General features: G+C 40.8%; 108 protein-coding genes, 1 other RNA gene and 2 pseudogenes (1 of these 111 running past the window's edge). 71 read left to right on the forward strand and 40 right to left on the reverse strand.

Annotated elements, in window-relative coordinates; genetic code table 11:
- Window positions 1-104 (forward strand): annotated as a pseudogene (locus M5F03_RS05510) (IS5/IS1182 family transposase); the annotation flags it as partial.
- Window positions 105-294: 190 nt separating this feature from the next.
- Here the strand turns inward: M5F03_RS05510 and M5F03_RS05515 are convergent.
- Complete coding sequence (locus M5F03_RS05515; protein WP_078194247.1) at window positions 295-783, reverse strand: hypothetical protein; 489 nt, start codon at window positions 781-783, stop codon at window positions 295-297.
- A gap of 285 nt (window positions 784-1068) precedes the next feature.
- Between M5F03_RS05515 and M5F03_RS05520 the strand changes: the two genes are divergently transcribed.
- The 3 genes from M5F03_RS05520 to ftn all read left to right on the forward strand — a co-directional run bounded on the left by M5F03_RS05520 (window position 1069) and on the right by ftn (window position 3689).
- The gene (locus M5F03_RS05520) at window positions 1069-1563 is read left to right on the forward strand and encodes an immunity 26/phosphotriesterase HocA family protein (protein WP_249707343.1); all 495 of its coding nucleotides are present in this window, start codon (window positions 1069-1071) and stop codon (window positions 1561-1563) included.
- Window positions 1564-1888: 325 nt separating this feature from the next.
- Window positions 1889-2863, forward strand: coding sequence for a 23S rRNA (adenine(1618)-N(6))-methyltransferase RlmF (gene rlmF / locus M5F03_RS05525; protein ID WP_078194245.1), 975 nt, complete (start codon window positions 1889-1891; stop codon window positions 2861-2863).
- Window positions 2864-3224: 361 nt separating this feature from the next.
- Window positions 3225-3689, forward strand: coding sequence for a heteropolymeric bacterioferritin subunit Ftn (ftn, locus tag M5F03_RS05530; protein ID WP_067762676.1), 465 nt, complete (start codon window positions 3225-3227; stop codon window positions 3687-3689).
- A 58-nt stretch (window positions 3690-3747) separates the two neighbouring features.
- On the opposite strand, the gene M5F03_RS05535 is transcribed toward ftn, so the two are convergent.
- A complete protein-coding gene (locus tag M5F03_RS05535) occupies window positions 3748-4281 on the reverse strand; it encodes a peroxiredoxin (protein ID WP_372491124.1) in 534 nt (177 codons plus the stop codon).
- Window positions 4282-4504: 223 nt separating this feature from the next.
- On the opposite strand from M5F03_RS05535, the gene M5F03_RS05540 reads away from it, so the two are divergent.
- The 6 genes from M5F03_RS05540 to M5F03_RS05565 all read left to right on the forward strand — a co-directional run bounded on the left by M5F03_RS05540 (window position 4505) and on the right by M5F03_RS05565 (window position 9704).
- A complete protein-coding gene (locus M5F03_RS05540) occupies window positions 4505-5236 on the forward strand; it encodes an alpha/beta hydrolase family protein (RefSeq protein WP_249707345.1) in 732 nt (243 codons plus the stop codon).
- An 86-nt stretch (window positions 5237-5322) separates the two neighbouring features.
- Window positions 5323-6615 (forward strand): adenosylmethionine--8-amino-7-oxononanoate transaminase, encoded by a 1293-nt coding sequence (gene bioA / locus M5F03_RS05545; RefSeq protein WP_249707347.1) that lies wholly within the window; start codon window positions 5323-5325, stop codon window positions 6613-6615.
- Window positions 6612-7769, forward strand: coding sequence for an 8-amino-7-oxononanoate synthase (locus M5F03_RS05550; RefSeq protein WP_249707349.1), 1158 nt, complete (start codon window positions 6612-6614; stop codon window positions 7767-7769). The genes bioA and M5F03_RS05550 overlap by 4 nt, the downstream gene beginning before the upstream one ends.
- Before the next feature lie 7 nt (window positions 7770-7776).
- Window positions 7777-8565, forward strand: a complete 789-nt coding sequence (bioC, locus tag M5F03_RS05555) for a malonyl-ACP O-methyltransferase BioC (protein WP_180025078.1) — start codon at window positions 7777-7779, stop codon at window positions 8563-8565.
- Window positions 8562-9206 (forward strand): dethiobiotin synthase, encoded by a 645-nt coding sequence (gene bioD / locus M5F03_RS05560; RefSeq protein WP_180025079.1) that lies wholly within the window; start codon window positions 8562-8564, stop codon window positions 9204-9206. Before bioC ends, bioD begins: the two co-directional genes overlap by 4 nt.
- Before the next feature lie 39 nt (window positions 9207-9245).
- Window positions 9246-9704, forward strand: a complete 459-nt coding sequence (locus M5F03_RS05565; RefSeq protein WP_180025080.1) for a nucleoside deaminase — start codon at window positions 9246-9248, stop codon at window positions 9702-9704.
- A gap of 103 nt (window positions 9705-9807) precedes the next feature.
- On the opposite strand, the gene M5F03_RS05570 is transcribed toward M5F03_RS05565, so the two are convergent.
- The 5 genes from M5F03_RS05570 to M5F03_RS05590 form a co-directional block, all read right to left on the reverse strand.
- Window positions 9808-10221, reverse strand: coding sequence for an ExbD/TolR family protein (locus tag M5F03_RS05570; protein WP_180025016.1), 414 nt, complete (start codon window positions 10219-10221; stop codon window positions 9808-9810).
- Between the two features lie 18 nt (window positions 10222-10239).
- Window positions 10240-10665: an ExbD/TolR family protein gene (locus M5F03_RS05575; protein ID WP_078190074.1), complete on the reverse strand. Its 426-nt coding sequence runs from the start codon at window positions 10663-10665 to the stop codon at window positions 10240-10242.
- Window positions 10666-10679: 14 nt separating this feature from the next.
- Window positions 10680-11543: a MotA/TolQ/ExbB proton channel family protein gene (locus M5F03_RS05580; RefSeq protein ID WP_078194237.1), complete on the reverse strand. Its 864-nt coding sequence runs from the start codon at window positions 11541-11543 to the stop codon at window positions 10680-10682.
- A gap of 28 nt (window positions 11544-11571) precedes the next feature.
- Window positions 11572-12276 carry an energy transducer TonB gene (locus M5F03_RS05585; protein ID WP_249707351.1) on the reverse strand — a complete coding sequence of 235 codons (705 nt, stop codon included), beginning with the start codon at window positions 12274-12276 and terminating at the stop codon, window positions 11572-11574.
- A gap of 148 nt (window positions 12277-12424) precedes the next feature.
- Complete coding sequence (locus M5F03_RS05590) at window positions 12425-15136, reverse strand: TonB-dependent receptor (RefSeq protein WP_249707353.1); 2712 nt, start codon at window positions 15134-15136, stop codon at window positions 12425-12427.
- Window positions 15137-15910: 774 nt separating this feature from the next.
- Here M5F03_RS05590 and M5F03_RS05595 point away from each other — a divergent pair.
- The 6 genes from M5F03_RS05595 (at window position 15911) to M5F03_RS05620 (ending at window position 25357) form a co-directional block, all read left to right on the forward strand.
- Window positions 15911-17638 carry an ABC transporter substrate-binding protein gene (locus M5F03_RS05595; RefSeq protein ID WP_249707440.1) on the forward strand — a complete coding sequence of 576 codons (1728 nt, stop codon included), beginning with the start codon at window positions 15911-15913 and terminating at the stop codon, window positions 17636-17638.
- A 67-nt stretch (window positions 17639-17705) separates the two neighbouring features.
- Window positions 17706-19469 carry an ABC transporter substrate-binding protein gene (locus M5F03_RS05600; RefSeq protein ID WP_372491126.1) on the forward strand — a complete coding sequence of 588 codons (1764 nt, stop codon included), beginning with the start codon at window positions 17706-17708 and terminating at the stop codon, window positions 19467-19469.
- 23 nt (window positions 19470-19492) lie between these two features.
- Window positions 19493-21508: a M3 family metallopeptidase gene (locus tag M5F03_RS05605; protein ID WP_180022668.1), complete on the forward strand. Its 2016-nt coding sequence runs from the start codon at window positions 19493-19495 to the stop codon at window positions 21506-21508.
- Between the two features lie 10 nt (window positions 21509-21518).
- Complete coding sequence (locus M5F03_RS05610; RefSeq protein WP_078190067.1) at window positions 21519-22457, forward strand: ABC transporter permease; 939 nt, start codon at window positions 21519-21521, stop codon at window positions 22455-22457.
- A 7-nt stretch (window positions 22458-22464) separates the two neighbouring features.
- Window positions 22465-23604 carry an ABC transporter permease gene (locus M5F03_RS05615; RefSeq protein WP_078194230.1) on the forward strand — a complete coding sequence of 380 codons (1140 nt, stop codon included), beginning with the start codon at window positions 22465-22467 and terminating at the stop codon, window positions 23602-23604.
- Window positions 23605-23617: 13 nt separating this feature from the next.
- Complete coding sequence (locus M5F03_RS05620) at window positions 23618-25357, forward strand: ABC transporter ATP-binding protein (protein WP_249707357.1); 1740 nt, start codon at window positions 23618-23620, stop codon at window positions 25355-25357.
- Between the two features lie 51 nt (window positions 25358-25408).
- On the opposite strand, the gene rluB is transcribed toward M5F03_RS05620, so the two are convergent.
- The 3 genes from rluB to M5F03_RS05635 are packed head-to-tail and all read right to left on the reverse strand — an operon-like array spanning window position 25409 to window position 27956.
- Window positions 25409-26527 (reverse strand): 23S rRNA pseudouridine(2605) synthase RluB, encoded by a 1119-nt coding sequence (gene rluB / locus M5F03_RS05625; protein WP_180008188.1) that lies wholly within the window; start codon window positions 26525-26527, stop codon window positions 25409-25411.
- A 41-nt stretch (window positions 26528-26568) separates the two neighbouring features.
- Window positions 26569-27165 carry an SMC-Scp complex subunit ScpB gene (gene scpB / locus M5F03_RS05630; protein ID WP_078190063.1) on the reverse strand — a complete coding sequence of 199 codons (597 nt, stop codon included), beginning with the start codon at window positions 27163-27165 and terminating at the stop codon, window positions 26569-26571.
- Window positions 27162-27956 carry a segregation and condensation protein A gene (locus M5F03_RS05635; protein WP_078190062.1) on the reverse strand — a complete coding sequence of 265 codons (795 nt, stop codon included), beginning with the start codon at window positions 27954-27956 and terminating at the stop codon, window positions 27162-27164. The genes scpB and M5F03_RS05635 overlap by 4 nt, the downstream gene beginning before the upstream one ends.
- A 339-nt stretch (window positions 27957-28295) precedes the next feature.
- On the opposite strand from M5F03_RS05635, the gene M5F03_RS05640 reads away from it, so the two are divergent.
- Window positions 28296-29015: a GNAT family N-acetyltransferase gene (locus tag M5F03_RS05640; protein WP_249707359.1), complete on the forward strand. Its 720-nt coding sequence runs from the start codon at window positions 28296-28298 to the stop codon at window positions 29013-29015.
- 14 nt (window positions 29016-29029) lie between these two features.
- Here M5F03_RS05640 and M5F03_RS05645 read toward each other — a convergent pair whose 3' ends face one another.
- From M5F03_RS05645 to M5F03_RS05655, 3 genes are all read right to left on the reverse strand, one after another.
- Entirely contained in the window at window positions 29030-29356 is a 327-nt protein-coding gene (locus M5F03_RS05645) for a hypothetical protein (RefSeq protein WP_233944504.1), read from the reverse strand.
- Between the two features lie 103 nt (window positions 29357-29459).
- Window positions 29460-30077, reverse strand: coding sequence for an L-threonylcarbamoyladenylate synthase (locus tag M5F03_RS05650; RefSeq protein ID WP_078190059.1), 618 nt, complete (start codon window positions 30075-30077; stop codon window positions 29460-29462).
- Between the two features lie 89 nt (window positions 30078-30166).
- Window positions 30167-30829, reverse strand: coding sequence for an elongation factor P hydroxylase (locus tag M5F03_RS05655; protein ID WP_249707368.1), 663 nt, complete (start codon window positions 30827-30829; stop codon window positions 30167-30169).
- A gap of 97 nt (window positions 30830-30926) precedes the next feature.
- On the opposite strand from M5F03_RS05655, the gene M5F03_RS05660 reads away from it, so the two are divergent.
- The 6 genes from M5F03_RS05660 (at window position 30927) to lysM (ending at window position 34648) form a co-directional block, all read left to right on the forward strand.
- On the forward strand, window positions 30927-31484 hold the full coding sequence (locus M5F03_RS05660; protein WP_078194223.1) for a YceD family protein: 558 nt from the start codon (window positions 30927-30929) through the stop codon (window positions 31482-31484).
- A 77-nt stretch (window positions 31485-31561) separates the two neighbouring features.
- Window positions 31562-31744 carry a 50S ribosomal protein L32 gene (gene rpmF, locus M5F03_RS05665; protein WP_004279227.1) on the forward strand — a complete coding sequence of 61 codons (183 nt, stop codon included), beginning with the start codon at window positions 31562-31564 and terminating at the stop codon, window positions 31742-31744.
- A 205-nt stretch (window positions 31745-31949) separates the two neighbouring features.
- Window positions 31950-32930: an ACP S-malonyltransferase gene (gene fabD, locus M5F03_RS05670; RefSeq protein WP_168379587.1), complete on the forward strand. Its 981-nt coding sequence runs from the start codon at window positions 31950-31952 to the stop codon at window positions 32928-32930.
- On the forward strand, window positions 32927-33661 hold the full coding sequence (gene fabG / locus M5F03_RS05675) for a 3-oxoacyl-ACP reductase FabG (RefSeq protein WP_078190055.1): 735 nt from the start codon (window positions 32927-32929) through the stop codon (window positions 33659-33661). The genes fabD and fabG overlap by 4 nt, the downstream gene beginning before the upstream one ends.
- Before the next feature lie 85 nt (window positions 33662-33746).
- Window positions 33747-33983, forward strand: a complete 237-nt coding sequence (acpP, locus tag M5F03_RS05680) for an acyl carrier protein (protein ID WP_078190054.1) — start codon at window positions 33747-33749, stop codon at window positions 33981-33983.
- 191 nt (window positions 33984-34174) lie between these two features.
- A complete protein-coding gene (gene lysM / locus M5F03_RS05685) occupies window positions 34175-34648 on the forward strand; it encodes a peptidoglycan-binding protein LysM (protein ID WP_078190053.1) in 474 nt (157 codons plus the stop codon).
- Between the two features lie 109 nt (window positions 34649-34757).
- Here the strand turns inward: lysM and M5F03_RS05690 are convergent, their stop codons facing one another.
- Entirely contained in the window at window positions 34758-36065 is a 1308-nt protein-coding gene (locus tag M5F03_RS05690; RefSeq protein ID WP_180172207.1) for an MFS transporter, read from the reverse strand.
- A gap of 32 nt (window positions 36066-36097) precedes the next feature.
- The gene (gene lhgD, locus M5F03_RS05695) at window positions 36098-37306 is read right to left on the reverse strand and encodes an L-2-hydroxyglutarate dehydrogenase (RefSeq protein ID WP_249707370.1); all 1209 of its coding nucleotides are present in this window, start codon (window positions 37304-37306) and stop codon (window positions 36098-36100) included.
- Window positions 37307-37328: 22 nt separating this feature from the next.
- Between lhgD and M5F03_RS05700 the strand changes: the two genes are divergently transcribed.
- Window positions 37329-38039, forward strand: coding sequence for a GntR family transcriptional regulator (locus M5F03_RS05700; RefSeq protein ID WP_249707372.1), 711 nt, complete (start codon window positions 37329-37331; stop codon window positions 38037-38039).
- A 227-nt stretch (window positions 38040-38266) separates the two neighbouring features.
- Here M5F03_RS05700 and hemJ read toward each other — a convergent pair whose 3' ends face one another.
- Window positions 38267-38719 (reverse strand): protoporphyrinogen oxidase HemJ, encoded by a 453-nt coding sequence (hemJ, locus tag M5F03_RS05705; protein ID WP_180077409.1) that lies wholly within the window; start codon window positions 38717-38719, stop codon window positions 38267-38269.
- Between the two features lie 68 nt (window positions 38720-38787).
- Window positions 38788-40017 carry a beta-ketoacyl synthase N-terminal-like domain-containing protein gene (locus tag M5F03_RS05710; RefSeq protein ID WP_111885033.1) on the reverse strand — a complete coding sequence of 410 codons (1230 nt, stop codon included), beginning with the start codon at window positions 40015-40017 and terminating at the stop codon, window positions 38788-38790.
- 273 nt (window positions 40018-40290) lie between these two features.
- Here M5F03_RS05710 and M5F03_RS05715 point away from each other — a divergent pair, with 273 nt between their 5' ends.
- The 7 genes from M5F03_RS05715 (at window position 40291) to rimI (ending at window position 48125) form a co-directional block, all read left to right on the forward strand.
- Window positions 40291-41751, forward strand: a complete 1461-nt coding sequence (locus M5F03_RS05715; protein ID WP_249707374.1) for an EcsC family protein — start codon at window positions 40291-40293, stop codon at window positions 41749-41751.
- A gap of 155 nt (window positions 41752-41906) precedes the next feature.
- Window positions 41907-42281 (forward strand): 30S ribosomal protein S12, encoded by a 375-nt coding sequence (gene rpsL / locus M5F03_RS05720; RefSeq protein ID WP_000246374.1) that lies wholly within the window; start codon window positions 41907-41909, stop codon window positions 42279-42281.
- A gap of 178 nt (window positions 42282-42459) precedes the next feature.
- Window positions 42460-42930 carry a 30S ribosomal protein S7 gene (gene rpsG, locus M5F03_RS05725; protein ID WP_005011815.1) on the forward strand — a complete coding sequence of 157 codons (471 nt, stop codon included), beginning with the start codon at window positions 42460-42462 and terminating at the stop codon, window positions 42928-42930.
- Between the two features lie 131 nt (window positions 42931-43061).
- On the forward strand, window positions 43062-45197 hold the full coding sequence (fusA, locus tag M5F03_RS05730) for an elongation factor G (protein ID WP_111885035.1): 2136 nt from the start codon (window positions 43062-43064) through the stop codon (window positions 45195-45197).
- A 93-nt stretch (window positions 45198-45290) separates the two neighbouring features.
- A complete protein-coding gene (gene tuf, locus M5F03_RS05735) occupies window positions 45291-46451 on the forward strand; it encodes an elongation factor Tu (protein WP_249707376.1) in 1161 nt (386 codons plus the stop codon).
- Between the two features lie 216 nt (window positions 46452-46667).
- Complete coding sequence (locus M5F03_RS05740; RefSeq protein WP_180121240.1) at window positions 46668-47549, forward strand: metal-dependent hydrolase; 882 nt, start codon at window positions 46668-46670, stop codon at window positions 47547-47549.
- 117 nt (window positions 47550-47666) lie between these two features.
- A complete protein-coding gene (rimI, locus tag M5F03_RS05745; RefSeq protein ID WP_180010018.1) occupies window positions 47667-48125 on the forward strand; it encodes a ribosomal protein S18-alanine N-acetyltransferase in 459 nt (152 codons plus the stop codon).
- A gap of 84 nt (window positions 48126-48209) precedes the next feature.
- Here the strand turns inward: rimI and M5F03_RS05750 are convergent, their stop codons facing one another.
- The 3 genes from M5F03_RS05750 to trxB form a co-directional block, all read right to left on the reverse strand.
- Window positions 48210-49025 carry an arginyltransferase gene (locus tag M5F03_RS05750; RefSeq protein ID WP_078190044.1) on the reverse strand — a complete coding sequence of 272 codons (816 nt, stop codon included), beginning with the start codon at window positions 49023-49025 and terminating at the stop codon, window positions 48210-48212.
- A gap of 21 nt (window positions 49026-49046) precedes the next feature.
- Window positions 49047-49778 (reverse strand): leucyl/phenylalanyl-tRNA--protein transferase, encoded by a 732-nt coding sequence (gene aat, locus M5F03_RS05755; RefSeq protein WP_180010019.1) that lies wholly within the window; start codon window positions 49776-49778, stop codon window positions 49047-49049.
- Between the two features lie 111 nt (window positions 49779-49889).
- Entirely contained in the window at window positions 49890-50843 is a 954-nt protein-coding gene (gene trxB / locus M5F03_RS05760; RefSeq protein WP_111885274.1) for a thioredoxin-disulfide reductase, read from the reverse strand.
- Between the two features lie 252 nt (window positions 50844-51095).
- Between trxB and M5F03_RS05765 the strand changes: the two genes are divergently transcribed.
- On the forward strand, window positions 51096-54209 hold the full coding sequence (locus M5F03_RS05765) for a DNA translocase FtsK (RefSeq protein WP_180010020.1): 3114 nt from the start codon (window positions 51096-51098) through the stop codon (window positions 54207-54209).
- A 43-nt stretch (window positions 54210-54252) separates the two neighbouring features.
- Here M5F03_RS05765 and M5F03_RS05770 read toward each other — a convergent pair whose 3' ends face one another.
- Window positions 54253-55149, reverse strand: a complete 897-nt coding sequence (locus M5F03_RS05770; protein WP_249707443.1) for a LysR family transcriptional regulator — start codon at window positions 55147-55149, stop codon at window positions 54253-54255.
- A gap of 104 nt (window positions 55150-55253) precedes the next feature.
- Here M5F03_RS05770 and M5F03_RS05775 point away from each other — a divergent pair, with 104 nt between their 5' ends.
- Window positions 55254-56156: an AEC family transporter gene (locus M5F03_RS05775; RefSeq protein ID WP_249707377.1), complete on the forward strand. Its 903-nt coding sequence runs from the start codon at window positions 55254-55256 to the stop codon at window positions 56154-56156.
- Window positions 56157-56238: 82 nt separating this feature from the next.
- On the opposite strand, the gene M5F03_RS05780 is transcribed toward M5F03_RS05775, so the two are convergent.
- The 6 genes from M5F03_RS05780 to yihG all read right to left on the reverse strand — a co-directional run bounded on the left by M5F03_RS05780 (window position 56239) and on the right by yihG (window position 60814).
- Window positions 56239-56526 carry a PA4642 family protein gene (locus M5F03_RS05780; RefSeq protein WP_067766167.1) on the reverse strand — a complete coding sequence of 96 codons (288 nt, stop codon included), beginning with the start codon at window positions 56524-56526 and terminating at the stop codon, window positions 56239-56241.
- Between the two features lie 286 nt (window positions 56527-56812).
- Window positions 56813-57085, reverse strand: coding sequence for a cell division topological specificity factor MinE (gene minE / locus M5F03_RS05785; protein WP_078190039.1), 273 nt, complete (start codon window positions 57083-57085; stop codon window positions 56813-56815).
- Window positions 57086-57087: 2 nt separating this feature from the next.
- Window positions 57088-57900 carry a septum site-determining protein MinD gene (gene minD / locus M5F03_RS05790; protein WP_067670152.1) on the reverse strand — a complete coding sequence of 271 codons (813 nt, stop codon included), beginning with the start codon at window positions 57898-57900 and terminating at the stop codon, window positions 57088-57090.
- Window positions 57901-57965: 65 nt separating this feature from the next.
- On the reverse strand, window positions 57966-58685 hold the full coding sequence (gene minC, locus M5F03_RS05795; protein WP_078193110.1) for a septum site-determining protein MinC: 720 nt from the start codon (window positions 58683-58685) through the stop codon (window positions 57966-57968).
- A gap of 125 nt (window positions 58686-58810) precedes the next feature.
- Window positions 58811-59875: a preprotein translocase subunit SecA gene (locus tag M5F03_RS05800; protein ID WP_372491125.1), complete on the reverse strand. Its 1065-nt coding sequence runs from the start codon at window positions 59873-59875 to the stop codon at window positions 58811-58813.
- Between the two features lie 15 nt (window positions 59876-59890).
- Window positions 59891-60814: a 1-acylglycerol-3-phosphate O-acyltransferase, YihG family gene (gene yihG / locus M5F03_RS05805; protein WP_249707380.1), complete on the reverse strand. Its 924-nt coding sequence runs from the start codon at window positions 60812-60814 to the stop codon at window positions 59891-59893.
- Between the two features lie 247 nt (window positions 60815-61061).
- Between yihG and M5F03_RS05810 the strand changes: the two genes are divergently transcribed.
- The 9 genes from M5F03_RS05810 to M5F03_RS05850 all read left to right on the forward strand — a co-directional run bounded on the left by M5F03_RS05810 (window position 61062) and on the right by M5F03_RS05850 (window position 70622).
- Window positions 61062-61694, forward strand: coding sequence for a YiaD family glycine zipper/OmpA-like lipoprotein (locus M5F03_RS05810; protein ID WP_078193108.1), 633 nt, complete (start codon window positions 61062-61064; stop codon window positions 61692-61694).
- A gap of 137 nt (window positions 61695-61831) precedes the next feature.
- Complete coding sequence (locus M5F03_RS05815) at window positions 61832-63871, forward strand: UvrD-helicase domain-containing protein (RefSeq protein WP_078193107.1); 2040 nt, start codon at window positions 61832-61834, stop codon at window positions 63869-63871.
- A gap of 64 nt (window positions 63872-63935) precedes the next feature.
- Window positions 63936-64388: a dUTP diphosphatase gene (dut, locus tag M5F03_RS05820; protein WP_078193106.1), complete on the forward strand. Its 453-nt coding sequence runs from the start codon at window positions 63936-63938 to the stop codon at window positions 64386-64388.
- Between the two features lie 562 nt (window positions 64389-64950).
- Entirely contained in the window at window positions 64951-66375 is a 1425-nt protein-coding gene (locus M5F03_RS05825; RefSeq protein ID WP_249707381.1) for a phosphomannomutase/phosphoglucomutase, read from the forward strand.
- A gap of 10 nt (window positions 66376-66385) precedes the next feature.
- Entirely contained in the window at window positions 66386-67294 is a 909-nt protein-coding gene (gene argB / locus M5F03_RS05830) for an acetylglutamate kinase (RefSeq protein WP_078190033.1), read from the forward strand.
- A gap of 209 nt (window positions 67295-67503) precedes the next feature.
- On the forward strand, window positions 67504-68352 hold the full coding sequence (locus M5F03_RS05835; RefSeq protein WP_111885279.1) for a class II glutamine amidotransferase: 849 nt from the start codon (window positions 67504-67506) through the stop codon (window positions 68350-68352).
- 263 nt (window positions 68353-68615) lie between these two features.
- Entirely contained in the window at window positions 68616-69071 is a 456-nt protein-coding gene (locus M5F03_RS05840) for a bacteriohemerythrin (RefSeq protein WP_078190032.1), read from the forward strand.
- Window positions 69072-69213: 142 nt separating this feature from the next.
- Window positions 69214-70296 carry a hypothetical protein gene (locus M5F03_RS05845; protein ID WP_180133707.1) on the forward strand — a complete coding sequence of 361 codons (1083 nt, stop codon included), beginning with the start codon at window positions 69214-69216 and terminating at the stop codon, window positions 70294-70296.
- Window positions 70296-70622, forward strand: a complete 327-nt coding sequence (locus M5F03_RS05850) for an RnfH family protein (protein WP_111885267.1) — start codon at window positions 70296-70298, stop codon at window positions 70620-70622. The genes M5F03_RS05845 and M5F03_RS05850 overlap by 1 nt, the downstream gene beginning before the upstream one ends.
- Before the next feature lie 43 nt (window positions 70623-70665).
- Here M5F03_RS05850 and M5F03_RS05855 read toward each other — a convergent pair whose 3' ends face one another.
- Window positions 70666-71064 (reverse strand): outer membrane protein assembly factor BamE, encoded by a 399-nt coding sequence (locus M5F03_RS05855; protein ID WP_078193102.1) that lies wholly within the window; start codon window positions 71062-71064, stop codon window positions 70666-70668.
- Between the two features lie 112 nt (window positions 71065-71176).
- Between M5F03_RS05855 and fur the strand changes: the two genes are divergently transcribed.
- Complete coding sequence (fur, locus tag M5F03_RS05860) at window positions 71177-71614, forward strand: ferric iron uptake transcriptional regulator (protein ID WP_078193101.1); 438 nt, start codon at window positions 71177-71179, stop codon at window positions 71612-71614.
- 78 nt (window positions 71615-71692) lie between these two features.
- On the opposite strand, the gene M5F03_RS05865 is transcribed toward fur, so the two are convergent.
- Both M5F03_RS05865 and M5F03_RS05870 read right to left on the reverse strand, forming a co-directional pair.
- Window positions 71693-72814 carry a PilT/PilU family type 4a pilus ATPase gene (locus M5F03_RS05865; protein ID WP_168379063.1) on the reverse strand — a complete coding sequence of 374 codons (1122 nt, stop codon included), beginning with the start codon at window positions 72812-72814 and terminating at the stop codon, window positions 71693-71695.
- 27 nt (window positions 72815-72841) lie between these two features.
- Window positions 72842-73879, reverse strand: coding sequence for a type IV pilus twitching motility protein PilT (locus M5F03_RS05870; RefSeq protein ID WP_078190026.1), 1038 nt, complete (start codon window positions 73877-73879; stop codon window positions 72842-72844).
- 125 nt (window positions 73880-74004) lie between these two features.
- On the opposite strand from M5F03_RS05870, the gene M5F03_RS05875 reads away from it, so the two are divergent.
- Window positions 74005-74697, forward strand: coding sequence for a YggS family pyridoxal phosphate-dependent enzyme (locus tag M5F03_RS05875; RefSeq protein ID WP_249707384.1), 693 nt, complete (start codon window positions 74005-74007; stop codon window positions 74695-74697).
- 48 nt (window positions 74698-74745) lie between these two features.
- On the opposite strand, the gene M5F03_RS05880 is transcribed toward M5F03_RS05875, so the two are convergent.
- The 3 genes and pseudogenes from M5F03_RS05880 to M5F03_RS05890 all read right to left on the reverse strand — a co-directional run bounded on the left by M5F03_RS05880 (window position 74746) and on the right by M5F03_RS05890 (window position 80137).
- Complete coding sequence (locus M5F03_RS05880; protein WP_249707386.1) at window positions 74746-78357, reverse strand: AAA family ATPase; 3612 nt, start codon at window positions 78355-78357, stop codon at window positions 74746-74748.
- A 9-nt stretch (window positions 78358-78366) separates the two neighbouring features.
- Complete coding sequence (locus tag M5F03_RS05885) at window positions 78367-79614, reverse strand: exonuclease SbcCD subunit D (protein WP_180157246.1); 1248 nt, start codon at window positions 79612-79614, stop codon at window positions 78367-78369.
- 145 nt (window positions 79615-79759) lie between these two features.
- A pseudogene (locus M5F03_RS05890) lies at window positions 79760-80137 on the reverse strand (VOC family protein).
- 169 nt (window positions 80138-80306) lie between these two features.
- Here M5F03_RS05890 and M5F03_RS05895 point away from each other — a divergent pair.
- From M5F03_RS05895 to M5F03_RS05905, 3 genes are all read left to right on the forward strand, one after another.
- The gene (locus M5F03_RS05895) at window positions 80307-81251 is read left to right on the forward strand and encodes a GGDEF domain-containing protein (protein WP_078193095.1); all 945 of its coding nucleotides are present in this window, start codon (window positions 80307-80309) and stop codon (window positions 81249-81251) included.
- A gap of 401 nt (window positions 81252-81652) precedes the next feature.
- Window positions 81653-82102, forward strand: coding sequence for an ABZJ_00895 family protein (locus M5F03_RS05900; protein WP_078193094.1), 450 nt, complete (start codon window positions 81653-81655; stop codon window positions 82100-82102).
- A 70-nt stretch (window positions 82103-82172) separates the two neighbouring features.
- Window positions 82173-83108, forward strand: coding sequence for a TIGR01777 family oxidoreductase (locus M5F03_RS05905; RefSeq protein WP_249707388.1), 936 nt, complete (start codon window positions 82173-82175; stop codon window positions 83106-83108).
- A 21-nt stretch (window positions 83109-83129) separates the two neighbouring features.
- On the opposite strand, the gene thiO is transcribed toward M5F03_RS05905, so the two are convergent.
- On the reverse strand, window positions 83130-84254 hold the full coding sequence (gene thiO / locus M5F03_RS05910) for a glycine oxidase ThiO (protein WP_249707390.1): 1125 nt from the start codon (window positions 84252-84254) through the stop codon (window positions 83130-83132).
- Between the two features lie 137 nt (window positions 84255-84391).
- On the reverse strand, window positions 84392-85405 hold the full coding sequence (hemB, locus tag M5F03_RS05915) for a porphobilinogen synthase (protein WP_111885258.1): 1014 nt from the start codon (window positions 85403-85405) through the stop codon (window positions 84392-84394).
- A gap of 107 nt (window positions 85406-85512) precedes the next feature.
- Between hemB and M5F03_RS05920 the strand changes: the two genes are divergently transcribed.
- The 3 genes from M5F03_RS05920 (at window position 85513) to M5F03_RS05930 (ending at window position 88957) form a co-directional block, all read left to right on the forward strand.
- Window positions 85513-86010, forward strand: a complete 498-nt coding sequence (locus tag M5F03_RS05920; RefSeq protein WP_249707392.1) for a thioesterase family protein — start codon at window positions 85513-85515, stop codon at window positions 86008-86010.
- 262 nt (window positions 86011-86272) lie between these two features.
- Window positions 86273-87424, forward strand: a complete 1152-nt coding sequence (locus tag M5F03_RS05925; protein ID WP_249707394.1) for an HlyD family secretion protein — start codon at window positions 86273-86275, stop codon at window positions 87422-87424.
- A gap of 6 nt (window positions 87425-87430) precedes the next feature.
- Entirely contained in the window at window positions 87431-88957 is a 1527-nt protein-coding gene (locus tag M5F03_RS05930; protein WP_180102393.1) for a DHA2 family efflux MFS transporter permease subunit, read from the forward strand.
- A 69-nt stretch (window positions 88958-89026) separates the two neighbouring features.
- On the opposite strand, the gene glpK is transcribed toward M5F03_RS05930, so the two are convergent.
- Window positions 89027-90511: a glycerol kinase GlpK gene (glpK, locus tag M5F03_RS05935; RefSeq protein WP_249707404.1), complete on the reverse strand. Its 1485-nt coding sequence runs from the start codon at window positions 90509-90511 to the stop codon at window positions 89027-89029.
- Between the two features lie 128 nt (window positions 90512-90639).
- Here glpK and ssrA point away from each other — a divergent pair.
- Window positions 90640-90999, forward strand: a transfer-messenger RNA (tmRNA) gene (ssrA, locus tag M5F03_RS05940).
- 494 nt (window positions 91000-91493) lie between these two features.
- Here ssrA and M5F03_RS05945 read toward each other — a convergent pair.
- Entirely contained in the window at window positions 91494-92855 is a 1362-nt protein-coding gene (locus M5F03_RS05945; protein ID WP_249707414.1) for an ATP-binding protein, read from the reverse strand.
- Entirely contained in the window at window positions 92834-93523 is a 690-nt protein-coding gene (locus M5F03_RS05950; RefSeq protein ID WP_180102390.1) for a response regulator, read from the reverse strand. The genes M5F03_RS05945 and M5F03_RS05950 overlap by 22 nt, the downstream gene beginning before the upstream one ends.
- 166 nt (window positions 93524-93689) lie before the next feature.
- On the opposite strand from M5F03_RS05950, the gene dsbD reads away from it, so the two are divergent.
- The 4 genes from dsbD (at window position 93690) to M5F03_RS05970 (ending at window position 97679) form a co-directional block, all read left to right on the forward strand.
- A complete protein-coding gene (gene dsbD / locus M5F03_RS05955) occupies window positions 93690-95615 on the forward strand; it encodes a protein-disulfide reductase DsbD (RefSeq protein ID WP_249707424.1) in 1926 nt (641 codons plus the stop codon).
- Window positions 95612-96454, forward strand: a complete 843-nt coding sequence (locus M5F03_RS05960; RefSeq protein WP_249707426.1) for a TlpA family protein disulfide reductase — start codon at window positions 95612-95614, stop codon at window positions 96452-96454. The genes dsbD and M5F03_RS05960 overlap by 4 nt, the downstream gene beginning before the upstream one ends.
- A 21-nt stretch (window positions 96455-96475) precedes the next feature.
- Complete coding sequence (gene dsbG / locus M5F03_RS05965) at window positions 96476-97228, forward strand: thiol:disulfide interchange protein DsbG (protein ID WP_249707428.1); 753 nt, start codon at window positions 96476-96478, stop codon at window positions 97226-97228.
- Between the two features lie 88 nt (window positions 97229-97316).
- Complete coding sequence (locus tag M5F03_RS05970; RefSeq protein WP_233944467.1) at window positions 97317-97679, forward strand: YidH family protein; 363 nt, start codon at window positions 97317-97319, stop codon at window positions 97677-97679.
- A gap of 40 nt (window positions 97680-97719) precedes the next feature.
- Here the strand turns inward: M5F03_RS05970 and M5F03_RS05975 are convergent, their stop codons facing one another.
- A complete protein-coding gene (locus M5F03_RS05975; RefSeq protein ID WP_120367942.1) occupies window positions 97720-98031 on the reverse strand; it encodes an ArsR/SmtB family transcription factor in 312 nt (103 codons plus the stop codon).
- A 125-nt stretch (window positions 98032-98156) separates the two neighbouring features.
- On the opposite strand from M5F03_RS05975, the gene M5F03_RS05980 reads away from it, so the two are divergent.
- The 14 genes from M5F03_RS05980 to M5F03_RS06045 all read left to right on the forward strand — a co-directional run bounded on the left by M5F03_RS05980 (window position 98157) and on the right by M5F03_RS06045 (window position 111303).
- Entirely contained in the window at window positions 98157-98573 is a 417-nt protein-coding gene (locus M5F03_RS05980) for a YeeE/YedE family protein (protein ID WP_180035493.1), read from the forward strand.
- 1 nt (window position 98574) lies between these two features.
- Window positions 98575-98991, forward strand: coding sequence for a DUF6691 family protein (locus M5F03_RS05985; protein ID WP_180092321.1), 417 nt, complete (start codon window positions 98575-98577; stop codon window positions 98989-98991).
- A 2-nt stretch (window positions 98992-98993) separates the two neighbouring features.
- Window positions 98994-99866 (forward strand): MBL fold metallo-hydrolase, encoded by an 873-nt coding sequence (locus tag M5F03_RS05990; protein ID WP_078193078.1) that lies wholly within the window; start codon window positions 98994-98996, stop codon window positions 99864-99866.
- Window positions 99867-100072: 206 nt separating this feature from the next.
- Entirely contained in the window at window positions 100073-100486 is a 414-nt protein-coding gene (locus M5F03_RS05995) for a DUF2946 domain-containing protein (protein WP_078193302.1), read from the forward strand.
- Between the two features lie 259 nt (window positions 100487-100745).
- Complete coding sequence (locus tag M5F03_RS06000) at window positions 100746-102176, forward strand: cytochrome ubiquinol oxidase subunit I (protein ID WP_180085258.1); 1431 nt, start codon at window positions 100746-100748, stop codon at window positions 102174-102176.
- Complete coding sequence (gene cydB, locus M5F03_RS06005; protein WP_078193076.1) at window positions 102169-103173, forward strand: cytochrome d ubiquinol oxidase subunit II; 1005 nt, start codon at window positions 102169-102171, stop codon at window positions 103171-103173. The genes M5F03_RS06000 and cydB overlap by 8 nt, the downstream gene beginning before the upstream one ends.
- 11 nt (window positions 103174-103184) lie before the next feature.
- A complete protein-coding gene (locus tag M5F03_RS06010; RefSeq protein WP_111886050.1) occupies window positions 103185-103292 on the forward strand; it encodes a DUF2474 family protein in 108 nt (35 codons plus the stop codon).
- Between the two features lie 225 nt (window positions 103293-103517).
- Complete coding sequence (locus tag M5F03_RS06015; protein WP_249707430.1) at window positions 103518-104450, forward strand: LysR family transcriptional regulator; 933 nt, start codon at window positions 103518-103520, stop codon at window positions 104448-104450.
- 99 nt (window positions 104451-104549) lie between these two features.
- Window positions 104550-105944: an FAD-dependent tricarballylate dehydrogenase TcuA gene (gene tcuA, locus M5F03_RS06020; protein ID WP_249707432.1), complete on the forward strand. Its 1395-nt coding sequence runs from the start codon at window positions 104550-104552 to the stop codon at window positions 105942-105944.
- Window positions 105945-105947: 3 nt separating this feature from the next.
- Window positions 105948-107099, forward strand: coding sequence for a tricarballylate utilization 4Fe-4S protein TcuB (tcuB, locus tag M5F03_RS06025; RefSeq protein WP_180077342.1), 1152 nt, complete (start codon window positions 105948-105950; stop codon window positions 107097-107099).
- A gap of 35 nt (window positions 107100-107134) precedes the next feature.
- Window positions 107135-108190 carry a Bug family tripartite tricarboxylate transporter substrate binding protein gene (locus M5F03_RS06030; protein ID WP_180077340.1) on the forward strand — a complete coding sequence of 352 codons (1056 nt, stop codon included), beginning with the start codon at window positions 107135-107137 and terminating at the stop codon, window positions 108188-108190.
- A gap of 54 nt (window positions 108191-108244) precedes the next feature.
- Entirely contained in the window at window positions 108245-108691 is a 447-nt protein-coding gene (locus M5F03_RS06035; RefSeq protein ID WP_180024036.1) for a tripartite tricarboxylate transporter TctB family protein, read from the forward strand.
- A gap of 13 nt (window positions 108692-108704) precedes the next feature.
- Window positions 108705-110204, forward strand: coding sequence for a tripartite tricarboxylate transporter permease (locus M5F03_RS06040; RefSeq protein ID WP_180077338.1), 1500 nt, complete (start codon window positions 108705-108707; stop codon window positions 110202-110204).
- Window positions 110205-110250: 46 nt separating this feature from the next.
- Window positions 110251-111303 (forward strand): AbrB family transcriptional regulator, encoded by a 1053-nt coding sequence (locus tag M5F03_RS06045; RefSeq protein WP_249707433.1) that lies wholly within the window; start codon window positions 110251-110253, stop codon window positions 111301-111303.
- 284 nt (window positions 111304-111587) lie between these two features.
- Here the strand turns inward: M5F03_RS06045 and M5F03_RS06050 are convergent, their stop codons facing one another.
- Window positions 111588-111782, reverse strand: coding sequence for a hypothetical protein (locus M5F03_RS06050; protein WP_180092302.1), 195 nt, complete (start codon window positions 111780-111782; stop codon window positions 111588-111590).
- Between the two features lie 459 nt (window positions 111783-112241).
- Here M5F03_RS06050 and sbmA point away from each other — a divergent pair, with 459 nt between their 5' ends.
- Together sbmA and M5F03_RS06060 are read left to right on the forward strand one after the other, a co-directional pair.
- Window positions 112242-113438 (forward strand): peptide antibiotic transporter SbmA, encoded by a 1197-nt coding sequence (sbmA, locus tag M5F03_RS06055; RefSeq protein ID WP_249707435.1) that lies wholly within the window; start codon window positions 112242-112244, stop codon window positions 113436-113438.
- 718 nt (window positions 113439-114156) lie between these two features.
- Window positions 114157-115343, forward strand: part of the annotated coding region (locus M5F03_RS06060) for an Ig-like domain-containing protein (RefSeq protein ID WP_249707438.1) (this coding region is incomplete at its 3' end). The annotated region continues 1490 nt past the right edge of the window; 1187 of its 2677 annotated nt are in view.

Consider the following 115343-nt stretch of genomic DNA (forward strand, 5'->3'; position numbering starts at 1 on the left):
CTTTCAAAATCCTTGCCGAGCGATATCGTAATCGAGGAAAAAGACTGGGCTTAAGATTCAATTTAATTGCGGGAATCTATAATTTAAAGCTGAGCAAAAAATGAATTATGAAAGAAGTCTATTGATCTTAAAATATGCGAATATGGGATGAATGTTGGATAGATGTATATTCTTATGAGTATGGACGCAAAATCTCACAGAAAAATGGACAAAGAGTCATATCTAACTTGTGCGCTTTAATTTAAAGCCTAGATCTTAGGTCTTGGTTTTTTATTTCGTATAACCTCTATGATGTTAAATAGGCTTCAAAAGCCACCCATGAATGACATTAATCTGATGCTGTATAGCATCTATTAAATGAGGTGAATTTTCGATTGTCCATGTTTCATCGCACCAGTCACAAGCGTCATAGAGGTCACCTATCCATTCGGGATAGTAAGCTATGTTATTTTCAAGTCCTCTTGGTGCATCAAGGAACCCTTTTTCTAAATTACTAAAAATTTTACATAGCTTAAGAGGGCTTAAATTACCATTTTTATAGTCAGCTAAAACACCTAAAAAGAATTTAGCTGCCAATATTTCGGCTTCTAAACAATTGGATGAAAATTCAGAATCTTTTATCTGTATTACACTGAGTAATAGTGGTTCATAATTAGGATATAGTTCAAGTAATTCAGCAGGAGTATTTTCATTGTTATCAATATATTCAATTAATTTTTTTCTCCTTTCTGAGTAAGAATATTCTCCATAATAAAGTTCTATATATAACGCTTTTAATGTCATTGATTATTCCAACTGATTCTTGATTTTCTCTAAAATTAGCATAATACACGTGATGCGAAGTTGAAAAAATTGATACTATAGACTTAATTTTTATATATTTTTTAAATTTAAAGCCTAGATCTTCGGTCTAGGCTTCTTCATTTTGTATAACAGCCATTATGTTAAATAGTTTATTTCTATTAGCTTCTGTAAAGCTCAATAGTAAATTAAGCTAGTTTCTTAATGTGACAGAACCTTATTATTTGCAGGAATGTATTTGAGATTTTGGTAAGTAGATCAGAAATTATGGAACAAAGAACAAAACGTAAGAGAATTAAAGAAGGTGATGTGATTGCAATTAATTTGGGGAATCTAAGCTATGGCTATGGCTATGGCATAGTTTTAAAATCTCCATTGGCAGGGTTCTACAATTTACAGGCGAAAAATTTAGAGTTGAATGTTAATTTCATAACATCACATTCGATTTTGTTTAAAGTACCTGTCATGAATTACGCATTTAAATCCGAGAAATGGCATATTATTGGGAATGTAGAATTAAATGACGATTTAAAACAGAAGGTTTACTTCTTTAAGCAAGATATGTTTGATCATTCAATTTCTATTTATTATGAAGATGGAACTGAAGGTATCGATATTCCAGCAACATATGAAGAAGTAAAAGATTTGGAACGTGCTGCTGTATGGGATCCTGAACATGTAGAAGATCGTTTAAGAGATCATTTTAATGGTGTTCCGAATGAGTGGGTTAAACAATTACGCCCTAAACCCTCTGCATCTTAAAATTAACATAATACACCTTATACGAAATTCTATTTTTTATTTCATATAAATCACTATCTTATACTTATATAAAAAGCCCAATCATCAACGATGGGGCTTTTTGTTGATTCTTCATGTTTCACGGTTTTGTTTAATGATATAGCAAACAAAAATGTCCAGATTAAATATGAATAGTTATCCAAGTCGTTATTCATTCTGAAGATAGACAAATAACAGGATTGGGGCGTCATTGATAGTCAAATTCACGTACAATATTGACTAATTTGTAGGTATAGATCCTGCCTTATCAGTTGATTCTGTTCTCCCGTTGAATATTGGCATACACATGGCGCAAGCAAAGAAATCTTTTCCGCAGCAAAAATCGGAATTACATGCACGAAATCTGCATCGCAGTCGTTACGATTTTCCTCAACTCATCAAGAGTTGTCCGGAACTTGCACCTTTTGTCAGCCCAAATAAATATAATGATTTATCGGTAGATTTTTCTGATCCACACGCTGTGAAAATGCTCAATAAAGCATTGCTTAAGCATTTTTATGGCATTCAATATTGGGATATTCCCAAAGATTTTCTTTGCCCGCCTATTCCGGGCAGGGCTGACTATATTCACTATTTGGCTGACTTGTTAAGTGCCAACAACAAAGGGCAGATTCCAACAGGACACACCGTTCAAGTCTTAGATATTGGGGTTGGTGCGAACTGTATTTATCCGATTATTGGTCATCGCAGCTATGGCTGGAAATTTGTAGGCTCAGACATACATGCTGCATCGGTTAAAAGTGCTCAATTTATTGTGGAGGCCAATCCGAATCTGCGTAAAGGCATTCAGATTCGATTGCAAAAAAAAGCGAGCAATATTTTTAATGGTGTGATTAAACCTTCAGATCGTTTTGATTTGACCATGTGTAATCCACCATTTCATGCCTCGCAAGATGAAGCCAACGCGACAGCAACGCAAAAATTAAGAAAACTGGGCAAGCCAGTTGATCGGAGCAAGGTGGTATTAAACTTTGGCGGTCAAAAGAACGAACTCTGGTGTGATGGCGGCGAAGAGCGATTTGTCTGCCAAATGGTACAAGAGAGCATCCAGTTTGCTGAACAATGTCTTTGGTTTAGTACGCTGGTTTCCAAGAAAACAACATTGCCAGTGCTTTTAAAGGCCTTAGCGAAGAGCGGTGCAGTGGATGTGAAAACCATTAAAATGACGCAGGGACAAAAAGAAAGCCGTTTTGTCGCTTGGACTTTTTTAGATTTAAGGCAACAGCAAGCGTGGAAGAAAGCACGTTGGACTTCAGCTTAAGTCCGTCTTCGTTGGAGATTTTCGCCTTGTCTTTGACAGCAATGCATAGGGCATCAGTATAAAGTTTCCTATAGCGATAAGCACAGTGTGTTGAATCAATCTGGAGATATTTTTGCTAAACAAGACGTATTGTTAATTGTTACAAAAAACAGCATCCAGCGATTTTTGATTATTTCGTGTTCTAAATGCCTTGAATATTCTGCAAGGGCTTCTTTTATATGTGAAAAATGCGCGGAATTGAACTGCAAATGCGTATGTTTATCATTTAAATTATATAAAAATCATAAGCTTACAAAAATTATATTTTGCATTCATTTTGAAACTTGTCCATAATATTTGAAAAGGGTATGGAGTGAAGAAAATGCGTGGCAATCCAGAAGTCGTAGACTACTTAAATATGCTGATCGGTGGCGAACTGGCTGCTCGTGATCAATACTTAATTCATTCCCGTATGTATGAAGATTGGGGCTTAAGTAAAATCTTTGAACGTATCGATCATGAAAGCCAAGAAGAAGGCTCACATGCAGATGCATTGATTCGTCGCGTATTGTTCCTTGAAGGAACGCCGAATATGAATCGTGATGATATTGAAGTCGGTACAGACGTTGTGACTTGTTTAAAAGCGGATTTGGCGCTTGAATATCATGTTCGTGAGAAACTTGCTCAAGGCGTAAAATTGTGTGAAGAAAAGGGTGACTATGTGACCCGTGATATGCTCCGTCAGCAAATGTCAGATACTGAAGAAGATCATACCTACTGGCTTGAAAAGCAAATGCGTTTGATCGAACTCATTGGTCTTCCAAACTATATTCAGTCTCAAATGTAATTTAAAAAATATCAAAATAAACCCAGCTTCTGCTGGGTTTTTTATTAAGTCATGAAAACTATTGTTGTAGTTTTTTGATATCTGCCAAAACTTGCGCCGCATGTGTCTGTGTATTCACACTACTGTAGTGATACACAATAATGCCTTTCGGATCAATCAGAAAGGTTTCACGTTTGGCAACTTTCAAAATCCCTAAGTTTCGTACAATACCTAACTGTGTCGCCAGTTTATGTTGTTGATCGGCAAGAATTGGAAAGGGAAGTCCGAGTGATTTAGAGAATTTTTGATGTGATGCAACATCATCTAAGCTTGCGCCCAAAACAACAGCATTACTTTTTAAAAATTGTGGATATAGGGTTTTAAATTGATTGGCTTCTTCTGTACAACCGGGTGAGTTGTCTTTAGGGTAAAAGTACAGAACGAGCCATTTCCCTTGATATTGCTTCAGTTCGTGCCATTTTTCATTTTGATCTTGCAATTTAAAGTTGGGTGCGGGTGTGCCTACCCATTGTTTTTGTTTGTTTTGATTGGTGCTGAGTATGGATGTTTCAGCAACTGTGATTTGGGTAGTTGCTATTAAAGCACATGTCATGAAACAGATTTTTAGCAATGAAGAAACTTTCATAGAGCATCAGTTTATATTGTTCTTTATCTGATCTTAGCAAATTTTAAAGCGCTGTAGGCTAGCTGATTTTATATTTATTGAAGTCGATTTCGAATGTCTTTTGGCAAATCGGTTGATGTGCTGAAATGCCACTATCAAACGTGCTCTGAACTTTTATACTATTTGGAATCGTTTAATTTTAGAGTTTGCATTGAAACAACAGATTTTACTTATTACTGGATGGGGCGGCGGTAGTAAATTACTTGCTCCTTTACAGCAGGCATTGATCACCCAAGGTTATCAGGTCGAATTATGGAATATTTTTGATGCCTTAAATCTAGCAGTGCTGGAACAGAAAGTTGAATTGGCGCAGCAATTTGATGTGATTATTGGCTGGTCCCTTGGTGGTCAATTGGCGACGATTTTGGTAGATGAAATTCAAAAAAAATATCAACAACAGAAAGTGCTGATCACATTAGGCTCAAATCCAAGTTTTGTAGCTGATGAACAGTGGCCTGCTGCGATGGATCAAGCGAGTTTTCAAAGCTTCAAACAATCTTTCGAGCAGGATGCGATTTCGACCCTAAAGAAGTTTGGTTATATGGTTTGTCAGGGTACTGATAGCACTAAGCAAGATTTCATCACCTTGCAAAGTTTGATTCAAGCTCAAAATTTAGATGTGCTTCGAGCAGGATTGAACTGTTTGGAGAAGCTTAATAATGTCAGTATCTTGAAAAATTACACTGGTCATCAATACCATTTGTTTGCTAAGCAAGATTTTTTAGTTAATTACAAAGTTGGACGCTTACTGCATAATTTAGCTGTAAAGTTTTTGGAGACTGAATTGGTTTCTGGCTCACATGGCTTTCCCTTGTTTCAATCTGAAGTCATAAGTTGCAAAATCTGCCAATATTTAAAGAAAATAGAACAAATCTCTGAATAGCTGGGCTTTATGGCAATTTATTTTTCATTGGCGTGGGGTTAACATCTTGCCTCATTGATGTTTAAGCCTGATACATGGAGTGAGGGATGGCCAATTTAACCGATCTACAATTTGATCAGCAACATATTTGGCATCCCTATACATCGATGACTCAGCCCCTTCCAACGTTTAAAGTGAAACGTGCGCAAGGGGTAATGATTGAGCTTGAAGATGGTCGTCAATTGATTGATGGTATGTCTTCATGGTGGTGTGCGATTCATGGTTATAACCATCCTGAGCTAAATCAGGCAGTGACCGATCAACTGCAACAGATGTCTCATATCATGTTTGGTGGATTGACACATGATCCCGCGATTCAACTGGCTAAATTACTGTTAAAAATCACACCGCCCAGTTTAGATAAAATCTTCTTTGCTGATTCTGGCTCGGTGGCTGTCGAAGTGGCCTTAAAAATGGCAGTGCAGTATTGGGCATCTTTACATCAACCGAATAAAACCAATTTTGTCACTCCACGTTCTGGCTATCATGGCGACACTTGGAATGCCATGTCGGTTTGTGACCCTGTGACTGGCATGCATCAAATATTTGGTTCCAGTTTACCCAATCGAATTTTTGTTGCCGCACCGCAAACGGCCTTTGATGAGGTGTGGAATCCTGGCGACATTTTAGAGCTTGAACAAACTTTGGCTGCGCAGCATGAAAATATTGCGGGATTGATTCTAGAGCCGATTGTGCAAGGTGCGGGAGGCATGCGTTTCTACCACCCTGAATATTTGCGTCAAGCTAAATTACTCTGTGAGAAATATCAGGTCTTATTGATTTTTGATGAAATTGCCACAGGCTTTGGCCGTACCGGAAAATTATTTGCATGGGAATGGGCTGAAGTTGAGCCGGACATTATGTGTATTGGCAAAGGCTTGACTGGCGGATATATGACCTTGTCTGCAACCCTGACTACGCAGAAAGTTGCGAATACGATCAGCCAAGGCGAAGCGGGTGTGTTTATGCATGGCCCAACCTTTATGGCAAATCCTTTGGCTTGCGCTGTGGCTGTAAAAAGTACCGAACTGCTGCTGTCTCGAGATTGGCAAGCGAATATTCGACGTATCGAAACACAATTGAAGTTTCATTTACCAGCACTTTCATCGCTTGAACATGTCAAAGATGTGCGAATACTTGGTGCAATTGGTGTGGTGGAATTGACCTTTAATGTAGATATGAAAACCCTACAACAGGAGTTTGTTCGTCGTGGTATTTGGATTCGTCCATTTGGGAAACTGGTTTATGTGATGCCACCCTATATTATTTCTGAGTATGAATTAAAAATTTTGCTAGAACAAATGGTTGAGGTGGTGAAAAACATGGGGCAGTCGGTATGAATCTGCTTAGCCATTTTTCAGATCAACTTGATCAACTGAAACAGCAAGGCAACTTACGTCAGTTCACTTCTAATCTTCAGCACGATCATTGCATCAGTATTCACGATCACAATATGTTGAATTTAGCGTCAAATGACTATTTAGGTCTGGCTTCAAACCTACATCTACGTGAACAGTTTTTTGATGAAACCCCGAACGCACAGCGTTGGATGAGTTCATCCTCTTCGCGGTTACTGACGGGAAACTTTCCTGAATATGAACAACTTGAATCAACATTAAGTGATGCCTTTCATGGCCGATCAGCACTGTTATTTAATAGCGGCTATCACATGAATATCGGGATTTTACCTGCACTGGCAGACAGTAAAACCTTGATATTGGCGGATAAGCTGATTCATGCCAGTATGATTGATGGCATCCGATTATCGAGTGCGAAATATGTACGTTATCGCCATAATGATTTGGCGCATCTTTCTCAGCTTTTATGCAAATATCATGAAGATGAGGCTTTTGAGCGGATCATTGTGGTGACTGAATCGATTTTTAGTATGGATGGTGATGAAACCGATTTGGCTGAATTGGTACGGATCAAAAAGCAATTTCCTAAAGTGATGTTGTATGTCGATGAGGCACATGCGATCGGTGTGCGCGGTGAGCGTGGTTTAGGCTGTGCTGAGCAATATCGGGTGATGGATGATATTGATCTTTTAGTCGGTACATTTGGTAAAGCACTGGCTTCAATAGGGGGATATCTCATCTGTCATGCGATTATTCGTGACTATTTGATTAACTCGATGCGACCGTTGATTTTTAGTACTGCACAGCCCCCGATCTGTATGGCGTGGACAGATTTTATTTTCAAGAATGTTTTAAATTTAAAAGCAGAGCGTCAACATTTACAGCAAATCAGTCAAAATTTTCAACAAGCTGTGCAAGCCAAAGGTTTTGATTGTCCATCTACATCACATATTGTGCCGGTCATTATTGGCGAGTCGAATAAAACTGTTGCCAAGGCTCAAGCTTTGCAAGCGGCAGGTTTTTATATCATGCCTGTACGTCCACCCACTGTGCCGCAGCATAGTTCGCGCTTACGCATTTCACTCACTGCTCAGATTACACAAACTGATTTGGATCAGTTGACTCAATTGTTGTGAGTGACTTGTGAATAATTTTGAGATTGATAAATCCCAAGTGGCGTTACGCTTTGCTCAGGCAGGGCACAGCTATGCTGAACATGCCGTTGTACAAAAAGAGATTGCTCAACATTTATTTGAGTTGATGCAGCAGTATTGTTCAAAGTTGCAAAATCATCCTATAGAAACGGTTTTTGAAATTGGATGTGGCTCGGGGAATTTAAGCCATTTAATGCTGGAAAATATGCAAATCAATCGTTTGGTTTTAAATGATCTATATGCAGAAATTCAACAGCATTTTCAGTCAAGTCCGCAGATTCAGTACAGACTTGGAGATATCGAACAACTTGAATTTCCACAGCATATCGACTTGATCGCATCTAGTTCGGCTTTGCAATGGGTAGGGAACTTAGCGGGCATTGTTGAGAAAGCCTTTCAAAGTTTAAATCCAGAGGCATATTTTTGTTTTTCGACCTTTGGGCAGCAGAATTTACAGGAAATAAAAGCTTTGACTGGGCAGGGTTTGGACTACCTCGATGTTGATATGCTTCAAATCATATTAAGTCAAAATGGTTTTGAAATTCTGCATCTTTCAGAGCAGACAGCGGCATTATATTTTGATCATCCAAAGCAGGTTTTGCAGCATTTAAAAGCGACAGGTGTGACTGCGACAACCTCACATTTTCGTTGGACGAAAAAATCGCTCTTTGATTTTTATTCAGCATATCAACAGTTTTCTTTGCGTGATGAATCTGGGCAGATGCGTTATGCACTGACCTATCATCCGATTTTTTGTATTGCACGGAGAATGCCATGACAGGGCAAGTTTATTTCATTAGTGGGATCGATACAGGCATCGGGAAAACATATACCACGGGCTATTTGGCTAAAATATGGAATGAACAAGGGGCGCGAACGATCACGCAAAAGTTGATCCAAACAGGCAATGTCGATATTTCTGAGGATATAGAACAACATCGTCAAATTATGGGTACAGGGTTGTTGGTCGAAGATGAAACCAAACTCACGATGCCTGAAATATTTAGTTATCCTGCATCGCCACATCTCGCCACCAAAATCGATGGACGTGACATTGATTTTGCTAAAATCGAATACGCGACAAAACGTTTAACTGAAAAATATGACAATGTTTTACTCGAAGGTGCGGGTGGGTTGATGGTGCCATTAACCACGGATCTTTTAACCATCGACTATGTTGTAGAGAAACAATATCCCGTTATTTTGGTGACATCAGGTCGTTTGGGCAGCATTAACCATACGATTTTAAGTTTGGAAGCACTAAAAAGTCGTGGCTTGGCACTTTATGCACTGGCTTATAATTTAAATGATGAATCGCAAGATGCATTGATTTCTAAAGATACTGCTGAATATTTAAAAGCATATTTAGCCAAACTCTTTCCAGAGGCGTTATGGATTGATGTTCCTGTATTGGCATAATGGGCTAACTCTTTATATTGACAATAATTGGGCGTATTTATGACGGATCATGCGTTTATAGAACTTGCGATTCAACTTGCGAAAGAAAATATTGAGCAAGGTGGCCGACCATTTGGTGCTGTGATCGTTAAGCATGGTGCTGTGGTGAGTACAGGGGTGAATGAAATATTAATCTCGGGCGATCCGACATCTCATGCCGAGTTAAATGCATTAAGACAAGCCGCCCAAAATTTAAATACGACGTCTTTGAAGGACTGTATCGTTTATGCGAGCGGACAACCATGTCCAATGTGTTTGGCGGCTCTGCGAATGGCTGGAGTTGAAAAAATTGTATATGCTTATTCAAATGCTGATGCAGAAGCCTATGGTTTATCTACAGCAGAGATTGCCGAAAAATTAAGACTTGAACCACATGAACAGCAAGGGTTGAGTTTTAGTCAGTTAAAGCCAAACTGTGATCATGAGCTATATGATTTTTGGAAGCAGAAAAATACTTAATAAATACTATGTGTTTATTTCTGAGTCACTTACTGGATAGATTTCTGTGAATAATTAAAAAAGCCAACTGAGGTGATCAGTTGGCTTTATTGTTGGGGAGTAATTATTGATTTGCTGAGACCCCAATTTTTTTGACATTCAAACGTTGTGCTGCTGCCATCACCATAGCGACATCTTTATATTCTGTCATTTTGTCAGGTTGCACTTTGATCGTATCCTGATCTGCTTGTTGTGCAACACCAGCAAAAAGTGTTTCTAAAGCTTGTTTATTGGCAACGGGTTGACCATTCCAAAATAATTTACCTTGTGCATCAATTTTAAGTGTCACCGGTTCAGGTGGTTTTTCATTGGTTGGCGGTGGCGTACCATTTGGCAAATCAATATTGATCGAGTTATTTGGAATTGGAATTGTGATAATAAACATAATAAGCAAAACCAACATCACATCGATCAATGGCGTCATGTTGACGTCCAACATAACATCATCGTCTTTATCGGAACCGACATTCATTCCCATACCTTGTCCCTCATCCGATTATGGTGCGGCAACAGGAGTAGTGACAAAAGCAATTTTGCCAATTCCTGCTGCTTGTGTTGCACTAATGACTTCATCAATCGCTTCATATTTTGTCACCTGATCGCCACGGATATGAACTTCAGGTTGCGGACGCTTTTTAGCTTCCGCTTGTAGTCGACTGATCAGCGTATCTTTATCTGCAATGTATTTTTCATTCCAGAAGATATCGCCATTTTTATTGACAGCAATCTGAATATTGATCGGTTTGGTTTCATAAGGTGTGTTTTTTTCCTCAGGTAACTTCACCGGAACTGTATGGATTGCAACAGGTACTGTAATTAAGAAAATAATGAGCAGCACCAACATAATATCAACCAAAGGTGTTGTATTAATGGCTGAAATTACATCATCTTCGTCACCATCTGAATTGACCATCATTCCCATGGCTGATGCCTCTCTTATTTTGTGTCGTTATTATTGTTTTTGATCTCACCGCTTAAAAGTACGGTGTGTAGATCTGAACCAAAGGTACGAACATTATCTAGAACTGCTTTATTACGACGCGTTAACCAGTTATAGCCAAGAACCGCAGGTACTGCTACAGCCAAACCAATTGCCGTCATAATTAGGGCTTCACCGACTGGGCCTGCAACTTTATCAATAGATGCTTGACCTGAAATACCAATTGCTGTTAAAGCGTGGTAAATACCCCAAACTGTACCGAACAAACCCACAAATGGTGCAGTCGAACCTACAGTTGCGAGGAAAGCCAATCCACCACTTAAATGGCTTTGAATTTTATCGATAGCACGCTGGATTGAAATAGTCACCCATGTGTTGAAGTCGATACGTTCCAGCAGATTACCGCCATGTTTTTTGGTTGAATTAATACCTTTTTCTGCAATGAAGCGGTAGGCGCTAGACTCATCAAGCGTTTCAGCAGCGCTATCAATTGAAGCAGCATCCCAAAATTTAGCTTCGGCTTCTTTGCCTTGACGTTTAATTTTAGCTTGTTGAATAAATTTAGTGACCATGATGTACCAAGTTCCAATCGACATCAGGACCAAGATAAAGAGTGTCGATTTAGCAACGATGTCACCTTCACGCCATAGTGCTTCTAAGCCATACGGGTTATAGACTTCTTTGGTTGCTGTAGGCATTGGTGGCGGTGCAGGTGTATTTGTTGTATTCGTAGTTTCTACTTGTGTTGTTGCAGTATTTGCAGATTCTTCAGCAAATGCTGCTTGCAGTGGGAGTAATGTACTTGTTACTAAAACTGTAGCAGATGCAAAAATACGCGCAGATTTCATCATTTTATTCATTTATATTCTCCAAATTTTTGTAGATTCATTAATCAAGTTTAAATTCGTATTCAATATCAAACCAATCTTCAACTGGCTCACCATTTTTGAGTGCAGGCTTAAATGTACATAAGCTGAATGCTTTGCTAGCAGCCTTATCTAGAGATTTAGTACCACTCGATTTTTTGACCTTCACTTGTTTCGCACTGCCGTCAGGCCCAACCAATACAGAGATGCGGACAGTTCCTACTTCTTCTGCCATTGCAGCTTCACGAGGGTAATCTGGTTCTTTACATCCAACGCTACCCTCAGATGCACCACGTGTTTCCCCAGCAGGTTTGGGTGCAGGCGCAGGTGCTGGAGCTGCTGCAGCTACAGGTGCTGGTGCTGGTGCTGTCAAAGGACTAGGAGATGGGGAAGCTGTAGGCGTAGGTGTTGAAACGGCTTTAACTGTTTGAGTTGGTGCAGCTTTTTCAACGACCTTTTGTTCAGGTTGAGGGTCTGGTGTTTTGAGCACTTCCTTAACGAGTTTTGGTAATTCAGGTGGTTTTTCAATTGGTTTCGGTTTTTCTGGCTCAGGTTTTTTATCTTGAATAATGATTAATTCAACAGGTTCTTCTACAGTTTTCTCACCTTTTTTGGAAAGGCCAGTAATTAATCCGTAGAGTACAATGAGATGCAGAAGAATGACTGCCCCAATTCCGATCAGGCGTTTGCCGGAATTATTTTCTAATTCGGAAAAGCTTTTGCCCATTACTACTCCTGAAATGTGAGACAAACAATCAATAGTGAAATTGGCACTTGAGATATAAGTGTTTTTTGCATTTTTTATGTTTGACTAATTAATTAAATAAATAGTGCAAGTACGATTCCTATTGGAATCGTACTTGCAAATTTAGCTTTTAGAACTTGTAAGTACCGCGGACATAGAATGTACGACCAGTAGGATCGCTATAACGAGGGTCATAGCCATATTGGAAGTTATCTAATACGTTCGATGCAGCAGGCTCTTCAGCAAATAAGTTTTTGATACCACCTGTGATTTCTAAGTTTTTGAAACCACTGTATGTTCCTGCAACGTTATACAGTGTGTAATCAGGCACACGGTGTTTATCAAATTTTTCTTCGCCGATTTGGTTTTGGTCATCGTAGCCACGGAAGAACTGTTGTTCGAAGATGATTTTCCAGTTTTCATAGCTCCAATTTAGGTTCGCTGTGTGCTTCCAACGTAAAACAGCAGGGTCGTCATACACACCTACTAAGCCTTCCCAATCACCATCTTTTTCTTCTTGGTAGTCATTTTTGATGACATAGGTACCATTAATGCCAAAGCCAAATCGACCTGTCGCGGTTAATGGTGAAAGGTAATCTAAGCTAATGTCGATACCTTGAGTTTTAATACCCCCTGTATTCATTAGAATGGTATTGATGTATTCAATACGACCATCGGCACCACGTACGAATAATGAAGCATATTTCTCAGGATCTTCAAAAATTGAAGTTTCACCCACTTGGCCAACTAATTCTTCAATTTCAATGTTGTAATAATCAACAGCTAAAACTAAGTTTTTAATTGGTTCGTAAACAAAGCCGGCTGTAAATGTTTTAGATTCTTCTGGTTGAAGATCTGGGTTACCACCTTGCATACGGTAGAACTGAGTATTACATTCGGTTTGATATTGAGTTGAGGTTGGTTTACCGCCTGGGCAAAGGACAGGGTCGTTATATTTTGCGCCAGTGTAGGTTTTACTTTGTTGCGCATTAATTTCCCAAAGGCTTGGAGCACGGAAACCAGTACTGTAGGTACTACGGAACATAAGTTGCTTCATTGGTTCCCAACGAATACCGACTTTTGGATTGAAAGTGTCGCCAAAATCGCTGTAGTCGTCATAACGTGCTGCAAGTTGAGCTTCAATTGTTTTGGTAATTGGAATTTGAAGCTCAGCAAAGGCGGCAGTAATATCTCGGTCACCTTTACTCAGAGGTTTGTCAGGGTCAATACCACTACCTGGTACAAGGCGTACTAACTCAGAGTTTACTTTTGCTTCCCAATCTTGAGTTGTAAAACTTCCACCAAATGCAAAACCAACATCACCAGCTGGTAAGGTGTAAATCGGGCGGCTCACGGTAAAGTCAAATGTTGTGGAATCAAGTGTTGCTTCGTTTGTTGTACCACTCACATTTAATGAGGTCCAAACGTTAGCATCTGCAGATGGACCAAATGGGTTGATTGTGCCGTCATTTAATCCTTCTTGTAGTTTGTTACGATTTAAGTATCCACTAACAAAGCTATCTGATGCTTCGCCTTTTGCGTAAGTTACGCCACCGTTGATATCCCAACCGTATGCTTCACCTTCAAGTCCAGCAAAAATACGATGAGATTCATTGATAGATTGTGAAACACGGTTGCCCGCTTGAGAGCGTAAGTAAAGTTGTAATGGATCACCACTTAGACCATCAACACCAGGGGTAATACCCTCGCCTGGATAATATTGACTGCTTTTAGGAATCGTGACAGAGCGACTATATACGTCTGGAGCAATAGAAGTCGTCACTTTGCTTTTTGCATAGACATATTCACCAATAGCGTTGAAGTTATCGCTAAGTTTGATGGTTGCACGACCAATTGCAGACAAGTCCTCAGTTTCTGGCTGAATACCAATTAAAGCTTGCGTATTGAGGAAGCAGAGTCCGCCATCTTCAGTGACATTGGTTAAATTATTACAATTCGCTGCACCACCATACGGGTTCGCTAATACACCTTCAGGATTTCCGTCAGCATCTAAAGGCCCGCCGTTTGGATCAAGAAAGTTAGCAGGGAAGCCATTTGCTGAACCTGCATCGATACCTAACTCAGGTAGAAGGCCACCACGACGGCTGACTTTACGGTCTTTTGCCATAATTTCTTTGGCTTTACGGTAGTCAATTGCGCCATAAACGTTAAAACCTTGTTCATCTAAGTCGCCATAGCCACCAAAAATCGAAACATCGTATTCTTCGCCGCCTTTATCCTCAGGTTTGAGCAAACCACCGCTAATACCTAAACCTGTGTATTGCTTTTTGGTAATAAAGTTAATTACACCTGCGATTGCATCTGCACCATAAATTGCAGAGGCACCATCACGTAAAACCTCAATACGTTCAACCATTGCAAGCGGAATGGTATTTAAGTTGGTCTCAGAGGTACTAAATGGGCTATAAGCCAAACGACGTCCATTAAGTAGGACAAGGGTTTTATCTGATCCTAGCCCACGTAAGTTCGCTGTTGAGCCTGATGTATTACTTGCACCAACGTTTTGCGCTGTACTGTAGCCCGCTTGGTTCGCACTAATTTTTATTAAGGCTTCTTCAGTCGTTGTGACCCCTTGTTTAGTTAATTCTTCAACTTTAATGACTGTAATAGGTGAAGAACTTTGAGCAGAAACCCCTTTAATGGATGAACCAGTCACAGTTACTTTGGCTACTTTCGTTGGCTTAACTGTTTCTTCTTCATTTGTTTCTGCTGCATGCGCTAAAGATAAACACAGCATACTTAAACTAAGAGTACTTAATTTAAGTATTGTTTTGCTAAATGGTGTGCCCCCCACAGATTTAGCATTTTTTTTCTCTTTCATAGTAAAAGTATTCCTTTTTGTTGTAGTTAGCGATATTGCTTGATTGTTTTTAAGCAATTCAAGTGCCAAATTTATATTTAAATTTTATTTTCAAATATAAAATACTGATAAATATCTACATTATTGAGTTTAAAGTGGAGAACTTTAAGATGAACGGTAAGTATATTTTTTTTAAAGTTATCCTTTTAATTAGGTTTTATCAGGAATTTAACTTTTGATCAAAATTTTTTTTAAAAACATGATTAGGTGCAAATTAAAACTTAAAAAGTGTGAATTAATTCATATTTATGTGTTTGATTTATAAGATTAATCAGTGAAATAAATAAAAAATAAAAACATATAATTCATTGTTTTATATGCTGATGACTTGTCATTTCATCTGAAGGTGATCCATTATGAATCAGGAATGTATTATATTTGTGCAAAATATGCTTGGATGCGTTCAACAACAAGAGTTGAATTTTTGATAAAAACGAGCTTTACTCGGAAAGTCGCTATTAGTATAAATTTATCTTAAAAAATGAATTTAAAAGGATATTTAATTCAGATAACTTTCAACCAAGGAGTGGTGGCATGAATTTCGCTTTATATTAATTACTGTATTAAGTTCTACGTTTAAAACTTAATTTAAACTGGTTCATTTTATTTTAGTAAAGGTGGCTTTATTTAAAGTCTGCTTGCGGCTTTGTATTATTAAAAAATCATCAGAAAGGAAAAGGTTTGGAAACTAGAAAATTTAAAAGAGCGCTCCTTGCATTATTAATTTCAACAGGGATGATGGCCGAGGTTCAAGCTTCTGCACAATCGAATAAAGTTTTAAATATTGCATTTGAAGCACCGGATGATGGTTTTGATATGGTCAAAACCTATAATTATTATAGTGGCAATATTGCGGAAGCCATTTTTGAACCCTTATTGAAATATGACTATCTAGCACGTCCTGTTGTTCTTGTTCCAAATACTATTGAAGCGATGCCAAAGATTGAACAAGAAGGAAAAGTCTATACCTTCAAAATCAAACGAGGCATCCATTTTTCAGATGATCCAGCCTTTAAGGGAAAAAAACGCGAGCTAGTTGCGCAAGATTACATTTACGCGATTCAACGAATTTTAGATCCAGCTAACCGTTCTCCGACCTATTCATTTATTGATGGCAAAATCTTAGGAGGGGATGCGGTCGTTGCGGATGCAAAGAAGTCAGGAAAATTTAATTACAATGCGGCTATTGCCGGCCTAAAAGCGATAGATCCTTATACTTTGCAAATTACTTTGACGCGCCCTGACTATAATTTTCAATATATTTTGGCCTATGTTACGTTTGGTGCAATTTCAAAAGAAGTTGTTGAATTTTATGGCAATAAAATTGCACAGCATCCTGTGGGAACAGGACCGTATCAGCTCAGTAAATATGTTCCACGTAGCAAGATAGAATTGGTTGCAAACCCGAATTATCGTGGTTTTATCTGGAATTTTAAATCGACAGGCACCGCTTGGGACAATCAGTTAGTTAAAGAAATGAACGGGAAGAAAATGCCACAAATCGGCAAGGTTTCCGTCAGTATTATTGAAGAAGAACAGTCACGGTGGTTAGCATTTAAAACAGGGCAGCTAAATTTTGATAAATTGACCTCAAATGCTGTCCCACAAGCCTTAGATTCTCAAAATAAACTTAAGCCTGATATGCAAAAGCTCGGCATTAAGCATTATCCAAATAAAGATGCTGAAATCACCTACAGCATGTTCAATATGCAAGACCCGCTTGTCGGTGGTCAAAGCCTTGAAAAGATCGCTTTACGCCGTGCCATCAGCATGTCATACAATCAAGCTGAATCGATTAAACAGTTATATCAAGGGCAGGCCGTAAAGGCTGAAATGTTTTTACCAGAAGGCGTGAGTGGCTTTAATCCAAAATATCGCAGTAGTTTGGGATATAACCCATTGCTGGCCAATAAATTACTGGATCGATTTGGGTATAAGAAAGGTGCTGATGGTTATCGAACCTTGCCCGATGGTAAAGCGTTGACCTTAAAAATAAATACTGAAAATAGCTCTAAATCGCTGATTCAATCTGAGTTATGGAAAAAAAATCTCGATGCCATTGGGATACGGGTACAGTTTAAGGTCAGTAACTTTGCTGACAATTTAAAAGAAGCAATGCAATGTAAATATATGATGTGGTCTGGAGCGTGGATTGCAGATTATCCTGAAGGGGAGAACTTTGCTCAATTACTATATGGGCCAAATTCAGGACAAGGGAATTTAAGTTGTTATCAATCTAAAGCTTATGACGCATTATATAAGCAAGCTATTGTGTTGAAACCTAAAGATCGTGAACCTTTTTATGAAAAAATGAACCGTCAAATTGAAGCGGATAACCCTTGGATTATCCATTCTACACGGATTCGTAATTGGTTAATTCACCCTGAAATTCAGGGGTATAAAACACATCCAATGATGAACACCAGTTGGCAATATCTCGATATTCAGCCTAGTAAAAAATAATTGAGTCAGGATTACAATGAAGCGAAATTCGAATTTTACGCTAACCAAATTTGCTACAGCGTGTTTGATGGGGGGAGTGTTGTTCAGTGCGATGCCGACATTAGCATTGGCAAAGAATCCAGCAGATCCAAATAAAGTTTTACGTCATATTTTCCCTGTCGCAGAAACAGGTTTTGACCCAGTTGGCGTGCATGATCTGTATTCTGCACATGTGAATACATCAATCTTTGAAACCTTATATACCTATGACTATTTAGCATCGCCGGCAAAGTTGGTTCCTAAAACGGCTGCTGCGATGCCAGAAATCAGTGCTGATGGTTTGACTTATACCATTCGCCTGCAAAAAGGCATTTTTTTTGCTGATGATCCTGTATTTAAAGGCAAAAAAAGAGAATTAACCTCGGCTGATTATGCATATACCTTTAGACGTTTAGTCGATCCACATCTTCGTTCACCAAACAGTTGGCTACTCGATGGTCGCATTTTAGGCATGGAGAAGGTTCTAGAAAAGGCGAAAAAAACAGGTAAGTTTGATTATGATGCGCCCATTGAAGGCATACAAACCCCTGATCGGTATACCCTTGTCATTCGTTTAAATTCTCCAGATCAAAACTTTCCAATGTTATTGGCTCATCAACCTGCATCGGCTATGGCACGTGAAGTGGTCGAAAAATATCGAGACAAAGCGGGTTTTGTGATGGGTAAACCGGTGGGTACAGGGCCATATATTTTGACACGCTGGACACCTGGCTCACGAATTATTTTAAAGGCCAATCCAAACTATCGTGGCTTTGTCTGGGACTTCAAGGCATCAGATGCCAAAGATGAAAAGATTGTAAAAGCCATGCAAGGCAAAAAAATGCCGCAAATTGGCGTGATTGATATTCAGGTGATGGAAGAATCACAATCACGTTGGTTGACCTTTGCAAAAAATGAAGCGGATTTGTTGGTACTAGATGGAGATTTGTCGGTACAAGCCTTAAAAGATGGAGAGCTAAAGCCTGAGTTGGCTAAAAAAGGCATCCAAATGTCGCGGATTTCTGACCCCTCTATCGACTATCACTATTGGAATATGCAAAACCCTGTGGTTGGAGGTTTTAGTAAAGAAAAAATTGCATTACGTCGTGCAATGGCGATGGCTTATTCAGCAGATAATCAAATCAAAATTTTGATGAATGGTGATGCACAAAAATTACAAAGCCCAATTCCACTCGGCGTTGTCGGCTATGACCCGAATTATAAGTCGAGTATTCCATACTCAGTTAAAGCGGCAAATTTATTGCTCGATCGTTATAACTATAAAGTCGGCGCAGATGGCTGGCGTACTCAACCGAATGGTAAACCGCTAACGATTGAAATGACGATATCGGGCAATAGTAGCCGTAGTCAGCAGTTGGGTGAATTTTGGAAGAAAACTTTAGATAGCATCAAAATTAAAATGACAACAAAGTCGATGCCATTTGCAGAAGCTTTAAAAGCCGAAAAACAGTGTCAAACAATGTTTAAAGCATCTGCATGGATCGCAGACTATCCAGATGCAGACAATTTTATGCAATTGTTCTATGGCAAAAATATCAATGTCACCAACAACGGCTGTTCAAAAATACCTGAATATGACCGCTTATATGAACAGACACAGCGTATGAAACCGGGACCGGAGCGTGATGCAATCTATCGGAAAATGTCGCGCATATTAGAAGTGTATATGCCTGTCCAAATTAATTATGCACGTTACCGTAGTGTGTTGTCGCAACCACGCGTGATTGGTTATAAAAAGCATCCAATTTTGGCAACAGAATGGATGTACATCGATATTGACCCGAAAAAATAAAATGAAACAAAACTGGAGAAATTATGAAAAATAAAGCTTTGAAACTCACCACCCTCAGTATGTTGATGATCGGCGCTAGCCAATTCGTTCAAGCCGAAGATTCAATACGGAGTACTTTGCCAAAGTTCCAAGCCAAAGAAATACCTGCGCTGTGTGATGCCAAAATTCAGCAAGTGAAAACAGATTTAGCGGCATTTGAGCAAAAAAAGATAAAAAATAATGCAAAAGCAGCACCTGTTTTGGCGGAGTGGGATCAAATTTTTGCCAAATTTGAAGATTTTTATGGACCAATCGGACTATATAGCAACGTCGATCCTGATGAGGTTTTACGTAAGGCTGCGGAAGATTGTGAAATTAAAATTATGGAGTTTCAAACTTCGGTTTATCAAAATCCAAAACTTTATGAGCAAATTAAAAAACTCAAAACCAATGACGAAATTGATAAAAAAATGCGTCAAGACATCTTGGATGGTTTTGAAAATACAGGGGTACAATTTACACCTGAAAAACGTGCTCGTTTGAAAGCTATCTTTGATGAATTAGCAAAAATTGAACAAGAATATGCGCGTAATGTACGAGATAATAAAGAAAAACTGGAGTTTACACCGGCGGAGTTGAAAGGCTTGCCAGACAGCTATATTTCGGGCTTAAAGAAAAATGAAAAGGGCAATTATTTGCTCGGTTTTGAATACCCAGAATACCGTCCATTTATGGAACTAGCAGAAAGCGATGATGCGCGTAAGCGTTACCAAACTGCATTCACGCGTCGTGGTACTGAGAAAAACTTAGTATTGTTAAAGCAAGCAATGGATTTACGTTATGAAATTGCGCAGCTCTTTGGCAAAAAAAGTTATGCTGAATGGGTATTGCAACACCGTATGGCAAAAGACCCTGAAACAGTGAATAAGTTCTTAGCTGATGTTCATCAAACGGTGGCACCTTTAGAGAAAAAAGAAGTTGAGACTTTACGTGAGTTCAAAGCGAAAAGCCTGAAAATTCCACTCGAAAAAGCTGAAATCAATCGCTGGAGTGAGAGTTACTGGAGTGAAAAACTTCGCAAAGAAAAGTACCAAATCGATCAAGAAAAATTGCGTGACTATTTCCCAACCCAAGCATCTCAAGAATGGATTTTTGCCATTTCATCTGACCTTTATGGTATTGAATTTAAGCCTGCGAAAGTCGATGTTTGGCAGTCAGAAGTTGAATATTACGATGTAAAAGATAAAAAGACCGGTGAGTTGCTTGGTGGTTTATATATCGATAAATACCCACGTGAAGGGAAGTATGGTCATGCGGCTGTTTGGGGCGTAAAAGGTGGTAGTACCTTGACTAAGCGTAAACCGATTTCTGCTTTGGTGACCAACTTTAACCGTAAAGGTTTAAATAGTGATGAACTTGAAACCTTTGTTCATGAGTTTGGTCATGCCTTACACGGTATTTTGTCGAATACACGCTATGCATCTCAATCGGGGACTTCTGTAGAGCGTGACTTTGTAGAAGCACCTTCACAAATGTATGAAGAGTGGGCGCGTCGTAAAGAAACTTTATCTACACTCGCAAATTACTGTAATCCAGCGTGTCCACCTGTAGATGATGCACTGATTAATAAATTAAAAGCAGTTCATAGCTATGGACGTGGTTTGCATTATGCACGTCAAGCCTTGTATGCAAAATATGATATGGCACTTCACTCATCAGATGCTTTGAGTGTTAAACCCTTAGATGTCTGGAAGAAAATGGAAGGCGAGACAGCTTTAGGCTATGTCCCAAGCACTGAATTCCCAGGACAATTCAACCATATCATGGGCGGTTACCAAGTTGGCTATTATGGCTATATGTGGTCTGAAGTGATGGCACTCGATATGTTGTCTGCTTTCGGAGATAACCTAAATAACCCTGAAGTGGGACAACGCTACCGTAAAACGATCTTATCGCAAGGTGGTCAATATGAAGCCGAAAAACTGGTGCATGATTTCTTAGGTCGTAAACCTGATAACAAAGCTTTCTTTGATGAAATTACTGGGCAACGAGTGAAGTAAGGACAACTTTATGCTGGCATATATCATACGGCGTATATGGCAGATGATCCCAACGATGTTGGGGGTTGTTCTGCTCATATTCTTCTTATTTAACTGGGTAGGTGGAGACCCTGCATATATTCTAGCAGGCAAAATGTCGAACCCAGAGCAAATTGAAAACATCCGACAACAGTTGGGGGTTGATCAACCCTACTATGTCCAATTGTGGATTTTCATTAAGCAGATTTTAACTTTTGATTATGGAATGAGTTGGAGTACAGGTGAGTCGGTGTCAGATATTATTTTGACCCGTCTAGGACCGTCACTGACGATTTTAATTCCTTTAACCATTTTGCAAACGATCATTTCAATTGGTTTGGCACTTGCTGTGGCTTCAGTTCGTGGCACATTAACCGATCGTATGATTATGATGCTTTGTACGATTGGTATGTCGATCAGTATTTTGGTTTATATTATTGTTTTTCAATACGTTTTTGCATATCAGTTGAGTTGGTTCCCTGTTCAAGGCTGGAGTGATCACTTTAGCGAAAACTTATTTAAATACGGTTTACTGCCTATCTTAATTATGTTGGTGGTAAGTATTGCGCCAACTTTGCGCTTATACCGCAGTTTTGTATTGGATGAAGTCAATCAAGACTATGTTCGAACTGCGCGCGCAAAAGGTGTGGGTGAAAGCCGTATTTTAGGTGTACATGTACTGCGTAACGCCTCAATTCCAATTATTACCGATGTCATGTCGAGTCTACCGGCACTGCTGATAGGCGCTTTCCTGATTGAACGATTCTTTGGTATTCCGGGTATTGGTCGTGAAGTCATTATTGCTGTTGAACGCAGTGACTTCCCTGTCATTAAGGCGATTACGGTCTACGTTGCAGCGGCTACAATGATTTTTAACTTAATCGCGGATTTGATTTATAAACTTGTCGATCCTCGCGTTCAGTTGAAGTAGGTGGCCTATGCTAGGAATATTCAATAAGACCAAAGCAACTGCATCAACACCTGCATCGACTGGCTTGTGGAAGTTGGCGATGCGACGCCTAAAAGCCGATAAATTAGCGATGGTGTCGTTGTTCGTTGTACTGTGCTATTTCGTGGTGTTGTTATTGTCGATGACAGGCATGGTTGCATCCAATTGGAATAAAGAAGTGGCTGTTAGTTATGCACCTCCAAGTTTTATTGGGGCGGAACTCAATGAAACAGCCAAAACCAAAGCATCAGCAGAAGATATGGCATTGCCTGAAAATCCTGTTGATCCTTTAAAAGATGTAATTGCTGAACTGAATGCAGAGATTGCGACTGAGCAAGGTGGTGCCAATGCAATTGACTACTATGGAGTTGTCGATCCACTAGCAGAAGATATGAAAGCGATTGATCAGCAATTGGGTGGCCATTTGTTAGATCAACAAAGCGAGCTAAAACAAACTTTACCGTTTGGTGCGGATAAATGGGGGCAGGATGTCCTGCAAAAAACCATTAAAGGTGCTGAAACATCTATTATTGTTGGCGTGGTAGCTGCATTACTTGCTGTCGTGATTGGGACAATTTTAGGGGCAATTTCTGGCTATTTCGGTGGTTGGGTCGATGATATTTTAAACTGGTTCTATAACATTTTTACCTCGATTCCGTATTTGCTCTTGGTTCTTGCGATTGCAGCTGTACTACAGCAAAAGGGGATCTTATCGATTGTCCTCATTCTAGGACTTACTGGGTGGACGGGGGTGTATCGTCTGATTCGTGCAGAGTATATGAAACATACTTCGCGTGAATATGTGCTCGCTGCCAAAGCGATAGGGGTGAGTCATTTCCGACGTATCTTTGTGCATATCTTTCCGAACGTCAGTCATATTGCATTGGTGCAAATCTCGATTTTAGTGGTGGCCTTTATTAAGTCGGAAGTGATTTTGAGCTTCTTGGGATTTGGTGTTCCTGTTGGGGTTGTGTCATGGGGCAGTATGCTTAATGAAGCACAAAGTGAATTGATTTTAGGTAAATGGTGGCAGCTTATCGCAGCATCTGTAGCGATGGCGGTTTTGGTTACAGCATTTTCGATGTTTACTGATGCATTGCGTGATGCATTAGATCCAAAATTGAAATAAGGAGGAGTAAAGGATGACGGAACAAAATCAAACTGTTAAACCAACGCTCCTCAGTGTTCAAAACCTGAAAGTGAGCTTTAAAGCCGAAGATAAAAGCTATATCGAAACGGTCAAAGGAATATCTTTTGACATTCCTGCCAATACAACTGTGGCACTTGTGGGAGAATCTGGCAGTGGCAAGTCGGTGACCTCGTTGGCAACTATGGGGCTGTTGCCACGTGATCAAAGCCGTATAGATGCAAGTAGTAAAATAGTTTTTGAAGGGCAGGATTTACTGAGTCTGTCTCCAAGAGAAATGCGTAATATCTGTGGTAAAGATATTGCGATGATTTTTCAGGAACCGATGTCGTCACTCAATCCAGTCTTTACGGTGGGTGATCAAATTGCCGAAGTATTACGACTTCATCTAGGTATGGGACGTAAGCAGGCAAGAGCACGGACTTTGGAATTATTGAAGGAAGTGGGTATTCCTTCTCCTGAAACGAAAATTGATGCCTATCCTAGCCAAATGTCAGGTGGTCAACAGCAACGTGTCATGATTGCTATGGCGATTGCATGTGAGCCGAAGTTATTGATTGCCGATGAGCCGACCACGGCACTTGATGTCACCATTCAAAAGCAGATTCTGGACTTGCTGGAATCTCTGCGTCAGCGCCGTCAGATGTCGATGCTGTTCATTACGCATGATTTAGCATTGGTAAGCGAAATTGCCGATCAGGTGATTGTTATGCGTCATGGAGAAATCCGTGAACAAGGCTTGGTCAATGAAGTGCTGGATCATCCTAAAGATATCTACACTCGAGCTTTGCTTAAGTGTCGTCCACAGATGTCAGAGCGTCCTTATAAATTACCGATGATCAGTGATTTTATGCGTCAAAATGGTGATGAGCTGATTGAGGATGTGCATTTATCTGAGGAAACCCGTAGACAACGAACGCGTGGTCTTACGGGTAATGAACAGATTATTTTAGATGTCAAAGACTTAAAAAAATCGTTTTATAGTCGCAAGGGGTTATTTGGTAAGGATGAGTATCAGGCGGTCAAAGGTGTCTCGTTTCAACTGGCGAAAGGTAAAACGCTCGGGTTGGTTGGAGAATCTGGCTCAGGTAAAACTACAATCGGCCTTTTACTGATGCGTCTACAGGAAGCGACAGGTGGTCAGGCACTGTTTGAAGGTCATGATATTTTGGCGATGAGCGAAAAAGAATTTACCCAATATCAGCGCAAAATACAGATCATTTTCCAAAACCCATACGCTTCACTTAATCCACGATTTACTGTGGGGCAAATTCTCATGGAGCCGATGCAAGTGCATCAGATAGGGAAGGATGATGCTGAACGCGAGCAAATGGCGTTTGATTTGCTTGAACGTGTCAGTTTGCCTGCCCAAGCATTTTATCGCTATCCACATGAGTTTTCTGGTGGTCAGCGTCAACGTATTGCCATTGCACGATGCTTGACCTTAAAGCCAGAAATTTTAATCTGTGATGAGTCTGTCTCTGCCCTAGATGTTTCGGTTCAAGCCCAAGTTCTGAATTTATTGCAAGATTTACAAGATGAATTTGGTTTGAGCTATATCTTTATTTCACATGATTTATCTGTGGTGAAATATATTTCTGACCAAATCATGGTGATGAACCATGGTGATATCGTTGAAATTGCAAACTCGGATGAGCTGTATCGATCACCACAGCATGAATATACCAAGCGTTTGCTAAGTGCGATTCCACAAACCACTGAACAATTTATTTAGTGTTGGTATAAAAAAACCGCTCAAATGAGCGGTTTTTTTATACTTAAGAAATTAAAATTTCTTAAAGCCTTTGTTGTTTCCGCTAAATGCGCGACTTGGCACAGAGTCATTACGACGCTCACGATTGCCAAAATTGTCGTTACGACGTTCACGGTTACCGAAGTTTTCACTGTTGCGATCATTACGGTTATTGTTGAACCCTTCGTTGCGACGCTCTGAACGGTTAAATCCATTGCCTTGGAAACCACCTTCAGTACGACCAGTACGACGTTCGCCACGATTGTCTTGATAACCATTGCTTTGTTGTAGCTGGTTTTCGTCACTGTCACGACGTTGTTGGCGTAAGTAACCACCACGACGTGCTGCCATTGGTTTGTCTTGCATACGTTCAGTACGACGTTTCGCCATACCAAACAGGCCAGTACCTTGACGTGGTTTAAGTTCAACTGACTTGGTTAAATTGTCGATATCTTGTTTATCTAGCTCGATCCAGCGACCAGTACGCAGTTCGCGTGGCAGAATTACTGAACCATAACGTGTACGTAAAAGACGGCTCACTTTTAAGCCTTGAGACTCGAAAATACGACGAACTTCGCGGTTACGCCCTTCTTTTACGACCACTTGATACCAACGGTTAATACCGTCACCACCAATTTCAGAGAATGACTCAAATTTTGCAGGGCCATCATCTAAAACAACGCCTTGTAACATGTTGTTTTTTAACTGAGGGGTGACTTCACCCATGACACGAACGGCATATTCACGTTCGATTTCGCTAGAAGGGTGCATTAAACGGTTCGCCAGTTCACCGTCATTCGTGAACAGCAATAGACCTGTAGAGTTAATATCTAGACGACCCACCATCACCCAACGATCACCTGTAATTTGAGGTAATTGTTCAAATACCGTTGGACGGTTTTCAGGGTCATTGCGTGAACAAATTTCGCCTTCTGGTTTATAGTAAATCAACACACGGCGACGAATTTCGTCTTCAATTTGGAACTGAACTTTACGACCATCGATGCGAAGCTCATCACCCGGTTCAATACGTTCACCCACTTGGGCAACTTGCCCATTTACGCTCACACGACCAGCGGCAATGACTTCTTCCATATAACGGCGAGAACCCAAACCAACGCGTGCGAGCACCTTTTGCAATTTTTCACTCATGACAGCATAACCTTAGAAATTATCATCAACAGTTCACCTATTTATGACTTCGGTGCATTCGCATCGAGGGCCATAAAAGCTTCCTTGGCATCCTGCAGGGGAGGCAATTGGCCCAAAGAGGTTAGACCAAAAGCATTTAAAAATTGAGGCGTTGTAACTAACAACGCGGGTCGTCCTGGGAGTTCACGAAAACCAGATTCTTTAATCCAGTTCCAGTCAAATAACGTACGTAAAATTTGACTATTGTTGGTCACCCCGCGGATTTGCTCAATATCTGCGCGGGTTACCGGTTGATGGTAAGCAATGACAGAAAGAGTTTCGAGCAAGGATGGCGATAAACGAGTTGGTCGTTCAGGCCAGGTCTGTGCAATAATATTACGATATTTTGCACGTACTTGAAAACGGAAACCTTGAGCGGTTTCAACAAGTTCAATTGATCTGCCGTGTTGCAGCATTGAAAGTTGCTGCAAATATTGGCGTAATTCGGTTTTACTGAAACGGTCTTGGAAAGCCTCTTTTAAACGGGCAATACTCACCGCCGCTTCGCTGGCAAAAATAATGGCTTCAAGCTGCATCAAAATTTCATGCAGATTATCTTCTGAAGACACTGCAGTCATTTGTTTAAGTTCAGTGTTCATGCACGTGCTCCCTGAATTGCAAGCGGTGCTTCTACACCTGATGCGACAATTTGGACTTTTTGTTGGCGTGTCAGTTCCAACACGGCCATAAATGTCACGACAACACCCATGCGGCCTTGGCTTGGTTTGAGTAAGTCCGCAAAGTCTAATACTTCACCTGACTCTAGCTTAGTTTCAATATAAGCAATACGTTCTTCGAGTAAGACAGGCTCTTGTAAAATTTGGTGGGTAACCGGTTCTGGTCGATTAAAGACACAGAGTATGGCATCACGAAGTAATTGAATGTCATAGCCATCATTGGTTTCGACAATCGTTCCTAAACTGACATTGGTATCGAATGTATCTCGATCCAATACTGACATTTGACCTAATCTTTCCGCAGCTTGTTTGATGCGCAAATACGTTTCTAAACGGTCAATCAATTCTTGTTTAGGATCTTGTTCATGTGCAGCGGTCGATTTAGGTTTTGGCAATAATAGACGCGATTTTAAATCGGCCAATAGAGCTGCCATCACCATATAGTCTGCGGTTAATTCAATATCTAGAGATTTCATTGCATCCATATAGGACAAATATTGGGATGCAATTGGGGCAATATCGACTTGTAATAAGTCGAAGCCATTTTTTTGAATCAGGTAAATCAGAAAGTCGAGTGGTCCTTCGAAATGCTCTAATAGAATTTCAAATGCAGCGGGTGGAATGTACAAATCTTCTGGAATAGCTTCTTGCCACTCATCCAAAACGCGAATGTGTGGAGCATCTTCCATAGAATTATGGACAGTTTGGTTCATTGCAATTATAGGCCACGCGAATTTTCAAAGGCATGCAGACAGCTTTCGCTTCGATCTCACATCGAAAGTAAAAGCACAAAAGTTATAGGGAATAGTGTAATGGAAAAATGCGTTTAAAGAAATTACTGAACGGTTGAATTGGGTAAAAAACTTAAAATTTATAGGGAATAGGCTTTATTTATACACATGTAAAATTTTAAAGCTGTGATATCGATCACATCTTGTGTTAATTATAAAAAATACACTCATCAAACCGTGAACTCATTTAAGCTGTGATATATGGATGATGGGCTTCCAGCATGAAATGATTTGATTGAATTGACTAAAAGAATATTAGCTATGCCACAACAATATAATCAATGGGGTCAGTCTGTAGGGATGACGTTGACGCAGTTTGAACCTTGCCAGTTCAGATGTAAAACCGAAGTGGGGCAATCTGTTCGGCTTATTCCGATGTTGCCCGATCAGCTTGATGATAGTCTTTTACAGCGGCTATGGCAGACAGTACAACAAGAACCCGATGAACGCTGTTGGACGTATTTGCCTTATTCTCAAATTCAAAGCATGCAGCAATTGCTTGATTATTTTCAGCAATCCTTTCATTTTGCCGGTTCGATGCATTATGTCATTGAGGTTGGTGATGCCATTGTAGGATGGGTTGGTTTGCTTAATGTACGCCCAGCACATGCTGTCATTGAAATTGGCAATGTCTATTTTTCAAGTTTAATGAAGCAATCAACCGCAGCAACAGAAACCATTTATCTATTGTTAAAAGCATGCTTTGCAGCGGGATTTCGACGGGTGGAGTGGAAGTGTGATGACTTGAACACGCCTTCGAAAAACGCTGCTTTGCGTTTTGGCTTTCAATTTGAAGGGTTGTTTCGTCAACATGTGATAGTGAAAGGTCGTAATCGTGATACTGCTTGGTTTGCGATGTTGGATCAGGATTGGCCAATGTTGTCTCAAGCATATGCAGCATGGCTCGATACAAACAACTTTGATGAGCAGGGACAACAAAAAATTCACTTAAAAGAATTTATGCAGCTTTATTGCGCTTGAGCAAAAGCACACTATCAAGGTTTTAAGCCTGTTAGTAAGACCCTTTGTTCAAGTGCAAATTCGATAATGTGTTGGCACTGTGCTTGCGAGCAGAGATTTTGACTAGCTCTACGTTTAAACAGCGATTTGACCGTTGATGCATGTAGAAAGTAAGAAAAAGCCTGCGGCTGTGTTGTCGCTATTGGTGAAATTAAATTTTTATCTATTGCCCTTAGTTGAGCCGTGGATTCTAAAGTCCAAGGCTCAGTGGCATATATAGCAAGATGATTGAGACTGCTTTGCTCGGAGACACTGAGGTCTGTCGCATTTTGGAGCTTGAGTAAAATCTGAAATAAAGTCATCAGGTCGATTCCTTTATCGAAAGGTGCTTTAACCGCGTTTTGAGCAGATGACCTTTACATGCTGTGCCTCTGATCGGTAACAGCATGTATTTAACAGTACATGCTATTCAAAGGCACTGACATCACCGACACCACGGCGAATCACTTCAGGGTATTCACCTGCAAGGTTTACAACGCTAGTGGTATTTAAAGTACCTAAACCGCCATCAATCAATACATCTATGCGTTTGCCGATTTGCAGTTCAATTTCGTAAGGATCATCAATCGGTTCTTTTTGGCCCGGTAAAATTAAGGTCGATGTTAATAACGGCTCACCGAGTTCTTTGAGTAATAATTGGCAAATCGGGTTGCTCGGAATACGCAATCCAATGGTTTTCTTTTTAGGATGCATTAAACGGCGAGGAACTTCACTGGTCGCAGGCAAAATAAAGGTAGTGACTGCAGGTGTATTATTTTTCAATAAACGATACATGGCATTGTCGACTTTGGCATAAGTGGCAATGTCAGATAAATCTGCACAAATAATCGCATATTGATGTTTAGCATCGAGCTGACGAATTTGGGCAATGCGTTCCATGGCATTTTTGTTCCCAATCTGGCAACCGATGGCATAGGCGGCATCCGTAGGATAAACCACCACATCGCCGGCACGAATCCGTTCAACGGCTTGCGTAATTAAACGGGGCTGAGGATTTTCCGGATGTATTCTTAAATGCAACATGTCGTTTTCCTCTTATTATTAAAAGCTCTAGACATTATGTCGCGGTCTATTTGCTTTGTGCAATGTGAAATGCAGTCAAATTGTATAATTTAATCAAGCATTTCACGTTGAAATTCATTCGCCTGTAACATTTTGCCAGCACGTGTACAGTGGCAAATGCATTGGATAAAGCGCCAAGCATCGCGTGGAAGTTTGGCTTCGCCTTTAAAATAAGCCTGTAATTGTGCATAGACATTATCTTTAAAGCTACTGCCATCACCGCCTTCACCAGTGAGGTTATCAAGTGAGACACGAAATTTACGTCCAAAGGCTTTGGCAAATAACCATTCGATCGCTTGGGGCTTAATCTCCACTTGTTCAAAGAGGGCTTGTTGCTCTTTGCTACGACCATCTGGTGCATACCAATAGCCTAAATCGGGAAGTAAACGGCGTTGCTCGCCAGCAATAGTCCAATGGCTAATTTCATGCAAAGCGCTATTGAAATAACCATGAGCAAATTGAATACGGGCAGGGCCGTTTGAATCGGCAGGAAAGTACTCGGGCTCACAGTCACCTTTCACTAAGCACACATTCAGGTGGGAAAACCAATGATTAAAGTGTAAGATGAGCCAATCGACGTGTTCTGTTTCTGTGGAAAGTTTCTCCCAAGCCGAGAGTTGCACTTGGTTAGTTGAAATGTCAGAATCAAGCGTTGAAATTGTGCTCATAAGTGATGAAACATTCACTTCTGTTTGCGGCTGCAACAGATGCATAACTTAAGTTACCCAAATGGTCTGTCTAAATAAGTACAAAATTGTATCTTAATCTTTGACAGAGTACTGATGAATTTGTAGAATTGCCGCCTTAATTATGTCAGCAAATACCTTTCCGGCACAGATTGAGCCGTTTAAATGGGCTGAACAGGGCTTTAAATGGTCAGGAACACTGCCATTATCTCGCTTTGTTCGTATTGCTCGTGAAGCTGTTGGATCAATTGATGATCAATTGATTAACATAGACTGTAAGCTATCAATGGATGCTTATCATCGCATTGTATGGCTAGATGGTCATGTTGAAACAAATGTTCCAATGGAATGCCAGCGTTGTCTGGATACTGTTGAGATCCCACTTGTTTCAAGTTTTCATCTAGCTCTTGTAGATGACGAGTCACTGATAGAGCGCTTGGATGAGGATGCTGATTTCATCGTTTTAGGTGAAAGTGAAGCAACAACCAAAGGTTCATATGATGCGCCTGCGACTGCTGATTTACTCTCACTGATAGAGGATGAATTGTTATTGTTGATGCCTTTGTCACCTAAGCACGACGCTTGTGAACATAAGCATCAACCTGCCGCTGAAGAGCTTGTTGAAGAAAAACGGGACAACCCGTTTGATGTTTTGGCAGGTTTGAAGGGTAAACTTAACTAATTTTTGTGTTATACTCTTGAGTATAAGACAATCGAATTTGTTCTGATCCATTTTTTCGATCTTTGTAAGGAGCCATCATGGCCGTTCAGCAAAACCGTAAAAGTCGCTCTCGCCGTGACATGCGCCGTTCACATGACGCTTTAACCGAGAATGCATTAACTGTAGACCAAGCTACTGGCGAGACTCACCGTCGTCACCACGTATCTAAAGATGGTATCTACCGTGGTCGTCAATTATTCGCTAAAGCATCTGCTGAATAATTGGTGATGTATTAAGCGTCAAGCTTAGTAGAAAAAATGGGAGCGTTAAGCTCCCTTTTTTTGTACCGATTTTTTGTTGCATTTGGCAATTACCAAGACAAAAATTAAGTGTTAAATTTCCGTCCCTGAAACAAGCTTACATGGGATTGTGTTGAATAAATGTCCAAATAGCATAAATTCACCAGTCTTGATAAAGGATTTTTTTATGTCTGCTAAACAACTCGAGCAAGCAGCTCAAGCTACTAAAACTGCATTCGTGTTCCCGGGTCAAGGGTCACAGAAAGTCGGCATGCTCGCTGAACTTGCAGAACAGTTTAGTAGTGTGCAAGCAACATTTGCAGAAGCATCAGAAGCAGTTGGTTTTGATCTTTGGCAAATTGCTCAAAGTGGTGAAGGGTTAAACCAAACAGAATTTACTCAACCTGTACTACTGACTGCCAGTATTGCTTTATGGCGTGTGTGGTTAGAGTTAGGTGGTGTTGCACCGAAATACCTTGCAGGTCACTCATTAGGTGAATACAGCGCCTTGGTTGCTGCAGGTGCGATGAGCCTAGGTGATGCCGTTAAACTGGTGAACCTACGTGGTCAGTTAATGCAAAGTGCTGTACCTGAAGGTCAAGGTGCAATGGCGGCAATTTTGGGTCTAGATGATGCCAAAGTCATTGAACTTTGTGCTCAAGCAGAAGGCCCAGGTTCAGTAGATGCTGCAAACTACAATGCACAAGGTCAAGTTGTCATTGCGGGCGATAAAGCCATGGTTGAAGCGGTTATGGCTGCTGCTAAAGAAAATGGCGGTAAGGCAATCGCACTTCCGGTTTCTGTGCCATCGCATTGTGCATTGATGAAACCTGCTGCTGAACAGTTTGCGACAGCATTGGAACAAACTGCCATTGAGCTGCCTACTATACCTGTAATACAAAATGTAGGCGCTGAAATCGCGACTGATGTAGCGCAATTACGTCAGGCGTTAACTGCACAGTTATACCAATCTGTACAGTGGACAAAGACCATGCAGTATTTGCAAGACCAGGGTATTCAGTACATTGCTGAATGTGGTCCGGGTAATGTCCTTGCGAATCTCGCAAAACGTTTGCCAAATATTGAAAAAGCATTCCCACTCGACACGAAAGGTCGTATGGAAGATGCACTGAATGCCATTTTAGTGGCAGAAGGGAAAATTGCATGACACAAGAACGCAAAGTTGCTTTAGTAACAGGTGCGAGCCGAGGGATTGGAGCAGCAATTGCTCAGCAATTGATTCAAGACGGTTATTTTGTTGTAGGTACGGCAACATCAGAAGCGGGTGCAGAAAAATTATCTGCTGCTTTTGCTGAAAATGGTGCGGGTAAAGTTCTAGATGTACGTGATGCAACTGCAATTGATGCATTGGTATCAGACATTGAGCAAAACTTTGGTTCAGTATTGGTTTTAGTGAACAATGCTGGTATTACCAAAGATAATTTGTTACTTCGTATGTCAGAAGATGATTGGGATGACATTCTCAACATTCATTTGAAAGCCGTTTATCGACTTTCTAAACGTGTTTTAAAGGGTATGACCAAAGCACGTTTTGGCCGAATTATTAATATTAGTTCTGTGGTTGCACATTTTGCTAACCCAGGACAAGCAAACTATTCTGCTGCAAAAGCAGGGATTGAGGCCTTTGGTCGCAGCCTTGCAAAAGAGATGGGAAGCCGCCAAATCACTGTAAATGCAGTGGCTCCGGGCTTTATTGCAACAGAAATGACAGAACAGTTAAGCGAAGAAATTCGTAAAAAGATGAGTGATCAAGTGGCTTTAAACCGTTTAGGTGAGCCACAAGATATCGCAAATGCCGTAAGTTTTCTTGCTTCTGAAAAGGCAAGTTACATTACCGGAACTGTATTACATGTAAATGGTGGTTTATACATGAGCTAAGCGCTCAAGTATAAACTTTCAAAACGATTTAGATTCAATTAAACTAACGGCATTAAAAACGCCACAAGCAATGAGGAGAATTCCTGTGAGCGATATCGAACAACGCGTAAAACAAGCAGTAGCTGAACAACTTGGTCTTAAAGCAGACGAGATCAAAAACGAAGCTTCTTTCATGGATGACTTAGGTGCAGATTCTCTAGACCTAGTTGAATTAGTTATGTCTTTCGAAAACGATTTCGACATCACTATTCCTGATGAAGATTCAAACGAAATCACTACTGTACAATCTGCAATTGACTATGTTTCTAAGAAACTAGGTTGATTTTAGATTTCAGCGATGCTGATTTAAAAAGCCACCATTCGGTGGCTTTTTTTATGCCGAATATTTTGTTTTTACATTAGCTTACGTTTCTGTCACCAACAACAACTCAAAAGCGGTTATTTTTTAGCTATAAGAATAGAGTTTGAACAATAGTTAAATGATTTAAAACAGTAAAAACAACGGAGAAAAATATGGGTCTTTTTGATTTTGTAAAAGGTATTGGTAAAAAAAATACAGCGCCTGCGGAACCTCAAGCAGCGCCAGCAACACCTTCTGAACCATCTGCACAAGAAATTGCCAATAAGTTATTGGGTCATATCAAAGCACTGGGCTTGCCTGTAACTGGTTTGTCTGTGAGTTATAACGGTACTTCAGATCTAGCAACAGTGAAAGGTCAGGTACAAAGCCAAGCAGATCGTGAAAAGATTATCTTAGCAGTAGGGAATATTGATCATGTGGCACAAGTAGATGATCAGTTAACAGTGACGAGTCCTGAGCCTGAAAGTAAGTTCTATACTGTTAAGTCGGGAGATAACCTGTCTAAAATCTCTAAAGAATTTTATGGTGATGCAAATCAATACAATAAAATTTTTGAAGCAAACCGTCCTTTGTTAAAAAATGCCGATGACATTTTCCCAGGGCAAGTGCTGCGTATTCCTGCCTAATATTAAGCAGGGAGGGGCTGTTATTCAGTGCTCATCTTAGATATGAGCAATGTAAAAACGAACAATATAAAAAAGGCGCTTTATGCGCCTTTTTTATATATACACCATATTAATTTTTATGTTTGGAAAACTTATAGCCCTGATCGCAGAATGCAGCAATTGCCACCAAAATGCCAGAGATGCCCAAAATAATAATAACACTGGTTGTTGAGTGTGTTGGCGATGCAGCTACCATGGAAAGTGCACCTAAAGGGGCTAAACCGCCAGCGATGGCTGTTCCAATTTCACGACCTGAACTTACACCAGTAGAGCGGTTTTCGACAGCAAATTGACGACTGAGGAACGATCCTTGTGGTGCGAACATCATTGGTGCTAAAAGACCTGTACCAATTGCAATCGCAATATAGATAGAAGTGCTGTCACCCGTTTCTAAAAGTTTCATAAATGGATAGGCAAAGAGTACAGATAGAAAGCCGCCCATCATCAGCACTTTTTTGCTGTTCCACTTATCGCATAGCCAGCCGAAGAAAGGCACACTGAAAATTGCCACTAAACTGGCAATGGTCACAGATAAAGATGTGACATGCGCGCTTACGCCTTGAAATTGCGTTAAATAGGCTAAGGAGAATGTCTTAAAGATGTAGCTCAAAGCGTTGTAGCCAATGGCTGCAATAAACACCACCATTAAACCTTTCATGTTGGTTTTCATGATGTCTTTGAATGGGTTTTTCACTTTAGCTTTAGTGACATGCGCTTCTTCATAGTCAGGAGTTTCTGGCAGACTCTTCCGAACCCATAAGCCCACAAGGACTAGAACAAAACTAAGGATAAATGGAATACGCCAGCCGCCATTCACCAAGAATTCATCGCCATTTAAAGTCAGCAAGAATACGGTTAGAGATGAAAGCAATAAACCTAAATTTAGACCGAGAGCAGGCCAAGCGCCTTGGCTGCCGCGCTTATCTTCAGAGGCATGTTCATAAGATGTAATGGCAGCGCCTGCAAACTCCGCACCCGCACCAAGACCTTGAATAATACGGAAGAATACCAGTAATACCGCAGCCCAAATACCAATGGATTCATAAGTCGGAATGAATCCAATTGCAGTGGTGCATAGCCCCATTAATAAAAAGGTGACAAATAGCATTTTCTTACGGCCATATTTATCGCCAAAATAGCCAAAGAATAAACCACCAATAGGGCGGGCAATAAAGCCGATTGCAAAAGTTGCAAAAGCTTTTAGGGTTGCGCTGCCCGGATCTGAATTATCGAAAAAAACCTTACTAAATACAATCGAAGCCATGGTTGCATAGAGGTAGAAGTCATACCATTCCAGCATGGAGCCAACGATGGTTGCAGTGGCTACCTTCTTTAGCCGCTTCTTTTTTTCGATTTCTGTCTCTTTGATGTTGCTCATTTAATATTCCTTTAAGTGAGTGTCCTGATGAATTAGTGGTGCGTCATAATTTCCCGAACAATATATTCGGCAATCGCAAGGGATGAGGTTGCCCCTGGAGATGGTGCATTTCGGATATGGGTAATATTGCCTTGCTTACGGATGACGAAATCATCTACTAGCGAGCCATCAGATTCCATGGCTTGCGCGCGGATGCCGCGTGTTGCAGGCTCAACTGATACATCGGCAAGTGAGGGTACGTATTTGGCTGCTTCAGAAACGAAGTTAGTCTGGCTCAGTACGGTTCTAAGTTCACGCATAGCTGCAGACATATTTTTCGATGAGAATTTCCAAAAACCCTTGTACGTTAGAAAGTCGTAAATATCTGAAAGATTGAATTTATTGCCTGTATAATTTTCACGGCCGAAAGAAATAAATGCATTTGGCCCAATGGTCATTTGACCGTCAATGCGTTTGGTGAAGTGCACACCTAAAAATGGATATTTAGGATCAGGCACTGGGTAGATTAGGCCTTTGACATGGCTTTTAAATTGCTCATCAATGACATAGTACTGTCCAAAGAAAGGCACAATTTTGGGAGTTTCAATATCACCAGAGTTTGCTGCTAAACGATCTGACTGTAAGCCTGCACAAGTCACAACATAGTCAAATACTTCTGAATAATGGTCGCCGCCTTCAAAGTGAACGGTGATTTTGTTGTGCTGCTCGGTTAAGTTCACTACCTTGCGACCAAGGACTAATGTGCCATTTTTTTGTTTAATTTCTTGCGCAATATGACGTGCAATTTCGCCATAGCTCACAATGGCTGTACGTGGAGAATACAACGCTTTAGTGCCAATACAGTTTGGCTCTACATCTTGTATTTCGTTGCCTGTTAAAATGCGGACATCAGGCACTTTATTGGCAATCGATTTTTGATAGATGGCATCTAAACGGCTTTCTTCTTCTTTTGAAAGTGCAACAACTACTTTGCCGCACTCATCATAAGGAATATTGTTTTCTGTGCAATATTGCTGAACCAATTCCGCACCGCGTCGGCACAAACGCGCTTTTAAGCCGCCTGGCTCATAGTAAAGACCCGCATGGACAACGCCTGAGTTGTGGCTAGATTGGTGCATTGCAACTTCTGTTTCTTTTTCAAAGACTGTTACATTGGCATCAGGGAAATCGAGAAGGAGTTGTCGGGCAACAGCTAATCCATTGATTCCCCCTCCGATGATGGCATAATGTTTGTTAGTCATATTTATTCCCTTGTAAAACAGCATGAAATTGATTCAAAAACCTAAAACATTGACGGAAGAAGCATTTGAAATATTGCAGGACGCAATTATTAATAATCATTTGCAATTCAATGTTTTATATTCTGCAACCGAATTGGGTCAGATGCTGGGCGGCATTTCACGCACACCCGTTCGCGAAGCTGCTCAAATGCTGGAAAAGATTGGAATTGTAAAAATTGAAAAGAACAAAGGCATTCGCATTATTCCCACTTCATTTCCTACCATGATTGAGTCTTTCCAAATTCGCCTCATGCTGGAAGTTCCGCTAATTCATCGTGCAGCAGAGGTTCGAACAAAGGCTGATATTGAGCGCTTGAATACTTTGTTTGAAGAATTCAAGCTACAGGCTTCATCAGAAAACATCACAGGAACTTTAAAAGCGGACCGCGACTATCATTTGGCATTGCTGCAAATTGTGGGTAATCAAAAGGCAATTGACGTTATCAGTAATACGCGAAATCAGGTTTTGATTGCAGGTTCTGCAACTATTCCATCTTCAAGAAACTGCATGCAGACTTTTGAAGATCACTTGGAACTACATAGTGCGGTAGTTGCAGGTGATGCGCAAAAGGCTGCAGATTGCATGCGTACACATATCATCAATACAGCGACATTATTGATTAACCAAGAATCAGCTAAGCGGGACAGTAGTTGGTCTGACTGCAGTACAAGTGAGTATCTGAATTGGTTATAAAATAGATACTAGCATGTTGCATGCAACAGGTAAATTGAAAAGATATTTGTCTTTACTTGAGATGGCTTAGACTTTAGTCTGAGTTTTCAAAAGCTTATGCTACAAAAAAATTATTTAAGCGTAAGGCATTGAAATAATGAAGATTTAATTATTTTAATTAATTTGCTTATTTGATGTCTATGAATTCAAAAAAACCTCCATTTGGAGGTTTTTTTGAATATGAAATATTAGAAGCTTGGCTTCACTACAACTAAAATAACAACCGCAAATAAAATCAAAGTGGGCATTTCATTAAAATAACGCCAGAATTTATGCGACTTATAATGTGCATTTTCGATAAGCTTTTTACGGTAATAACCACAAACAAAATGATATATCACCAATAGTCCAACCAATCCAACTTTTAAATAGAACCAAAGCGCTTCATGGTAGTGTCGTGTTGCATCACCCCAATCGACGAGGAAGTGCGCCGTGATCAGTGTAGCAATCATAGCGGGCCACATAATGCCGCGGTATAGCTTACGTTCCATGATTTGAAAGCGCTGATGACTGGTAGCATCTTCACTCATAGCATGGTAGACAAAAAGGCGAGGGAGATAAAATAGCGCTGCGAACCAGCAAACAACTGCGATGATATGTAATGCTTTGACCCAGAGGAAAGCATCTGATGGAGCATCCATATATTAACCCTTAAAAGGGCGGTGGGTATGTGCTTTGGCACCGAAGCGCCAAAGCAGCAAACTTTATATTATGCTTCCCATTTTTTGAAAACGAGGCAAGCGTTTACACCGCCAAAACCAAAACTGTTACTCATCACAGTATTCAATTTTGCATCACGTTTTTCAAGTACGATATCAAAAGGTTTTGCACCTTCGTCAAGTTCAGTCACGTTGATATTTGGTGCAATAAAGTCATTTTGCATCATCAAAATAGAATAAATCGCTTCTTGTACACCTGCAGCACCCAGGCTGTGACCGGTCATCGATTTGGTCGAGCTGAGCGGAGGAACTTGTCCTTCACCGAAAGCACGCTCCATCGCTTTAAGTTCAGTGACATCGCCTGCCGGAGTAGATGTACCATGTGTATTAACATAGTCGATGGTATCTACACCATGTTGTTTAGCTTCTTCTAAAGCCATAAGGATACAACGCGTCGCACCTTCGCCCGATGGTGCAACCATGTCAGCGCCGTCAGAATTTGCTGCATAGCCGACAACTTCAGCCAAAATATTTGCACCACGTGCTTGAGCATGTTCAAGTGACTCTAGTACAACAAAGCCACCGCCGCCAGCGATCACGAAACCGTCACGGTCAGCAGAGTAAGGGCGGGAAGCAGTTTCAGGAGTGTCATTGTATTTTGAACAAAGTGCACCCATTGCATCAAATAAAAGACTTTGTGACCAATGGTCTTCTTCACCACCACCAGCAAGCATTAAGTCTTGTTTGCCCAATTGAATCAAATTGTATGCATAACCAATGGCATCTGCAGATGTTGCGCATGCGCTAGTAATCGTATGTGCAATACCTTGCATTTTAAATGCCACACCCACGTTTGCGGTAATGGTGTTGGTCATGTTACGTGGTACAAAGAATGGCCCAACTTTACGTGCACCTTTGGTGTCTAGAAGTTCTTTCATTTCAACAACAGATGCAGTTGAACCACCACCTGAACCACCCGCAATACCGTAACGTGGATTACCGCCAATTTGTTCTGCTGTTAAGCCTGCATTTTCTACCGCAGCCAAAGCTGAGTTGTATGCATACATTGCGCATACGCCCATAAAGCGTTTTAAACGGCGGTCAATACCGTCAAAGTTTTGTTCTGCAGCCGCACTGACATGACTTTTAAAATTAAGTTCAGCATAACTTGGGTTGAAACGTGTTCCAGAAATCCCGTTTTGCAAAGAATGAGTGACATCTTCTAATGTATTACCAATGCATGAGTTGATGCCCATACCAGTGATTACAACACGTTTCATCTACAGATCCTTTATAGGTAGTGTGTGAGCAAGCTATTGAAAGTATACGAAGGAAACTTTCTAAATAGGCGAACTCATATAATTTGATTGGAATAATGATAGCAGAAAGCTTTTTGAATTCTTATGGCAAATCCTATGCCTATTGTTGACTGAGCTAATTTGCAACTTTGCAGCAAAAAACTTAACTTAAAGATACATATTCAAGTTGTGATAAAGTTTGACTACACCTAGTATTTATCAATAATTTCAAGAATAGTTTTAATGAGGTAGGGAATGGTGAAAACGAATAATAAACCAACGGCAGGTCTACTCTCAAACGCCTTTGGAGTGGCTAAAAAGCTCAGTTCTACTGGGGTGTCCATCATTAATCATGTCGCACCAGAATCCGTAACTAAGGTCATTCAACCTCAAAAAAATGGTCAAAACTTGGAGGGTCAGTCAAGGCAAGCGGGCGTATTTGATGTAAAAAAATATGATAATCCTCAGCAAATCTTACGTGAACACGTTCCAAATGTTTCTAGACAATTATTCGGTCGACATTTTAATACTGTAAATAATGTGGCTAATTTTGTTGCTCCTCAATTTAGTGACAAAATTTCTGATTATTTATTTGATCGACTTAATCATTTTAGTTCGGATATTTCATCTGTAGATGCTGTATTGGATGAAGCTGGGGTACGTGATTTAGAAGAGTTGACACAAGATGTCGATCGTTCGCGTCGCATTAGTCAGGCTCTGGGTGAGCAAAATAAATGGCTTGCTTCGATTCAAGGGGCTTTAACAGGTGCGACAGGTGTCATTGGTTCAAGTATTGATATCCCTGCTTCACTGATTATGACTCTGCGAGTGATTTATCAAGTTGGACGTTCTTATGGTTTCGATTTAAGTAAAGAAAGTGACCAAGATATTGTTCAGTTTATTTTTAAACAGGTCGACTTGAGTTTAATTGCAGAAAAACAAACTTTGCTTATGGCAATAAAAGCTCTGAGTAGTACGCTACAAAATAGTGATTTACATCAATTGCAGCAATTGGTGGGTTCAGATACTGATGCAGCAGCATTGAAAAAATATGTACTAGATGAAAATGGTCAGTTTAAGTGGGCATGGCTCAATCAAATGCCAAAAGTTTCATTGTTAAATCAGCTATCACGATTATCTCCTGTGGCGAGTGTTGGTGTAAGTGTGGTGTATAGTCGCCGTTTAGTGGATGAAGTGAATCAGAAGGCACAGCAAGTCTTTTCTAATGCGCGCCAATATATTTTGCAGCATCAGGATATTAGCTTGTCACCTTTACATGCCTATGAGCGTTCTCTTGAGTTGCTTGCTCAAGCAACACCTAAATTACTAGAAGGTATTAAGGCGAAAGATATTGATTTGGCTGAGCCAGTACTAGATCAGACCATAGATGTTACAGGTCATGAGAGTATCCGCGCAGTAAAAGTCACTAAAAAAGCACAAGTTAAAAACTCTGATGCAGCCGAAGTGGAAGTAGAGCAGGAACAAAAAGTCTCAGAAGGTTTGGAGGCACTTGCGGAGAAAGTTGTTGAGCCTCATGCACCCGGGGCTGCGCAAAAACCTGCTTTAGCTGAAAAAGATGAGTTTGATGCGTTGGAAGCCGTGCAGGAAGATGATGTCCCTGTGGCTAAAGCTGCACCTAAAACTAAGCCGCGTAAAGCCAAAACAGCAGCCGTAGATAAAGTTACAAAAAAATCAGCAGATTCTTCTGAAAAATAAACTATTTATTTGTAGGTGAAAAATTGCGCAAATCATGATGAATAAATGTTTTCGATGATCGTATATTGTTGACCAATTTTAAGTCTTCGCTTACAATTGCATGCCCTCAAAAAGTAGTATTTTTTGGGGCTTTTTATTAACGGGAGAATTGCCAAATGGCAACAACAAATCAGTTGATCCGTAAGGGTCGTACAACTTTAGTTGAAAAATCTAAAGTTCCTGCGTTGAAGGCTTGTCCACAACGTCGTGGTGTTTGTACACGTGTTTACACAACTACACCTAAAAAACCTAACTCAGCAATGCGTAAAGTTTGCCGTGTTCGCTTAACTTCAGGTTTCGAAGTTTCTAGCTACATCGGTGGTGAAGGCCATAACCTACAAGAGCACAGTGTTGTTCTTATCCGTGGTGGTCGTGTTAAAGATTTACCAGGTGTACGTTACCATACCGTTCGTGGTTCTTTAGACTGTGCTGGTGTTAAAGATCGTAACCAGTCTCGTTCTAAATACGGTGCTAAACGTCCTAAGAAATAATCTGAAAAGATTAACTCCTTAGTTCGTTAGAACTGCAATCCTTTATCGTCTCGCTTGTCTGATTTCTGCATTTTTTGTGAAAATTCCAAGCGACGTATAGTAAGGCCAGCGAAAGCACATGACACTTTGTGCAGCTGCTGGAGTAACCTGAAGTGTCATATTTATTAGGTGTATTAAAATGCCAAGACGTCGCGTAGTTGCTGCCCGTGAAATCCTTCCGGATCCTAAGTTCAGCAGCCAAACAATCGCTAAATTCATGAACCACGTAATGCAAGATGGTAAAAAATCTATTGCTGAAAGTATCGTTTACGGTGCTTTAGACCGCGTTCAAGAAAAATCTAAAGTAGACCCAGTTGAATTTTTCGAGACTACTCTTGAAAAAGTTCGTCCTATGGTCGAAGTAAAAGCACGCCGTGTTGGTGGTGCTACATACCAAGTGCCTATGGAAGTACGCCCATCCCGTCGTACTGCCTTGGCTATGCGTTGGTTAGTAGATGCTGCTGCTAAGCGTTCTGAAAAAACTATGGCTTTACGTCTTGCTGGTGAGTTGCTTGATGCAGCTGAAGGTAAAGGCGCAGCGATCAAAAAACGTGAAGATGTGCATCGTATGGCTGAAGCCAACAAAGCCTTCTCTCATTACCGTTTCTAAGCGGATAAAACAGCCCCTATTCAGGAGGGTGACAAATCAGTTGTCACTGTTTTGTCATCGAATCGCTTTAAGTTGCTATGCAGCTTAAAGCGTCCTGTTTTAAACAACAAAATTTAGGAATGCTAGAAATCATGGCTCGTCAAACCCCAATTTCTCGTTATCGTAACATTGGTATCTCTGCGCACATTGATGCTGGTAAAACTACCACTTCAGAACGTATTTTGTTCTACACAGGTGAGAGTCACAAACTTGGTGAAACTCACGAAGGTTCTGCAACTACAGACTGGATGGAACAAGAGCAAGAACGTGGTATTACTATTACCTCAGCGGCAGTAACATGCTTCTGGAAAGGGATGGGTAACCAATTCGAACAGCACCGTATTAACGTAATTGATACCCCAGGACACGTAGACTTCACTATTGAAGTTGAACGTTCTATGCGTGTTCTTGACGGTGCATGCATGGTTTACTGTGCTGTAGGTGGTGTACAACCTCAGTCTGAAACTGTATGGCGTCAAGCAAATAAATATAAAGTTCCACGTATTGCATTCGTGAACAAAATGGACCGTACTGGTGCGAACTTCTTCCGTGCTGTTGAACAAGTTAAAACACGTCTTGGTGGTAATCCAGTGCCAATCGTTGTTCCAATCGGTGCAGAAGAAAACTTCCAGGGTGTTGTTGACCTAATCGAAATGAAAGCGATTATCTGGGACGAAGCGTCTCAAGGTATGAAGTTTGAATATGGCGAAATCCCTGCTGAATTAGTTGATACTGCTAACGAATGGCGTACTAACATGGTTGAAGCTGCTGCGGAAGCATCAGAAGAACTCATGGACAAGTACCTTGAAGAAGGTGAGTTAACTAAAGAAGAAATCGTTTCAGGTTTACGTGCACGTACATTGTTGAATGAAATTCAACCAATGCTTTGTGGTTCAGCGTTCAAAAACAAAGGTGTTCAACGTATGTTGGATGCTGTAATTGAATTCTTACCTGCGCCGACTGATGTCGAGGCGATTAAAGGTATCCTTGACGACAAAGACGAAACTGAAGGTTCTCGTGAAGCGTCTGATGATGCTCCGTTCTCTGCGCTTGCGTTCAAAATCATGAACGACAAATTTGTAGGTAACTTAACATTCGTACGTGTTTACTCTGGTGTGCTTAAAGCAGGTAGCCCTTGCTATAACCCAGTTAAAATGAAGCGCGAACGTGTTGGCCGTATCGTACAGATGCACGCAAATGACCGTCACGATATTGAAGAAATTCGTGCGGGTGATATCGCAGCATGTGTAGGTCTTAAAGATACTACTACTGGTGATACATTATGTGATGAAAATAATGTAATTACACTAGAGCGTATGGAATTCCCAGAGCCAGTAATTGCGCTTGCGGTTGAGCCTAAAACTAAAGCAGACCAAGAAAAAATGTCAGTTGCTTTAGGTCGTTTGGCGAAAGAAGATCCTTCATTCCGCGTACGTACTGACGAAGAATCTGGTCAAACAATTATTGCTGGTATGGGTGAGCTTCACCTTGACATTATTGTTGACCGTATGAAGCGTGAATTCAACGTTGAAGCGAACATTGGTAAACCAATGGTTGCGTATCGTGAAACTATTAAAAAGTCAGTTGAACAAGAAGGTAAGTTCGTACGTCAAACTGGTGGTAAAGGTAAGTTTGGTCACGTATACGTACGTTTAGAACCACTTGCTGAAGATGCTGGTAAAGACTACGAGTTCGCTGAAGAAGTTGTTGGTGGTGTAGTACCTAAAGAATTCTTCGGTGCGGTTGACAAAGGTATCCAAGAACGTATGAAGAATGGTGTCCTAGCTGGTTATCCAGTTGTTGGCATCAAAGCGACATTGTTCGATGGTTCTTACCATGACGTCGACTCTGACGAATTATCGTTCAAAATGGCTGGTTCTTACGCATTCCGTGACGGTTTCATGAAAGCAGATCCTGTTCTTCTTGAGCCTATCATGAAAGTTGAAGTAGAAACTCCAGAAGACTACATGGGCGATATCATGGGTGACTTAAACCGTCGTCGTGGTCTTGTTCAAGGTATGGACGATTTACCTGGTGGTACTAAAGCTATCCGTGCAGAAGTTCCACTTTCTGAGATGTTTGGTTACGCAACTCATATGCGTTCTATGTCTCAAGGTCGTGCGACTTATTCTATGGAATTCGCTAAATACGCTGAAACACCACGTAACGTGGCTGAAGGCATCATCGCTAAGTTCCAATCTGGCGGTAAAAAAGGTGACGACGAGTAATCTTTCGATTACTATAAGCCCAAACTAATTCATAGTTAAAAACCAAATGCTCATGCAGTATCCCTGCATGAGTAGTTTAAAAAGGAAGATCTCATGGCTAAGGCTAAGTTCGAACGTAATAAGCCACACGTTAACGTGGGTACAATTGGTCACGTCGACCACGGTAAAACTACTTTAACAGCTGCAATTGCAACTGTATGTGCAAAAAAATTCGGTGGTGAAGCGAAAGATTACGCTGCAATCGACTCTGCACCAGAAGAAAAAGCACGTGGTATTACAATTAATACTTCACACGTAGAATACGATTCTCCAATCCGTCACTACGCTCACGTAGACTGTCCAGGTCACGCCGATTATGTTAAAAACATGATCACTGGTGCGGCTCAGATGGACGGTGCGATCCTGGTTTGTTCAGCGACTGATGGTCCTATGCCACAAACTCGTGAACACATCCTGCTTTCTCGTCAGGTAGGTGTACCTTACATCGTTGTGTTCTTGAACAAATGTGACATCGTTGATGATGAAGAGCTAATTGAACTAGTAGAAATGGAAGTTCGTGAACTTCTTTCTACTTATGACTTCCCAGGCGACGACACTCCAGTAATCCGTGGTTCTGCTCTTGCAGCGCTTAATGGTGAAGCTGGTCAATACGGCGAAGATGCTGTAGTTGCTCTTGTTGAAGCTCTTGACTCTTACATCCCAGAACCAGAACGTGCTATCGACCAAGCATTCCTTATGCCAATCGAAGACGTATTCTCAATTTCAGGTCGTGGTACAGTAGTAACTGGCCGTGTTGAAACTGGTATCGTGAAAGTAGGCGAAGAAGTTGAAATCGTTGGTATTAAAGATACAGTTAAAACAACTGTAACTGGCGTAGAAATGTTCCGTAAACTTCTTGATGAAGGTCGTGCGGGCGAGAACTGTGGTGTTCTTCTACGTCAAGTACTTGCTAAACCAGGTACAATCAAACCGCATACTAAATTCGACGCAGAAGTATACGTACTTTCTAAAGACGAAGGTGGCCGTCATACTCCATTCCTTAACGGTTACCGTCCACAGTTCTACTTCCGTACAACTGACGTAACTGGTGCGATCTCGCTTAAAGAAGGCGTTGAAATGGTTATGCCTGGTGACAACGTAGAAATGTCAGTAGAATTAATCCACCCAATCGCAATGGACGCTGGCTTACGCTTCGCGATCCGTGAAGGTGGTCGTACAGTTGGTGCGGGTGTAGTTTCTAAAGTAACTGCATAATCACTAAATGTGTGTAAAAAAGCGCCTCTTTGAGGCGCTTTTTTTTATGCTTATTCAATGTGATAGGAAAATTGTCTGACAATATTTTTTAAAGCTGTCCTTTAGTGATAATTCACTGTCCTTAACTGAAATAATTACGCGTCAATAAAACCGTAATATGAACTCAAGAAAACCAATAAAAGTTTGAGTATTTCATAACTCAAAAAGGAGTTAGGCATGAACGCTAAAGTAAAGATTACTAATCGAGCAGGTGCAAGTTTCCCTGTACGTCGCATGAATTTTGATTTTGATGCGGTACCAGAGTACTGGATGAATGGCTCAGCAGGTTTGACACATTTTATGACCGCATTGTCTGCTTTATTTCCCGCGGGTGAAATGTTCTTTATTGATAGTGTGCGTGCAGTACGTAAACACCCATCGATCGCAAATAATGAAGCCCTACAAAAAGAAATTAGTGCTTTCATTGGTCAAGAAGCAATGCATACGCAAGAGCATGAGGGTTTTAATGCTTCTGCACAAAAATACGGACATGATGTCGAAACACTTGATAAGGCAACGGGTCGCGTTATCCAAGGTGTGCGTAAAGTCTTTGCACGTATTGGTAAACCTGTTGGTATTACTCAAGAAATGGTGGATCTTACTGCAACTACGGCACTTGAGCATTTCACTGCAACGATTGCTTCACAGTTATTGGTTAATCCACATATTCAAGCCTTAATGACTGATGAAACCATGAAAAATATGTGGTTATGGCATGCAATTGAAGAAAATGAGCATAAAGCCGTAGCTTATGATGTATTTGAAGGTGTCTTTGGTCAGGGAATAAAGGCCTACGCACTCCGTACAGGTTCATTGATTGGCGCAATGGTGACTTTATTCTTCGTACAAAGTTATTTTGTCGCTCGTTTATTAAAAGAAGATAACAAGCTTAATTTTGAAGCATTAAAAGATATTTATACCTATGGTTATAGCCCTTCAAAAGGCATCATCACTGGTATGGGTAAAGAAATGCTGATGTATTTTAAACCAGGTTTTCACCCGAATGATTTAGATACTTCTGGTTTGTTAAAAACGTGGAAAGCATATTTGGGTCTCTAATCACAGCGCTGTGGTGACTTTTTCAGAAGGGCGATGTAAATCGCTCTTTTTTTTATTCAACTTTATAGACAAACTTTTTATAATGCGCATACCCTAGCTATAGAAAGATAAACGAAGATGATTCGTTTGATGCAAGACGCTGATGTCCAGCAGGTTTACGATATCGAGCGCCGCGTACAAAGCCATCCTTGGACCATAAAACAATTTCAAGAATCGATTGCTGCCTATCAAAGTACGGTGATTGAGCGACAAGGAAAAGTTGTAGGTTTTTGCATTTTACAACCCGTTCTAGATGAAGCAAATTTATTGTTAATGGCGATCGATCCGAGCCAGCAAGGCAAAGGATTAGGTTTTCAATTACTCGATGAATCTATTGCCTTACTCAAAAATAAACCCATTCAAATCTTCTTAGAAGTGCGAGAAGGTAATCATCCAGCGATCCGTTTATATGAAAAAGCGGATTTTCATCAAATCGATTTGCGAAAGAATTATTATCCAAATGCCGATGGAACTCGTGAGCACGCCATTATTATGGTGAAGACTTGTGGTGATGATTTTGCAGCTTTATTTAAATAAAGCGGTGAAGAGTGATCAAATTTAAAGAAAGCATTCGTGAATAAACGGATGCTATTATATCGAATATCTTTTGTTTGATCCCTTTTATTTAATAATAGGATTGTTCCAGCCGGAAGGTAAGGTGGTCATCAGGGAATCCCCCAGTTGGCTAATTTCTTCTTGGGTCAGTGGTCGGTTGAGTCGACGCCATTGTCCATCAAGCAGAAGTTCCAGTGGAATGTACTGAGATTTATAATTCATTTTTTGCGAATCGGGCACCCAATAGCCCAAGTAGACATATTGCAGTCCAAGCTTTTGTGCATGCTCGATTTGTTTCAGAATGGCAAAAGTCCCTAGTGAGCGACGGCTTTCATCAGGATCAAAAAAGGTATATACCGCTGAAATACCATCATCGAGGGGATCACAGGTAGATACACTGATTAGTTGCTCATCTAACCACAGCTCTAAAAAGAAACTGTCAGTGCAGCTATTAATTAAAAATTTTTCAAATTGATCTTGGCTAGGTGGGTACATATCACCATCAGCATGCCGCTCATTAATGTAGCGTTCGTACAGCGCATAATGCTTTGCATCGGCATCTTGAGGGCGGCTAATTTTCACCGTTAAATCTTGATTCCGTTTCCACGCTTTTTTTTGCACGCTGTTCATTTGAAATTCATGAACAGGAACGCGAGAGGACAAACATTGGCGACAAAGATGACATTCAGGGCGATAGACAAAATCACCACTACGACGAAAACCCATGCGGGAAAGTTCAGATAATGTGACCACATCAATACGATGGACAGGATCAAGAAAGACCATCCGAGCAGATTTATTTTCTAAGTAGCTACAATCATGCGGAGGCGTGATGTAGTACTGTAATTCGTTCAACAGGGACTTCGGTTGATAGGAATTCATCGTAATATCCCTCTTTTATTGTCATGCGCTGAGACTCGCCCATTGCGCTATTGTTTTACTTGAAAATACACTGTCCTGATACTTTTTCCAATCGATTGATGGTTGTTTAACAACATCTTGTAACGAATTAAGGTATTGTTGGCGAGAAAGTGTACTCGCACCTAAGCTTAAGAGGTGATCGTTGACCAATTGGCAATCAATCCATGGCAACTGATTCTCTTGCCCGATGAGCATTAAGGTGTAAAACGCCATTTTAGAGACATCTGTTCGTGTACTGAACATAGACTCACCAAAGCAGCCATGGCCAATATTGACGCCATAGAGGCCTCCGACAACAGTCTCATTTTCCCAAACTTCAATGCTATAAGCATAGCCTGCTTCAAATAGCGCAGAATATCCCTGAATGATATCTTCTGAAATCCATGTTTCATTGGCATAACTACGTGGCAGTGAACATGAGAGAATCACAGTTTCAAACGCACGATTAATGGTGATCTTATAGTCCATTTTTTTCATGCTGCGTAATAACGATTTGCTCGGATGATAGTCCTGCGGTCGAATAATGCAGCGGGGTTCAGGACACCACCAACAAATCGGATCACCTTCACTGAACCATGGGAAAAGACCGTGACTATAGGCTTCAAACAGTGTGGAAGGGGAGAGGTCAGCACCGATGCAAATTAAGCCTTCACCTTCGGGATCGCATTCAACAGGATCGGGGAAAGTAAATTCAGAAGGAGGGAGTATCGGCATGCCAAGCTTCTTATTGAGGTACACGGATATTTATCATACATAAAAAAGCCGACCATCAGGTCGGCTAATTTTTTAAAATTATTTAGCTAAGCAAATGAATGAAGCAAAAGATTATTCGCCGAGTGCATCAAGGTATTTTTCAGCATCGAGTGCAGCCATACAGCCTGAACCTGCAGAAGTAATCGCTTGACGGTAGATACTATCGGCAATATCACCCGCAGCAAATACACCGGGAATAGACGTTTGTGTTGCGTTACCTGCGGTGCCACTTTGAACTTGGATGTAGCCGTCACGTAAGTTTAATTGGCCTTCAAAAATACCGCTGTTTGGTTTGTGACCAATAGCCACAAACATACCAGTGACATCAACATTTTGAGTTGAATCATCTTGCGTAGATTTAATACGTACAGAAGTCACACCCGTCGTATCACCAATCACTTCATCCACTTGGTGATTCCAGATGATGCTGATTTTACCTTCTTTTTCTTTTGCAAAAAGATGATCTTGCAGAATTTTCTCTGATCGTAAAGTGTCGCGACGGTGTACAAGAGTGACATGAGAAGCAATGTTTGAAAGATAAAGCGCTTCTTCCACAGCAGTATTACCGCCCCCGACAACCATTACTTTTTGGTTTTTGTAGAAGAAACCATCACAAGTTGCGCAAGCACTTACACCTTGACCCATAAATGCAGCTTCAGATTCAAGACCTAAGTATTGCGCAGTTGCACCTGTACAAATAATCAATGCATCACAAGTGAACTCTTCCATATCGCCTTTAAGTACGAATGGACGAACATTGAGGTCAACTTCGTTGATATGGTCATACACTATTTCTGTGCCAAAACGTTCAGCATGCGCTTGCATTTGTTCCATTAGGGCAGGGCCTGTTAAACCTTCTGCACCACCTGGCCAGTTGTCTACTTCTGTCGTTGTAGTCAATTGACCGCCTAATTGAATACCTGCGATGAGTGTCGGTTTCAGGTTCGCACGGGCAGCGTATACCGCAGCGCTATAACCTGCAGGACCAGAACCTAAAATAATTAGACGTGAGTGACGAGCGCTCATCCGTAGAATCCTTTTTTTATATGATAATTTGTGGAATTATACGTCAAAGTTTGAAACGATTGTGTGAGATTAAAGTCGATATTATTGATCATCGAAATCGTTTTGAGCTATATACAATAAAGTTAACAACTATACTTAAATTATCTTGCATCTTTTTTATTGAACAGGTGCATAATAACAGGTTTAGATTCAGCCCATTTTGTTGTGGGTAATGACAAAAACATTCATGAAGAATTGGTTACAGGAACGTATATGACAGCGGTGTCGGGTGCATATGCACAGCGCTTAATAATGACATTATTCCTTGTTTCATTTGGGATATATCTGTTCCTTGCAACAGTCACATATACGCCATTTGATCCGGGATGGATGCATTTATCCAGTGATACTCAGCAAGTTTCAAATGCCAGCGGCGTCGCAGGCGCATGGATAGCTGACTTACTCTATGGATTTTTAGGTTGGGCAAGTCTGCTGATACCTGTCTATTTATTTCTCGAAGCAATTCAAGTCTGGTGGCCACGTAGTTTTCTAAACCGTCCATTTCGCTATGCCGCTCAGTTCTTTATTTTACTGGCAACTTCAAGTTTACTTTTCCTATTTTGGAATGTTCCCGAAGATACTTTAGAAAATGCATCGGGCGGGATTATTGGTTATGAACTGGGTCAAAGTCTTGAACAAATTTTAACGGTCTATGGTGCAGCAATATTTCTTATTGCATTTTGGATCATGTTGTTCACTTTGGCCTTTGGCATCAAGTGGAATAAGACATGGGCAACCATGAAATCGACACCGGCTTATCTCCAAGATTTGTTCTATCGCAATGTCCCTGAAGGAGATACTGCTTTTGACCGTACCGTACCATCTACTAAAAAAGGCAGTGTGACTACTAATGTATCAAAAGTGATTGCACCAGTCACACCCGCCCATGAGCATCATGCTGTAGAGGTTGACCCTGTAGTACGTGATCGTGTTGCTGAGCGTTTATTTGATGATATTGCTGATAAAGAATGTGCAGACAAAGAAGGCAATGCACAGCATTTATCTACGGTAAATTCGCCGGAGACTGCTACACCATCCGATGAAGATTTTGAACATACTTTGGAGAAAGTGCGTCAGCTTGAGCAAGATCAACAACGTGTTGTTGCGACGGGAGAGGTTTGGCGTGCCTTGCATTCAAATGATGACCAACGGCACAAACAAGATATTGATGCTTTACTGAAAGCTGCAGAAGAAGAGCAGCCTGCCAATCAAACTGAATATTTCAACAAAGCAGCAGATGTGCATTTGACTTCTCCGACAGAAGCGGCGCCGGCAGTTAAAAAATCAGTGGATTGGGATGATGATGAAATCTTCGATGAGCTGTTAGCCGCTGTTCCAAATGGTAAAACAGCGACTGATGTGCATAGCCCATTTAATACAGCACAAAGTGAAAGTCCTGCAACGCATTCAAATGATTTTGCAACAGGTACTACTGCAACTGTTGTAGGATTAGGTGTGGCAGCTGCACAAACGACAACGCTCACCACACCGAAAAATATCGGTGCTGAAGCTGAATTTAATGATCTCGATGATTTGCTGGTTGAAGAAGCAGAGCGAGCAATAGAACAGTCACAACCGGTTCGTACAACCAGTAGTTATGCGCAATCTACGCCTTTGGTTCGTGCTGAAATCAATACGCAGCCACAGACTTTTATATCTGACGATGAAAAAGCGTTAATCAGCTCGAATAAAGATGCTTTCCGTGAAGTATGGCAAGAAACAGCAGGTAAGCCTGAAGACATCGATTTAGATCTCGAAGATGATTTTGACTTTGATGCGCCTTTAACCGATGCCTCTGGTCGTCCAATGTCTCGTGCGATGCAAGTGGCACAAAAACGTTTGGATTTACCGACTTTGCCGGGATTGGAAATATTAGATCCTGTAGATCCGAATAAGAAAGTTAATTTTACCGCAGAGCAATTGTCTCGCTTGTCTGAACTTTTAGAAATTAAGCTGCAAGAGTTTAATGTCAAAGCTAAAGTTGTAGAAGCACAGCCGGGCCCTGTCGTGACACGTTTTGAACTAGATTTGGCACCCGGTGTAAAAGCATCGAAAGTGACCAATATTTCACGTGACTTGGCACGCTCAATGTCTATGGCTTCTGTACGTGTGGTGGAAGTTATTCCGGGTAAACCGTATATCGGGATTGAAGTCCCAAATAGTTCACGTGAAATGGTTCGTCTTATTGAGCTGTTAGAAACGCCGGCATACCGTGATCCAAATGCCTTACTTAGTATGGCGATGGGTAAAGACATTTCCGGTAATCCTGTCTTGGCAGATTTGGCGAAAGCACCGCATATGTTGGTGGCAGGTACCACGGGTTCTGGTAAGTCAGTCGCAGTTAATGCCATGTTGTTGTCGATGTTGTTGAAATATACACCTGAGCAACTGCGACTCATCATGATTGACCCGAAACAGTTGGAACTTGCCAACTATAACGATATTCCACATTTATTAACGCCTGTTGTAACCGACATGAAAGATGCGGTGAGTGCATTGAACTGGTGTGTGAATGAAATGGAGCGTCGTTATAAGCTGATGTCTTTGATGAAAGTGCGTAAGCTGACTGACTTTAACCGCAAAATTGAAGAAGCAATGGCCAATGGTGAAGATCTCATCGATCCAACTTGGAAGCCAGATGACTCTGCAACCCAAAGTCGTGCGCCACGTTTACAGCCGATGCCGTTGATCGTAATTGTTGCCGACGAATTTGCTGACATGATCATGCAAGTGGGTAAAAAAGCTGAAGAAATGATTACCCGTCTTGCACAAAAATCACGTGCGGCAGGGATTCATTTGCTGTTGGCGACACAGCGTCCAACCGTAGATGTGGTGACAGGTTTGATCAAAGCCAATATTCCAACGCGTGCTGCGCTACGTGTTAACAGTAAACTGGATTCACGTACTATCTTAGATGCTGGTGGTGCGGAAGACTTACTGGGTCATGGTGATATGTTGTTCCTTGGGCCAGGTAAGATTGAGCCAGAACGTGTGCATGGTGCGTTTATTTCAGACGATGAAGTGAACCGTATTTGTGATGCATGGCGTGAACGTGGCGAGCCAAACTATGTGGATGAGATTTTGACGCCATACGACGAAGAACCAACTTCTCGCGGCTTTGAGGATGGGGACGGTGGCTCAGACCGAGATGCTTTGTATGACCAATGCGTTAGCTTTGTACTGGAAACTCGTAAAGCTTCTACTTCTTCGCTGCAACGTAAGTTTAGCCTCGGTTATAACCGTGCTGCACGTATCATCGACCAAATGGAAGAAAATGGTATCGTAAGTAGTATGGGGCCAAATGGCAAACGAGATATCTTGGTCTAGGTCCTAAAACAAAAAACCTGCTTCGGCAGGTTTTTTTTTATTTTTAGATTGAGAACTCATCTTGGTAGAACATGGACTGGGCCAATTCGATAAAGGCTTTGCAGGCAGGGCTCATGAGTTTTTGATTTTTTACGGCGAGTCCAATTTGTCGTTGGGTATTTGGAAAGAGTGGACGTTTGACCACATGTGGATGCAATGCCAACAGCTCAGCAGGCATCGCCATATCTGCAACGATAGCAATCCCTTCCTGTAAATTCACCATATTTAAAATGGTTAACAGTTGCGACATTTGATAGGTGATTTTAGGTTGTATTTGGTGTTGTTTAAGCAGTTTTTCGACATGGGATTGGCTGCCTGCACGGGTCATAATAAAGGGGTAGTTTTGCAGGTCTTGGATATCTAAATGACTGTGTTTGGAAACTGAATAACTATCTGGAATCAAGGCAATGAAAATGTCTTGGATTAAGGGGAAGGTAAACAGTTGCGGCTTAGGGAGTACGGCAAAACCCACATCAATTTGACGTTCAGAAATCCAACGAGACACTTCTGCATCGGTGCCTTCTTCGACATAGATTTCAATGTGTGGATAGCGCTCTCTATATGCCTTTAATAGCTCTGGAAGCAGATGAATCGAACTAGAAGAACCAAAAGAGCCAATTCTCAGCGTTCCTTGTTGAATACCATGTGCGGCATGCACTTCTTGTTGCATGATTTGTGCGGTATTAATGACTTCTTTGGCATGTAGTAATAACTGCTGACCGATGTGGGTCAGGCTAATTTCGCCTTGTTCACGGCTAAATAAGCTGACATTCCAATGTTGCTCTAAACTTTTTAAGGCATGCGAGACAGCTGACTGAGTAATTCCCAGCTGCCGAGCAGCGAGAGTAAAGCTTTGTTGTTCTGCGACTTTAATAAAAATTTCAAGCTGAGAAAATGTCATTGTCATGAGTAATTGCTCATTTTGTTATGAGTCTAGATGAGGATTATATTGTGCTACATAAATGGTTAAAGATGAAATAGCTTGTTTATTTCAAGGCGTACAGCATGAATATCGTCGTCGCATTGTTTCCCCTCGTTGCATTAATCGCGATGGGCTATGTGCTTAAATATACACAGTTTGTTCAGGATGAATTTTGGGCAAATTCAGAAAAACTCAATTACTACGTTTTATTTCCTGTGCTGCTTTTTTTGAATGTATCAGCCGTGCAATTGGATATGAACACCGTTTCACGAATGTTGACAGTACTGGTTGCGGGCACCTGTTTGATCAGCATTGTATTGTGGGGGAGCAAGCAGTTTATGCATATCCCCGTGCAGCGTTTTGGCGTGTATATCCAAAGTCATATCCGTTTTAATACCTATATTGGCTTGTCATTAATGGGGGCGCTGTTTGGCTCAGAAGGCATGCAGATGTTTGCCATGTTAATTGCCGTTGCAGTGCCCTTAGTCAATATTATTTCAGTATTGGCCTTCTCAAATTTAAGTGTGAAGCAATTGAGGCAGACCTGTCAGTCCATCGCAAAAAATCCCTTAATTTTAGGCTGTGTTGCAGGGGTATTGTTTAATTTATCAGGCTTGAGTCTGTTTAAAGGCTTATCTGAATTATTAAAAATATTGGCAGCCATGAGTTTACCGCTCGGACTACTTTCTGTTGGGGCAGCATTACAGTTTCAGCAAATGCGCGCCGATCTACGTCGTTTAAGTTTAAATACGATAGGGCGTCTCATGTTAATGCCATGTATTGCTTATCTATTGAGTACTTGGATGGGTCTGACTGATTTTGAGCGAATGATTTTAGTGGTCTTTTTTGCTTTGCCAACTGCATCATCGTCTTATATTTTGACACGCTATTATCAAGGTGATTCACTACTGATGGCGGCCATTATTAGTGTGCAAACCATTGGTTTTGGCTTGATGTTTCCATTGCTCATGTTGATCGTGCATTAATCATGCTGAAATACAATAACACTGATTTTAAATAAGATAAAAAAAGGCCCGCATGATGCGGGCTTTTTTTTGTTACTCGAAATTAAGCAAATTTTGCCAATACTTCGAGGAAACCTGCGCTTTGACGTGGGTATTGAGCAATCACGTCATGAATACGCTGACCTTCAGGATTAGTTGCGTTCACATCACGGCCATCGGCAACGAATTGAGTCAAAAGACGCTCATAGTCATTTGGACGCATATGTTTGAAAGCATGGTAAAGCACGTGAAAGTCGCCATTCACTCCTTCAGGAGGAAGCTGAGTAAGGTAGGCAAAAACACGCTCATCTGACCATTCTTCGTTGAACGTTGCTGGCTGAGATAATGCCATCGCAATCTCCTTGCTGGTTTAAAAATACAAAAAGGCAAAAATGAGTACACAAGTAAAATGGTTTTATTCGCCATCTCTAAGTTAAGCGACTCATTTTATGGTTGGATCAAAAGTTATTTTTTATCCCGTTTACTCGAAGCAAAGCTTTTGATCTAACACAGGAATAAAACTAATCCAGCCCACTCGAAGCAAAGCTTCTCGTCTTGCGGCTGGGTAAAGCAGCGCTTTACTGATCCAGCCTCACATTTTGCCTTGATTCAATTTACTTGGCTAATCAGAATTCAGATTAACGTTCTTCAGGCAAATTGATATTCATTTCAAGCATTTCAATATTCGCTTCAGAACGAACAGACATTTGAATATGTTGCTCATCTACACCACGAACATAGCGATTTACCACTTGCATGATTTCTTTTTTCATCATGTCAATCTTATCTTGGCTGAGGCGTTTACCTAAACCATTTTCAGATGCCACGATGACTTTTAAACGGTCTTTTGCCGTTTGTGCGCTTGACGGTTTCTCGTCGCTGCTAAAAAGTTTACTCCAAAATCCTGCCATGATTACGCTCCAAATAGACGTGCTAACCAACCCTTAGGTTTTACCGTAATGTGACGGTAAGGGCGTTCTTCACCAAGGAAACGTGCAACAAGGTCATCATACGCTTGTCCAGCCGCTTCTTCTGTAAACAGAATCACTGGTTTACCTTCGTTCGATGCTTGTAAAACGCTTTTACATTCAGGAATAACACCTAAAGTCGGTACGCGTAAAATATCTTTTGAAATGTCATCAATCGTCAACATCTCTTGCTTATCAGCACGTTCTGGGTTGAAACGTGTAATACAGAGATGCTTACGGATACGACCTTCGTTTTGTTCTACTTTTTTGGTTTTGCTGTCGAGCATACCAATAATACGGTCAGAGTCACGTACCGAAGAAATTTCTGGGTTCGTCACAATGATCGCCTCATCAGCATGATACATTGCTAAAATTGCACCACGTTCGATACCCGCAGGTGAGTCACAAATAATGTAATCGAACTCTTGAGAAAGTTCGTCCATTACACGTGCTACACCTTCATCTGTTAACGCGTCTTTATCACGTGTTTGAGATGCTGGCAAAATGTAGAGATTTTCAATATCTTTATCGCGAATAAGCGCTTGTTGTAATCGAGCTTCATTATTCAATACGTTTACAAAGTCATATACAACGCGGCGTTCACAACCCATGATTAAGTCAAGGTTACGTAAACCCACATCAAAGTCGATCACAACAGTTTTGTGGCCGCGAAGGGCTAAACCTGTTGCAAAAGATGCGCTTGTAGTTGTTTTACCTACGCCACCTTTACCTGATGTTACGACAACAATTTTCGCCACCGAATCCACTCCTGTTATGGTTTAAATCCCCTTTTTTAATTAGGGGTTTGGTGATTATTTATACATTAAAATTGCAAAGCTTCAAATACTAGCTCTTGCTGGTCATTCAAATAAATATGTACGGGCTGTTTGACCACATGAGGTGGAATATCATCAGCGACACAGTAAGTCCCTGCAATTGAAACTAATTCAGCTTCTAATGAATGACAGAAAATACGTGCAGCCGTGTTCCCACCAGCTCCGGCAATGACTCTACCACGAGCACTACCATAAATATGTATATTTCCTGAAGCAATTACTTCTGAACCGCTATTAATCCCAGCATTAATAATGATATCGCCATGGTCTTGGACTAAACATTGACCTGTACGCAAGATTTCATTGTGATACGACGTAGCATGACGAATGGTCGGTACTTCGACTGCAGCAATTTTATCTTCGGTTTTTTCTTCTGCAGGCGCGGGCTCTTCAACCACTTGTTCGCGTGTCGGTTTAACTTGTTGTAGTTTGCGATCCGCAGGAACTACGGGAAATTGGATAGCACGTGCTTGGTCCGATAGCGGACCTTCAGTGACACCAATCGGTTGAATTTCAATACTAATAAGTAGTTGAATCAGTGCAATTAGTTCTTGATCAACCGTACTTTCAATCACGGCTAATGTTCCGGGTGGAAAAGCCTTTTGGAACATTGGAGTAAGTTGCTGGCGGATCGCATCATGATCATTGGTATCGAGGTGAATGCGAATCGCATTGACCATTTTGCCTTTTATCCGTATATCAGCCATATTGAATCCTTGAGACTTCTAACTATTACTTTTGTGCCGAAGTAGTTATGTTGTAAATAGAGCAAATCCTAGAACAATTTGCATGAATACTCTAGCGGAGTTCGCAATTATTTTTGACTAAGTGTTTATTCTGTAGCTTGGTCCTGTTCCTGCATAATCTGCTGCCACTGTTTTACTTTCACTTGCTTACGAATAGCCTCTAGACTTTCAAAAACCGCAGAGCGAACCAACTCATCCAGCTGGGCATTATTTTCGATTTCAATACGGCTAACACGCTGTGAAATGTCTAAATATAGATTGGGTTTTTGAGCCGTCGATGTATTGGGATAAGCTAATGGGGAAATTAAACCTTGGGTAATATTTTCACCCAAACGTTGCCCGATACTTTGAATCTGCTGTTCAATGCGGCTGCCAACGATTGGCACTAAGCGCAATAGCTGCGTGAGTTCTGGAGTGTCTTCGATGGCCTGACTGACGATTTGTCCGACATTTTTGGCGATCAATTCACGTTCAGTACGTAGCTCTTTGCTTAAATTTTCTTGCAAAATCTCAGCTAAAACTTGGGTGAACATCTCACGGTGATGCTGCACAAGATTACTAATTAGGTCTTTATGGGTTGTACTGGTATTGAGCTCATGCTTAACACCATCTAACACGGTAAGTACCACACGATCTGACAGTTCTTCCATCACGACTCGATAGTAGAACAATGCCTTTTTCTGCCATGCAGAAGGCACGATTTGATAGCCCATTTCATACAGTCGATAAGCAATAATGCCCGCACGAAATAAACGCAGGAAACGTAAATGCGGCACAATGGCTAAAATTTCGTACCAATGTATAAACGGGAAGAAGAACCAGCGCTGATGGTGCTTGTTGATGATGGCAATCGCCCAACGCACCAATAGTTCTACAATCAAAAAGATAATGAACCACGCTTCGGTGGTAATCACCCACGGATGCAAATGTTCACGGTAAAAACTCAGCACATCGGGCAGGTGGATACTGTTAAAGAACCAACTGCCAAGATTGCTCATAAGGAAAAAGTTCATGCACAGGCAGAACAAGTTAAAAACAATAATAAACACCATGAAAATGTCATAAATCAAAAACAGTTTGAATGACCAACTGTTTGGATTGACATGATGATATTTAGATTTCTTGTTTTGCGGCATGCTGTTCTGCGACATAAAACTTCTTCTTAATTATTCAGTAACTGAGTATTTAGCTTTCATACGAGTAATGAGTTGGTCTTTCTCCGTCCACAGCTCATCTACCCAATGCTGAAATTTTTCACGGAATTCTGCATCATCTTCATAGTTGCCGCCATGCACCCACGTTGGAATTTCAATTTTACGTAAATCCACGGCGATACGTGGAACTTCACCGAGCCAAAATTCGCCATAAGCTGGTGCACCATTTGGATAGACGATGGTCATATCTACGAGAGCATCAACTTGATCCCCTAAAATATTGAGTGCTAGTGCTAAACCACCCGCTTTCGGCTTAAGAAGGTTTTGATACGGTGATTGCTGCTGCGCATGTTTTTCAGGGGTGAAGCGAGTGCCTTCCAAATAGTTCAGCAGGGTAAAAGGCTGGCTCAATAACTGTTCACAAGATTTACGCGCTTCTTCCATATCTCGATATTTAAGTTCAGGATTTTTCGCGATTTGTTCTTTGCTGTGTCGTTTCATCATTGGAAAGCCTAAAATTTTAAAAGCTTGACCAACGAATGGAATGAAAATGAGTTCCCATTTGGTAAAGAAACGCGTCAGTGGCATACGGGTTAAACCAAAATATTGGTTGACTGTCGTATCGACCCAACTCTGATGATTACAGGTCATGAGATAGCGACCATGCAAATTTAAGTCGAGGCCTTCATCGATGGTGATATCCCATTTTGTGTTGGGTAAAACGTGATCAATTAACCAGTTATTGACCATTAGCCAACTGTTGGTAATTTTTATGTTGGTTTCATCAACCTTTTTTGATTTTTTAAAGAGTTTGGTTAGACCAAGGGCTAGTACAGGAGGACCATGGAAAAAAGTACTGCCTGTCATAACTGAACCGACGGTAAGTCCTTTGCTAATTTTTTTTAGTGTCGGTTGCTTATTTGTTTGAGATGACATATAAAAAGTCCTAGCGGAAATTGTCCAAATAATGATTGATTCTAATAAATATAGTTCGAGTTGATTAAATAAAAAAGGGCATCTGCAGAACTGTGAAGAAATTGTGATGGTATTAACAAATAAATCTCGTATTCATATTACAAATTGTAACTAAACGTTTTATTATTAACAAAAAATCAATGGTTCAGCCATTTGTTTTACTTCATCATTTCAACCATACAACAAAACACAAAGAAGGAGGCATGCAATGCGTGCACTAGTAATTTCGGCAGTAGTTGGGGCAATGGCACTTACTGGTTGTCAAAACATGGAATATGACAAAGCAGCAATCGGTACTGGTCTAGGTGCTCTTTTAGGCGCTGGTATTGCTTATTCTAATGCTGATAAAGACAAAATGGGTCAAGCAGCTGCAATTGGTGCTGTAGTTGGTGGTGGTGCAGGTCTTCTTCTTGATAAGAAAGAAAAACGTCTTAAACAAGAATTGGCTGGTACTGGTGTTGACGTAGGTCGTAATCCAGATGGTTCGATCAACCTTGTTATGCCATCAGTAACTTTCGCAACTAACTCTTCAACTATTCAATCTCAGTTCCAATCTGCGTTGAATGACGTTGCTAAAGTATTGCGTGAAGACGGTACTGCAAACAAACTTGCAATCGTTGTACATGGTCACACAGACAACACTGGTACTGATGCGATCAACAACCCACTTTCTCAAAACCGTGCAAACTCAGTGAAAAACTACCTAGCGTCTCAAGGTATTTCTTCAACTCGTATTACTGCACGTGGTTACGGTTCAACTTCTCCAGTAGCGGATAACTCAACTGCTGCAGGTCGTGAACAAAACCGTCGCGTAGAAATCTCAGTTTACGAAACTAAATAAGTTTTAGTTCGAAACTAAAGGCCACCCTCGGGTGGCTTTTTTTATGGCATTTTTAATGACCGATAAAATACATTTTGCATTAGGCAAGATCGTTTCAGATGACTATAATCATCCTCGAATTAATAAGAGGAAAGACTATGTCACTGGCAAGTCAGTTGAACGACAAGCAACTTGAAGCAATGAAATACACTCAAGGACCCTTGTTAGTACTTGCAGGGGCAGGTTCAGGCAAAACATCGGTGATTACCCGTAAAATTGCCTATTTGGTGAAGCATTGTGGTATTCCTGCGCACCGTATCACCGCGATGACCTTTACCAACAAAGCTGCGCGTGAAATGAAAGAGCGTGTGACGAAGCTGATGAGCCGTGAAGAGGCAAAAGGGCTGTCGGTTTCTACATTCCATAACTTCGGGCTAAACATGCTTCGTTTGGAATTAAAAAATACACCGCTAAAAAATAACTTTTCAATTTTAGATGCAGATGACTGCAAACGCATTTTGATGGACTTAATGCATCGCGACAATTTATCCGGTGCAGAAAGTAAAGAGCTGATTGCCAAAGCCATGAAAATGATTTCAGATTGGAAAAACGATCTGATTCCACCTGAGCAAGCGCACACCACCTGTGAAACAGCAGAAGACGTTCAGTTTGCGCATCTGTATCAATTGTATGAGCGTAATTTACGTGCCTACAATGCTGTGGATTTTGATGATTTGATTGTCATGCCGACGCGCTTATTACAAGAAAATGCAGAAGTGCGTGATCGTTGGCAAAATCGAATCCGCTATTTATTGGTCGACGAATATCAAGATACCAACACGGCGCAATATATTTTGGTGAAATTACTCGTGGGTGTCATGGGACAATTCACTGCGGTAGGTGATGATGACCAATCGATTTATGCATGGCGTGGTGCTAAGCCTGAGAATATGGCTTTATTGAAGGAAGATTTCCGTAATCTGAAAGTGATTAAGCTTGAGCAAAACTATCGCTCGACCAGTCGTATTTTAAAAGCTGCCAATACAGTTATTGGCAATAACCCACATATTTTCGATAAAAAGCTTTGGTCAGATAAAGGCCATGGTGAAGTGATCCGCGTGATTACTTGTCGTAATGACGATGATGAATCAGAACGCGTCGTAAAAGACTTGATTACGCACAAGCTGATGAACGGTAAAAATTGGAAAGACTACGCCATTTTATACCGTGGTAATTTCCAAGCGCGTGCTCTAGAGACACAGCTACGCCAAATGCAGATCCCGTATAAATTATCGGGTGGTCAGTCTTTCTTTGCTCGTGCTGAAATTAAGGACTTGATGAGCTACTTACGTTTGATCATCAACCCTGAAGATGACAGTGCATTTTTACGAATTATCAATACGCCAAAACGTGCGATTGGTCCTGTGACTTTGGAAAAGCTTGGCTTATTTGCGCAGGAAAGTAATTTATCCTTACTCAGTGCAGCAGGGGATCAGCGCTTGAGCATGGCGATTCCGAAAAAAGCCACAACCCAATTGGCCGAATTTGCGGACTTTATTTCGACCTTTACTCGTGAATTATTAGAAGATGATGAACCTGTTCCGATCATTCGTCGCATGATGATTGAAGCAGGTTATATCGACTATGTTAAAGAATCTGCAGCTACACCTGCACAGGAAAAAACCAAACTGGATAATATTGAAGTGCTATATAGCAGTATTCAAAGTTTGATAAACCGCGCTGAAGATGTAGATGAAAAGAACATTGAAAGTGTGATTCGTAAAATGGTGCTGCTCGATATGTTAGAACAGCAACAAGAAGAAGAAGACACCGATAAAGTCAATTTGTTAACACTTCATGCGTCGAAAGGTCTGGAATTTCCATTCGTTTATTTGATTGGTCTGGAAGAAGAAATTCTACCGCATAAAAACTCCATTGCTGCCGACACGGTTGAGGAAGAACGTCGACTGATGTATGTGGGGATTACTCGTGCACGTCAAGGCTTAACCATGACTCTAGCAGAGCAACGTAAAGCCGGTGGTCAAATGCGACAAATGACACCAAGCCGTTTCTTGGACGAACTGCCACAAGATGAATTGGAGTGGTTAGGGCGCAAGAAAAAGCTGGCAGGGGATATCGATCCTAAACAGCAAGCACAGCATTATTTAGAAAATTTACGCGCGCTGATTAAGCGTTAAAGCTTAATGCGTAGAATATTTTATTTATTTTTTGAAATTCGTTTTATTGAAACAGGAATGAACCATGAAAGTTCAAGTTAAAGTTCTCGACACACGTTTAGGTACGGAATGGCCAATGCCAACTTATGCAACAGCAGGTTCGGCAGGTCTAGATCTACGTGCATGTGTAGAAGAAACCACCGTAATTGAACCGGGCCAAACTGTTCTGGTAAAAACAGGCCTATCGATTTATATCGAAGATACGCAGTATGCAGGTTTAATTCTGCCACGTTCAGGCTTAGGTCATAAACACGGAATCGTGTTGGGTAACTTGGTCGGTTTAATTGATTCTGACTACCAAGGTGAATTGATGGTATCTGTTTGGAACCGTAGCCAAACTGCATTTAGCCTAGAGCCGGGTGAGCGTTTAGCACAATATGTTTTAGTGCCAGTTGTACAAGCTCAGTTTGATATTGTAGATGAGTTTGAAGCCACTGAACGAGGAGCAGGCGGTTTTGGTCATACAGGTAAAAACTAATCAGCGCAAGACTTTTGCTCCAGTGTGTTGACAAGTAAATGCCTAAAATCACGTAGCGAATAAAAAACCATCCTCGTGATGGTTTTTATTTATATCATTTTATTTAAATTTTAATTTATTCAAATTCAAATCTATATTTAGAGTATTTTGGATCTTATTAGGATTTTTAATTCTGATGAGTTTACTTGGTTTATATTTTAGGGGTGAGGGTAAAGAATAATTAGAATTTTGTGTATTGGTTTAAATTTGATCGACTTACTATATTTATACACATTTGAATAAATAATCAAAAATATTTGAAAAGTAAAATATTTAAGACTGAATGATAATTTGATATTTTTATTAATTTAAGCTATTGATTTTATTTTAAAAATAAATTAGTGGATAAATATGAGTGTAATTTTTAGATCAGTATTTAAATATTATTAATTGATTGTTAACTAAATTTGTTATAAAAAAAGCTACACTTTTTTTCAGGATTTTATCCTTTAATTAAAAGCTTAAATTCTCAATAGAATTTTAGATTTTTTAATTAATAAAGATGTAATTAGAAGAACATAGTATGGGTTCACTCTTTAGTCACTTTCCGCAACATATTTTTCGTGCATATGACATTCGCGGGAAAATATCGCTCTTAAATGCTGATTTAGTTCAGTCAATTGCTTGTGGCTTAGTCAAACAATATTTAGATGTAGGGCAAAAGAGACTTGCTATTGGCTATGATGCGCGTTTAACCAGTCCAACCTATGCAAAAATAATTCAAAAAGTCTGCCATGAGGCTGGCCTTGAAGCGGAAATTATTGGCTGCTGCTCAAGCCCGATGTTGTATTTTATTGCGGGACAATTTCAAGGCAATGGCATTATGGTGACGGCGAGCCATAATCCAAAATCAGATAATGGTATCAAGTGGATTATCAAAGGTGAGCCACCTTGTCCAGAGATGATTCAACACGTTGCAGTCGAAGCACGAAATTGTTTTTCATCGGAACGTGTGCATTTGATGACTGAACTTGAGCCACACGAAATCAAGCCTGAATATTGTTTGGCCTATCAGAAATTTATTTTAGATGACATTCATTTACAGCAACCGCTTAAAGTTGTGATCGATGGCATGCATGGTTCAGCTGGGCATTGTGCAGCCTTATTATTAAATAAATTAGGCTGTGAAGTTTTGGCATTACGTTGCCAAGCTGATGGACATTTCCCTGATCATGCTCCAGATCCATCACAGCTCAAACATTTAACTCACCTTCGCCAAGCTATAAAGCAACAACAAGCCGATATTGGCATTGCTTTAGATGGTGATGGTGATCGTTTAGTACTGATTGATGAAACTGGCAAAGTGGTTTCTGCAGATCGATTATTATGTTTATTTGCTGAAATTTGTTTGACTCAAAAACCACATGCAGAAGTGGTATTTGATGTGAAATGTTCAACGATGATTCGCGATACTGTGTGTGATCTAGAAGCACAGCCTGTCATGATTCGAACAGGTAGTAGTTTCTTGCGAAAGTATATTTCCCAATCTAAAGGCAAAGCGGTTTTTGGTGGTGAATACGCAGGGCATTATGTTTTTAATGACGGCCGCGGCGGCGGTTATGACGATGGTCTATATGCTGCACTAAGAGTTATAGAATATATTCAGGCTCAAGGACTGACATTGTCAGAAGCTTTGGCGAAATATCCGGAGCGCTTTAGTACCGAAGATTTATATGTCAGTACGCATCAGCATGATCCAGCGGAAGTTTTAAAGCAGGTTGAAGCCAATTCTACGCGAATTCCGGCACAAATCAGTAAAATTGATGGAATACGCCTTGATTTTGATGATGGATTTGGCATCATTCGAGCATCGAATACAGGTGAGTATTTCACTTTACGCTTTGATGCCAACTCATCAGCACGCTTAAAAGAAATACGAGATCTGTTTGTTTCCATGTTAGTTGAGCACTATCCAGACATTGCTCATGACATTCCAGATGCTCAATAAGGAGAGGCAAATGCCACATCAACATACTGGCATCGACAAAGCACAAATCCTGACGGAAGCTTTGCCGTATATTCAACGTTTTGCGGGTAAGACGCTGGTAGTGAAGTATGGTGGTAATGCCATGACCGATCCTGAGCTTGAGAGCTCATTTGCACGTGATATCGTGCTGCTGAAAACGGTTGGTTTAAACCCGATTGTGGTGCATGGCGGTGGTCCACAAGTGGATTCATTCCTCAAACAATTAGGCCGTGAGTCTGATCGTATCGACGGTATGCGAGTGACTGATCCTGCAACGATGGAAGTTGTCGAGATGGTCTTGGGCGGCAGCGTGAACAAATCGATTGTGAACTTAATCAATAAACACGGTGGCCGTGCGATTGGTTTAACCGGTAAAGATGGTAATTTGATCCGTGCGCAAAAATTATTGATGGAAAAAACTGCCGAAGATGGTTCAGTAAAACAGATTGATTTAGGTCTAGTTGGCGAAGTGGTTGGTGTGAAAACTGACGTACTTGAAATGTTTACCCAAAGCGATTTTATTCCTGTGATTGCACCATTAGGTGTAGACGAAGACGGCAATACCTATAACATCAATGCTGACTTGGTTGCAGGTAAAGTGGCGGAAGCATTGGGTGCGGAAAAGCTAATTTTATTGACCAATATCACGGGTGTTTTAGACGAAAATAAAAATCTGCTGACTGGGTTAACCACCCAAGAAGTCGATCGTTTGATTGAAACTGGCGTGATCTATGGCGGCATGATTCCGAAAGTTGGCTGTGCATTAGATGCAGTCAAAGGCGGCGTAATCAGCGCGCATATTGTTGATGGTCGTGTACCTCATGCAACATTGCTTGAAATCTTTACAGATCATGGTGTGGGTACATTAATCACCAATCGAACCAATGTGAAAAAAGCTTAAGATACTTAGCATTTTTTGATATAAAAAAGCCTCTTTTGAGGCTTTTTTATTATTTATCAGTTGGCTAAGTGAGATTTGAAAAGATCAAATAATGTATTTGCCCTGTTGGATTATAAAAACTCTTATAATGGTGCCGATTTTAGATTTACAACAACTAAAACTGTCATGCACAATAGAGAAATCATAGATTTACTGCTGAAATGATCGATATGTGCCAGCTGCTCGGAATGAATTGTGCGACTCCCACCGATATTACTTTTTCGTTTCGTGGATTTTCGCAGCGAGCAGGAATTACCTCAGATCATTGTGATGGCTTTGGTATCGCTTTTTTTGAAGATAAAGCATGTCGTTTATTTGTCGACAATCAATCTGCTGTAGAGTCTCCGATTGCTGAGCTGATCCGAAACTACCCGATTAAATCTCGCAATGTGATTGCACACATTCGTAAAGCGACGCAAGGCAAAATTAATCTTGAAAACTCACATCCATTTAGTCGTGAATTGTGGGGCAGACAGTGGATTTTTGCGCATAATGGCGACCTGCATGGCTTTCAGCCTGAGCTCACAGGGCGCTTCAGCCCCGTCGGCAATACCGACAGTGAATTGGCCTTTTGCTATTTGCTCGAGCAAATGGTGAAACGTTTTGGTTATACCGAACCTACACTCGATCAGGTGTTTGATCTGTTATTAGAAATTTCTCCGAAAATTGCAGAACATGGCACCTTTAATTTTTGTTTGTCGAATGGGCAGGCGCTATTTAGTTATGCGATTACCAAGCTGCATTGGTTGGTTCGAGAGTTTCCATTTCAGCCTGCACAGTTGATTGATATTGATGTTGAAGTCGATTTTAGTGAAGTCACTACGCCTGAAGACCGTGTTGCCGTGATTACCACTGAACCCTTAACGCAAAATGAAGTTTGGACAGCATTTGAGCCGGGTGAAATGATTTTATTTCAACATGGTCGTCCAATACGTGCTGCAAAGACGGTTGTTGAACGTTTAGAACGTGAGCGGCTGGACCCATCTTTAAAACGTGTCACACGTGCAGATCAGTATTAATTTTGAATGAAAGATATTCATTATAAAAATGAATATCTTACACTTTATTGAATTAGGCGTATTTTATAAGATATTGAATTGATTAAAAAATATCTTAGCTTTATACTCGGGATTAAATAAATTAACATAATAAAAACAATTGATTACATTATAAATAGCAGTATTTCAATTAAAACCAACCTTTTTACTTCATTTTTATTTAAGTCCTTTAATTATATGATGAAATTTACGTGATAAGTCCTTCATATTTATAGGTGGTCGTAATGAAAATGAAATGGGTTCCAGAATACAATACTGGTATCGATGTGATTGACGATCAACACAAACGGATTCTTGACTACATCAATGAAATTGATGGCATTGACGCAAATACAGATCGTGATCGTGTAAAACAAATTCTGGAAAACATTATTGATTACACGCAATCACATTTTACCTTCGAAGAATCTTTACAAGAAGAAGCGGGTTATAAATATCGTGTGCCACATAAACGCGTACATGATTTATTTATTAAAAAAATTGAATCTTACCGCGACCGTTTTGAAATGGGGCATGCGATTGAAAATGAATTACATGAAGTGCTTTCAAAATGGCTGATTAACCATATTCAGCACGATGATGCTGATTATGTCGGTGCGGTTAAAGAAAATATGATGGGTATCATCAAAGAAAAAGAAAAGAAAAAAGGCAAAAATTGGTTTGCACGTTTCTTTTCATAACCTCAAAAAATGAAATAAAAACAATTAAAATCTAATAATATTATTTGCGCAGCAAATCACCTTTAAGGTGATTTGCTTTTTGTTTTTGATTTTCAAGGCACAGCAAGGCAAAATAGCGCTAGAATTTTCAAAGGAATTTGTCATGCAGGACAATGCGATGTCGAAATGGTTATCGCCACTGATGGCGTTCTGTTTATCTTTTATCATTATTGCAACTTTAGCACCGGTAACAGGTATTCAAATTGAACGTCAGCTAGATTTCTGGCTGTTGTGGCTAGGTACAATGCTTATTTTAGCTTTACCGCTATGTTATTTGGAAATTGCTTTAGCAAAACGTTCAAAAATTACAGCAGTTCAAGCACTGTCTTCGCTAACACGTGATGCGGATGCTTCACCCAAATGGCGTGTAGTCGGTTGGCTTGCCGTAGTATTTATTCCATTTTTAGCAGGTGCCATGCTTTCAGCCGCGTCGCAATATGTGGCAATTTTTACAGCTAATGGCTTTGCCTATAGCATTATTTTGGCTGTCCTTGCGGTCATTGCATTTGCATTGTCGTTTGTACCACGCCAATTTTTAGTGATTTTGACCGCTATTGGTGTGATTGCTGCAGTAGTCTTAGCGAATGTTATGGGAACTGCCTTACCAGAGTGGAAAATGACTGCGCTCGAATTTAGTGAGTGGGGCAATGCAACAGTCTTGGCGCTCGTAGCAAGTGGTTTGGGGATGGGCTTGTACTGGCAGTCAAGTTTACCAGCCGTGAAGCAACAAGAGATTGCAAGCAAAACGGTATTTCCAATTTGGATCGCTCAACTTTTGGCAGTGATTGCTTTTGCCTTTTTCGCAGCAAAAGCACAAGTATCTGCTTTAGCACTGGTTGTGGGTTTAGTCGCAGCTTCAGCATTGCTGATTCAAATGGCACGTGAACAATTACAACAACGCCAATTGGCCGTAGTGGTGCAATGGGCGATTTTATTGGTTGCGGTTTTTGTATGGGCACTGAGCACTGTTGTTCCAGTATTTAATATTGCCTTGTTGATTTGGGGCTTAATTATTTGTCTGATTTATGCGATTTTCGCAGGTTGGATTATGAAGATTAGTCATCTACGTAAGTCAATGAACTTCAGTCATGAAACCTTTTATAATATTTGGCGTATTGCCGTACGTATCGTAGTGCCCTTGTCAATAATATTGGCATTGGTGGCTGTGATTGGGCAGTTATTCTAATGACAGCTCAGTTACAAGTATGGGTCGCTTATGCGAGCGTGGAACAGCAGATATTAATTCCGCTGAGCTTTAATCCCGGTATGACGGTTGAAGATGCTATTGTGCAAAGTGGCATTCGAAAACAAGTGGATTTACCCGAAGAATTAACACTAGGAATCTTCGGGGCGCGTGTAAGCGATTCATCTCAGTTACTTGAAGCAGGTGATCGTGTCGAAATCTATCGTGCATTAACCATTAATCCGAAAGATATTCGTCGTAATCGCGCCAAGAAAAATCCCGTTGGCCGTTATTGTCGAGGCAATCGTTTCAAACAATTGTACTTATAAAAAAAACCCCTAAATTTAGGGGTTTATTTTTATCTGAAAGCGACTATAGTGGTGGCGCAGTTAAAATCGCTTCTTTAGAACCTGGTAAGCCTGGTTGTGACTCTGGAATGGTTTCTAAGCCTTCAATTTTTTGAACGATACCGTTTTGGTCAAAGAAGATTTTTAAGTGTTGACCATGTGCAGCAGGAATCTTGGCTTTTTTAGCATATGTTCCTGGGGTATACTTATAAATGTAGTCCCAACGTAACGGATTCATTGGATCGGCAACAGTTGGACTACCTAGCAAAAAGCGAACTTGTTGGTGGCTCATTCCCACTTGAATTTTAGCCGCTTGTGCTTGAGTTAAAGGTGTACCTTGTGGAATATCAACTTTATAAACGCCCAAGGTTGAACAGCCTACGAGCAATGAAGTGACGAATAACGTCAGCATGATTTTTTGCATTTTGCTAAACTATCCCAAATTAATTATGATGCATTTGATCCAAGGATAGATCATACTGCATCTACACTTTGTTGCATATTCCAACTTTAATTTTGTTGAGAGACCTTTTTTCATGCCTATTTCAAATCAAGATTTACGTAAAGCTGGACTTAAAGTTACACTTCCACGAATTAAAATATTGGAATTGCTTGAAAATTCAAGACAACATCACTTAAGCGCAGAAGATATTTATAAGACTTTACTTGAACAAGGTGAAGATGTGGGTTTAGCAACTGTGTATCGCGTGTTAACACAGTTTGAAGCTGCAGGTATTATTCAACGCCATCATTTTGAAAACAATCATTCTGTTTTTGAGATTATGCAAGAAGATCACCATGACCATATTGTGTGTCAAAACTGCAATAAAGTGGTGGAATTTACTAATGATGTGATTGAGCATGAGCAACATCAAGTGGCAGAAAAATTTGGTTTCCAACTTACAGGTCACTCATTAAATCTTTATGGCTATTGTGATGCGCCTGAATGCCAAGAAGCATATCGTAAAAAATAATCCAATGCGGATGAGAATGAATAAAAAACAGACTTCATATGAAGTCTGTTTTTTATTTCCGAAAGCGTTTAAGCAAAATTAATGTTGACCATCAAAGGTAATATTTGAATTTGCGCGCAGTAAATGCTCACCGCCTTCTTCAGACAATTTAATTTGTAGACGCAGGTCGTTCGGTGAATCGGCATGTTTGAGCGCATCTTTGTAGCTAATTTGCTTGGCTTTATAAAGGTCATATAAAGCTTGGTCAAAGGTTTGCATACCCAGTTCACGAGAACGCTTCATCAGGTCTTTAATTTCGTGCACTTCACCCTTACGGATTAAATCTGAAATTAAAGGTGAGTTGATCAAAATCTCAATGGCAGCACGACGTGAATTACCATCAATGGTTGGAATCAATTGCTGCGCAACCATTGCTTTTAAATTCAAAGACAAGTCCATGAACAGCTGACTATGACGATCCGCTTCAAAGAAGTGAATGATACGGTCGATGGCCTGGTTGGCGTTGTTGGCATGCAGAGTAGCAAAAACCAAGTGACCCGTTTCAGCAAAGGCAATCGCATAGTCCATGGTTTCACGTGAACGAATCTCACCAATCAGAATCACGTCAGGTGCCTGACGTAGCGTATTCTTTAAGGCAACTTCGAAAGAGTCGGTATCAATACCCACTTCACGTTGGGTAATGATACAGCCTCGGTGTTGGTGTACAAATTCAATCGGGTCTTCAATCGTAATGATATGACCTTTGCTATTTTCATTACGATAGCCAATCAAAGATGCCAAAGAGGTTGATTTACCTGTACCCGTTGCACCTACGAAAATGATAATGCCACGCTTGGTCATCGCTAATTCTTTTAAAATCGGCGGTAATTTCAACTCATCCATCGTTGGAATAACGGTTTCGATACGACGAAGCACCATGCCTGGCTGGTCACGTTGTTGAAAGGCGCTGACACGAAAACGAGCAGATTTACTGGTATTGCTAATGGCAAAGTTACATTCGCGCGTATCGGCAAATTCCTTACGCTGTTTGTCAGACATAATCGAATGTAAGATTTGACCGACAGTCGGGCCCGGTAACTTAGTCGAGCCAATTGGCAAAATTTGCCCATTGATCTTAATCGAGGGTTCAACATCGGCTGTAATAAACAAATCCGATGCTTTTTTCTCCACCATATAATCAAGTAAGCCGTTAAAATCCATAACGATCGCCCCAAAAAAATAAAAAAATTACAAGAAAGATTCGGGTTGTTTCGCTGCAGTCCGTGCAGTTTGCGTACTAATAATGCCTTTTGCGACAAGGTTTTTTAAGCTTTGATCGAGTGTGGTCATACCGTAGTTGGCACCCGTTTGAATCGCTGAATACATTTGCGCGACTTTGTTTTCACGAATCAAGTTACGGATCGCAGGAATACCGATCATGATTTCATGCGCAGCCACACGACCGCCACCATTTTTCTTGAGTAGGGTTTGTGAAATTACGGCTTGAAGTGATTCAGATAACATGGCACGAACCATGTCTTTTTCTTCAGCAGGGAATACGTCAATCACACGGTCAATGGTTTTTGCGGCAGAGGTTGTATGTAGTGTACCGAAGACCAAGTGACCGGTTTCAGCAGCTGTCAGCGCCAAACGAATGGTTTCAAGGTCACGCATCTCACCGACTAAGATAATATCCGGGTCTTCACGCAGTGCGGAACGAAGTGCTTCGTTAAAGCCGTGCGTATCACGGTGTACTTCACGTTGGTTGACCAAGCATTTTTTTGATTCGTGTACAAATTCGATCGGGTCTTCGACCGTTAAAATATGGTCATAACGGTTGTCGTTAATGTAATCAACCATCGCAGCAAGCGTGGTAGATTTACCCGAACCCGTTGGACCAGTCACCAATACGATGCCACGTGGATATTCACAAATATCTTTGAAGATTTGGCCCATACCAAGATCTTCAATGGTTAGTACTTTTGAAGGAATGGTACGGAAAACGGCACCAGCACCACGGTTTTGGTTAAATGCGTTCACACGGAAACGAGCCACACCAGGTACTTCAAATGAAAAGTCGGTTTCTAATTTTTCTTCGTAATCACGACGCTGTTTATCGTTCATGATGTCGTAAACCAATTTGTGCACTTCTTTGTGTTCAAGAGCAGGAAGGTTGATACGACGAACTTCACCATCCACACGAATCATTGGTGGCATACCAGAAGATAAATGTAAATCCGAAGCGTTATTTTTGGCAGCAAAGGCCAATAGTTCTGTAATGTCCATAAAATCCCCGAGATAAAAATTAAATCTTAATTATTTTGATAGAATAATAAGGCTTTCCCACAGCTTAACCAACACTTAGTTGCAGGGCAATGCAAAAAAAGATGAATGAAATGAGAACCCCGTCAATGAATAAACTTCAAGAAGCACGAAATCAAGTCTTGCAGCAAATTGAGCAGGCTTGCCAACTTGCGGGTCGACCACAGCAGTCGGTTGAATTGTTGGCTGTATCTAAGACGCATCCTGCTGAAATGCTAAGAGAAATGTATACAACGGGGCAACGCTCATTTGGTGAAAATTATCTGCAAGAAGCGCTTGAAAAAATTGAGGCTTTGGCAGATTTAGAGATTGATTGGCATTTCATTGGTCATGTACAGCGCAATAAAACCAAACATTTGGCTTCAAACTTTGCTTGGGTGCATGGGGTAGACCGTTTGATTATTGCTGAGCGTTTATCAAGCCAGCGAGAAGCGACTCAAGCGCCTTTGAATATTTGCCTACAAGTCAATATTGACGCGCAAGATACGAAGGATGGCTGTCAGCCGAATGAAGTAGCAGATTTGGTCGCACAGATTTCTACGCTACCGAATTTACGCTTACGTGGACTAATGGTAATTCCTGCTCCAAACAATCCACAAGCTTTTGTTGATGCCAAAGTGCTCTTTGAGCATGTCAAAGCACAGCATACGAAACCTGAGGATTGGGATACCTTAAGCATGGGGATGTCAGGTGATATGGATGCTGCGATTGCTGCAGGTTCTACGATGGTTCGTGTGGGTACAGCATTGTTTGGTGCGCGGGATTATTCTCAAAAATCATAATCCTCCCTAACCCTCCTTTTTCTAAGGAGGGAATTGTCAACGCTTAGTTTATCCCACGACTTTAATGGTACTCGCACCTGCACCCACAGGTTTGACCTGAATTTGTACTGGAATACGTTCATGCATTTCCTGTACATGGGAAATAAGCACCACTTTACGACCCTGACTTTGTAAATGATCGAGTGCATTCATCACCATATGTAAAGAGGCTGGGTCGAGCGTACCAAAACCTTCATCAATAAACAGTGATTCGAGCTTCATGGAGCCTGACGCCATATTGGCAATCGCTAAAGCCAGCGCTAAAGATACCAAGAAAGTTTCACCACCAGATAGGGAGAGGACAGGGCGGACTTCGCTGTTCATATCGAGGTCGATAATCGCTAGACTTAAACTGTCAGGAATACGATGTAATTGATAGCGCTGTGAAAGAGGCTGTAATTGTTGGTTAGCATATTCCACCAAGATATCCAAATGATGCTCTTGGGCGATTTTCTTAAATTTCGTGCCTTCTTTGTGCCCAATTAAGTCGTAGATGCGACCCCAACGATATTCTTCAGTTTTGATTTGCTCAATCTGTGATTGATATTTGGCGTAGTTACTTTGATTATTAGCATTCATACGCAGTTGCGCATCAGCTTCGTTAAACGCATTTTGCTGCTGCGCTTTCTCCGATGCCAATGTCATCAGTTTGCTTTGTAGCTCTTCAAAGCTGAGTTCAGGCTGTTGTTTGAGATGCTTTTGATATTGTTCTTCAAGCGTTTGCCATGAAGTCTTGGCAGTATCCAATGTGTACTGATGATTCAATAAGTTGTGACGGATGTCTTGGTGCTGGTCATGGTTAATCGTCAAACATTGTTCAATAAGACTTGGATAGAAATCAGGATGCGTTTCTTGCCATGTTGCAATGTGTTGGCTTGCCTGCTGAAGCTGTTGTGTATTTAAGCTGATTTGACTATTTAAATTTTGCTGTTTTAAAAGCAATTGCTGTAATACGTCTTCAGAGCCTTTGAGCTGCTGACGTATTTCAGTAATTGCGTTTTGTAATTGCTGCTGTTCTCGATCAAGCGTTGCTTGCCATTCGCTGACATACTGATACTGACGACCTGCATAGGTTTCGGTCAGAGTATTGAGTTGTTCACGTAAGTGTTTACCAGCGCTAGAAATCTCTGCCAATTGATCTAATTTTTCCTGAGATTGTTTTTGTAAAAATTCAAGTTTTAATTGCTGTTGATTCTGTTCAGCCTGCAACTGCTCACACTGTTTTTGTTGCTCATTGATCAGCGTTAATAATTGCTGACGTTGTTGTAATTCCTGCAAGATCTGTTGAGCATAATGGAGTGAATGCACCTGCCAATGCTGTTGCTGCATGGTATTAAGTTGCTGAGTAATAGGTTCGATCAGGTATTCGAGTTGTTGTCGCTGTTGTAAACCATATTGTAGTTGTTCAGCTTGTCGCTGTGTTGAACGCCATGTTTGGAGGGTGTGTTGATCTTGCTGTAAATCATCAAGCAGATGTTGCGTTGTTTGCGTTGATTGCGCTAAAGCCACTTGAATCTGTTGTAAAAGATCAGCAGAAGATTGCTGTGTATCAAAGTCCAACTGCTGTGATCGTAGTTCATTGTCAAACTTATGCTTCTGCACGCTGATGCTTTGTGATAGTTCATCGATTTGACGCTGTTGTTGCTGCGTCGTTGCTTCGATTTTTGAAGATTGTATTTCTAATTGATTCAGCTGTTTGCACAGATGCTCGTGATCTTTTTTGGCTTGCTGTAATTGTTGGTCTTGCAATTGTTCCAAAGCATGCTTCAGCAAATCTTTATGTTCCACAAAGGGATGAGCATGGCTACCACAGACCATACAGGCTTCATTCGGTTTCAGTTGGGCGCGTAAATCTTGCACACTCTGATGTTGCAGCAAACGCTGCTGTTCGAACATTTGCTCGAGTTGTTGCAGAGACGTTTGGCTAAGTTGTACGTGTTGCTGCTGTGTAATGGTCTGCTGTTTTAAATCCGCTGCAATTTTTGCATCGGCTTGTAATTGTCGTTGCAATTGCTGACATTGTTGCTCGTGCTGTAAGAGGTGTGTGGCTTGTTGTTCAAGACGTTCCAAAATGCGAGTAGCTTGATCTTGCTGCTGCAATGTTTGCTGAGTTTGCTGCGTTTTTTTCTCAAGTAAGGCAATGTCTTGGTATTGCGCTGACCATGACTGCATACGTTGTTTGAGGTCAGTGTATTGTTGTTGCAAGCTCTCTACTGACTGTTGCAATAATTCAGGTTGTTTGCTGTTCAAAGCTTGATATTGCTGTACATAATCATCTAGACGTTGTGCAGTGGTGGCAAATGTTGCATCAAAAATTGCCCATTGCTGTTGTTGCTGGAGTTGTTGTTCGAGTTGTTGCTTGCGTTGCAGCGCTTGATTTAAGTTTGCTTGCTGCTGAGCGCATTGTTGCTCAAGGGGTTGAACGTGGTGATGGGCAAATTGTTGTTGCTCAAGCTTAACACTCTGATGTTGCTTAATTTTGCTTTGAATGTCGTGATCGAGTTGATACGCAATTTCTAATTGCGGTTTAAGCTGTTCGAGGTGTGTTTGCCATAATTGCGCATGTTGCTCAGCTTGATGTAATTGCTGTAGTGCTTGTTCGTGTTGCGATTGAGCCTGTTGTAACTGCGGCTGAAAATCTCTCAGTGCTTGTGTCAATTGATTAAGTTGCAGTTGAGCAGCATTTTGTCTCTCATACTGTGCACGAATCGGCTGAAATGAATCCAATTGTGCTAATAATTTTTTTTGTGGTTGCAGTTTTAGATCAGCGTCCACTTGAACATCATAGACTTCTTTTTTCGCTTGAACACTTGCATATAGCTCATGTTTATCTTTGTGCCATTTCAGATCATTTTCGAGCAATTTTTCGGATTGTGATAAATGATGTAAGGCAAGTTTTATGGCGTGATGTTGTTGATTGAGCGTGGCGAGTTCATCTTCCGATAAAATCTCTAAATGTCCAATATGTTTTTCTAAGTCGGCACGTTGCTGTTTGATTTCACTATATTTATCTGCTGCTTTTTTACTCACTTCGCTAAAAATTTGCGAATTCGTAAGATATTCCAACAAGTCGGCACGTTCATGATCTTTGGCTTTTAAAAATGCCCCAACCTCAGATTGTGCCAATAACACCGCACGAGTAAATTGCTCAAAACTTAAACCAATCAGCTTTTCGATCAGTGGAGTGACTTCAGAGATTTTTTGGGTCAGGGTCGTACCGTCATCAAGGCAGATGACAGCGCGCTCAACTTTGAGATTACCATCGATTTTTTTACGCGCACGGCTAATGTCCCAACGCGCTTGGTAGCGTTTGCCATCCAGGGCAATAAATTCGAGTTCAGCAAAACCTGAAGTCGTCCCACGGCGCAAAATATTTTTGGAATCTTTAATGGAAATATCTTTACCACCAACATCGCGAATACTGCCCGCAGCGCCACGCAGACGAGGTACTTCGTCATAGAGGGCTAAACACATGGCATCGAGTAGCGTGGATTTACCTGCACCTGTTTTTCCCGTAATCGCAATTAAACCTGCTTGAGATAATGGACTATTTTCAAAATGGATATGTTGTTCACCCGCCAAAGATGCCAAGTTGTTTAAACTGAGTCGTAAAATTTTCATGGCATATCCTTATTGTACTTTTTGATCCAAATCGTGTTGCGCGGCTTCGAGCAATGTTAAAAAATCACGTTTAACCGATTCATCTTGCTCATAGCCCATCTTTTCCCAAAGATTCAAGAACAGTCGTTCAGGCGTTGGTGGTTTAAGATCGACTGTAGTGAAAGTGTCATGTTGCTCAGTTTGCTTTTGATAGATGCGCGCAATCCGCAGCAAACGATAACGATTTGGAGGTAGTGCCATTTCAATTTGCTGACGTAAATCGACAGGGGGCGGTGCATCGGTGGTGTACTCGATCTCTAAAAAATGTCGCGCATTCAAATGTTCAATTTCACCTTGCGGTAAGGCTTGTACAGCACTAATCAAATCTTTTAATTCTTCACGAATCCGAATTAAATCAACGGTACGAGGAATAATCAGCGATTCGTATTGGCAGCGCTCAGTTACGCTTGCTTTAGGATCAATACGGACATCGACCACTTGATGTTTATAATTTCGTTCACTAAATGACAATGGAATAGGTGAACCACTATAACGAATATGCGTTTGTCCCACTTTTTGCGGTTTATGCAAGTGTCCAAGTGCCACATAATCAATCACATCATCAAACAACGCTGTTGATAAAGCTTCTTCATTACCGACCACAATTGGGCGTTCCGAATCAGACGTTTCACCGCCTTGCATATGTGCATGTGACATCAGAATCAAAGCCTGATCAGGCTGTTTACGAGCTTTTGCTGCCGCAATCAACTGCTGATGTAAATAAGCAATGGCATTTTGACTGTTGGTGGTTTGCTCATTTAAACCTGTGATTTCAGCACTGCGTAAATAAGGTAAAGTTAAACACCATGCAATGATGTTTTTATTAGCATCATAAATCGGGACAAGTAAACGATCGAGGTCAAATTGCTGGTTTTGTTTTGAAATAATCCCCACGGCTTTGGCATTAAACTTCGCTAAAAAAGGCTCAACCTGTTCAATGCGATAACCCGAATCGTGGTTACCTGCAATCATCAAGGTTTGCATATGTGGGGCAATAGCATGGGCATCGGTTAAAAATTGATACAGTTGTTTTTGTGCACTGGATGCTGGATTCACCACATCAAAAATATCGCCTGCAATCAGTAATGCATTCGGTTGTTTTTCTTGGATTTGCTCAAGTAACCAATTTAAAAATTGGGTGTGCTCGTAGTCACGCTCATGATTATGAAAAAATTGTCCTAAATGCCAATCTGAAGTATGAAAAAAACGAACAGTCATGCAAGCACCAAAAAATCAAAAAATTGATTGGGCTATAAAGTATCACAGATGGTTATGTTTACGAGGGAGATTAATCATTCATCAGTCCAACTAAGTCATTATCGACAGTTACAAAGTATCCAATCTAAACTATGCCATAACTGCATTAATGTGCATGTGCATCTACTTGCAGGAGGCAAAAAGTATTATGGGCTGGATTTATGAAATAGCCTTACCAGTATTATCCAAATATCACAAATTTTTCCATGGCAATTTGACCACCTTGCGCCAAAATTTTCTCAGCGATTTGGTCGAAATCTTCAACTTCAAAACTACAGGTAAATGCATTGGTGCCGCAGTGCGTCGGTGGCGTCTGAGCAGGGCGTTCTAACAAGCCACCATGAATACCTTGAGTTTCAATACGGAAGTACTGAATTGGTAGCCCTTCAACTGGGGTAAATGTCCAACCGAAAACTGCAGAATAAAAGGCCACTTCACGCTTTGGATCGGAACTTTGAATTTCAAAATAGTAGAGCTGGTTCATTGTTGTTATATTTTCTTTGATGGATTACACATTTCAAATAGTAGAGATCTGAAATTAGGTTAAAAAATACCAAGAACTAGGAATATAAAATGTTGTTCTAATCCTGTATATAGGTGAATTATTGTACAGCAGGTGTATTACCTGCATTTGGGGTAGCAGGAGATGCAACATGCCAAATAATCCTTTTGACGAAGAAAAACTTGCAAATAGTATGGTGTATAAGACTTTATTAGAGTCTACATTAGCCATTCCTTGGTGTATTGATTGGGACAGTAAAACATTTAGTTATATTGGACCGCAAATTGAAAAGTTACTCGGTTGGAAACAAAGTAGTTGGAAAACGGTAGATGATTGGGCATCACGTATGCACGAGGAAGACCGTAATTATGTACTGAATTATTGTGTTTCACAGTCGATGGCTGGTATAGATCATGAAGCAGATTATCGTGCACTTAAAGAAGATGGTTCATATCTTTGGATACGTGATGTTGTTCATGTCGTGCGTAAACCAAATGGTGATGTAGATTGTCTTGTCGGCTTTATGTTTGATATTTCCGAGCGGAAAAAACAAGAGGAACAACTACAAAAATTGCAACGTCAGCTCGAAGAATATTCATATAAAGATGGCTTAACTGGTATTGCAAATCGACGTTTGTTTGATGACTTTTACCAGCGTGAATGGTTAAACGCAATCCGCACGCAAAAGCCGCTGAGTTTAATTTTGATCGATTTAGATTATTTTAAACAATACAATGACTTGAATGGTCATGTGATTGGGGATACATGTCTGCGTCAAATTGCAAAAAGTTTGGAATCTTGTTGTACACGACCTCGTGATTTAGTTGCGCGTTTTGGTGGCGAGGAATTTGCTTGGATTTTACCAGAGACCAATGAAGCCGCAGCAGCAGTGATGGCCGATAGAATTATGGATGCCGTGCGTGCTGCACGATTACCGCATAAAGCCTCTGCTGTGTCGGAACTCGTCACACTCAGCATGGGGGTAAAAACCATTATTCCCTCAGATCTGGATAATCCAATGCAATTTCTGGATCAAGTTGATAAAAACCTCTATGTAGCGAAAAGACAGGGGCGTAATCGCTACTGTGCTGCATAACATAGATTTACAGTTGTGACTTATTTTAAAGTTGCATAGATTTTTCAGTCAGTCGATATTTTATCGGCTGATTTTTTTTGGGGTGTAGAATATAAGAATAAAATTCGATGCTAAATGCATGAGGCACAAAATAAAAGACCGACGATTCGAGTGATGATGAAATCGTCGGTCAAAAAATCGATTTTAAATTTAAGTGATGGCTGCTGTTCATACTTAAATTCAAAATGAAGCTTATTGCTTTTAAAAAGGTCACCGAAACATTGTGGATGCCGTCCAAATCATCGGTTGCTACAGACCTAGTACCCTATATAACGTAGCCGTTTACAGATTGGTTGACATGAAAATGAAAAAAAATGCATTTTTTTTTATACTAGGTGTCAACTTCTTCTTGGGTTAGGGTCATGGTGTCTTTAACACGTTATTTTTTATTGTTTTTTTTCATTTGTTTAATCATGACCTGTATTTGCGGTGTGATCGCTGCATTATTGCCACAGGGTGTAGGCGGTATTTTAACAGTCGTACCCTACCTGATTGCAATGATCGTGGTGTTATTTCGGTTTTTAAATAAAAATCAGAGAGCACCGACACAGGCAGAGCGTAAAAAATTTACCTTAGGTTTTAGCCTGATTTTTTGGTTATATAATTTAGCTTTTGTACTTTTGGGTATCGCAATTTTTTCAAGAAAAGATCCTGAAATTTGGCAAAATTTAATGCTCTATGTTCAACATCCTCAGTTTATGAGTTTAATGGTGATCATGTTGTTACTGATGGCTATCCCTTTGTATTTAATCACCTATTGGTTTTATGGTCCGCAAGCACAGCGGATGGCTGCTCAAAAGTTTGGTGCATAAAGCTTGATCGTTTGGTAATCTTGTTCTATAGATAATAGTATTATTTCATATAGATAGATAAGAACAAATTATGCATCAGCCCACAGTACTGATGACGGGTGGCAGCGGTTTTATTGGCACACATCTCATCAAGGCACTTTTAGCTGCGGATTATAAAGTGATTGGGCTCAGTCGTAAGGCTGGGCGTATTTCTAAATCACCACATTTAACTTGGGTACAGCAGCTCGATCAAATTCCTCATGACAGAATTGATTATGTGATTAATCTTGCAGGTGAAAGTATCGGCAAAGGTCGTTGGACAGAGACGCGTAAACAGCAATTATTAGAAAGTCGGGTCAAAACCACAGAAGCGCTGTATCAATATTTACGTAAACGTAAAATTTTTCCGAAATGCATTATTTCAGGTTCGGCTGTTGGCTATTATGGTATTGATATTGAAGAACAATGGACAAAAGTGTGCGATGAAAATACTGCACCACAAGCCATTTTTATGTCAGAGCTATGCCAAAGTTGGGAGCAAGTCACACGCCAATTTCCTGAACAAAATACCATTATCACACGACTAGGTGTGGTCTTGGCTGAAGGTGGCGGGATCTTACCGCAAATGTTGCGACCGATTCAGTTCAATTTGGTCAATAAAATAGGTTCTGGTCGGCAGCCTTTTGTGTGGATACACATACAAGATGTGATCCGAAGTATGCTGTTTTTAATGAAACAAGCTGAGAAAAAACATGCGTTGCTTGAACCCACGCCAATCGATCCGCATATTTTTAATTTAGTTGCGCCTGAAAAATCGACGCAGGCTCAGTTTGCGCAGATTGCAGCACGTCAATTAGCCAAAAAGCCGTGGCTCAATGTGCCTGCAACTATCTTTAAAATTTTATTGGGTGAGCAATCGCAATTAATTTTAAATGGTCAATTGGTTCAGCCAACCGCATTATTACAGCAAGGCTTTGAGTTTAAATTTCCGACGTTAAAAGAAGCCTTGCAGGATTTATTGGCTTAGTTGAAATTGACCTATTGACCATTAGTCGACGCTTAATAACGCATCTTGAAACAGGCGAGTCGGACTATAGTGGTCTGCATTGAATGAAGGCGTTTCACCAGTCATCAGTTCAGCCAATAACTGAGCTGAAGCTGGTCCCATGCATAAACCATTTCTAAAATGCCCAAAATTTGCCCATAGATTGTCGTAATTTGGCATCTGCCCAATATACGGAATCCCTTCAGGGGAAGATGGACGCAGGCCAGCCCAAGATTTCACAATTGGAAAGTTGGCAAGCTCTGGCACCATGTCAAAGCATGATTCTTGAATATGCCGCAAGGTTGCATCTGTGGTCTGAGTATCAAAGCCACATTGGCGCATACTTGAGCCGCAAACCACATGACCATCTTGGCGTGGAATCAAGTACATGACTTTATTCATGCACATGGTCGGCAACCAGTTCTGCGGAGTTTTAAAGAGAAGCATTTGTCCTTGTACGGGTTGTACGGGTATCTCAATGTCTAGTTGTTCACTCCATGCGGCTGACCAAGCGCCCGTGGCAATAACGAATTGATCAGCTGTATGTTGTTTGCCATCTGCGGTGGTGATGGACTGGATACGATTGTCCGAACGGTTTAATTGGCGGATAGGGCAATGTTCATGAATGATCACTTTGGGATGCTGCTGTAAATAAGCCGTTAATGACTGCAAAAGTCGCGGATTACGGATGTTGGCTAATTGCGAAAAATAAATGCCATGTGCAAAGCGTGCTGAAATGTGAGGATTAATCTGCTCAATTTGCTCGGATTGTAAATATTCCGCCTGTTGCATTGGGTCTTGGTGCAAACGCGCATAATCTAAGCCAATTTCAAAATCATCTTCATCAAAAATCAACATGCCAGTTTCATGAATTTCAAAATCAATCCCAGTCATAGGTTTTAATTTTTCATTCCATTTTTGGTAGCTCTGCTTGCCATAACGTGCGAGCGCATTGACTTCATTGGGATATCGCCAAGGATACATCGGGGAGAGGATGCCACCACCAGCCCAAGATGCGGCAGAACCTGTGCGTTGTTGGTCGAAAATCGTCACCGTACAACCGCGTTCAACGAGTTCCAATGCGCTGAGTAAACCACTAATACCCGCCCCAATAATGGCAATATTCATGTTCTTTTAACCGATGAATGTATGAGTTTGATCTTAACTTCAGCAACGCCGAAGTTTTTCTTCCAAGACTGTTTTTTAAATTTTACAGATATAAAAAAGCCTTCCTGAACGTTACCATTTCAGGAAGGCTTTGCAGGTTATTTCATGTCTTTCAACATGAGTGCTGCATCTTCAGCAAAGTAAGTCCAGATCCCATCTGCACCTGCACGGCGGCAGCTCATCAGCGATTCGATAATCACGTTTTCAGATAGCCAACCATTTTGAATGGCACCTGCCAACATGGCGTATTCGCCACTCACTTGATAGACAAATGTTGGAACACCGAAATTATCTTTGACTTCACGGACGATATCTAAATACGGCATACCCGGTTTTACAATCACCATGTCGGCGCCTTCTTGAATATCGAGTGCGATTTCATGTAAAGCTTCAGCACGGTTACCGATGTCCATTTGGTAATTGTATTTATTGCCACCTTTGAGGTTGCTTGAAGAACCTACCGCATCACGGAATGGCCCGTAAAAGCTCGACGCATATTTTGCAGAATAGGCCATGATGTTGGTATAGATATGGCCATTGGCTTCAAGCGCTTGGCGAATCGCACCGATACGACCATCCATCATGTCACTGGGTGCAACCACATCTGCACCCGCTTCGGCATGGCTGAGTGCTTGTTTAATTAAGCATTCAACGGTTTCATCATTCAGTACATAGCCGGTATCATCAATGATACCGTCTTGACCATGTGTGGTGTATGGGTCGAGCGCACCATCAGTGATGAGAACCATTTCTGGTAGTTCTTTTTTTAATAAGCGGATGGTGCTTTGGACTAAGCCATCTTCATGCCAAGCTGCTTCAGCCGTTAAGCTTTTATCTTCCTGTGGTGTAACTGGGAACAAAGCTAATTTTGAAACACCCAATTCGAGTAAACGTTCTGCCTTTCTTAGTAACAAGTCAGCAGATAGACGCTGTACGTTTGGCATGCTTGGAATATCTTGAGTTTGTTGCTGGCCTGGCAACACAAATACTGGATAAATGAGATGATCAGTCGTCAGTTGAGTTTCACGCACCATGGCACGAAGCTGGTCATTTTTACGAATGCGACGCATGCGAGTGGCAGGAAAAGCTGGACGATTGAACGTATAGGTCATAACAATCTCATTGATCAGTATTAAACTTTGACTATTGTAGACGCATAATGAGGGTTTGGCGCACCCCGTATTATTTTTTTATTCAATGACAGCGATTCGAGTAGGCTATGACAGATGTAAATAAGAGTTGGACCGGTAATATTGACCTAAACTCGAAGAATGAAATCGATACTTTATTAAATAACATTGCTCAAGCATTTAACAGCTCCCCATTTTTTTTACACAATGCCATGAAAATGACGGTGATCGATGGTCAGATCGAAGCACGTGTCGACATGGCCAGTAATCTAATTGGAAATGTCGCATTCCAAATTTTACATGGTGGCGTCGCGGCAACCCTACTCGACAGTATCGGTGGTATCTCTGCGATGGCAGAATTGTATAAAAAGGCCACAGCTGAAGATCTAGCAGAAACGAGTAAAAAGGTATCTCGCTTAGCGACCGTCGATATGCGTGTGGATTATTTGGCGCCAGGACGTGGACAGTATTTCGTTGCACGAGCAGAAACCTTACGTTTAGGCCGTAAGGGTTGCACTATGCGTATGACCATGGTCAATGATGAAGATAAAGCGATTGCAACAGCGATTGCATCGTATGCTTATTAAGCCATTTTTAAGTTAACACATTCAAAATGATGAAAAAATAAAGTCCAGAATTGGCAGCAGGGCATGATTTTATCCTGTTGCCGACGAAAAAAAGACTGACGAGTTACATTTTCTATTCTCAGGATATGATTTTTTAGCTTTAAAATGCCGGAAAATTGAAGAAGATAGACTTTCTCACGACACCATTATCTGACAGCAAAGTTGACATGCTTTGCAAAGCTCATGATGCCATGACCAAGTCTGCTAGATTTAGGACAAATCTATGACAGATACCGTTAGTAACCTGCCAGAAACCCCATCTACAGAGCAGCCCACCGATCAGGAATTAAAAGCACGCAGAAAAAAAGGCCTTGGTATAGTGGCTGTATTGATCGTGATTGCTTTGGTGATGTATTTGATTTGGTCAATATTTCTAAATCATTCCGTCAGTACCGATAATGCCTATGTCGGTGCAGAAACAGTGTCGATTACCTCGATGGTCACGGGGCAAGTGGCAGAGGTTTTGGTGAGTGATACGCAGCAAGTGAAAAAAGGCGATGTGCTTGTTCGCATTGATGCTCGTGATGCTGAAATTGCCTTAGCTCAGGCACAGGCTGAATTACTTAAAGCAAAACGCCAATACAAACAAACTGCGGCGAATAGTAGTTCTTTAAACTCACAAATCTTTGTCAGTGATGATGCAATTCATAGTGCAAGCGCACAAGTCGCCAAGGCACAAGCCGATCTGAATAAAGCACAAGATGAATTACAACGTCGTCAACAATTGGCTGCTTCAGGTGCGATTTCTAAAGAAGAATTAAGCACAGCGCAGAGTGCTGTGAATACCGCTAAAGCCAGTTTTGATGTGGCACAAGCAGGACTCGCTCAAGCCAAATCTAGTCAAAAAGCGGCACAAAGTAATAAAGCTGCAAATGATGCATTAATTCAAGACAGCAATGAAAATTCAACCCCAGATGTTTTAATTGCACAAGCACGTCTACAACAAGCTCAGTTGGACTTAGAACGTACACAAATTAAAGCACCCTTTGATGGTGTAGTGACACGTCGCAATATTCAAGTTGGGCAACGCATTGCACCGGGAACGTCATTAATGATGGTGGTGCCTGTCTCTCAGTTATATGTCGATGCCAACTTTAAAGAAAGCCAATTGGCAGGGGTGCAAGCGGGTCAAAAAGTTGAACTGACGTCTGATCTGTATGGTGACAAAGTTAAATTTAATGGCATAGTCACTGGTTTTTCTGGTGGCACAGGTTCAGCATTTGCCTTGATTCCAGCACAAAATGCCACAGGAAACTGGATTAAAGTGGTTCAGCGTTTACCTGTGAGGATACGTTTAGATCCAAAAGAGTTGGCAGAACACCCACTACGTGTGGGGCTGTCTATGGAAGCGACGATTGACTTGAAATCGAAGTAATTGCCTATGAATCAGCAAATGCAAATGACTGACCTGAAAGGTGGTCGTCTGATTCTCGCTGCCTTGGTCTTGGCTTTGGCGAACTTTATGGTTGTGCTCGACATGACCATTGCCAATGTATCTGTACCACATATTACCGGTAGCCTTGCAGTATCGGCATCCCAAGGGACTTGGGTCATTACTTCCTATGCCGTGGCAGAAGCGATTTGTGTGCCATTAACCGGTTGGCTCGCTGGGCGCTTTGGTTCTGTACGGGTTTTTGTGATTAGCCTATTTGGCTTTACTGTATTTTCGATACTGTGTGGTTTATCGACCAGTTTGGAAATGTTGGTGTTTTGCCGAATTGGGCAAGGCTTATTTGGTGGCCCGATTATGCCACTGAGCCAAACGTTGTTAATGCGCATTTTCCCTCCTGAAAAGCAATCCCAAGCCATGGGGATGTGGGCAATGACCACTGTAGTTGGCCCTATTTTAGGTCCAATTTTGGGTGGTACGATCAGTGATAATTTATCTTGGCATTGGATTTTCTTTATCAATATTCCAGTTGGGATCGGCTGTGCAATCGCAGCGATGCGCTTACTGAAAACGGCTGAAACCCCTACACAAAAATTGAAAATAGACCGTGGAGGTTTGTTGCTGTTGGTGTTGTGGATCGGTGCATTGCAGTTGATGTTGGACTTGGGCCATGAACGAGATTGGTTTAATAATCCATTTATTGTGGTGCTGGCACTGACGGCATTTGTTGGGCTGATCGTTTTCACGATTTGGGAGCTGACTGAGCGGCATCCAGTGGTGAATATACTGCTGTTTAAGTACCGAAGTTTTACCATTTCGGTCTTGGCTTTGGCCTTTGGTTTTGGTGCCTTCTTTGGCAGTATTGTCCTGATTCCGCAGTGGTTACAAATCAACTTGGGCTATACCGCAACGTGGGCAGGTTATCTCACTGCAACGATGGGCGTCGGTAGTTTGACCATGTCGCCAATTGTTGCGAAGCTTGCAACCAAATACGATCAACGTGCTTTGGCGAGTTTTGGTTTAAGTATTTTGGGTGGTGTAACCCTTATGCGCGCCTTTTGGACCACGGATGCGGACTTTATGGCTTTGGCTTTACCGCAAATATTACAAGGTTTTGCCGTGCCATTTTTCTTTATTCCTTTGTCCAATATGGCCTTGGCATCGGTACTGCCACAAGACATGGCATCTGCGGCAGGTTTGATGAACTTCTTAAGAACCATGGCAGGGGCAATTGGAGCGTCGATTGCAGTAACCATTTGGGATGATCACACCAAAGTCGCACGCAGTGAAATGGTCAGTAATTTACATGTTACCGAGGTACAAAATACCTTGGTGAATCATGGAATGAGTTCAGAAGCCGCATTGGGTTACATCTCCAGTTTGGTGGATAAAGAAGCCTTAACGCTTTCAGCCAATCATGTGTTTTTAGTTCTGGCAGGTGTCTTCATATTCGCTGCACTGATCATTTGGCTCTGTCCACGACCTAAAGCAGGTGTAGGTGGCGGTCATGCACATTAAATAACATCAAGTATAAAAAACCGCTCATTCGAGCGGTTTTTTATTGCATACGGCGTTGATTGGAAAAAATTAAAGGTCCGAGCGCGCCCGTTTAAGTGCAGATTGCCACTGAGCCAAATGAAATTCACGTTGATCAGCATTCATTTTTGGTTCAAAAGCACGTTCTAATTGCCATGATGCGGCAATTTCATCAAGATTTGAAAACACACCCGCTTTGAGTCCGGCCATCGCGGCAGCACCCCATGCAGTTGATTCTAAAAGTTTAGGACGCAGTACAGGCACATTTAAGATATCGGCCTGAAATTGCATCAGCATATCATTGCTACTGGCACCGCCATCGACCCGGAGTTCTTTAAGTGGACTAGACAGGTCTGACTGCATGGCGGTCAATACATCCGACACTTGAAAGGCAATGGCCTCTAAGGCAGCACGAGCTATGTGGGATTTATTTGTACCACGTGACATTCCACAGAGGAGGGCGCGGGCATCACTATCCCAATGTGGAGCACCTAGCCCAGTAAAGGCAGGAACCAGAACCACGCCATCGGTGTGTTCAACTTGGCACGCAAGTTTTTCAACATCACTGCTTTTTTGAATAATCCCTAAACCGTCTCTTAGCCATTGCACGATAGCGCCAGCCATAAATACACTGCCTTCAAGTGCATAATGGGTTTGACCTTGAGCTTGCCATGCAAGGGTCGAGAGTAATTTATTATGGCTATATTGAACTTCGGTGCCGGTGTTAAAGAGCATGAAACAGCCGGTACCATAGGTATTTTTTGCTGTTCCTGCGTCAAAGCATGACTGTCCAAACAGCGCGGATTGCTGGTCACCTAAGATGCCGGTAATGGGAATGTTTGCGCCAAGTAAACCTGTAGCGGTATCTGCAATATATTCATCTGAACTGATGATTTTAGGGAGGACCGACAGGGGAATATCGAATAATTCTAAGAGTTCTTCATCCCAAGCTTGTTGCTGTAAGTTCATTAGCATGGTTCGTGAAGCATTGCTGGCTTCAATCACATGCTCTGCACCTTGTGTCAGGTTCCACACCAACCAACTGTCAATCGTACCGAAAGCCGCATGACCTTGCTCAGCGAGTTCACGTAGACCTTGAGTGTGTTCTAATAACCAGACCAATTTCCCAGCACTAAAATAGGGGTCAATACGTAAACCGGTCTTTTTGTGAATGATGTCATTTAGGTTTTGTTGTGTCAGTTGATTACACCATTCAGTGGCACGACGGTCTTGCCAGACAATTGCAGGGGCAAGGGGTTGACCTGTGCGTTTATCCCAAACCACAGTGGTTTCACGCTGATTGGTCAGTCCAATGGCTTTAATATCTTTTGCGAGGATACGAGCAGAAGCGAGTGCTTGTTGCACGACGGCAATTTGTGTACTCCAAATTTCTTGAGCATCTTGCTCCACCCAACCCGAATGCGGGGTTTGAATATGGGTTTCCCGTTGAGCTGTAGCTTGAACTTGTCCATGTTCGTTAAAAATGATCGCACGACTTGAAGTCGTTCCTTGATCGAGTGCCAATAAATAGCTCATATATTTTTCTTTTGAGGTCTTGAAAAATAAAATATTAACGCAATTATGTAATTAAGCGCAGATCAATGTGTAATTGTTTCGAAATTGCATCGCAATTTTTTGAAGTTATGCTATGATGACGCTACTTTGGGGATGTTTCTGGCTTCGACGCTGGTGATGAAACTCATAGATGCATGTCGAGAGCGCATTTTCTCTCGTAAATCAAATTTGCATATTTTAGTCGCAAACGACGAAACTTACGCTCTAGCTGCCTAAGGGCAGCTTGTCCGCATCCCTGAATACTTGTGGTTAGGGGTCCCGACTGAAGCGAACGCACACAAGTCCGTATAAGATCAAGCCTTGGGGTCTTATACTAAATCTTAAAGGATCGCGATTTGTACCCTGTTCGTCGGGTCACAAAGAGCTAAATCAATAGACGATATCTAAGCATGTAGTATTCTCGAGCGTAGTGCTGGCGGACGCGGGTTCAACTCCCGCCATCTCCACCAAATTCCTAAAAAAGCCTTTAAGCTTAATGTTTAAAGGCTTTTTTTATTGGCTGTATTGCTTTTCTCTTAAGCAGTGCACCTCAATTTTTGCATTTTAAGGGTAATTATTTGAACAATTTCTCCATTTAATTTTTAGTCTAGATAATGGGTATATAGATTAACTCATAGATATGAGATGCAGAAAAACATAGGCCCAAGATAAGCATTATCGCCTTTCAAATAAAAATGCCTTATCACCATTAGTCACACCCATTAGACAAAAATAAAGAAATGTATGCTATACCGTTCAAGGTGAACGCAATTCTGAGTCATTCTGTCTATATCCTGAGGGGGAATTTAAAGAAAGCAAGAGAGCTTGCCATTGAACTGAAATACTTGTATTACAGGTCAATCTAATACAAACATATCAAGCAATTTTTTAAATTGGTCGTTGAGAATTGGTTTGAGAATTAAAGAATAAATAGTCATGATCTAAAAATGATAATCTGCTTTATTCAACTCTTTTGAGGCAACAGTGTAATCTTTAATCCCTTAGGAAAATTCGGTTCAAATTGGATGGTATAAGCATATTGTTGCAGCATTATTTTGACCAAAGATAAGCCCAGTCCATGACCTTTCTGCTGAGCCGATTTACGCCAAAAACGTTGCCCTAAGTAACGAATGTCTTCGGCATTTAAATGTCGGCCGTTATCTTGAATGCGTAACGTATTTTCCTGCATTTTCACCTCAATTACATCAGCGTTTGCATGTAATAGTGCATTTTCAAGCAGGTTTTTAAGAACAGAATACAAGACAAATTGAGGTAATGCCAAATCACCAAGACTGTGCCAATCGACCTGAATTTTAGCTGTTGCTTCAGGATAAATCAGTGCTAAATCATCGAGTACTTTTGCAATAATGGGCTGTACCTGAATGCTTGCTTTGATCTGTTCAATAGATTGATCGGTATTCGATAACATCAGTAATTGCTCAAGTAAATCAGCATAGCGACGGACACTTTGATTTGCTTGATCCAAGCTATATTGCAATTTCATATTGCCGTCCGTTTTCGCCATCAGTTGTGCCAATTGCACATTGGTTTTAATTGCGGTTAAAGGACTCCGTAATTCATGCGCAGCGTATGCACTAAAGACTTTTTCATTTTCAAGACTTTGATGCAGTTTATGGACTAAGCGATTCGAATTTTGCACAAAAGGGTAGACCTCTGAGGGCATGGTATTGGCATCTAAGCTTGTGAGATATTGGCTTGCCTCATTGAGCGATAAATTTGACTGACTTAAATCGCTTACAACCAGATCCAAGGCTTTAAATTCTCGACGAACAATTAAAACAATTAAGCCGATACACAACAATAATGACAAGATCAGCGGAATTAAGACCGATTGCAAAATTTGTTTCAGTAAAGATTTTCGCAGAAACATACGCTCTGCAGCCACCACTTGAATCTCACCGCGACGTAACACATAACTACGCCATTGCGTCTCCCCTTGTTGCCAAGTACTGAAACCAACCGCTTGCTGACTTAAATCTTTAGGTGCACCGCGTGTTTTGGCAATCACATGCTGTCCTACACTGATGTCAGAGCTAAATAATGATACTTCGCACGCGATCAATTGTTCTTGGTCTGTGGAATCAAGTTGTTGGGCTAAGGCAGACTCATCCAAGCTTTGCAGTGGTAATTGTTGAATCAGTCGTGCCACCATTTGTGCGGAAGCATGTAGACGTTGATCTAGGGTGTCCTGTAGACGTTTTTGTAAATCGATATACAGCCAAACAAATACTACACTCCATAAGCCGATCATCAAGGCCAAAAGACTGCTGACCAAGCGCCATTTTAAGCTGTGTGATTTTTGCATGGGATTGACTCAGCAATTCTAAACATATAACCGACACCACGAATGGTTTGAATATAGTCCGCATTCAATTTTTGCCTTAAGTGATAAATATGGACATTCAGAGCATTGCTTTCGATACTGTCTTGGAAGCCGTATAACTTATCTAACAGCACTTCATTTTTGAGCACTTGATTTGGATGGCTCATCAAGGTTTCAAGCAAACTGTATTCACGTCGTGAAAGCTGAATCATTTGATCTTGATAATGGACTTCTTGAGTGTCTTTATTGAGCTTTAAGTGGTCAAATTGAATGACATTCGATGAAAAACCGCGGTGACGTCGGGTGAGTGCATGAACCCGTGCAATCAGTTCATCCAGTTCAAAAGGCTTGGTTAAATAGTCATCGGCACCGACATTTAATGCCTCAACACATTGTTGGGTCTGTAACCGTGCGGTTAAAACCAAAACAGGGATATGGATCTGATCTCTGCGCCATGATCGCAGTAAGTCTAAACCATCTTGGTCAGGTAAGCCTAAATCCAGCAAACATAGATCGACCGCACTGTGGCGGATAAAATAATCTGCATCACGCGCATGACTCACATGTTCTACTGAAATATTTAAAAAATCCAATGTGGCACAAATACTTGAGGCAATATATGGATCATCTTCAACCAAAACAACAAACATAGCGTTTTCCTGACTTCCTGCCTGTATTTTATAAATGATTTATCTTGTTAATGCTCCCTTAATTTATGCTTTTGCATAATCAACCAAAATAGATTTATGTCGGGTATTAAAGTCATCTATGCGTATAGGGTTAGTAGGGTTGTGTGGAATATTCAGCATTTTGAGTATGCAAAGAGCATCCGCTGATTTTTTACCCCCTGATCAAGCATTTGCTTTTCAGGCTGTATCGACAGCGCAAGACCAAGCCAGCTTCACGTGGCGTATTGCTGATGGTTATTATCTGTATCATGATCAGCTTAAAGTCATTGAAAATGGCAAAGCATTATCACTGCAACTGCCTCGTCCACAGCAAAAAGATGACCCCAATTTCGGCATGACCGACGTACATTATGGTCAAGTGCAAGCGACTGTCGCCATGCAACCCAATCAAAGCTATAAAATTGAATGGCAAGGCTGTGCCGAAAGTGGCTTATGTTATCCAGTACAGCGTACAACCATTCACACCGATGCCGATGGATTATTGCCTGAAAGCAAGCTGAGTCAGCAAAGTACAACGCAAAAGAAATTATTAGATGTAGTCACATCGTCGTCATTACCCAATACTGTAATGCCTGCAGATCCACAGGCGAAAAACACTGAAACTGTAACAGTTGTAACGCCAGCAAATACAGCAGAAGTCAAAGAGGATGAAAATGGTTTAAGTCCCTCTTCTGAAGTGACTGCTTTAACAGAACCTAGCGAAGCAAGTGCGCCAGAGCTAGATGATGCCTTGATGATGCAGTCAAGTTCAGAATCTGTTACTACAAGGAATGCTGAACAGCGTACGAAGCAGGTCGATTGGAACAACGACCAGTACTTCTTTTATTTACTTTCAACAGACAATATTGCACTGAATCTGATCATTTTTTTAGGTTTAGGTGTATTGCTCGCATTCTTACCATGTTCCTTACCACTGATTCCGATCTTATCCAGTATTTTAGTGCAACGTCATCGTGGCTATCGTGCCGGCATGATTGCAGGTGTCTTTGTGGTCGGAATGGCATTGATTTATGCCTTGATGGGTTTAGCTGTGGCAGGACTCGGCTATAACTTCCAACGTTGGTTACAAAGTCCCATATTTATTGGGTTATTTGCCATGATGTTCGTGCTGTTTGCATTGAATTTATTTGGCGTATTCCAGTTGTCTTTACCACAAGGTGTATTACAGCGTTTAGATCAATGGCAACAACGACAAAAAGATGGAACCTTATGGGGTTCATTCATTATGGGCATGATCTCTGCGCTAATTGTCGGACCCTGTATGAGTGCGCCATTGGCAGGGGCTTTGCTGTTTGTTGCGCAATTGCCTGAACCGTGGATGGGGGCTAGTTACCTGTTTATTCTAGGTCTAGGTGTGGGCTTACCATTGTTGATTGCCTGTGTGTTTGGTGCACAGTACTTACCCAAACCAGGCGTGTGGATGGATCGTCTGAAATTCACTTTCGGTTTTGTCATGCTGTTGTTGGCGGTGTATTTCCTGCGTCCTTTACTGCCGAGCGTGGTTTATTTGACGTTGATGGGACTCTTATTCATCAGTATCACCGTTTACATTTTATGGAAGATACGTCCACATATTTCACAAATGCCGACGCAACTACTGTTCATTGCAATGAGCTTAGCGACCGCAATATCGGGTGGATGGTATGTCACGCAAGCATGGTCACAACTGAATACGACACAAGCCACAACATTAGTTGCATGGCAAAAAGTACGTACCCAAGCTGAGCTTGAACAGGCACTGAATCAAGTCAAAGGACAAGCAGTGCTCATAGATGTGTATGCCGATTGGTGTGTGGCTTGTCAGCCGATTGAAAAAGAGGTGATGCCTCGTTTCGATGTACAAACAGCTTTAGATGCTGTTGCTCGAATCAAACTCGATTTAACCGAATATGAAGCAAGTCAGGATATCATACTAAAACAATGGCAAATTTTAGGGCCACCGACCTTAATTTTCTTAGATACAGAGCATCAGGAACAGCGCAATCTACGTTTGACGGGCACCTTTAGTGCAGAGCAACTCTTGAACCGACTTAAGGTTGGAGCACAGCGATGATTTCGAATGAAGCCTTGCATCTTAGACCATTCATGTTGCCTTGGGGACTGTTGTGTTTAGTGTTGGCTTTGCTGGTCAGCGCCATGATTGGACGAAAAGTCGGGCAACAAGCACAGTGGTCAACCGAAATTCAACAGCGTTTCCAAGATTCGATTTGGAACAGTGTTTGGATCGGATTACTCGGTGCGCGCTTGGTCTTTATTGGATTGAATATGGAGTCTTATCTCGTATCGTCCATTGATATGCTGAAAATTCAAGACAAAGGGTTTCATCTGAGTGGCGGAATAATTATAGGAAGTGCATGGTTTTGGTGGCGAAATTCAGCCATTGCGAACAAAGCAAAGGCCACATTATTACTGATCTTTGTCCTGCTTATGGGGGCAGGATGGACAGTACAAAAAATCATGCATCAAGATAGCCATTATCCAAATTTGAGTTTTCCAAGTCTGAAGCTTGCCCATCAAGATCCGTCAGAAATCATTGCGCTAAAACAATTTCAAGGTCAGCCCACGGTTGTAAATTTATGGGCGAGTTGGTGTCCGCCGTGTCATCGTGAAATGCCTGTATTACAGCGTGCGCAGGATCAATATCCTGAGGTGCATTTTGTCATGCTCAATCAAGGGGAAGAGGTCGATACCGTCCGTGCTTATCTCACAAAACATCACTTCAGTTTTAAACACGTTCTGCTAGATGTGCAGGGTGAAATGCCACAAGCAGTGAACAGTTTAGGTTTACCCACTACCTTATTTTTCAATGCACAAGGTCAGTTGATTGCGCGTCATCAAGGCGAACTCAGTCAAGCGATGTTGCAACAATATCTCAAGAAAATTAACCCATAAATTAATCATAGGATGTGTGTCATGAATACTTTACTTAAAACCAGTTTAGTTATCGGAACACTGTTGACGGTGGCATGTGGTGTCAGTGCTAATCCGAATGCCATTAAAAAACAACTAGAAAAAGAAGGCTTTCAATTTGTAAAACAAATTCCTGCACCCGAAGGTTTAACAGGTTGGGTAGGGCACGAAGATCAATATTCCAATACCATTTTTATTTCCAATGATGGCAAGTATTACATCAAAGGCGAGTTGTTTGATGCCCAAGGAAATAGTCTTTCCAACACCCAAATTGAAACCCATATGAAAAAAGCCATTTTGGATGATGTATGGAAAACATTAGAAGATTCAACATGGATTCAAGATGGCATAACCGATGCGCCACGTATTGTCTATGTATTCTCAGATCCCAATTGCCCGTATTGCCATAAATTTTGGCAAGAAGCACGTCCTTGGGTAGAGTCAGACAAGGTTCAATTACGTCATATTCAAGTGGGTGTGATTCGTGAAGAAAGCCGTGCTCAGGTGGCAACTTTACTCATGTCAAAAAATCCAACAGCCGTATTTAATGATATCAATGTCAATCGTGGCAAAAAGCGCCTTAAATCAGCAGAAAATATTCCTGTAGAGATAGCAGAAAAAATTGATTTTAACCAAAGCTTAATGGGCAAATATGGTTTCTTCTCAACACCATCCATTGCTTGGCGTGACAGCAAGGGGAACTTCCGATCAGCACAAGGGATGCCGAGTGATCTCAAAGAAATCTTTGAAAAATAAGTAAAATGGATGCTCACCAAGCCAACACAATAGCCCGTCTAAGATCATGCTAAGCTCAACATCAACCACTTAAACATCAGGGGGCACAATGTCAAATTTACAAGATCCACGCGTATTGCTTGCTTTGGAACGTACAGCATTGGCATGGAACCGCAGTGGTTTAGCCCTGATAGCCTTTGGTTTTGTGATTGAAAAATCAAATGTATTGCTACAACTACTGCACCCTGAGCAATATCAGCACAAAATTATCTATGGACAGTGGCTTGGCATTGCCGTGATTGTGTTTGGTTTATTGGTGAACTTTGCCTCAATTTTGCAATATCGTCGAGGATTGAGCTCATTAACCGAACAGGAATTTATTGAGGATTATCAAACCCAACATCCCGTGTGGCTGAATTTATTGACCATGCTGACTGGGTTTTTACTGATCATCTCATTTTGGATTTACTAAACTTGGCTGAGCCTCCATACAAAAGCATGCACAAAAATGTTTATTCCTGACAGTACAATTGATACAGCGTTTGCATAATACCCAGCACTTTAGGGTCTGCCAATTGATAAAAAATTTGTTTGCCTTCGCGACGTGTCGAAACAATTTTATTGTTCCGTAAAACGGTCAATTGTTGCGATAGGGTCGGCTGATGAATATCGGTACATTCCTCAATTTGCTGAACATTTAATTCGCCATTGATCAACACACATAAAATTTTTAAACGGTCCGGATTTGATAACACTTTCAAACAATTGGAAACGGTATCAACCTGCGTAAATTCAATTTTTAAGTTATCGATTGCGATGTTCATAACGTCTAACCCGAATCATAAAAAGCAAAAAGAGCAAAGTATGTCGAGATAATAACATAAAATGGCTTGATTAATATACAAAGATATATAATATAAGTTTGAATATTGTTTATGGCGCGTTAACTATGCATGATTTTGTGACAGCGTTTCTTGGTGGTGCTCTGTTGGGTATAGCAGTGGTGGGTTATTTGTATGTCCATGGGCGTATTGCAGGCATCAGTGGCTTGATTGCGCAGGTACTGAATCCACAGACGATTTTTAAAACGCCTGCAGTGTGGTTTCTTTCAGGCTTGATCATCACGCCATTTATTTATGGTCTTTTTGTACAACCAGAGATTATCGTGTCTGCTAGCCCAATAATGATGATTATTGCTGGTTTACTGGTGGGTTTTGGTACCCGCTTAGGTTCTGGTTGTACCAGTGGTCACGGTATTTGTGGGATCAGCCGATTATCTAAACGTTCCATCATTGCAACTATGACCTTTATGTTTGCAGGCTTTATTGCTGTATATGTCGTTCGTCACTTGATTGGAGCATTCTAAAATGAAAAACTTTTTAGCTTTTGTATTTGGTTCGCTTTTTTCAGTGGGTTTGATGTTCTCTGGCATGTCTAATCCGCAAAAAGTGATCGATTTTTTAGACATATTTGGTAATTGGGATGCAAGCCTTGCCTTTGTCATGATGGGTGCAATTGCTGTGGCATTTATTCCATTCCAAAAAGCGGTACGTAGCAGTGCACCAACCACAGTATTTAATGAGCAGATTGATTTACCAAGTAACAATAAAATTGATTCAAAGCTTATTATAGGTGCCTTAATATTTGGTGCAGGATGGGGGATTGCCGGCATTTGCCCAGCGCCAAGTTTCACCTTAATTGGCTTAGGACATTATCAAGTTTTATATTTTATAGGGGCGATGCTTGCAGGCGTGTTGATTCACCGTAAATGGTCAGGAGCTTAACTATGCAACAACCGATTGTTCAGGATTTTTTTGATCAAGCGACCAATACATTTAGTTATGTGGTGAGTGATCCGGTAACCAAGCGCTGCGCTATCATTGACAGTGTTTTGGACTATGACGCGGCTTCGGCAACCACCTCGACCACCCATGCTGATGCAATCATTGCATATGTCAAAGTACAAGATTTAAAAGTAGATTGGATTTTGGAAACCCATGTGCATGCCGATCATTTGACTGCAGCACAATATTTAAAATCTGTACTCGGTGGCAAAATTGCCATGAGTCATCATATTGCCTTGGTGCAAGAAACCTTTAGTGCCATTTATAATTTAGATATCAAGCAGTTTAATGCTCAACAACCATTTGATTATTTATTTGATGATCATGAGCATTTTCATATTGGTGAGCTAGAGGCATATAACATCCCGACACCAGGTCATACGCCTGCATGTTTAAGTTATGTAGTGGGTGATGCAGTTTTTGTCGGTGATACTTTATTTATGCCAGATTATGGTACAGCACGTTGTGATTTTCCGCGTGGTAGTGCAGATACCTTATTTGATTCGGTGCAAAAACTGTATCAATTGCCAGCCTCCACCCGGGTGTTCTTGTGCCATGACTATTTGCCAAAAACGCGTGATGAATATCACTGCCAAACCGATATTCAAACGCAAAAAGAGCACAATATTCATATTCATGAGGGAACTACAAAATCTGAATTTGTGCAGATGCGTCATGAGCGGGATGCAACTTTAAGTATGCCTAAACTGATTTTGCCGTCGATTCAAATCAATATGAAAGCGGGTCAATTTCCCGAACCTGAAGAAAATGGGGTGTCGTATTTAAAGTTACCGCTTAATTTTTTTAAAACCTAAAAATATTGTATTTCAAATTATTAAAGACTTATTTATGTCTTTATCTTAAAAATTCATATTTATATCTTTAAAGTGAATATTCACTTTAAAGATCTTGGTATTTTAGGTATATTATATTCTATAAAGCTGACTTGTATGATCGGATTTCAAGCCAGCACTGCCTTTTAAGTATTTTTGCTTTCGTTGGCATCTGTTGAGAGAATATGTTGCTAAGACAGAGTGGACTGTTTTTTGCAATTTTAACTTTAGTTTTGCAAATCGCAGTATATTTACAACCGCTATTACCCGAAGAATTTCAAATTGCTCCGGTATGTCTCTCTATTACACATAATTTACTGTCCCCAGAAAAGCACAAACACGTACATGAGACGTATAACGAACTTGTTCATCATCTGACCCACGATCATAATCACGACGATCACAATGGACATAACCATCAATGCCAATACTGTACCGTCTATGGTGATGTTGTCCTACCTTTTGATTTTGAGATAGTTGAAATCATCGATAAGATTCAAGTCCGTCTAAGTTTCTATAAAGATGCTTTCCGACATGTATATTTCTCACTGCAAAGGCTTTACTTACTTCCACAAGGTAGGGCACCTCCACACACACTTTAAATCCTAATCAGACCAACAATTTGAATTGTTGATTTACCTCGGTATTTAAAGAGTGATTTTATGAAACTTTATATTTTTGCACCGTTTAGCGGATGCGAACAGAATCGGTTCGCCTATATCATTAGGCTAAAACAATTGATCAAATCCCAACAGATTCACAACAGTCTGCGTCATCGTACTGATCTATCTTTCCTAAAGCAGTCCCGAAATTATGGGCCGTTAGTGGTTCACCGCATAATTCCACAATAAGGTGATAGACATGGATTTAGGTTTGACAGCACTTGAATTGGCGCGAATTCAATTCGCTTTTACAGTTTCTTTTCATATTATTTTCCCTGCAATTTCCATTGGGCTAGCAAGTTTTCTTGCGGTCTTAGAATGGCGTTGGCTTAAAACACAAGATCCCGTTTACCGTGATCTGTTCCAATTTTGGATCAAGGTGTTTGCATTGTCTTTCGGAATGGGAGTGGTTTCAGGGGTAGTCATGAGCTACCAATTTGGCACCAACTGGAGTGAATTCTCTCGTATTGCGGGTAGTGTCACTGGCCCCTTACTCAGTTATGAGGTCTTGAGTGCCTTCTTCTTAGAAGCGGGTTTCCTAGGCATTATGCTGTTTGGGTGGGGAAGAGTGGGTCCTAAAACCCATTTCTTTGCCACACTGATGGTGGCAATTGGCACCTGTATTTCCATGTTTTGGATTTTATCTTCCAATAGCTGGATGCAAACTCCACAAGGCTTCAGCTTTGAAAATGGCATTATAGTGCCGCAAGATTGGTTTGCTATCGTTTTTAACCCATCATTCCCTTATCGCTTAGCGCATATGGCTCTAGCAGCATTCCTTGTATCTGGCTTATTGGTCGCTGCTACTGCAGCATGGCACTTACTCAAAGGTCGCCGTGATGCCTTAGTAAAAAAATCATTTTCTATGGCGATGTGGATGATTCTCGCACTTGCACCTTTACAGGTATTTGTGGGGGATATGCATGGTCTAAATACATTAGAACATCAACCTGCGAAACTTGCTGCAATTGAAGGACATTGGGAAACTAATAAAGATCATGGCATGCCGTTATATTTGTTCGGTATTCCTGATATGGAGGCGGAAGAAACCAAGTATGCAATTGGCATTCCGAACCTCGGTAGTCTGATCATGACGCACACCTTAGAGGGAGAGGTGAAAGGCTTAAAAGACTTTGCCCCTGAAGATCGACCAAACTCGCTCATAGTATTTTGGAGCTTCCGCATTATGGTCGGTATGGGAGTCTTGATGATTTTGCTTGCTCTGATGGGTGCATGGTTGCGTAAAACTGGGAAATTTTATGAGTCAAAATGGCTACACAAATTTGCCTTATGTATGGGACCTTCAGGCTTTATTGCCCTGCTTGCTGGTTGGTTTACCACAGAAGTCGGTCGTCAACCTTGGGTCGTGTATGGCGTACTGCGTACCAAAGACGCCTTGTCACCAGTATCGGCAGAACAAGTCGGTTTAACCTTAATAATCTTTGTGATTGTCTACTGCATCGTATTTGGTATTGGGATTTATTACATGCTCAAATTGATGGTTAAAGGACCACAGTTCATTCATTCTCAAGCCCATAGCGATGGTGAGGTCATTCGTGCATCAAATCGTCCAATGAGTACGATTGATGAGTCGCTTGAAGTACAACCACAGGAGAAAAACCATGATTGATTTATCCTTAATTTGGGTAGTAATCATTGCTGTAGGTGTGCTGATTTATGTGGTACTCGATGGCTTTGATTTAGGGATTGGTATCCTTTTTCCTTTAGTAAAAGATCGCCAAGAACGCGATGTTATGATGAATACAGTCGCACCAGTTTGGGATGGCAATGAAACATGGATGGTTTTAGGTGGTGCAGGCTTATTTGCGGCATTTCCATTGGTGTATTCGACTGTACTCTCTGCGCTGTATATGCCGATTATCTTAATGGTCATCTCGCTGATTTTTCGTGGAGTCGCCTTTGAGTTTCGTTTTAAAGCGAACCGCACCAAACATTTATGGGATCAAGCGTTTATTTGGGGCTCGATCTTGGCATCATTCTTCCAAGGTATGATTTTAGGTGCTTATATCCAAGGGATTGAAACCACCAATGGTATTTATAGTGGTGGCGGATTGGATTGGCTGACCCCATTTTCAATTTTTACTGGGATTGCTGTAGTGGTGCTGTATGCCACTTTGGGCTGCGGATGGTTGATTTTTAAAACTGATGCACGTGTTCAAAATCATATGTTTAGCCTCATGCCAAAACTGATTATCGCCTTATTTGTGATTTTTGCTGCAGTGAGTATTTACACCCCATTGGTACATGCAGAGATTGCAAATCGTTGGTTTAGCTTGCCGCAACTGTACTATTTTAGCCCTGTGCCGATTTTAGTATTGATCTTCACATTATTGGCTTTACGTGCCTGTAAAAGACGTCAGGAATTTGCGCCATTTATTTATACACTTGTCTTAGTTGTGTTGGCATATACAGGGTTCTTAATCAGTCTATGGCCAAATATCATCCCACCATCCGTCACCATTTGGCAGGCAGCAGCACCGCAAAGCAGTCAATTGTTCGCCTTGATTGGAGCATTGGTGCTGATACCGATTATTTTGTTCTATACCGCACTGTCGTATTGGGTGTTCCGTGACAAAGTTCGTGTCGGCGATGATGGCTATCATTAAGGAGAAACATCATGAAACTGAATCAAGCAGGCTGGTTTATTGTGCTATGGCTTGGTGGTGTCTTGAGTTTGGCGCTTGTCGCAGGGTTCTTTAGACTGCTGGTGCAGTGGGCTTACTAGAACCTATTCCTTAAATCTGAATCCACTATCTTGCCGGGTAAGATAGTGGATTTTTTTGAGGGACTAAAGGTGAATTGAGTAGGTAGAATATGACAATTTAAAGTGTCGAAATACATAAAATATATTTTTTATATTCAATACTTCTTTTGAATGATTTTTCTGTTTTTTTAGCTTCTATATTGTTAAAACTAACATGATGCATTGAAAAAAACTTAAGGAGCGTGAGTGGAACTTAAACAGCTCAAATATTTCATCACCATTGTAGAATCTGGAAGTTTAGGCAAAGCTGCACAAAAACTTGAGGTTGGCACATCGGCACTCAGTCAACAAATTGCAAAACTTGAAGATGAACTTTGTACACGTTTATTACAGCGAAATTCTACAGGTGTGACGCCCACGCCAGCGGGTTTGGCATTTTTTAAACAAGCGCAGTTATCTTTGAGACATATCCAATATGCAGTGGAGGCGGCGCATTCTTCACGATTGACAGGTCATGTCAGCGTTGGATTTTCACCTAGTATAGCGTCAGTTCTGGGCATACCATTTATGCAGCTCATGTCAGAGCGTTATCCTGATATTAAAATTCATTTAGTTGAAAGTCTCTCGGGAAATTTAACCAATTTAGTCAACTCAAGACAGCTCGACATTGCCATTATTTTTACCCAAGATGTCGATGCCAATTGGGCAGTACAACCGTTATTAAAAGAACAAATGTTTCTTATGGCAAATCGTTCTTTACTGAAAGAGTATGGCTTTGAACACTGCATTGAAAATGGAAAAATTGATTTAGAAAATGTGAATCGTTTGCCTCTGGTACTACCAAGCCAACGACATGGTCTACGTAAATTCATCGATCAAAAGGTTGAGGGGCTGGACGTAAATTATGAAGTTGATGGTTTACACTTACTCATGAACTGTGTCAGCAACTTAAATATGGCGACCATTCAACCTGTCAGTGCACATTTTGATTATCTCAAATCAGATATTTGTTTACTCAAAGTAGTCGAACCAGTGCTGGATCGAATTAATTATCTTATTAGTATTGCTGAAGAAGAGCTTTCTCCTGCAAGTCTCGCCACCAAAGTAGCAATTAAAATTTGTATTAAGCAGCTGATCAATAAAGGATTATGGTCAAGTGCAGAGCTATTAGACTTTTAGCCTATTTAATTTTACTAAACACCTATTTAAAAGTTGCCTATCACAGCGCTAGGCAGTTTTGGTCTTAAATTACATCAAATTCGAAAGGGAAGACATCGAATGCATGATGTAATTGTAATTGGCGGTGGGAATGCCGCTTTATGTGCAGCATTGACAGCAAGGGAGGCTGGGGCTTCAGTTTTATTGCTAGAAGCAGCACCAAAGGAATGGCGCGGTGGAAATTCACAACATACCCGTAACCTGCGTTGTATGCATGATGAACCTCAAGATGTATTAGTCGATGCCTATCCAGAAGAAGAATATTGGCAGGACTTACTCAAAGTAACTGCAGGTAAAACCAATGAGCATTTAGCCCGTTTAGTGATTCGCACCACGGCAACTTGCCGTAATTGGATGCGTCAACATGGGGTAAATTTTCAACCACCTTTATCTGGTGCATTACATGTTGCACGGACCAATGCTTTTTTTATGGGCGGTGGTAAAGCTTTGGTGAATGCCTATTTTAGAAGTGCAAAAGATTTAGGGGTCGAGATTCGCTACAACACAAAAATCAATGAACTGATTATTGAAGATGGGACATTTATTGCTGCAATTGCTGAAGATGGCACGCGTTTTGACGGCGCTTCATGTGTATTAGCTGCAGGTGGATTTGAATCCAATCGCGAATGGTTAAAAGAAGCGTGGGGACAAAATGAAAATGGCGAATGGCCTGCAGATCATTTCATTATACGAGGCACACGTTTTAACCAAGGCAACTTATTAAAGTTCATGATTGATCAGGGTGCAGATATTATTGGCGACCCATCTCAATCACATTGTGTCGCAGTTGATGCCCGCGCACCTCTCTACGATGGTGGCATTTGCACCCGTATTGACTGTGTTTCACTCGGCATCGTGGTCAATAAAAATGCGCAACGTTTTTATGATGAAGGCGAAGATTTCTGGCCGAAACGTTATGCCATTTGGGGGCGTTTAGTTGCAAAACAGCCAAGTCAGATTGCGTATTCAATTATTGATTCAAAATCTGTTGGGCGTTTTATGCCACCAGTCTTTGAAGGTACTAAGGCAGATACGATCGAAGAGTTGGCAGAAAAATTAAATCTAGATGTTGCGACTTTAGTTCAAACAGTGAAGGACTATAACCAAGCCTGTGTGGCGGGTGAGTTTAATCACACGGTACTGGATAATTGCCATACCGAAAATTTAACGCCCGCAAAAACACATTGGGCTGTTCCTTTAAACCAACCGCCATATTATGCCTACGCATTACGTCCAGGCATTACTTTCACCTATCTGGGCTTAAAAGTCGAAGATGATGCCGCTGTACGCTTTAAAAATGTCGCGAGTCCAAATCTATTTGTTGCAGGCGAAATGATGGCAGGCAATGTACTTGGGCAAGGCTATACAGCCGGTGTAGGTATGTCGATCGGAACGACATTTGGTCGGATTGCAGGAAAAAATGCGGCTCAAGCTGCATTTAAACTGGGAGTTTAAAGAATGAATGCAAATGTTAAAAACTTAATACCAGTTGTGCAGCTCACGGATCATGAACAGCAAGTAAAACAGGCTTTACAGATTTGTAATGCATGTCGTTACTGCGAAACATTCTGTGCGGTTTTCCCTGCAATGACCAAAAGACTAGAGTTTACTCAAGCCGATATTCATTACATGGCAAATTTATGTCACAACTGTGGCGCATGTTTACATGCCTGTCAGTATGCGCCTCCGCATGAATTTGGCGTCAATATTCCTCAAGCCATGGCACAAGTCCGCCTAGAAACCTATCAAGAATTTGCAGTTCCTGCATCTTTTGGTGCGATTTATAAAAAGACCGGAATTCCGCTAGTTTCTGCGATGTCGGTATTTTTTGCATTACTGATGCTCTTGGGTGTTTGGCTCAATGGCACCAATATCTTTGGTCAATATCAAGGGAATTTTTATGCAATTTTTCCGCATAACTTTCTTGCCGTGTTATTTGGCTCTGTGTTTATTTTGGCTTTTGTACTTTTGGGTTTGGGAATTGCAAAATTTTGGAAACAAACCTCAAAAATTATTCCAGAGGGCGTTGCACAACCTGATATTTTTCAAGCGTCAAAAAATGTCCTGACCTTAAAATATTTAGATGGTGGACATGGTAAAGGTTGTAATGAGGAAGATGATCGTTATACGCAAATTCGCCGAGTTTTCCATCACTTTACGATGTATGGATTTTTACTTTGCTTTATGGCAACCAGTGTCGCGACGATGTATCACTACTTTTTAGGCTTAGAAGCACCGTATGCCTACACCAGTTTACCGGTGATTTTAGGTACATTGGGCGGTATTGGTCTGATCATTGGACCGATCGGGCTGCTACATCTCAATATTAAACGACATCCGATGCATGGTGATGCAAAACAAAAACCTATGGACCGTGGTTTTATCTTCCTTTTATTGCTGATCAGCATTACAGGTCTGGCGTTATTGGTATTTCGCGATAGTTCTGCAATGGCTCTCTTGCTGATTGTTCATCTTGCAACCGTTATGACTTTCTTCTTGACGATCCCTTTTGGTAAGTTTGCGCACGGCTTTTACCGAAGTGCCGCATTACTAAAATTTGCCGTCGAAGAACGTGTCGCAAAACTTAAAACGAATTCAAAAACCAAGTAAGCACCCAAACCACAACCGGACCATGGAGGTCGATGATGGCTATAGGTAAGAAAATTGAATTTTTAAATGGACTACAACGTTATAAGGATATTTTAACAATGAAGAAATTAAAATGGTTAGCCGTCGCTTGCACCAGTATTGCTGTCGTTGGCTGCGGCACAGGCAATGCCTCAAAAGATCCTGGTCATCCAAAACGTGCAGAATGTATTGCACCTGCAAAGCCGGGTGGTGGTTTTGATATGACCTGTAAGCTGATCCAATCCGGCTTTAAAGAAACAGAAGTATTAAAAGATCCGATGCGTGTGACCTATATGCCAGGCGGCGTTGGGGCTGTTGCTTACAATAAAATCGTGAATAATGATCCAGCAAATAACAATGCGGTCATCGCATTTTCAACTGGTTCTTTACTGAATTTGGCTCAAGGTAAATTTGGTAATTTTACTGAGAAGGATGTGAAGTGGCTTTCGGGTGTAGCTGTTGATTACGGTTTAGTGGCAGTGCATAAGGATTCGCCATTAAAAACACTGGATGATCTGATGAAGGCGCTAAAAGAAAATCCAAAAGGGATCAGTTTTGGTGGTGCTGGCAGTGTGGGTGGTCAAGATTGGATGCAAACGGCAATTTTGGCTAAAAAGGCTGGGGTAAATCCTGCCAACTTGAGTTTTGTAGCTCTCGAAGGCGGTGGCGAAGTATTAACAGCCTTGTTAGGTCAACATATTCAAGTGGGCGTGGGGAATGTGAGTGAAATTGGCTCGCATCTCGAAGCGGGTAATATCCGTGTTCTAGCAGTGTTTTCTGATAAACGTTTAGCGGGTAAATTTTCTAAGTTATTAACTGCGAAGGAACAAGGCTACGACTTGGAATGGCCTGTGATTCGTGGTTTCTACATGGGACCAAAGGTCAGTGATGAGGCATATGCTTGGTGGAAAAATGCCTTTGATAAAATGATGACCAATCAGAAATTTGATGCCGTTCGAGAAAATCAGGATCTGTTGCCATTTGAATTAACAGGTGAAGAAATTAGTGCTTATGTCTATAAGCAAACGGCTGAAATGCGTCAATTATCAGAAGAATATAAATTATCAAAATAACAAATACGCTGAGTTGAATGCCTTTTCAACTCAGTTTTTTGTTTTCGAGGATAGATGATGAAATCTGAACGGATTCTTACGGCCATCATTGCGGTCTGCGGCTTTTTCTTATTAATTTACGCATGCAATTTTGAAGCGCCGATTTCCTACGATCCTGTAGGACCGAAAGCCTTTCCAATTTTACTGATGGGTTTAATTACAGTGAGTGCCATTTATTTGACTGTGCGCCCAGCCATGATGTTTGAACCTGTTGAACTAGGTTGGACTAAGCATTTAATCGGCAAACTTGTTCTATGCACATTGGCATTATCACTGTATGCGCTTTGCTTCGAATGGTTGGGATTTATCGCAGCAACGCTACTGATGACCATCGCGGTTGGGAAACTTTTTAACGGGAAAACAGTACCAGTTGTTATTACAGGTTTGGTGCTGAGTATGAGTACCTACTATCTGTTTGACCGTGTTTTGGATGTGCCATTGCCACTAGGCTTCTTGGGTTAGGGATGACAACGACATGGACATATTTAATTTCTTAATGACAGGTTTTGAAGTTGCCTTACAACCACAAAACTTACTCATTGCTTTTATTGGTGCATTTATTGGAACGATTGTCGGACTGTTGCCGGGATTGGGTCCAATCAATGGTGTTGCCATCTTATTACCTTTTGCCTATGCCTTAGGATTACCCGTTGATAGTGCCTTAATTTTATTGGCAGCTGTTTATCTCGGTTGTGAGTATGGTGGACGAATTTCCGCAATTTTGCTGAATGTGCCGGGCGATGCGGGTGCAATTATGACCACTTTAGATGGTTATCCTTTGGCTCAGCAAGGTAAGGCAGGTATTGCTTTATCCCTTTCATCTGTTAGCTCATTTATAGGTAGTACGATTGCCTTTATTGGGATTGTTTTATTTGCTCCGATTTTGGCACGATGGGCGGTTTCCTTTGGACCAGCGGAATACTTTGCCTTGATGGTTTTTGCAATTGTGTGCTTGACCGGTTTAGTCAGCACGCAACCATTTAAAACGTTAATCATGGCGCTGATCGGTCTGGCAATTTCGACCGTGGGTATGGATGCGATTACTGGTGTTTATCGTTTTACATTTGATAGTGTGGGTTTAAGTGACGGCATTGCCTTTACAACAGTGGTGATTGGTTTATTTAGTATCAGTGAAATTCTACTGCTGCTTGAACGTACCACGATGGGAAAAGTGGTTTTAGAACAAGGAAAACGCTCATTATTTAATGTCAAAGAGTTTCTGAGTGCTTTAGCCACCATGATTCGTGGATCCTTGATTGGGTTTTTCTCAGGGATTTTACCGGGCGCAGGTGCCAGTGTGGCGAGTGCCATGGCGTATACCACTGAACGTAAAATGGCGGGGGATAGTAGTAAATTTGGTAAAGGTGATCTACGTGGTTTGGCCGCGCCAGAAAGTGCTAATAATGCAGCAGCATGTGGTTCTTTTGTCCCAATGTTGACTTTAGGTGTGCCGGGTTCTGGAACAACTGCAGTCATGATGGGTGCTTTGACCATGTATAACATTACCCCAGGTCCGCAATTATTTACAGAGCAGCCTGTATTGGTTTGGGCATTGATTGCATCCTTAATGGTGGGAAATATTATCTTATTGGTATTGAACTTACCTTTAGTTGGCTTCTTTGCGCGTTTACTTTCGATTCCAAGCTATATTTTGATTCCTATTATTGCAACCGTCAGCTTTGTTGGGGTATTTGCAATTCATAGCACTGTTTTCGATCTTGTGCTTTGTATGGGGCTCGGTATTGTTGGATATATCCTTCGAAAATTTGATTTTCCATTGGCACCTCTGATTCTTGGTTTTGTACTGGGTGAATTGATGGAGTCAAATCTACGACGTGCACTCTCCATTTCTCAAGGTGAGCTCAGTATTCTGTGGAGCAGTAACATCAGTATGGGACTATGGGTCATGTCAGCACTGTTGTTGATCTTGCCAATCGTCCGTAAATATCTATTCATTAAGAAGCAAAAAGCTTAAATGGAGAAGCAATGGTCAGCGAGTCTGACCATTGCTGTTAGATCATATGGAAATAATAAAATTAAATGCCAAAGGATTGGTATGCGCACTGATCGGTGCGCTCATCGCAAATTTACTTCATCTCCCTTTACCGTGGTTGCTCGGGCCATTACTCGCGGCTTTATTGTTTGGTTGTATAGGCCAACCACTCACATGTTCACCGCATTGGCGTAAAGTGGGACAAGTCATTATTGGTATGGTTTTGGGACTATATTTTACCCCAGCGCTAGTCCATGCTATTTCTGCCTATTGGATATTTATCGTACTTGGCATCTTATGGTCATTGATTTTGGGAACACTTATCGCAGGATTACAATATCGTATCAATGGTTTAGATTGGGCAACGGCGTGGTTTTCTTCTGCAATCGGCAGTGCCAGTGAAATGGTGAATATCGCAGAACATCACCATGCGCAAGTAGATAAAGTCGTTGCTGCACATAGTTTAAGAATTGTGGCACTTGTGGTGCTTGTACCAATCGTTTTAGCAGCATTATTTGATATTCATTGGGTAAGTCTAGACCCACACATCATTGATCACTTTGGAATTGTCCAAATTCTTCTTTTATTTGCTTTGGCCTGTTTGATAGCGAAAATATTTCAAAAATTCAACGTATTAAATGCATGGGTTCTCGGACCATTAGTTATAGTGGGATTACTTTCATTTTTCGGAGTATTGGAACTAAAATTTCCGACGTGGTTTACGGCGTTTGGACAAATATGTATAGGCTGGTCATTAGGGACAAAGTTTCCTTTTAGCTTCTTAAAAAGCCATAAAAAATTTATCGCTATGACGACCATTTTTAATTTATTGGCATTAGGATTATCCATCCTATTTGCATTGTTCTTGATGTATATCAGTCATGCTAATGGGAAGATTTTAGTTTTAGGCTTATCTCCCGGCGGCATTGCAGAAATGTCTTTAATGGCAAAAGCCCTTGGATTAGCTGTGCCTATCGTGGTTGCATTTCAACTATCACGCCTGATTTTTGTGATATTGACCACCAATTATTTTTATCAATTGAGCAAAAAAATATTTTTTAAAACAACAGATAAACCTTAATTATCCCCAATTCAATCTTTGATTCAGATGAATTAAAAAGAATACTTTCTATAGCTTGGCATTTAAATACAGCGGAGTAGAAGTTAGAAAAATATGAGATTAATGAAAGATAGTTGAGAAAGCGGTCTTAAATGATGGTTTGAAAGTGAAGATGAGTAAGTGAGATCAATTTGATTCAGGACTGCTTTCGTCAGTCCCTTATTATTTTAATGCCGTTTTAGATCAGTAAATTTTAAATTTCATTATTATGCAAAATTCGAAGATTTAAAGATTTAACGAAAAAATTAAATTTCGCGCCAAACTTCATTCTTATCTTTGAATGAAATCATAAAGTTAAATTTGTCATCATTACTTACCAAAAGGCCTTCTGGCGTTTGCATAATCACTTTCAGAACGGTACCAGTTTCAAAAACCAAAGGACTGCAATTTTCTTTATTTAATGTAATTGGTTTGAGTAATTCAACAATTGCACTTTCCATTTTACTTCCCCAAGCATCGGTTGTTAATTGAACTTAGCATATTATTGGTGAAGAAACATGTTTTGTAAATGACGTGAGCTCCATCGCAGAAAATATTTTAGAAATTTCCATAACTTAAGTTTAAATAATGGTTAAATAAATTAAGGTTTTTTAATCTATTGATATCAAAAATAATTTTAAAATATGACAAACTTTTTAACTGTAATTATATGTCCTAAGATTTGTCTTTTGTTCCACAAACAATGACCAGATCATCGAAAGGGCATGATCAATAATGAATTTAAGGTGAACTTCAGTTTTCATGCTTAAGCTAACAGAATGATGTGTCGTCTTGTATTTGATTGTTAAATTTCAGATTAAACAGCGTTAAATATTCAATCTGAACAAGAAAATTAATGAAATAAAACTTATTATCAGCAACTCAATCTAAAAACAAAGATTCAGGGAAATGTAGGACCAATGTTTAAATCTTTTTTTCCAAATCCAAAATGGTTTTTTGGATCATTCCTTATATGGTTCGTGATCAATATTGTCTTGTGGTATAGCGGTGGCAATAGTTGGGGTACGATGTTTGGTTTACCTGCAAATTATCATCAAGCAGAGCTGCCTATTGGTATTAGCCGATTTTGGAGCCCCAAATTTTTATGGTTCTATGCTTGGTTTTTTGTAGCAACGGCACTCTTTGCAGCCTTTTGGAAGATTAAATCAGATAATCCTTGGCAACGATGGTCTGTGTGGGGAACCGCATTTATCCTGTTTAATGTTTGGTTTAGTGTGGAATGTAATGTCGTAATCAATGCTTGGTATAACCCATTCTATGATCTGATCCAGAAGATGCTTTCAGGTGGTGGGGGCGAAGTGGCGACGCTATATTCAGAGACGCTGACTTTTCTCTATGTGGCCATGGTATATGTCACACTGGCGGTATTGAACCTGTTTTTCGTTAGTCATTATGTTTTTCGTTGGCGTACCGCAATGAATGACTTTTATACTGCACATTGGGAAAAACTGAGAACCATCGAAGGTGCCTCACAGCGTATTCAAGAAGATACGATGCGTTTTGCGAGAACCACAGAAGGACTTGGGGTTAGCTTGGTTGAATCGGTGATGACCTTAATTGCATTTCTACCTGTGTTGTTAACTTTATCAACACATGTAAAGAAATTACCTGTCGTGGGGGAAATCACCTATGCATTGGTTTGGGCGGCAGTCCTTTGGGCAGTATTAGGGACGGTTATTTTAATGCTGGTGGGTTATAAACTACCGGGTTTGGAGTTTAATAATCAAAAAGTCGAAGCAGCATATCGTAAAGAATTAGTTTATGGTGAAGATCATGCAGATCGAGCAGACCCTCTCACATTAAAACAATTATTTGGTAAAGTCCGATTTAATTATTTTAGACTGTATTTTCACTATGCTTATTTCAACCTAGTTCGTATTTGGTATATGCAGCTTGATAATATTTATGGGTTCTTTGTATTATTTCCAAGTATTGCAGCGGGAACAATCACGCTCGGTATATTAATGCAAATTTTAAATGTCTTTGGGCGTGTACGTGATTCTTTCCAATACCTGATTTCTTCGTGGACCACCATTATTGAACTGATTTCTATTTATAAACGTTTAAGAGCATTTGAAGAAAAAATTAGAAATTGAGTTTATAAATTTAAAATAGGCCTAGTTGCACAAAGTAATTCCTAAGGGCTTCTTTAGCGATCTAATTTCCAAATGAAGAGGCCTCTAGCTAGAATTTACCGCATAATCAATAGGTATTGAATTAAATTATTAGGGTATACCTTCAGTACTTGGAATTTTAACAGTCAAGTCAATGAGATTTATGCCCCTGAAGTGGCCTTAAATAAATTTATAAAATGAGTTCAAACTTATGCCCAAGTTGCTATTTAATTTTGAGTCTTATACCTAGGTTGTATGTATCAAATCTTTGATCAAAACAAATCTTTCAAGAAAAACCAATAATTGTTTACTTGTGTAAATATTGTGAAGTTTATGTATATTTATTGTTCGTTAGGTTTGTTTTTATTAATGTTTAAGCACAATTTGGATACTTTTAATAACATTTTATTGGCATTTTGTTTAGTTAAATTGCAAATTAAGTCACAAAAATAACAAATATTGTCAAAAAAAATACATTTTTTCTTATGTTAATTAACATTTGCTTTAATATTTGAGTCGTAATAAAAAAAAACAGAGATTTTTTGCAAAATTTGGTGAACTGTTTGGCACTAATGTGTGTTTTTTATATACATAATTAGTGAAATCTAGGAACGGTGAAAATGCCTTTCTTAAGTGTTATTAAAACAATTTATAGATTAAAAAAAGCTTTCAAAAATTAAGCCCAATAAGGAGAAATTCCATGTTGCAGGTGCAAATAGTATCAAAAGAGCACCACACAATACTTGAGAATTTGCAAACAAGTAATGTTGTGTTGAAAGAGGCTTCTGTTGTTGTTATTCACACATCCAGAGAAAATGTTGCAAGCGTTGAGCGAGTGGGTAACTCATTAATTATTAAAACCCACGATGGTCAGCAATTAGTTATTGAAAACTATTTTTCAGATAATCCTGATTTAAATGATGTTGTTTTGGAGGAGAATGACAGATTATATTTACTTGAAACTGCAAATGATTCAGTTGGGCAATTAACGGTAAATTATAATCCAATAGATGAAATAGACCCATTATTATATGACGATAGTTCGGCTGGTTTATGGGCTTGGCTTGCACCAGTGGTGACAGCAGCTGGAATTGCACTTTGGGCTGGTCATGATTCAGGAAGTTCTTCAAAACCTAAAGATACCACTGCACCATCAGCACCAACCGATGTAGTGATATCGGAAGACGGTACAACGGTTACAGGTAAGGGTGAACCTGGATCAACAGTTAAAATAAAAGATAAAGATGGCACCGTGATTGGTACTGCTACTGTTGATTCTGCAGGAAATTTTGAAGTTGAATTGAAAGATCCATTAACTAATGGTGAAAAAGTAGATGTCACACTAACAGATAAAGCTGGCAACGAATCTGAACCAACAGAAGCGACTGCGCCAGACACAACAGCGCCAGTAGCACCAACCGATGTAGTGATATCGGAAGACGGTACAACAGTTACAGGTAAAGGTGAGCCCGGCTCCACGGTAGAAATCAAAGACCAAGACGGCAACGTGATTGGTACAGGATCTGTGGATAGCAATGGTGATTTCAGTGTTGAACTTGAAGAACCGTTAACCAATGGTGAAACCATTGAAGCGACAGTAACGGATCCGGCTGGCAATGAATCTGAACCAACAGAAGCAACTGCGCCAGATACAACAGCACCAGAAGCACCAACCGATGTAGCGGTATCAGAAGACGGTACAACAGTTACAGGTAAAGGTGAGCCCGGCTCCACGGTAGAAATCAAAGACCAAGACGGCAACGTGATTGGTACAGGCCCAGTGGATAGCAATGGTGATTTTAGTATTGAACTTGAAGAACCGTTAACCAATGGTGAAACCATTGAAGCGACAGTAACGGATCCAGCTGGCAATGAATCTGAACCAAC

This window comes from Acinetobacter amyesii (assembly GCF_023499985.1).
Classification (GTDB): domain Bacteria; phylum Pseudomonadota; class Gammaproteobacteria; order Pseudomonadales; family Moraxellaceae; genus Acinetobacter; species Acinetobacter amyesii.

What these genes read in the sequence shown, in the direction of transcription:
- M5F03_RS05660 (WP_078194223.1), top strand. Translation starts at nt 30,927, where the DNA reads ATGTCAGCAAATACCTTTCCGGCACAGATTGAGCCGTTTAAATGGGCT.
- M5F03_RS05620 (WP_249707357.1), top strand. Translation starts at nt 23,618, where the DNA reads ATGACGGAACAAAATCAAACTGTTAAACCAACGCTCCTCAGTGTTCAA.
- M5F03_RS05780 (WP_067766167.1), bottom strand. Translation starts at nt 56,526, where the DNA reads ATGGCATTATCTCAGCCAGCAACGTTCAACGAAGAATGGTCAGATGAG.
- tcuA (WP_249707432.1), top strand. Translation starts at nt 104,550, where the DNA reads ATGCATGATGTAATTGTAATTGGCGGTGGGAATGCCGCTTTATGTGCA.
- M5F03_RS05740 (WP_180121240.1), top strand. Translation starts at nt 46,668, where the DNA reads ATGAACGCTAAAGTAAAGATTACTAATCGAGCAGGTGCAAGTTTCCCT.
- M5F03_RS06000 (WP_180085258.1), top strand. Translation starts at nt 100,746, where the DNA reads ATGGATTTAGGTTTGACAGCACTTGAATTGGCGCGAATTCAATTCGCT.
- M5F03_RS05590 (WP_249707353.1), bottom strand. Translation starts at nt 15,136, where the DNA reads ATGAAAGAGAAAAAAAATGCTAAATCTGTGGGGGGCACACCATTTAGC.
- rpsL (WP_000246374.1), top strand. Translation starts at nt 41,907, where the DNA reads ATGGCAACAACAAATCAGTTGATCCGTAAGGGTCGTACAACTTTAGTT.
- M5F03_RS05815 (WP_078193107.1), top strand. Translation starts at nt 61,832, where the DNA reads ATGTCACTGGCAAGTCAGTTGAACGACAAGCAACTTGAAGCAATGAAA.
- rluB (WP_180008188.1), bottom strand. Translation starts at nt 26,527, where the DNA reads ATGAGTGAAAAATTGCAAAAGGTGCTCGCACGCGTTGGTTTGGGTTCT.
- M5F03_RS05960 (WP_249707426.1), top strand. Translation starts at nt 95,612, where the DNA reads ATGATTTCGAATGAAGCCTTGCATCTTAGACCATTCATGTTGCCTTGG.
- M5F03_RS05880 (WP_249707386.1), bottom strand. Translation starts at nt 78,357, where the DNA reads ATGAAAATTTTACGACTCAGTTTAAACAACTTGGCATCTTTGGCGGGT.
- lhgD (WP_249707370.1), bottom strand. Translation starts at nt 37,306, where the DNA reads ATGACTAACAAACATTATGCCATCATCGGAGGGGGAATCAATGGATTA.
- M5F03_RS05550 (WP_249707349.1), top strand. Translation starts at nt 6,612, where the DNA reads ATGAATCTGCTTAGCCATTTTTCAGATCAACTTGATCAACTGAAACAG.
- M5F03_RS05575 (WP_078190074.1), bottom strand. Translation starts at nt 10,665, where the DNA reads ATGGGAATGATGGTCAATTCAGATGGTGACGAAGATGATGTAATTTCA.
- fur (WP_078193101.1), top strand. Translation starts at nt 71,177, where the DNA reads ATGCCTATTTCAAATCAAGATTTACGTAAAGCTGGACTTAAAGTTACA.
- tcuB (WP_180077342.1), top strand. Translation starts at nt 105,948, where the DNA reads ATGAATGCAAATGTTAAAAACTTAATACCAGTTGTGCAGCTCACGGAT.
- hemJ (WP_180077409.1), bottom strand. Translation starts at nt 38,719, where the DNA reads ATGGATGCTCCATCAGATGCTTTCCTCTGGGTCAAAGCATTACATATC.
- M5F03_RS06050 (WP_180092302.1), bottom strand. Translation starts at nt 111,782, where the DNA reads ATGGAAAGTGCAATTGTTGAATTACTCAAACCAATTACATTAAATAAA.
- M5F03_RS05865 (WP_168379063.1), bottom strand. Translation starts at nt 72,814, where the DNA reads ATGGATTTTAACGGCTTACTTGATTATATGGTGGAGAAAAAAGCATCG.
- M5F03_RS05535 (WP_372491124.1), bottom strand. Translation starts at nt 4,281, where the DNA reads ATGACATGTGCTTTAATAGCAACTACCCAAATCACAGTTGCTGAAACA.
- M5F03_RS05710 (WP_111885033.1), bottom strand. Translation starts at nt 40,017, where the DNA reads ATGAAACGTGTTGTAATCACTGGTATGGGCATCAACTCATGCATTGGT.
- M5F03_RS05585 (WP_249707351.1), bottom strand. Translation starts at nt 12,276, where the DNA reads ATGGGCAAAAGCTTTTCCGAATTAGAAAATAATTCCGGCAAACGCCTG.
- M5F03_RS05605 (WP_180022668.1), top strand. Translation starts at nt 19,493, where the DNA reads ATGAAAAATAAAGCTTTGAAACTCACCACCCTCAGTATGTTGATGATC.
- rlmF (WP_078194245.1), top strand. Translation starts at nt 1,889, where the DNA reads ATGGCGCAAGCAAAGAAATCTTTTCCGCAGCAAAAATCGGAATTACAT.
- bioA (WP_249707347.1), top strand. Translation starts at nt 5,323, where the DNA reads ATGGCCAATTTAACCGATCTACAATTTGATCAGCAACATATTTGGCAT.
- M5F03_RS05895 (WP_078193095.1), top strand. Translation starts at nt 80,307, where the DNA reads ATGCCAAATAATCCTTTTGACGAAGAAAAACTTGCAAATAGTATGGTG.
- M5F03_RS05980 (WP_180035493.1), top strand. Translation starts at nt 98,157, where the DNA reads ATGCATGATTTTGTGACAGCGTTTCTTGGTGGTGCTCTGTTGGGTATA.
- M5F03_RS05945 (WP_249707414.1), bottom strand. Translation starts at nt 92,855, where the DNA reads ATGCAAAAATCACACAGCTTAAAATGGCGCTTGGTCAGCAGTCTTTTG.
- M5F03_RS05950 (WP_180102390.1), bottom strand. Translation starts at nt 93,523, where the DNA reads ATGTTTGTTGTTTTGGTTGAAGATGATCCATATATTGCCTCAAGTATT.
- dsbG (WP_249707428.1), top strand. Translation starts at nt 96,476, where the DNA reads ATGAATACTTTACTTAAAACCAGTTTAGTTATCGGAACACTGTTGACG.
- M5F03_RS05835 (WP_111885279.1), top strand. Translation starts at nt 67,504, where the DNA reads ATGTGCCAGCTGCTCGGAATGAATTGTGCGACTCCCACCGATATTACT.
- M5F03_RS05715 (WP_249707374.1), top strand. Translation starts at nt 40,291, where the DNA reads ATGGTGAAAACGAATAATAAACCAACGGCAGGTCTACTCTCAAACGCC.
- M5F03_RS06035 (WP_180024036.1), top strand. Translation starts at nt 108,245, where the DNA reads ATGATGAAATCTGAACGGATTCTTACGGCCATCATTGCGGTCTGCGGC.
- dut (WP_078193106.1), top strand. Translation starts at nt 63,936, where the DNA reads ATGAAAGTTCAAGTTAAAGTTCTCGACACACGTTTAGGTACGGAATGG.
- M5F03_RS05610 (WP_078190067.1), top strand. Translation starts at nt 21,519, where the DNA reads ATGCTGGCATATATCATACGGCGTATATGGCAGATGATCCCAACGATG.
- hemB (WP_111885258.1), bottom strand. Translation starts at nt 85,405, where the DNA reads ATGACCTATACGTTCAATCGTCCAGCTTTTCCTGCCACTCGCATGCGT.
- M5F03_RS05520 (WP_249707343.1), top strand. Translation starts at nt 1,069, where the DNA reads ATGGAACAAAGAACAAAACGTAAGAGAATTAAAGAAGGTGATGTGATT.
- M5F03_RS05565 (WP_180025080.1), top strand. Translation starts at nt 9,246, where the DNA reads ATGACGGATCATGCGTTTATAGAACTTGCGATTCAACTTGCGAAAGAA.
- M5F03_RS05810 (WP_078193108.1), top strand. Translation starts at nt 61,062, where the DNA reads ATGCGTGCACTAGTAATTTCGGCAGTAGTTGGGGCAATGGCACTTACT.
- rpmF (WP_004279227.1), top strand. Translation starts at nt 31,562, where the DNA reads ATGGCCGTTCAGCAAAACCGTAAAAGTCGCTCTCGCCGTGACATGCGC.
- M5F03_RS06045 (WP_249707433.1), top strand. Translation starts at nt 110,251, where the DNA reads ATGGAAATAATAAAATTAAATGCCAAAGGATTGGTATGCGCACTGATC.
- fabG (WP_078190055.1), top strand. Translation starts at nt 32,927, where the DNA reads ATGACACAAGAACGCAAAGTTGCTTTAGTAACAGGTGCGAGCCGAGGG.
- M5F03_RS06030 (WP_180077340.1), top strand. Translation starts at nt 107,135, where the DNA reads ATGGCTATAGGTAAGAAAATTGAATTTTTAAATGGACTACAACGTTAT.
- M5F03_RS05600 (WP_372491126.1), top strand. Translation starts at nt 17,706, where the DNA reads ATGGGGGGAGTGTTGTTCAGTGCGATGCCGACATTAGCATTGGCAAAG.
- M5F03_RS05615 (WP_078194230.1), top strand. Translation starts at nt 22,465, where the DNA reads ATGCTAGGAATATTCAATAAGACCAAAGCAACTGCATCAACACCTGCA.
- M5F03_RS05690 (WP_180172207.1), bottom strand. Translation starts at nt 36,065, where the DNA reads ATGAGCAACATCAAAGAGACAGAAATCGAAAAAAAGAAGCGGCTAAAG.
- trxB (WP_111885274.1), bottom strand. Translation starts at nt 50,843, where the DNA reads ATGAGCGCTCGTCACTCACGTCTAATTATTTTAGGTTCTGGTCCTGCA.
- argB (WP_078190033.1), top strand. Translation starts at nt 66,386, where the DNA reads ATGCCACATCAACATACTGGCATCGACAAAGCACAAATCCTGACGGAA.
- fusA (WP_111885035.1), top strand. Translation starts at nt 43,062, where the DNA reads ATGGCTCGTCAAACCCCAATTTCTCGTTATCGTAACATTGGTATCTCT.
- M5F03_RS05700 (WP_249707372.1), top strand. Translation starts at nt 37,329, where the DNA reads ATGAAATTGATTCAAAAACCTAAAACATTGACGGAAGAAGCATTTGAA.
- thiO (WP_249707390.1), bottom strand. Translation starts at nt 84,254, where the DNA reads ATGAATATTGCCATTATTGGGGCGGGTATTAGTGGTTTACTCAGCGCA.
- M5F03_RS05855 (WP_078193102.1), bottom strand. Translation starts at nt 71,064, where the DNA reads ATGCAAAAAATCATGCTGACGTTATTCGTCACTTCATTGCTCGTAGGC.
- M5F03_RS05885 (WP_180157246.1), bottom strand. Translation starts at nt 79,614, where the DNA reads ATGACTGTTCGTTTTTTTCATACTTCAGATTGGCATTTAGGACAATTT.
- M5F03_RS05825 (WP_249707381.1), top strand. Translation starts at nt 64,951, where the DNA reads ATGGGTTCACTCTTTAGTCACTTTCCGCAACATATTTTTCGTGCATAT.
- M5F03_RS05655 (WP_249707368.1), bottom strand. Translation starts at nt 30,829, where the DNA reads ATGCATCTGTTGCAGCCGCAAACAGAAGTGAATGTTTCATCACTTATG.
- M5F03_RS05850 (WP_111885267.1), top strand. Translation starts at nt 70,296, where the DNA reads ATGACAGCTCAGTTACAAGTATGGGTCGCTTATGCGAGCGTGGAACAG.
- M5F03_RS05645 (WP_233944504.1), bottom strand. Translation starts at nt 29,356, where the DNA reads ATGACTTTATTTCAGATTTTACTCAAGCTCCAAAATGCGACAGACCTC.
- M5F03_RS05985 (WP_180092321.1), top strand. Translation starts at nt 98,575, where the DNA reads ATGAAAAACTTTTTAGCTTTTGTATTTGGTTCGCTTTTTTCAGTGGGT.
- M5F03_RS06040 (WP_180077338.1), top strand. Translation starts at nt 108,705, where the DNA reads ATGGACATATTTAATTTCTTAATGACAGGTTTTGAAGTTGCCTTACAA.
- M5F03_RS05765 (WP_180010020.1), top strand. Translation starts at nt 51,096, where the DNA reads ATGACAGCGGTGTCGGGTGCATATGCACAGCGCTTAATAATGACATTA.
- M5F03_RS05905 (WP_249707388.1), top strand. Translation starts at nt 82,173, where the DNA reads ATGCATCAGCCCACAGTACTGATGACGGGTGGCAGCGGTTTTATTGGC.
- lysM (WP_078190053.1), top strand. Translation starts at nt 34,175, where the DNA reads ATGGGTCTTTTTGATTTTGTAAAAGGTATTGGTAAAAAAAATACAGCG.
- bioD (WP_180025079.1), top strand. Translation starts at nt 8,562, where the DNA reads ATGACAGGGCAAGTTTATTTCATTAGTGGGATCGATACAGGCATCGGG.
- M5F03_RS05925 (WP_249707394.1), top strand. Translation starts at nt 86,273, where the DNA reads ATGACAGATACCGTTAGTAACCTGCCAGAAACCCCATCTACAGAGCAG.
- M5F03_RS05775 (WP_249707377.1), top strand. Translation starts at nt 55,254, where the DNA reads ATGAATATCGTCGTCGCATTGTTTCCCCTCGTTGCATTAATCGCGATG.
- M5F03_RS05635 (WP_078190062.1), bottom strand. Translation starts at nt 27,956, where the DNA reads ATGAACCAAACTGTCCATAATTCTATGGAAGATGCTCCACACATTCGC.
- rpsG (WP_005011815.1), top strand. Translation starts at nt 42,460, where the DNA reads ATGCCAAGACGTCGCGTAGTTGCTGCCCGTGAAATCCTTCCGGATCCT.
- tuf (WP_249707376.1), top strand. Translation starts at nt 45,291, where the DNA reads ATGGCTAAGGCTAAGTTCGAACGTAATAAGCCACACGTTAACGTGGGT.
- M5F03_RS05975 (WP_120367942.1), bottom strand. Translation starts at nt 98,031, where the DNA reads ATGAACATCGCAATCGATAACTTAAAAATTGAATTTACGCAGGTTGAT.
- M5F03_RS05900 (WP_078193094.1), top strand. Translation starts at nt 81,653, where the DNA reads ATGGTGTCTTTAACACGTTATTTTTTATTGTTTTTTTTCATTTGTTTA.
- M5F03_RS05770 (WP_249707443.1), bottom strand. Translation starts at nt 55,149, where the DNA reads ATGACATTTTCTCAGCTTGAAATTTTTATTAAAGTCGCAGAACAACAA.
- dsbD (WP_249707424.1), top strand. Translation starts at nt 93,690, where the DNA reads ATGCAAAGAGCATCCGCTGATTTTTTACCCCCTGATCAAGCATTTGCT.
- M5F03_RS06010 (WP_111886050.1), top strand. Translation starts at nt 103,185, where the DNA reads ATGAAACTGAATCAAGCAGGCTGGTTTATTGTGCTATGGCTTGGTGGT.
- M5F03_RS05515 (WP_078194247.1), bottom strand. Translation starts at nt 783, where the DNA reads ATGACATTAAAAGCGTTATATATAGAACTTTATTATGGAGAATATTCT.
- M5F03_RS05970 (WP_233944467.1), top strand. Translation starts at nt 97,317, where the DNA reads ATGTCAAATTTACAAGATCCACGCGTATTGCTTGCTTTGGAACGTACA.
- M5F03_RS05750 (WP_078190044.1), bottom strand. Translation starts at nt 49,025, where the DNA reads ATGAATTCCTATCAACCGAAGTCCCTGTTGAACGAATTACAGTACTAC.
- minC (WP_078193110.1), bottom strand. Translation starts at nt 58,685, where the DNA reads ATGGCTGATATACGGATAAAAGGCAAAATGGTCAATGCGATTCGCATT.
- fabD (WP_168379587.1), top strand. Translation starts at nt 31,950, where the DNA reads ATGTCTGCTAAACAACTCGAGCAAGCAGCTCAAGCTACTAAAACTGCA.
- M5F03_RS05570 (WP_180025016.1), bottom strand. Translation starts at nt 10,221, where the DNA reads ATGGGAATGAATGTCGGTTCCGATAAAGACGATGATGTTATGTTGGAC.
- sbmA (WP_249707435.1), top strand. Translation starts at nt 112,242, where the DNA reads ATGTTTAAATCTTTTTTTCCAAATCCAAAATGGTTTTTTGGATCATTC.
- M5F03_RS05840 (WP_078190032.1), top strand. Translation starts at nt 68,616, where the DNA reads ATGAAAATGAAATGGGTTCCAGAATACAATACTGGTATCGATGTGATT.
- cydB (WP_078193076.1), top strand. Translation starts at nt 102,169, where the DNA reads ATGATTGATTTATCCTTAATTTGGGTAGTAATCATTGCTGTAGGTGTG.
- M5F03_RS05920 (WP_249707392.1), top strand. Translation starts at nt 85,513, where the DNA reads ATGACAGATGTAAATAAGAGTTGGACCGGTAATATTGACCTAAACTCG.
- rimI (WP_180010018.1), top strand. Translation starts at nt 47,667, where the DNA reads ATGATTCGTTTGATGCAAGACGCTGATGTCCAGCAGGTTTACGATATC.
- M5F03_RS05580 (WP_078194237.1), bottom strand. Translation starts at nt 11,543, where the DNA reads ATGAATAAAATGATGAAATCTGCGCGTATTTTTGCATCTGCTACAGTT.
- aat (WP_180010019.1), bottom strand. Translation starts at nt 49,778, where the DNA reads ATGCCGATACTCCCTCCTTCTGAATTTACTTTCCCCGATCCTGTTGAA.
- M5F03_RS05990 (WP_078193078.1), top strand. Translation starts at nt 98,994, where the DNA reads ATGCAACAACCGATTGTTCAGGATTTTTTTGATCAAGCGACCAATACA.
- M5F03_RS05595 (WP_249707440.1), top strand. Translation starts at nt 15,911, where the DNA reads ATGATGGCCGAGGTTCAAGCTTCTGCACAATCGAATAAAGTTTTAAAT.
- M5F03_RS05875 (WP_249707384.1), top strand. Translation starts at nt 74,005, where the DNA reads ATGAATAAACTTCAAGAAGCACGAAATCAAGTCTTGCAGCAAATTGAG.
- scpB (WP_078190063.1), bottom strand. Translation starts at nt 27,165, where the DNA reads ATGAACACTGAACTTAAACAAATGACTGCAGTGTCTTCAGAAGATAAT.
- ftn (WP_067762676.1), top strand. Translation starts at nt 3,225, where the DNA reads ATGCGTGGCAATCCAGAAGTCGTAGACTACTTAAATATGCTGATCGGT.
- M5F03_RS05845 (WP_180133707.1), top strand. Translation starts at nt 69,214, where the DNA reads ATGCAGGACAATGCGATGTCGAAATGGTTATCGCCACTGATGGCGTTC.
- M5F03_RS05650 (WP_078190059.1), bottom strand. Translation starts at nt 30,077, where the DNA reads ATGTTGCATTTAAGAATACATCCGGAAAATCCTCAGCCCCGTTTAATT.
- M5F03_RS05800 (WP_372491125.1), bottom strand. Translation starts at nt 59,875, where the DNA reads ATGTCGCAGAACAGCATGCCGCAAAACAAGAAATCTAAATATCATCAT.
- M5F03_RS05640 (WP_249707359.1), top strand. Translation starts at nt 28,296, where the DNA reads ATGCCACAACAATATAATCAATGGGGTCAGTCTGTAGGGATGACGTTG.
- minE (WP_078190039.1), bottom strand. Translation starts at nt 57,085, where the DNA reads ATGGCAGGATTTTGGAGTAAACTTTTTAGCAGCGACGAGAAACCGTCA.
- M5F03_RS05870 (WP_078190026.1), bottom strand. Translation starts at nt 73,879, where the DNA reads ATGGACATTACAGAACTATTGGCCTTTGCTGCCAAAAATAACGCTTCG.
- glpK (WP_249707404.1), bottom strand. Translation starts at nt 90,511, where the DNA reads ATGAGCTATTTATTGGCACTCGATCAAGGAACGACTTCAAGTCGTGCG.
- M5F03_RS05930 (WP_180102393.1), top strand. Translation starts at nt 87,431, where the DNA reads ATGAATCAGCAAATGCAAATGACTGACCTGAAAGGTGGTCGTCTGATT.
- yihG (WP_249707380.1), bottom strand. Translation starts at nt 60,814, where the DNA reads ATGTCATCTCAAACAAATAAGCAACCGACACTAAAAAAAATTAGCAAA.